Genomic DNA, 113,049 nt, shown 5'->3' on the forward strand with positions numbered 1-113,049 from the left:
CGTGCTGGCCTCCGGTGACGACCAGGCCGCGTATCGTCGCGGCGGCGCAGGTCGTGAGTTCGACGCCCCGGGTACCCGGGGCGGTGACCGTCACGTCCTGGAGGAGAAGGGTGCCCGAGGTGGAGGCCTTCACGCCGACCTCGGTCGGCGTGTCGATGAGGACGTCCTGGATCGTGGTGTCGCTCGCGCCCGTGATCTCGATTCCGTGTTTGGCGCCGTTGGTGGCGCCATCGATGGTGAATCCGTCGATCGTCGTGCCGCTGTGGGAGATGGTGATGCCGATGTCGTCGAAGGGGATTTCGAGGATGGCGCCCGCGGTGGTGAGGATCGTCGTGTCGTCGACGGTGGTCGCGATGGACTCCGCATACGTGCCGGCTGCGACGACGATGGTCTCGTCGTCTAGGAGACCGGACGCCAGGGCGTGGCTGATGGTCGCCCACGGCGTATTGGGATCCTGCGCAGCGATGCGGTCATTCGCGTCGCTGCCCGTTGCGCCGTTTACGTAGTACGTAGCCGGGCCGGTGGGGACCGCGGGCGGGCCGGCGCCGGCGCTGGCTCCTTCGTGGAAGCCCATGTCCGCGGTGCCTGAGTCGGGCGCCAGGTCCTGACGCGTCGAGCCGTCGATGTCGCGTTCGGCCACGAGGCCGGAGCCCGCATCGACAGCTGGGCTCGACGGGTCGAGGGCAAAGACGTCGTCGGCGTAGTTCGCGATCCCTCCGCGGGTGCCGTCGGATCCGTTCGGGTCGACGTACATTGGTGAGATCGCGAGCATGCCCCCACCGAGCGCGTAGGACGACGGCGAGAGCCGCGTCGTGTTGCCGAACAGCAGGATGTTCTGAACGTTCGCGCCGGCCGTGTCGAAGAAAAGGCCGATGCCGAGGTTGTGGGTGATGATGCTGTCGTAGACGTAGGCGGTCGCGTTGCGGAGCCGCACGCCCCCACCGCTTGCTAGTCCGTTGTACGCCACCGTGTTGAACGCGATCACGTTTCCGGTCGACGTGGGGGGCAGGGGAGTGTCGGTGTTCTCGATGTCGATGCCCCACTCGCCGTTCTCGTACGCGAGGTTGTTCCGAACGTAGGCGAGGCTGGACTTTTTGAGCAGGATGCCGCGGCCGCCGGCCGAGATGGCGCGGGAGTTCTCGATCGTGACTCCGGCGGTGGTCTCGATGTGGAACCCGTTCGACGTTGCGCCGACACTCGTGGAGCCGCGAATGACCAGGCCGTCGGCCGTCGCAGCACGGATGCCGTGCGTGCCACCCTCGATCGTGATGCCTTCGATGAGGATGTCGGCGTGCGAGATGTCGATACCGGGGCTGCCGCCGCCGGCGGTGATCGTCACGGGCCCGCCCAGTGCCCGGAGCTCGACGTTCGCAAATGCGGAAGCCGGGTTCTCGCTGTACGTGCCCGACTGAACGCGGATCGTGTGCCGGCCTCCCGTGGTGTCCACGGTGCTCAGGGCGTGGGAGATCGTTGCCCACGGAGTCGTTTGTGTTTGCGCCTCTAGAGCTGACCGCGCGTCGTCTCCCGTGCCGCCATCCACGTAGAACTCCAACGCGGATGCGCTACTCGCCACCGAGATCAGGGCGGCGGTGAAGGAGACGATGAGCGCGACCGTTGCCGGCCGCGCCCAAGGCTTTATGCCCTGAATCATAAGGATAGAAAGTTCGTTTTTTTGGGGGTGTAATGTCGGGGGGTGTAACGTGTCGCGACGCAGTGCGTACCTTGGCCTGCGGTGTCGCGTAGCCCTGCGGAGTCCGCGGAGGTGGCGGCGCCTGGGAATCATCGCCGTCCACCTCCTGGAATCCATTTCTCGCCTGGCTGTCTCGTCAGTCGTTCCGCCCACGGTGCGACTGACTCGAGTGCGATACCGTGCCGTACCCTGATCCACGGATATCGCTGCCATTGGCGAACCTCACATCTGAGTTCCCACTCCCCTTTTTATCCGTGTGCCGCTACCGGACGGCACCTCGCGAAAGCGTCAGTTGGCTCTCGAGCGAGACTTCGGATTGCACCCGGGTCGCGGGCTCTCCTATGTGGGTTCGGCTAGTCAGCCTGGACGGATGAGGGGGTCCGGGGGCGGATTGCGCAGACCCAGCAGCCCTTCGGGTTGCCGGAATCCCCGGGGAGCTCCGATGTGGAGCCGAGGTGAGGCAGAAATCGTCGTGTAGGGGGTGAACGTCTTGCCCGTGAGCGCGGAGTCCACGAACGGGGGAGACTCGCTGACGTTCCCGGTGTAGGGCACGTTCAGCTCCGCGAAGCCTGGGTTTTCCGCCGCCGTCCGAGCGCTGTGCTCAGGCATCGGCTGGACGAAAGCGAAGCACACCATCGCCATGATGGTGGCAACCGTCGCCCAGGCTCTTACGAAGGATCGACTCATCCCAGGCCGTGCAATGTGCAAGTGCAGAGCCACCGAGAGTAGACAAACAGGGGGTTTTTCGGCGGGGACGTCGTGCGCCCGCGCAAGATCGGGCGACTATGCCGGGAAACGATCGTTCGGTGGGGATTGGGCCAGTTGCCCGTTCCTACAGCTCCCAGTGGCCGACACCATGGGTCGCCGCGTCTGTTTCCAGGCCCAGGGCTGGCGAATATCCGAGTACCGATGGCCGGTGGGCCGCGCGTGTTCTATGAGGGACGACAATGAGACCGACACCCCGGATCCGAACGATTCTTCTCACGGCAGCGGTGAGCCTCCTGTTGGCCGCCCCGACTACGGCCCCAGCCGGCGTGTTCGAGGCCTTCGGTCCGAACTCGGATTTCCCAGACAGCAATCTCGTCATGCCGTTTGTGGCGAAGGACTCGCGCGTCGGCTTTTTTTCGATTTCCAACCTGGGTGCCGGCGATCCAGAGGGCGCCCCGGTCCCGGTCGACTGGCGGTTCTACGACGAGAGTGGCGAACTCTTGATCTCCGTCGAGCGCCACATCCTGGGTGAGGGCGGCACCGACATCGTCGACGTCACGCAGGTGCGCAGCAAGGCGGCGGACGGCAGTCAGGGGCCGTCGACGAACCTGTCGGGCCGAAACGGTTTCGTCGTCGTTTCCAACGAAAACGGTGAGCCCGACCTCGTCGGCAACTACACGATCGCCAACACCTCTGCGAACTCGGGTTTCGGTGGCAACGCTGCCGGGCTCGGCTTCGTCGGCCTGCTCGCTCCGAACACCTTCTTGTTCGGCACGAGCTTCGCGCCGAGCAGCCTCGGCGACAATCTCTTGATGATTCTTGGTATCGACGACTTCGATCCGGTGCCGACGTCGCTTACGGAAGGCGCGATCCCACCTGCGGGCCAGGTCATATTCACGGTCGAGGTATCGCTGTATTCCAATGACGCGCCGTCGGGACTCCTTGCGAGGGTCGAGGTCCCGGTTCAGGGGACGGCCGTGTTTATGAGCTTGCAGGAATTGTTCCCCGGCTTCGATCTGAACACGTCGGTTTCTATCGTCACCATTCCGCTCACCGAAGGCGTCTCGATCATCGGGTTCTACGGCCAGGCCGTCGGCCAGTTCGGCGCCGGGCAATCCCTGCGGACGGACCTGCCGTTCAAGTGAGCAGCGCCGCGTTTCCTCCGGTCGCGCTGACCGTTGCCGGGTCGGACTCCGGGGGAGGGGCGGGCCTCCAGGCCGATCTGAAGACGTGGGAGGCTCTCGGCGTCTTCGGTACGAGTGTCGTGACCTCCGTCACGGCGCAGAACACGCGCGAGGTTCGCGTCGTCGACGCGGTCGCCGAGGACCTGGTTCGAGCGCAGCTCGATGCGGTCTTCGACGATCTCCCGGTCGCTGTCGTGAAGACCGGGCTTCTCCCGACCGCCTCCATGGTGCGCGTGGTCACCGAGGGGCTCCGTGCCCATGGAGCCCCGTTGCTCGTCGTGGATCCCGTGCTCGTGGCCACCAGCGGTGACGAACTCGCCGGCGCCGATGTGGGGGGTGCGGTCCTCGAGTCCCTGGCTGCGATTGCGACCCTTCTCACCCCGAACCTACGCGAAGCCGAGGTGCTCTCGGGCCGGTCGGTCGCGGGCCTTTCGGAGATGAGGGACGCGGCGCGCGCGCTCTCCGACCGCTGCGGCGCCGCCGTGCTCATCAAGGGAGGCCACCTCTGGGGCGCGGCCGTCGACGTGCTCCTCGACGAGGCCGGATTCGAGGAATTCGCAGCGGAGCGGATCCCGGGTGGGCCGGTGCATGGTACCGGCTGTACGCTCTCTGCCGCGATCGCGGCGGGCCTTGCGGCGGGGAAGCCGCTCCGGGAGTCGGTCGGTGTTGCAAAGCGTTACGTGCACTCAGCGCTTCGCGGCGCGTTCACCCTGGGCGCCGGCGCGCGGGTCCTCGCACACCGTTCGCGGTGAGCCGCGGAGTGGCAAGGCATGAACCCTATGTCGACGGTGGTGCGCTAGAGGCCGGACTGCGCGCGTTGTCGCAGGAAGTGGTCGCAGAGAACCAGCGCGACCATCGACTCGACCATCGGGACCGCCCGGGGGAGCACACACGGGTCGTGTCGCCCCTCGGCTTCGAGCTGAACGCTCTCGCCTTTTGTATTGACGGTCTCCTGCGCCTTGTGAATCGTCGCGGTGGGCTTGAACGCGGCGCGAAGAAAGATGGTCTCGCCGTTGGAGATGCCGCCCTGCACGCCGCCGGAGTGGTTCGTCCGCGTACGTACCTTGCCGCCGTCGGTGTAGAACGGATCGTTGTGTTCGATGCCGCTCAGCTTGGTGCCTGCGAATCCGGATCCGATCTCGAAGCCCTTACACGCCGGGAGCGAGAGAAGCGCCGCAGCGAGATCGGCTTCGAGCTTGTCGAACACCGGCTCCCCGAGTCCGGCCGGCATTCCGCGGGCCACGCAGGTGACGACTCCCCCGAGTGAATCCCCGTCGCGGCGTGCCGCGTCGATGCGCTCGATCATCTCCTCGGAGGCCTTGGCGTCGGGGCATCGCGTGATGTGCGCGTCGACCTGCTCGCGTGTCACCGTTTCGCTGTCGACCGAGGCTTCGATCTCGTGCACGCGACTTACCCACGCGACAATCTCCCCGGCGCCCGCCTGCGCGAGGACCTGGCGCGCGATCGCGCCGCCGGCGACGCGGCCGATGGTTTCGCGGGCGCTCGCCCGACCTCCGCCCTGCCAGTTCCGGATGCCGTACTTGGCCTCGTAGGTGTAGTCGGCGTGCGAGGGGCGGTAGACGTCGCGCATGTGCTCGTAGGCTGACGGCCGTGGGTCCTTGTTGCGCACCAGCATCGCGATCGGCGTGCCGAGGGTTTGGCCCTCGAAGACACCCGAGAGGATCTCGGCCTGGTCGGCTTCCTTGCGTGGCGTCGTGAGCTTGCTCTGGCCCGGGCGACGTCGATCGAGTTCCGCCTGGATCGCGCCGGCGTCGAGCGCCAGGCGGGGCGGGCACCCGTCGACGACCACACCGACCCCGCCGCCATGGGATTCCCCAAACGTGGTGATGCGGAAAAGCTCTCCGAACGACGAACTCACCCCATCATTCTATCCGTCCAGGGCCGGGGTCGCACGTTCGGGAGGATGGGAGGCTTCCGGCGAGCCCTTGCGCCGTGGCCCCGTAACGGCTTCGTCCAGGCAGATGTCGGCCAGCGCTACCGTTCGTCGCTTTCGCTATCGCGGCCTTCGCGTCGTCTACGAGTCCTTCCCTGGGCCCATCACAGCCATCGTGTTGAGCATTCGCGGCGGGGCTCGCTTCGACGGTGCCCGTCCGGGGCTGGCCCACATGGCCGAGCATATGCTCTTCCAGGGGACGGAGAGCTTCGACCAGCGTGAGCTCAATCGCCTGGCGGCCGAGTGTGGCGGAAATCACAACGCCGAGACCGGCTACGAGAGCATGGAGCTCACGTTCGAGGTGTTCAACGAAGACCTGGACCAGGCCCTCGGCTTGCTCGCCGAGCAGTTCTACCGGACACGTATCGACCCCAAGCGCTTCGCGAAGGAGCGCCGCGTCGTCCTCGACGAGATTCGTAGCTACCACGACGACCCGCTCGACTTTCTGCACGAGCGCGGCTGGCGGGCCTTCTACGACGATCCCATCGGCCGTCCGATCTGCGGCACCGCGAGCTCTCTGCGGGCCATGCGCCCGGCGGACATCGCGAGCTTCCTACGACGCTTCTTCGTGAACACGAACGCGGTCCTCTGCGTCGTCGGCGGCTCCTCCGAAGACGACGTGCGTCGCTCGCTTCGGCGCCATGTCCTCGCGGACAGAACCGGGATCGCTCGCGAAGGCGGCGGGGCTCGGGGGCGGAGAGCCGGCGCCATGCGCGTCGGTGGCGGGCCGCGGGGGCAGGGCTTCGTCACACGGTTCCTCGAGCTCGATCCGTCGGTCGAGAACCTGCTCGCGGTCGGGGTCGCCCTCGACCTCGTCGGGGCGGATGCGGACGGTGCGCTGTTCCAGGCGGTCCGGGAGGAGCACGGCCTCGGGTATGAGGTCTCGGCGGATATCGAGTTCGGTATCGGATGGGGAGCCGCGGTTCTGTCGGCGAGCGTCCGGCCCGGGCAGACCGCCAGGCTCGCTCAGGTGATGGATAGGGTCCTCCAAGAATCGGTCGAGAAGGGCTTCGACCCGGCTGATCTGGCGCGGGCGCGCAAGAAGCGGCGCTACAACCACGTTTCGGCTGGTGAGCGCCGGCAGGATCGCGCCATGGCCCTCGCGGACGCCGTGGTCACGGGCTTTCCGCTGCCGGAGGAGGCCGAGCGGATCGTGGATCAGCTGGATGACGAGACCGTGATCCGCAGCTGGCGCCGGGCGGTGGCTGGCCGATCGCTCGTGGCCGTCCTTCCCGGCTGAATCGCCCGAAGGGGGGCAATCGCCCGGCGGCCCTTGTGTGGCGCTCTGACCCGGGTACAACACCTGTGCCGCGGGATTCGTTGGGTGCGTCGCATCCGGGAGCCCCTCTGAGAGCGGAGCACCCGGGATTCGCCGGGGGCACGATCTGGAGGGCCCGGTTCGACGGGATCGCCAAGGGCGGGCCCAACTCGCATGGTCGTCTGGCTCCACCGCCAGGCGGGTACTTTACTCCCGCGCGGGGAGAGTGGAATTTGGAACAGGAACGCTTGCAGCTAGCCGTATTCATCGACTTCGACAACATTGAGATCGGCGTCAAAACGACGCTTAACAACGAACTGGATCTCGCTCTCGTACTCGACGCCTTGCGCGAACGAGGAGAGGTCGTCGCAAAGAGTGCCTACGGGGACTGGGGACGCGCCGGCAACCACAGCCGCACGCTGACCGAACACGCGGTGCACATGGTGCAGCGCAACGTCACTCCGCGCGGCGACAAGAACGGCGGCGACATCAACTTGGTCGTCGACGCTCTCGAGATGGCCTTTACCCGGCCGCACATCAACGCTTTCGCCATCGTCGGCGGCGACTCGGACTTCATGTCGCTCGTCGAAAAGCTGAAGCAGTTCGGCAAGCGCGTGTTGGTCGTCGGTGGGCGGTCGTTCACCAGCGGGATCCTTCAGCGGAACTGCCACGAGTTCATCGCGTACGAGAACCTGCTTTCGGGTGGCCGCGGCGGCGGCGGCGGCGGTCGCTCGCGGCGAAGCGGCAGCTCGGCATCTTCGAGCGGCCGTCTCTCGCTCAAGGACGGGTTCGACAAGGTCCAGCGTGGACTCAAGGTCCTGGCCGACCGGGGCGTGCAGCCGCAGCTAGGCCCCCTGAAGAGCACTCTGCTGCAGCTCGATCCGACCTTCAGCGAGCGCGACTACGGCACGTCTTCCTTCCGTGACTTCATCTCGAAGCTCGAAGGCAAGCACCAGCTGTCGATGACGCGGATCGATCAGGGCTACCTGGTCGAGCTGACCGGTGAGCCCATTGAGCCCGGTGAGAACGGGGCCGGGGCCGAAGAGAACGGTGCAGAGGGCGACGGTGACGAGGCCGAGGTCACGGCCGACGCCGCCGCGGCGAGCAAGTCGGCCGAAGAGGCCATGGATCTTCTGCGACAGGCCGTCGAAAAGCTCGGCGATCTGCGGCCGGGCAAGCCCACGTACGTTCGTCACATGGCGCAGGCGATGCGCGGCGTGGATCCGGACTTCGACGAAGAGCAGTACGGCTTCCGGACCCTCACTGAGCTCATGCACATGGGTGAGCGCGAGGGCATCGTCAAGATGCAGCGTGATCGCCAGGGTGCCTGGCGGGTGACCGCGGGGGCGCCTTCCGACAGCTCCGGTGGGTCGACCGCAGGGGCCGCTACCGACGGACCCGAAGACGCGGCGAGCGACGCTGACGTCGAGGATGCGGCTGCCGAGGCGGCCGCATCGCTCGGGGGCGATGAAGGCGACGCCGAGGCCAAGCCTGCCAAGAAGAAGTCGGCAGCCAAGAAGAAGAAGGCTCCGGCCAAGAAGAAGACGGCCGCGAAGAAGAAGACCGCGGCGAAGAAGAGCACGGCCAAGAAGAGCGCCGCCAAGAAGACGACGGCGAAGAAGGCCGCTAAAAAGGAAGAACCGGCCGCAGACGACGAGTAGGGCAGACGAGTCGGGTGGCCCGCGGGTCGCCCGACTCAGAAGCTCAACAGATCGTCGATGTCGGACTCGGAGAGTCCCCGAGGCAAGCCCGGTTCCCCGTCGCCGATCACGGCGCGAGCCAAAGCCCGCTTGCGCTCCTTCAGGCGAAGGATGCCTTCCTCGATCGTTCCCGCTGCAACGATCCGGTAGACCGACACGGTCTTCTCCTGTCCGATGCGGTGCGCTCGGTCGGTGGCTTGCTCCTCGACCGCCGGGTTCCACCAGGGATCGAGGTGGATCACGACGTCGGCCGCGGACAGATTGATGCCCGTGCCGCCGGCCCGGAGGCTCAGCAGGAAGACCGGCATTGTCCCTTCGACGAATTCGTCGATCGCGGCTTCGCGGTCGCGGGTGCGTCCGTCGAGGTAGGCATACTGAATCTTCTGCGCGTCGAGATCTTCGCGCAGTAGTGTGAGGAGCTGGACGAACTGGCTGAAGACCAGCGCTCGCCGCCCGCTCGCGATGACCTCGGAGACGAGTTCTCGGAACGCGCCCAGCTTCGCCGAGTCCTCCGCCGCATGCTTCGGGTCGACCAAGCGGGGATCGCAGGCCATCTGCCGAAGCCGCAGGAGTGCCGTCAGGATCACCATCCGGCTCTTCTCGAAGCCCTCGGAGGCCATCCGCTTCCCAAGGTCCTCGCGCGTGGCTGCTGCCAGCGCCGCGTACGCGCGCCGCTGTGGGGGCGTGAGCTCGACGACGATGTCGCTCTCGATCTTCGGCGGGAGATCTCGCTGGACCTCGGATTTCGTTCGGCGCAGCAGGAACGGTCGGATGCGGGCGCGGAGGCTCGCTGCTTCCGCTCCGCCGCTCGCCGTCGGCAGCTCCGCGGGGACCGAGACGCCGGCTTCGGCCGCAGAGGCGCGTTCGCCGATCGCGTCTTCGACCGGACGCTCCCACCGGCGGCTGAACTCGCGCCAGGTACCCAGCATGCCGGGGTTCACGAAGTCGACGATCGACCAGAGCTCTAGGAGGCGGTTCTCCAGAGGCGTACCGGTCAGCGCGAGCCGTGATTCGGCGTCGAGTGCTCGCGCGGCCGCGGTCGTCGCCGCGGTGTGATTCTTGATATGTTGGGCTTCGTCCAGGATTACGTAGCGGAAGCGGACGTCGCGCAGCCGTTGGATGTCGCGGCGCAGAAGCGCGTACGTCGTGACGACGATGTCGCTGTCGGGGACTTCGTCGGCCCGGGCATGGCGGTCGGCCCCGTGCAGCAGCAGGGTCTTCAAGTCGGGGACGAAGCGCTTCGCTTCTCGGATCCAGTTGGGTGCGACGGAAGTCGGTGCGACGACGAGGGAGGGCGCGTGCCCGTCTCGATGGTTGCGCCAGGAGAGGACGGCGAGAGCCTGAATGGTCTTTCCGAGGCCCATGTCGTCGGCGAGAATGCCGCCGACTCCGAGATCGGCGAGGAACTGCAGCCAGGCGAGCCCGACTTCCTGGTAGCTGCGAAGTTCGGCGCGCAGTCCGGGGACCGGGTGCGGCGTGGCGGCGACATCGAGTGCGCGGAGGCGGTCGGTCCAGCCGGAGACCGTTTCGTCGATCGTGACCTCGTCGGCAAGCTCGCCCCAGAGTTTCGTTTCGCCCAGGGCGTGGCGCGGCAGCTCGGCCTTCCCGTCGTCGCCGAGTGTGCCGTCCGATGCCGCAGCGAGTTCCGCGACCCGGCCGGACAGCGAGGCGATGCTCCCGTCGGTGAGTTTCACCCAGCGTCGTTTCGCCGCCATTGCGGCGCGAATCTCGTCGACGTCGGCGCGGATACCCTCGGCTCCAAACGCGAGGGCAACATCCATCAGCCCGCTCTTCGCCGAGCGCGCCTCGAGGTGCGACCGCACCGGCTCGCGCACGGTGACGTTGCGGAGGTCGGCTGGCACGATGATCTCGTCAATCGAGCCGCCGCGGCCGGCGCGGGCCACGATCTCGGGCAGTTCGTGCGTCCAGAACGTGACGGCGCGTTCGCCGTCGCCGCGGTACACGGGGCCTTGGTTCGCATCGGCGGGCGCGCGTCCGCGCCGTCGGCCGCGCCGAGCACTGAGGCGCAGGGAGGTCGATGCGACGGCGTCGACGGCGGCGCGTTCTGCCTCGCCGTCGCGTTGGTCGTTCCAGACGTTCGCGCACGTATCCGGCTCGAGATCTACGCGCTCGCGCTCGTACCGCGCCTCGATACGCGCCTCGACTGCGAAGACGGATCCGCCGACCTGCAGGACGATGTGCGGCTTCGGCAGTGGAGGAAGTCCGAGCGCGTCGCGGCGGGGCAGGCCAATGCCCTCGCGCAGGAAGTGCTCGGAGAGCATTGCGGGCAGTCGGGGGACGTCGTCGCGCGTGAGAAGAATGGACGGGTTCTCGAGAAGCCGGGCCAGCGCGATGTGGCCGACGTCGGGGACGACGCGGGCAAACGTCCGGCTGCGGCGCAGGAACACCCACGTGCTGGCGCCGCGAAAGACGACGCTGTCCTCGAGCGCGGCGGGCAGGGGCAGGTAGCTCGGGGCGCCGTCCTGGTCCGCCGCTATCCAGTGGGCTTCCAGGACCTTCAGGTCGGAGGCCTGGGGCATCGGTTCGTGCGTGGCGATGCTCAGCAAGTCGAGGAAGCGCTTCTCTTCGATCGACCCGACGATCGCCGTGTAGGCGACCCAGGCCTCGTGCAGTTCCTTTTCCTGCTCCCGGCGGTCGGCGTCGTCGTCGGCAACGACGCGATGAGCGGTGAGCTCGCCGTGGCGCGCATCCCGCAGATCGAGCGACGGGCGCAGTTGCGCCGTCGTGATCGCGGCGACGCATTCCGCGCCTTCGCCGTTCAGCACTAGGCCGGCATCCGCGGCGCGTTCGAGGAACGTGCAGGCGGCGGCGCCGGCTGCGGTGAATTCCCGCGTGCCCGACAGGGAGTGCGCGAGCGGCTCGAGGATGCGCCACTCGGTTGCGGGTAGACGCCGCGATTCGAGCTCGTCGGGGCTGAACGGCTTGCGTGCACCTTCGGGAAGGACTCGGACACGGAGCTGCGGTGGTTCTTCTGGTCGGGAAGAGTCGTACTCGACGTCGATGGAGTACGTCGCGGGGCCGATCGGTCGAACCTCGCCCCGACGTCGCCAGCTCTCGAACGTGAGGTCGAGGAGCTGCGCTGGCGCGAAGGTCCGCTGGGCGCCTTCGACGTCGATGCCACGCCGCCGTACCAGCTCACGCACGTCCGATCGTTGCTTGGCCTCGCGCGCGGGATCGTCTTCGTTGGGTCCGAGTCCGCCCGACAGATCGTCGCGCAGAGGGCGATTGTTCGCGAGGGCGAGGAGAAGTCCGGCGACGTGACCGCAGGGCGGGTCGGTCGTGAACCCCTCGCAATCACACAGGCAGGCAAGGGCACCTTCTTCGCCCATGCCGACGTTGATCGAACAGGAGTCGCCATCCTCCTCGGTCATCACCGCGCGGACTAGCTTGCCACTGATGGCTCGGGGCTTTCCGTCGATGTGTTCGGCGTGCGCATGCGCGCGGGCCCAGGCTCGGGAGCCGGTGAGGTCGAGAATTCGCGCTGCAGCCAGCGTAGGGAGCCAGGCCGAGAGCGGTTGGAGAGGGACATGCGTTTCGTCAACCGACACTGAACCGTTCAGCGTAGCCGCGGCACGGGGCCCAAGCAAAGGCCCATCTTTGAAGCGTCTCACCTGGCGCACCGGTTGGCCGGGTGTCGGCGGCTTGCTGCCCGATCCCTCAACCAGCAAGCTGCAACCCGAAGAGCCACAATCGTCCCGGCGCCCGCCGGACGCAGACCGCACAGGAGCGAGCACGATGCAGGAAATCCGTTTCGACGATCTCGACACCCTGAACGCCAAGATCACCGGTGAGTACGGCGAGTATGGTCCGGCGATGACCGTGACCCAGGAGATGATCAACCAGTTCGCGGAGCTCACGGGGGATCGCCAATGGATTCACGTGGACGTGGAGCGCGCGAAGAAGGAAAGCCCTTTCGGCGGCCCGATCGCGCACGGTTTCCTGACGCTCAGCCTCCTGCCCAATCTGCGTTCGGCTGACGGGTATCGCATCACCGGGCACGGCAATGCCGTGAACTACGGGGCGAACAAGCTGCGTTTCCTCGCTCCCGTGCCGTCCGGAGCCCAGATCAAGTCCCGCTCACGGCTCAAGGGCGTCGAAGCCAAGCCCAAGGGCACGATGATCAGCAACGAGATCGAGGTGGGCATCGAGGGCTCGCAGACGCCGGCCCTCGTGTACGAAATGCTCGTACTCTACAACCCGCCCCGGGGCTGATCCCGCCGGCAGTCCAGGCCCGGCTTGCGAGATCTCGGCGATTTCCGCAAACAGGGTAGGGGGTACGCGAGGCACGCGGCTCCACGGCTAGGAAGGAAACGGTCATGAATGCTCGAATGAGTTCAAAGGGTGTCTGGGTGATGGGACTGGTTTCGCTCGCGCTGGTCCTGGTGGGCTCCACGGTTCACGCCGAACCCCTGGAGCGCGTCGAGGCCGTCCGCGTTTGCATGGTGAACAACACCGTCTTTCCGAAGGACCAGATCCCGGTCGAGGTTGACGGGAAGACGTATTTCGGCTGTTGCGAGATGTGCAAAGGGCGCCTGGCGAAGGATGAGGCCATCCGGATGGCCACCGACCCGGTCAGCGGCAAGCAGGTCGACAAGGCCACCGCCATAATCGGAGCTGGGGCAGACGGGAAGGTCCAGTACTTCGAGAGCGAGGAGACCTTCGCCCGCTTCGGCAAAGGTGCCTGAGCGCGTCGTTTCGCCGCAAAGCGCGACCCCGGGTCGCGCGACCATATCGCGTCCGCCCTATCCGTGATTCGCGGGGGCTTCTCGGCCCGCCCGGTCGGATCCTGGGTTGGGATGTGTTAGATATGGACCTAGAAAGGCTCCCATTCGGTTGGGAGGAGGTGTGAATGGCCCCAGATGGTCGCGTGGACGGGGATCCAAAAGAAGAAGTAGGGATGGACGACGACTCCGCCTGGGAACAGGCGATGTCCGACGTCGAGCCGCTGGACGAGGACGTTGGCGAGCCGGAGGCCGGTGAAACGCAGAAGGGGCCCGAGACCGGGCTGGCAGAGCACTTTCGCCAACGACAGGACGCCACGCCGACCGTGACGGGCGACACCACGTTCGCCTTCGACCGCCGCACGTACGAGCGCCTCAAAGAGGGGCATATCAAGATCGAGGCCCAGGTCGACCTGCACGGCTGCACGCAGGAAGAGGCGTTCGTCTCTGTGAACAAATTCCTCGACGAAGCCTGGTTCGAGGGCCGGCGCTGCCTGCTCGTCATCACTGGGACGGGGACGGCGCGTGACGGTGGCGGTGTTTTGCGCTCCGCCGTCCCGGGTTGGATCACCGACGGTGCCCACCGCGAGCGCCTCATCGGGATCGGCCCCGCCGACAACCGTCACGGCGGCGCCGGTGCGCTCTACGTTCTGCTGCGTCGCCCCAAAGACCCCGTAATCGGGTAGATCGGAGCACTCGTTTCGATCTCCGGGCTTTCGCACCTCCTCGTCGCTCGGTAGAGGGGGGACGGAACCCGATGGCCGATCGTCCCGACAACGCCGAGGAGGCCATCCAGGATCCCGGCCCGTCGTCGCGAGCCGTTCGACGCCAGATGCGCGACTTCCTCCGCACGCACGAGCAGCGTCGGAGGCAGCTCCCGCGCGCGTTGCTCGTCGGTGTTCTCGCGGGACTGGTCGCGGTCGGTTTCCAGTGGTCGCTCGAGGCTGCGAACCACGCTCGCGACTTCGTGTTCGAGCGCGCGAGAGAGATCGGCTGGTACGGGATCTTCGGGGCGATGGGTTTCTCGGCGATCGGTGTTTCGTTCGCGCTGTTCATGGTGCGACGCGTAGAGCCCGACGCGTCGGGCAGCGGCATCCCGCACGTCAAGGCCGTCCTCTATCACCTGCGAGAGTTCCACTGGGCGAAGGTCCTGCCGGTGAAGTTCGTCGGCGGCGTCTCGGGGATCGGCGCGGGCCTCGCGCTCGGTCGCGAGGGCCCGACGATTCAAATGGGCGCGGCGATTGGCCAGATGGTGAGCCGCTGGTTTCCGTGCACGCCGCGTGAGCGGCAGACCCTGATAGCCGCCGGATCGGGGGCGGGGCTTTCCGCCGCGTTCAATGCGCCGCTCGCGGGACTGGTGTTCGTCCTCGAGGAAGTCCAGAAGGACTTCGCACCGGCGGTGTTCACCGTGACGTTGATCGCGTCGGTCACCGCGGACGTCACCGCGCGATCGCTATACGGACACCTGCCGGTCTTCCACGTCGGCACCTACCCGATTCCGTCTCTCGCCTCGCTGCCGTTCTTCTTCTTGCTTGGAGCGCTGGCAGGGCTCGTCGGCATCGCGTTCAACCGCGCGCTCGTCGCGAGCATCGAGATCTTTGCCAAGATCAAGCCGTGGCCTTTCTGGGTGACGGGGAGTCTGGTCGGGATCGTCCTCGCACTCGTCGGCTGGTTCTTCCCGGGAACGCTCGCCGGTGGACACGGTCTGGTCGAAGCGACGCTCGGTGGAGCGCTGCCACTCGAAATGCTCGTCGGCTTCTTCCTCCTGCGTTTCGCGCTGACGATGGTCAGCTATGGGACGGGCGCGCCGGGCGGGATCTTCGCACCGATGCTCGTTCTCGGCGCCGCGCTCGGGATGATCACCGGGGATCTGGCGAGCGCCGGGTTTCCCGAGGCAGTCTCGCACTCCAAGACCTTCGCGGTCGTCGGGATGGCGGCCGTGTTCGCCGCGGTCGTTCGGGCCCCGCTTACCGCGATCGTGCTGATGGTGGAGATGACGGGCGACTACTCGCTGGTCCTGCCGCTGCTCGTCGCGGTTTTGACCGCGGGTGGCCTCGCCGACTATCTGAACGACAAGCCTATCTACGAAGTCTTGTTGCGACGCGATCTCGAGCGCTGGCAGGAGAAGCCGCAGCTCGCTGAAACGCTCTTGCTGGAGCTCAACATCTCATCGGGGGCGCCGTTCGAGGGTAAGAAGGTGCGGGAATTAGGGCTCCCGCCGGGCTGCATCCTGATCACGGTCACGCGGGGTGTCACGGCCGAGGTGCCGACGGCCGAGTTCACGCTCGAGGCCGGCGACCGGATCACGGTAGTCGTGGCGCCGCAGGCGGCCGAGGCGGTTCCGCTCCTTCACCTCGGCGTCGCGGGCGACGGAAGCTGAACGCGGCGTCGTTACTCGGGTGCGGGGTGTGTGAACAGCTCGTTCGCGATCGATTCCAGGTGACGCATTTCTCGCCCGTCGTGCGCCGGGTCGGGGAGCTTGCTCGTGATCGACTGTGAGAGGGGCAGCACGTGACGTCCGAACTGGGCCAGGTACTCTAGGGCCACGACCACGAAAAGGGAGTGTCCGAGGCTCGGAAGATCCTCTGGGTGGGCGATCTGCATGGCTTTACGGTTATCGGTGTAGGGCCGGGGGCCGGCTAGGGCAGCTGGCGGGCGCCCGGCCGTCCGGTTAGGTCTGCGGGGTGTCGGAATCGGTCGTGACCCTCCGGGGCGTGGCAAAGCGCTTCGGCGAGCGGCTCGCGGTCGACGGCGTCGATCTCGACGTCCCGCGGGGGTCGTGCTTCGGCCTTCTCGGCCCGAACGGGGCGGGGAAGACGACCACGCTTCGGATGGTGTACGGCGTCACGCGCCCGACGGCGGGTGAGATTCGGGTGTTCGACGTCGACGTCTCGCGCGACCCGCGGGCGGTACGCTCCCGCCTCGGCGTGACGCTCCAGGAGAACTCCTTGCTCGAGGCGCTGTCCCCCGAGGAAAACCTTCGCATCTTCGGCCGCTATCATCTCCTCGCCGAGCCGGAGTTGGGGCGACGGGTCGAGGAACTCATGGATTTCCTAGAGCTCCGTTCGCACGCGGGCGTGCCCGTGCGGGATCTCTCGGGCGGGTACCAGCGTCGATTGTCGATCGCGATGTCGCTGATGAATCGGCCGGATCTATTGATTCTAGATGAGCCCACCACCGGGCTCGACCCGGCCGTTCGTCAGGCGTTGTGGGCCCGCATCCGCGAGTTGCAGGCGCGCGGTACGACCGTCCTCCTCACAACGCACTACATGGATGAGGCCGAGCGTCTCTGTGACCGCGTCGCGGTGTTCGCCGACGGGCGCGTGAAGAGCGAAGGATCGCCGGCGGAACTGGTCGCGCGCCACCTCGCTGCCGAGGCGCTCGAGATCGATTGCGACGAGGAGACCGAGCGAGAGGTTCTGGGGGACGGCTCAGGCACGCGCCGCATACGGGCCGGCAACCGGCTGATCGTCTACTCGGACGACGTTGCGCCGCTGCTCGAGCGCGCCCACAGACTCGGCGGATCGAGGCCGGTCGTGCGGCCCACGAATCTAGAGGATGTGTTCCTTGCACTCACGGGGACGAGCATCGAGGAGGCGGACGAGTGATTCTCTCAGGACCGCACGCCCTGTCCGTCTGGCGACGGAACGCGTCGATGTACGCGCGCACCTGGAAGCTCAACCTGCTCCCGAACTTCTTCGAGCCGGTTTTCTACTTGATGGCGATCGGTATCGGGGTGGGTGCCTACATCGATCAGATGGGGGGCCTCTCGTACGTCGAGTTTCTCGCGCCGGGCCTGATCTGCGTGGCCGCGATGAACGGGGCGAGCTTTGAAGTGACGTACAACATCTACGTCCGGATGAGCTTCGAGAAAACGTACGACGCGATGTTGACGACGCCCCTGCAGCCGGAGGACATCCTTGCCGGCGAGGTCCTCTGGGCCGTGACCCGAGCATCGATCTATGGTGGGATTTTCTTCCTGGTCGTGGCGCTCTACGGCCTGGCGCCGATGCCGGGAGCTCTTCTCGCGTTGCCCGTCGTTCCGCTCACCGGGCTCTTGTTCGCGATGATAGGCATCACCTTCACGCTGCGCGTCCCGACGATCGACTTCTTCAGCTTCTACTTCACGCTCTTTCTGACGCCGTTGTTTCTCTTCTCGGACGTCTTCTTTCCGATTGAGGAACGCCTGAGCGGCGCGTGGCTGATCCTCGCCGAAGTCCTGCCGCTGCTTCATCCGGTCCGGCTCGCCCGTGGCTGCTTTTCGGGCGATCTGGGCCTGATCGCCCTGTGGGACCTGGCCTACATCGTCGGCCTGTCCGTTCTGCTGTTCGGGGGGGCCCGCCGGGGAATGGTGGGTCGGCTCACGAGCTGAGGTTTGAGCTGTGGCGCCGCCCTGAGCGAAGTTCGCGGCATGACGAAGATCTCCTACGAGGCCGACGGAGATCTAGCGACGCGCGCGCTCGCCATCGCCAGGGCGATCGGAGGGCTGCGTGAAGGTGAGATCGAAATGGACGCGGGCCGTCCCCGCCTGGCTGAACTCAACAAGGAGCACTGCAGAGACGACATTCACACGCTGGAGGCCGATATGCTCAAGAAGCTCGGTCCCGGAGTGCGCTGCGCGTGAGGGTGTCGCCGGCTGGCCAGAAGCGGGCTGGGCGAGTACACGTCGTATTGTGAGAGAGTCGACGAGTGCCCGCCGGGACGTGTTGCGCTTCGCCGCGACGTTTCTCGGGCTCGTGATCGCGTTCCGCTGGATCGTGTCCACCGGGCCGATCGAGCGCGTGTTGCACGACCCGCTCTGCACCCTCATCGCGCGCTTGTCCGGGGCAATCTTGTCCCCGTTCGGGACCGCGACCGTGCAGGGCAATCGCCTGGCCTTCGACGGCTTCTGGGTCATCGTCGTGGAGGCGTGCAACGGCGTCCTGCCGACGACGATTTATCTCGCGGCCGTGCTTGCGTTCCCGACCACCTGGGTCGCGCGGCTCTGGGGAGTCGCGATCGGCGTTCCGACAATCTTTCTTCTGAATCTGGTTCGCGTGGTGAGCCTCCTGATTCTCGGCGCGTACTGGCCCGCGGCGTTCGAGCAGGTCCACATCTATGTCTGGCAGACTCTCATCATCGCGCTCTCGATGGGGGTTTGGATTTTCTGGGCGGAGTACTTCGTCCGACCGACGGCTCGGGTTGGCGCGGGCGCTTAGCTTTCTGTTGCGGGCCGTCGTCGGCGTCACGGCGGTCTATCTTCTGTGGATTCCACTCGGGGAGCCGACGCTCGTCGTCGTGGCGCGCGCGACGGAGGTGTTGCTGTCGTGGGTCTGGACGCCGCCCCTGATCACCGGGCTCGAGGTCTCCGGCGATACGGTGAACATCCGAGGGCTCTTCTTTACGCCGGGGCAGTGGATGGGACGGTGGGCGGCCGGCAACCTCCCCCTCTTCGTGATCGGATCCCTGGGACTCTCGATTGCGGTTCCTGTTCGTGGTTGGGCGGACCGATGGGCGCTCATCGGCGGCACATTGCTCGTTTGTTTCCTGGTTATGGTCGCGATCTCGGCGGTCGAGGTGCTCACGGTCTCTGCGGTCTGGGCCAAGGGTCGCGAAGGCGTCCTGCTGCTGTCGGAGCCCGAGCGCCAATTCATCGAGCAGGCGCACGGGAGCATCGACTTCATCCAGATGCTGCTGCCCGCGACCCTCGCGTTGTTGGCGTACGGATTCGTGTGGGCAGAGGAGGGCTCCACCGACGGGCGCTCCTCCTGGGCGGTGCCTATGTGGCTTTGGGGCACGTTCGCCGCCGTCTTCGCGCTGTCGATGCTCCCCACGTCCCCACCCGGTCCGGCGGCTCGGCTCGCGCGCTTCCAACAGACCGCGGAGCTCAATCCGCGGTCCGCTGAGGTATGGTTCGCCTATGCTCGTGCGGCCAGTCGGACCCGAGGGGCGCGGGGGGCGGTCGATGCGTTCGAGCAGGCGATGGCCAACGGGGCCAATCCGCATGCCGCGCGGATCGGCATCGCTGAGAGCCTGCTCGCGTCCGGGCGGCCGGGGGACGCGCTCACGGTTGCGCAGCAGGCTCTTCGCGACGGCCCGCCAAGCCCGCGGTTGGTCGCCGCGGAAGCCACGGCACTGACGGCGCTCCGGCGTCCCTGCGACGCCGTTCGGCAGATCGAGATGCGCGCGCGCGGGGAACTCCCACCGGTGCTCGTAAGGACGCGTCGGGTTGCAGAGAAGGGGTGTGCCGCGGTCGAAGGCGGCTAGGCGCCGTCTTGGCGCACGCTCCTAGCCTCCGGGCTCCGGCGCCGCCCTGATCCGGTCGAGCGCGACCCCGCTGCGTCCCATCAGGTCGCGGACGGCCGGGGAGACCGCAAGCTCGCGTTCCTTCGCGTATGCTTCGTGGTTCGCGTCGATGTCGTCCTGGTCGTAGCGGTAGTTCACCATGAGACCGAGGGACTGCCGGATGCCCTTGTGGGACACGTCGCCGAGCCAGTTGATGCGGTCGAGCCGCGCACCATTTCGCAGATGGAAGCGGGCGACCGGATCGATCGGCTGGCCGTCGGCGCGACGTTCGGCAAAGTAGCGTGCGCATAGGGCGAGCAATGTTTCGGAGATCGCCGGCCGCGGCGCCTCGCGGGCCGTCCAGCTCCGCTCGTCGAGCATCTGTCGCACCCCGCCGGCCGCGAGTTGGGCGTCGGCCCCTTCGACATGGAGCGCCTCCGGCTGACGTGCGAGGCGCGTGTCGAGCCACACCCGAAAGCCGGGGATCGGGGAGAGCGTCGCGTATTGTGTGAGTCGGGGCAGGTCGTGACTCAGGACGTCCACCGCGCGCTTGATCAGGTACTCGCCGAAGCTGATTCCACGTAGTCCCGTCTGCGGGCTCGAGATTGAGTAGAAGACCGCGGTGTCCGCATGGCGGGGGTTTCCGGCCGGCGCGGTTTCGTCCAGCAGGGTCTGTACGCTGCGGGACACGCCGACGCAGAGAGCGACCTCGACGAAGGCGAGCGGCTCGGCGGGCATCGACGGGTGGAAGAGCCCGTAGCATCGACGGTCGGAGTCGAGACGGTTGCGCAGGTCCTCCCAGTCGCGAATGGCGTGGACCGCCTCGTAGGCGATCAGCTTCTCGAGAAGCAGGGCGGGCGACCTCCACGTGAGCCGTGTGAGTTCGAGAAACCCGAAGTCGAGCCAGGAGACGAGGAGCTTCTTCAGATCTTCGTCGAGGCCGCCGAGTTCCGGGCTCTGCGAGGCGATCGAGAGCAGGTCGGCGCGCATGTCGACTAGGAACTTCACGCCTCCCTCGACGCCGTTGAACTGGGTCAGAAGGCGCCGGCGGGGCGGGGTGAGTGCCGCACGAAGTTCCGCCTCGCTGGCGACCCGATCGGTTGCGTTGGTTGCGTTCTGGTAGCTCGCGATCGCCGCGGTCACGGCCTCGCGGCCCGGGGCGAAGTCCTCCGCCAGAACGGTGAGGAAGCGCCGGCGCGCGTCGCGGTCGAGCTCGGCGTAGGCTCTGGCGAGATCGGCAGCGCGGGCCCGTGCGGAGACCTCACCGCCGGGCCCCTCGAGGCATTCGAGAATCCGACGTCTCCAGATATCGCGTTCGTGGGTGCTCACGGTCTAGGCTCGTGACACGTGTATCGGACTCGGGGGTGAACTGGGTTAGATCAATCCCTTGGCCTTTGCGAGGTCGAGCAAGGGGGTTTCCGGACGCGCCCCGTAGTGCGAGATCACTTCGGCTGCCGCCAGGCCGCCGAGCGCGCCGCAACGGGCGACGTCGAATCCTCGCGTGTAGCCGAAAAGGAAGCCGGCCGCGTACTGATCGCCGGCGCCGGTGGTGTCGATCGCGCGCTCGACCTTCTCGGGGTCGATCACGTGAACCTCGTCCCCCGAGACGACCACGGATCCCTTCTCGCCCCGCGTGAGCGCCGCGAGCGTCGTCTTGCCGCGGAGCTTTTGGAGCGCGTCGTCGAAGTTGTCGACCTGGTAGAGCGAGCAGATCTCCGTCTCGTTCGCGAAAACGATGTCGACGCCGCTCTCGACGAGCTCCTGGAACTCGCTGCGATAGCGGTCGACGCAGAACGCGTCAGAGAGCGTGAGGGCGACTTTTCGTCCGGCCTCGTGCGCGATCTTCATCGCTTTCCGGAAGGCCTCCTTCGCGGCCGGCGGATCCCAGAGGTAACCTTCTAGGTACGTGACCGCGGAGTCCCGGACGTCGTCGGCGTTCACGTCGTCGGGGCCGAGCGTCACGCAAGCGCCGAGGTAGGTGTTCATCGTGCGTTGCGCGTCGGACGTGACGAGGATCAGGCAGCGTGCGGTCGAGGGGCCGCTCTCGGCTATCGGCGTTTCGTAGTGAACCCCGAGGGCGCGGACGTCGTGTGTAAAGATGTTGCCGAGCTGGTCCCGCTTCACCTTCCCGACGAAAGACGTGCTCCCGCCGAACGATGCAATGCCGGCGATCGTGTTGGCAGCGGATCCGCCCGAGGCTTCGACGCCCGGGCCCATCTCCCGGTAGAGCTGCTCTGCCGCCTCGGCGTCGAGCAGCTGCATCGCGCCCTTGGTGAGGCCGCGCTCGACGAGGAAGGCTTCATCTGTGCTCGCGAGCACGTCGACGATGGCATTTCCGATTCCCAGGACGTCGTATTTTGCATTCGGCATCGGGGTTCGTGGCTACCACACGGTCCCGCACCTGGCACGTAGCTTGAGCCGGAGGCGTCCCGTAGAGTTCCCGCGAACCGGTATAGTGGAGGCAGACTTGGTGGAACGAGAAGCGGAGCTTCGAGCAGGCGTGGAGGCGGTACGAGCCGCCGCGAGGATTTGTGTGGACGTCCAGAAGCGGTTGGTGACGGCCGATACTCTGGAGAAGAAGGACAAGAGTCCGGTCACGGTTGCGGACTTCGCCTCGCAGGCGATCGTCTGTTCGCTACTGCAGAAGGCCCTGCCGGGCGACCGGGTGGTCGGCGAGGAAGACGCGGCCGATCTGCGCACCGACGAGAACGCCGCGCTGTGTGCCGCCGTCGTCGAGCGCGTCTCCGCAGAGCTCGAGGGCGATCTCGATGCCCAACAGGTCCTCGAAGCGATCGACCTGGGCGGCGCGGACGCAAAGGGTGACCGCTACTGGACGCTCGACCCGATCGACGGCACGAAGGGCTTTCTGCGGGGCGAGCAGTACGCGGTCGCGCTCGGCCTGATCGAGGGTGGGCAGGTGACGCTCGGTATTCTCGGATGCCCGAACCTTCCGTTCGCGGGTGGGACGGGTGCGCTCTTCGTCGGGGGGCGGGGCGTGTCGCCGCAGGGGTACTCGCTGTCGGATCCCGGTGCCGCCGGGAGCGACATCCACGTTGCCCAGCCGGCGAGTGTCGCGGCCGCGCGTTTTTGTGAGTCCGTGGAATCCGGTCACTCCGACCAGGGGCAGTCGCAGGAAATCGCACGGCGCCTCGGCATCACCGCGGAGCCGTACCGGATCGATAGCCAGTGTAAGTACGCGGCCGTCGCGAAGGGTGATTCCTCTATCTACCTGCGTCTTCCGACGCGCGCCGACTACCGCGAGAAGATCTGGGATCATGCCGCCGGGAAGGCCGTGGTCGAGGCCGCGGGCGGTCGGGTCACCGACGCCGACGGCAAGGATCTGGATTTCACGCTCGGCCGTACTCTCGATCAGAATCGCGGTATCATCGCGACGAGCGGTGCGATCCACGATCAGGTCCTCGACGCCGTCCGTACCGTGCTCGGCAGCTAGGAGGCGAGCGCAAGGATGGATCGTCGAGCCGAGCGGGTATGGACGGCCGCGCGCCGTCTGCATCGAGAGCTCGCGCCGCTCTCCTTCGGGGAGCCGGTGACGCACGTGTACGACCCGCTGGAGTACGCGGCCGCCGGTCATCGCGCTTACGTCCATGCGTTTGCGGCCGGTCAAAAGAGGGTGCTCTTCCTCGGGATGAATCCCGGCCCGTTCGGGATGGCGCAGACCGGGGTGCCGTTCGGAGAGGTGAGCCGGGTTCGAGATTGGTTGGGGATCGAGGCCCGGATCGGTCGCCCGAAGATCGAGCACCCTAAACGGCCGATTCTCGGCTTTGCGTGCACGCGCAGCGAGGTCAGCGGAACACGCGTCTGGGACGCGATCGCGGACCATTGGGGAACGCCGGAGCGCTTCTTCGCCGACCACTACATCGCGAACTACTGCCCGCTTCTATTCATGGAAGAAACGGGGCGGAATCGCACCCCGGACAAGCTCGTTCCGGCCGAGCGCGAACCTTTGTTCGCGGCGTGCGATCGCCACCTGAAGCAGGTCGTGCGCATCCTCGAGCCCGAATGGGTCGTCGGCATCGGAGGCTTTGCGTGCAAGCGGGCGCAGCTCGTCCTCGGGGACGAGGGGCCGAAGATCGGCACGATCCTTCATCCGAGCCCGGCGAATCCCCGGGCCAACCGCGGCTGGGTGAAGGAGGTCGACGCGCAGATGCGAGCGCTCGGCCTGTGCGACGGCGCGAAGCATCGCCAGTAGGGCTCGGTTCCGTCCGGGCCCGGGAGGCGCACTTTGAAGTGGAACGTGCTGCCACGGCCGAGTTCGCTCTCGGCTTCGATCGCACCGTCCATGGGCCGCACGAGCTGCGAGGCGATCGCGAGTCCGAGTCCCGCACCGCTCGTGTCGCGGTCTCCAACAGACGTCTTCGAACGCGGGGCTCAGATAGAGAAGCCGGGGCTGACGGGGGTTGCGGACCCAGAACACCTGCCGGGTATTCTCGGCCAGGAAGAGAAACGGCCCATCGTCTTCGTGCAGCACGTCGTCGAGGACGTGCAGTTGCGTGAGGTCCGTCGAGTCGGCGAGGACCAGCGGTTCGGGCTCCCGTTGCCACAGGACGTGTCGGAAGAACCAGCTGCGTTCCCGACCGTCACGGGTGACCACGGACGTGATGCCGCGCCCGGATCCGGTCCGAAGCAGCTGTCGCATGGCGATGGGGAAGTACGGGCGAATGGGCTCGGCGAGGAACTCGTGTCCGATCATCTCGTCGGCCGCGTATCCAAGCGCTGTTAGCGGGGGCGGTGTTGATGTACAGAAGCCGCCCTTCGAGCGTATGGATTCCGATGAGCCCGGGGCTGCGTTCGAGAACCCCGAAGCGCTTGAGGCCCAATCCGGAAACAGACGTTGCGATACGTTCAGAGCTCCGTGTCGGCCGAGGGTCGGAGCGAGGTGTGGCCGCTTTAGGGAAGACCAGAATACCGCGGTGCGAACGCTCGAAGAAGGGTGCGACGGTTGATCTCCGCAGTCCCGCGCCGCATTTCTACCTTCGCCACATGGGGCGCCATGGTGCGCTACGCAAAGGATGTGTAGACGGCGCAGGTTGCGCAGAGCAGTCGCCGCGCGGCCCGTCTAGCTCTGTGCTCCCCACGTAGATTCGAGCGGCGACGGAGGGCGCCCGTCGAGTATCCGTGCAAGGACGGCGTTCGCGCTCTCGCGCCGGCCGGCGCGAATCAAGCTGGAGAGGAACGTCTGTCGAAACAGGTCGTCCTGCGCGTCGCTCCCACCGACGCAGCCGATGCCTTCCACGACCGGCTCGAGCAGAGTCGCGCTGCGGACGGAGTCGCCTTGCGCGAAGGCAGCGCAGGCGTCGACGAGCGCGAGCCCCGCGTCGTCCCACACGCGGCGACGCTCGCCGCTTGTGGCATCGCGCGCGCGCCGGCTGGCGGCGATCTGGCACTCCACGGCCTCGGTCCGGCCTGCCCGCGCTAGCGCGTACACGTTGTGCGCGGTGACGAACGGGATGAAGCACTCCTCGGCTCGCGGCTCCAGGTAGTCGGCGAGCGAGGCCCACTCGTCGTCGAGCTCACGGCCGGCCATCTCGATTCGCCAGAGCAGCGAGATCGCATCGACTTGTTCGCCGACGGATCCGGGGAGCGCGCCGGAGACACTCTTTCGATGGATTCGAAGGGTTTCTTCGAAGTCCAGCCGCGCGAGACTGAACAGGGCAAGGTGCCAGGCGTTGTGTCCGTGAATGGGTTGGCCGCTCTCGTCCCATGTCGGTTCTAGGTCGCGCATCACGGCTTCGCCGTGTTCGATCTCGCCGCGGCGGATGAAGACGTGGGCGAGACAGTGATGGGCCCAGGGGCTCGCGCGGACCATGTCGATCGCGCGCTCGGCCAGGGCTCGCGCTTCGTCGAACCGGCCCGAGAGCTCGAGCGCGAACGCGTGCATGGAAAGGAAGTGGCTCGAATCCTGGTTCACCGGAGCGATTCGTTCCATGTGCGCGAGGAATCGGCGGGCCTGCCAGTGCTGGCCGGTTGCGTAGTAGTGGAACTCGGCGACCTTCGCGGCGAGGAGGTCGCGGGGCCAGCGTCCGGTGATCTCTTCGAACCCGTCCATCGCCGCTTCGTAGTCGCCCCGCAGCCACGCGTCGACGCCGGCGTACCAGAGATCTTCGCGGGGGCCGGGTCGGCCCGTGGCGCGCGCCCTCGCGAGGAAGGTGGCGGCGGCGGCGTTGTCGGCCTCGGTCATCCCGTAGAGGTGGAAGACGGCGGCCTGGGCCTGGAGCAGGCCGCAGCCCGGGTTCTCGTCCGCGTCGCTCAAGACGCGCATGGGGGTCGGACCGAGCGAGAGCATCTGTTCGGAGAAGTGGTCGAGAGCCGCGATGGCGGCCTCGGAATCGCTCGAGACATCGACTCCTCGTGCATCTTGCATCCCGCAAGGGTATCCCGTCGCCATCCTGAACCAAGGGCCGGCCGCCGGGCCCCGGGGACCCAGAAGCTCGAAAATGGCGTCCGGTCCGATATACAGAGGTAGAGATGGCAAGAAACAGCATTGGTGAATTAGTCGAACAGCAGGCACTTCGCTGGCAGAAGGCTCACGAAGACTCGAAGCAGCAGGCTCCGAGGCCCTCCGTCGCGCTCTCCCGGCTCCCCTTTTCGGGGGCGACAGAACTGGCTCAGATGCTCGGCGTCCGCTTGGACTTCGGGATCTTCGGGCACGAGATCGTGGATCAGATCGCTGCCGAAGAGGGCGTCAACAAGAGCCTCGTCGAGGGTCTTGATGAGCACGTCGAGAGCGCGATCGAGCGTCACATTCTAGATGGTTTCCGGCGTCGCAATTTCACGGAGAGCGACTACCTGCGCGATGCCGTGCGCATTGTCAGCACGCTGGGCATGCGCGGCAACACGATCGTGCTCGGGCGCGGTGGGGCCTGCATCCTCCCGGCTGAAAATACGCTGCGTGTCTTGGTCGTCGCGCCGCAGGAATGGCGTCGGGACCGCCTCGCCGGGATCCACAAGGTCTCGTCGGACGAGGCGACGGAGCGACTCGAGCGTGAGGATGCCGGGCGCGCCGAGTTCTGGAAGCATCACTTTGGCGTCGAGCACACCGATCCGTTGCTGTACGACGTCGTCGTGAATACCGGTAGCCTGACCATCGAAGGTGGGGCAGAATTGGTGGAAGCGGCGTTCAAGCAGCGCTTCTCGAGCTAGAGCGGGCAACCGGGGCGGCCGCAATCTGCGGCCGTCGTCGCCCGGGGATCATCGACTCATGAGTGACGAGCCCGCTACACGAATTCAGGACGCAGCAACGGCTCTCTTCGCGGAGCGCGGCTTTGAAGGCACGAGCGTTCGCGACATCGCGCAACATGCCGGCGTGACCGCAGGCAGCATCAACTACTATTTCGGCTCGAAGGGCTCGCTTCACCAGGAGTGCGGTCGCCGTCTGGCACAGGAGTACCTCACCGAGGCTCGCGGTCTACTCGAGAGCGAGGGGCCGCTTGCGGTTCTCGAGCACTACGCGGATTACGCCATCCGGGATCCCAAGCTCGTTCAAATCTGGTTGGACCTGCAGGGGGCACGCGATCCCGAGAAGCGGGCCTTCTCCGATCGCGAGATCATGCACCCGATCCAGCTCTTCCTCATGGAGGCGCTCGGGCAGATGGGCGATGCGCCGATGGATCGTCGCATGAAGATGATCTGCTTCGTGGGCGCAGTGATCCTCCGCTCGATGTTCACCGAGGAGCAGTTCAAGCTCCTCGCCGGTACGAGCACAGAGGAAGGCAACGTGGCGTTCAAGGAAGTGCTGTTCTCGAAGCTGATCGACGACTGAGAACGGATCGCGGGATCAGTTTTCCGCGGCCCTGAGCCGGTCGTGAAAGAGCGCCAGGACCCGGTCCAGCGCCGCGCGGGTCGGGTGACCCTCTTCGTCGACTAGGTCTGTGGTGACGACAGAGTGCGCGGTGGCGGCGATGCCGTGGGCGTTTCCCGGCTTGGAGTCGACCTCGACGGCCTCGAAACCGTCGCCCAACTCGCGACGCAGCCGCTCGAACCGCTCGTCGGGCACCATCTTGTCTCCGGTGAAGCGCAGGCCCAGCACGCCGCACCCGGACGCGGCGCGCTTCTTCACGACGGCGAGATCGTCGTCGGAGAGGTGGAGAGCCGCGCGCTTCGCCGCGTTCAAGCCGAAGGGGAGCGATGGTTGGCTCAGGACGGGCGCCATCACCGACTCGTCGACCATCAGCGAGAGCGCGAAGTTCCCGGTCATGCACATGCCGATGGCGCCGACGCCCGGTCCGCCGCAACGTTGATGCGCTTCGCGGCAGAGCGCTCGGAGCCAGTCCGTGATCGGACTCGAGGCCCGCTCGGCGAGGACGTGGAACTCCTGGCTGATGCAGCAGTGTAGGATCTGGCCGAGCGCGTACCCGGGCGAGAGGGGCTGGCCCGGTTTGCCGAAGAGGTGCGGCACGAACACCGTGAACCCGTCGTCTGCGACGCGTCGCGCGAACCTGGCGACCTCCGGTGTGATGCCTGGAATCTCGTGCATGACGACGACACCGGGACCCTCGCCGCGCGTGTAGACGTCGCGCCGCACACCCTCGTGGGTGAAACCGAACGAATCGAATCCATCGAGCATCATTTGCCTCCAGGTAGGTGCGCTAGGGCCGCACCGTGAGCGCCAGCACGACTTGCCCGACGAAATACATGGGCGAACCCCACGCGCCGTTCCAGAAGGACCGGACGACGAAGCGTTCGCGCGCCACTGCGAGGTCCGAAAGGTAGAACAGAACGGCGCCGACGAGAATCCACGGGTTGCCCGCATGCGCGACCGTGGCGATCGCGAGGAGCACCATGAGGGTGATCACCACGACGTACGCGCGAACGGGTGTTTTCATCGAGTCGGATACGTGCGGGGTGAGCCAGCGGAGCGCGATGACGGCGGGTATGGAAAGGGCGGCGGCGGCTCCGAGCGCTGCGTCGGCGGAGATCCCGCGGGCCACGAAGCCGACCGAGTACGCGACGTGCCCGAGGAGGAAGCTCACGAGCCCGAGTTTGAAGAGTCCTGGGCTCTCCCGCGCGAGAAGCGCGACGTCTCCGACCCAGGAGAGGAGGAGCCCGAGGAAGATCCACTGGCCGTACGTCGAATCGAGGGCCCCGGCCGCCCAGGCGGTGAGAACGAAGCCGGTCGCGGCGATCGGCTTCAGGATGCCCCGGCCGAGGCGCGATCCAAACCGGTCACAGAGGACGAGGCCAGCCGTAGTCAAGACTGTGACAAGTGCGTACAAGGAGGGGTCGGTCGCAGTCGGCATGGCTCGAGGATCTTGGCGGGCCGCTGCGCTGCGTTCAAGCGCTACGCTTTTCGGAGGTGGAGATGAAGTTCCGAGCACGTGTCTTGGTGGGGGTACTGACGGGCCTCTTGGTCGTCCCGTCGTCGTTTGCGGCGGAACTCGATGGTGTCACTCTGCCGGATTCGGCGGAGGTGGGTGGCAAGACGATCCCGCTGAATGGCCTGGGCCTGCGCAAGGCGTTCGTCTTCGCGAAGGTCTACGTCGCCGGCCTCTATCTTCAAACGAAGACGACGGACGCGAAGAAGGCGACTGACACCGACGAGACGAAGCGGATCTCGATGCGCTTCGTTCGTGAGATCTCGCACGATGAGATGAACAAGGGCATGGCGGATGGATTCGCCATCACGGCCCCGAACAGCCTGCAGGGGGAACAAGCCGCGCTGAAGGGCTTCTTCAACAAGCCCCTGAAGGAAGGCGACGTCTGCAACATCGACTACGTGCCGGGGACCGGCACGACCGTGACGATCAACGGGAAGAAGGAGGGGACGATCGCCGGCGCGCCGTTCATGCGCGCGCTTTGGGGGATCTGGCTCGCTCCCAACCCGCCGGGAGGCGATGCCCTTCGCGACGGGATGCTCGGCAAGGGCTGAGGCGACCCCGGCCGGCGCTCAGCTCTTGCGCCAGTGTCCGTTGATGAACATGCCGCCCTCGGGCGTCTGCTGGTAGAAGCCCGGAATCCACGTGAGGCCCGAGCGAGGCGGGTTCACCCACGCGCTGGGGATCCACAGGTAGCGGCCGTTGCGGAACTGGTAGTGGCCGCTCCGATAGATCGCGGGCCCGCCGGGGCTCGAGGGTTTCGGCGGATCGATTCGCAGTGGCGGAGGCGGAGTCGAGACGATCGCCCTCGGGGCCATGGGTTGCTCCCGCGCGGAGAGGTTCTGCGCCCGCACGGGTGCGGAGCCGGGCCGGGTGCTCGACGTCGAGCAGGCCATCCAGAGCAAGGCGAGGGCGAGGAGCGAGACCTTCTTCATCACGGCGCGCACCTTACCCCTGTGTTTGCCCGGTTGGAAGCGCGGCCGGCGCGAACTCACGGGCGGCCAGCCCGACCATGTCGGGCGTGTTGTCAATCTCGGTCACAGCCGGCAGGCCCCCCACGGCGGCCCACCAGGGCGGCGTAGGCGCGTCGCCTCGCGCGAGCAGGAGCCGGCGGGCGCGACCGGCGAACGAGCTCGTGTAGTCCACCGGTCGGATGTCGTGCTCCGCCATCCGGACCATGGGGTCGGTCCCGGTCTGATCGTGCCGCGGCGCTTGGAGAGCGGCGAGGTCTTCGTCGGTTCGGGCTACGATCCCCTCGAAGTCGGGCAGGGTTCGCAGCCCGCCGAGGCCGACGCCGGGCAGGAGGAGGGCGGCGTCGATGTCGTCGGGGCGGCCGCCGGCGAGCAGGAGTGCGACGTACGCGCCGAGGCCCGTGCCGACCACGTGGCGGGCGCCGATCTCCGAAGCGGCCTGGTCGGCGTCCGCCGCGAAGAGCTCCGGGTAGTAGCCGCCACCCGCCAGCCACTGCGACTCGCCGTGGCCCGAAAAATCGAGTGCGAACACGGGGCCCGGCCACGCGGCGAGGTTGTCCGTCCAGTCTTTCCCCGAGCCGTACAGAGCGTGGAGGAGGAGTAGGGGCGGGCCCTCTGCCGCGCGGAGACGATGGAGTGCGAGTTCGAGTCGCCCGGCTTGGATACGGCGCGTGTTCACGGATCAGTCCCCCAGCCAGTCGAGCAGTACGCGGGCCGTCTCTTCGGGGCGTTCGATGTGCACGAAGTGTCCGGTGCCGTCGATCGAGACCCGCTCGACGTCGCCCACGAATCGGAGACGTTCCTGGATCAGCGTTTCCGGGATCGGGCCCCAGGTGTCCTCCTCGGTTCCGGTGACGGCGAGCATGGGTGTGCGAAGTGGCTTCCAGCCGTGGGCGATCCAGTCCGGTTGGAACGGACCGAAGCCGCGGACCGAGTGCGGATCGCTCTTCCAGGTGAACCCGCGATCGCTCTCGAAGGCGCCGTACGAGGTGAAGTACCGAAGCCACTCCAGGCTCAGCCGCGGGTTCTGCGGCTGTCGGCGTTGCGCCAACTCGTCGATCGAAGGGAACGCGCGCCAACCCGAGCGCTCGCTCGACGTGCGGCGCCATTCGAAGAAGTCGCCGAGGTACTCGGGCGGAGTGCGCTCCGGGCGCGCGGCGCCACCCGGCCCGAAGCCTCCCTCGGGTGGTCCGAAGCCGTCGATGTTCACGAGCTGCAGTACGTCGTCGGGCGCGCGCGCGGCGGCGTCGGTGGATTGTCCACCGCCTTTGCTATGGCCGATCAAGTGCGAGGGGCGGCCGTTTGAGCGGAGAAGTTGGATGATCGTCAGGACGTCGGTGACCCAGGGGTAACTCGTCGCCCATTCCGAGTCGCCGTGGCCGCGGGCGTCCATCGCGACGACGCGAAACCGCTCCGCGAGGAGCGGTGCGAACACGTCGAAGGTTCGCGCGTGGTCGAACATCCCGTGGATGAGCACGACGGGGGTTCGCTCGGGGTCTCCCCACTCGTGCACGCGCAAGCGAAGGCCAAACGACTCGAGCCAGCGACTGCGCTCGGGCGGGACCGCACCGGGATAGGAAACCTCGGACATCGTCCGATCAGCATAGCGGGCGCTTTGCGGCTGCGCCGCTCTCGCGCAGGCGTTGTGCTTCTACGATTGAGGATCGACAGGCCAGGTGCGCCCCTCGCCGTGGAGGGTGTCTTTGAACTGGGCCCGGAAACGGCCATTGCGAATCGTCGCGTACGTCCGCTCCTCGGGCGGCGTGTCGAGAATGTCCCGCCCCGTGGTGCGGTGTCCGACGGCGAAGCGGCCCGAGAACGTGCCGGAGATCGTCTCCGGAGTGGCGTCGTTGGGTTCGAGTTCCAAAACGGCGTCCACACCGACCAACGCCGTGCGGGCACCGTTTCGATGGTCGGCGACGGCGACGGAGAACCCGCGGTCCATGCCGCGATACGAGCGGTCGGCCTCAAATCGGCCCGGGCCCGTGAGCGCAACGACAAGGTCGATCCCGCTCCGCCAGTCGCCCTCCTGGCCGGAGATGTGGATTCGGGTCTGCTTTGTGCGCGGATCGTAGACCCAATGATTGGTCATGGTGGTCAGGTCGGGCGCGAACGTCCGTTCGTCGAATCCCGCGCCATCGACGGTGAAGGTCAGGAGGGGTCCGGTCGAGACCTCGCTTTGTGGCTCCTCCACCTCGGGGGGAGCCTTGCAGGAAACCAGGGTGGTGAGAGCCAGGGCGGCGATTGCCATCGGGAAGAGCGCGTTCACTCTCTCCTGCATATGTCGGGTCCTGGCCGGTCCCAAGCGATTACTGGCATCGAACGACACGGAGTGATTAGTGCTCAACCATGACGGTAGGAATGCAGGACGCGACTGCAATCGTCGGGATCGGCGAGACCCGGTTTGCGAAGGGGCTCGAAGACACCGAGCTGTCGCTCGCCTGCCAGGCGATCTCGGCGGCCATCGACGATTCGGGGCTGGCGCCCTCCGAGATCGATGGGCTCTCGATGTTCTCGATGGAAGAGGGCCGCGAGGTCGAGGTCGCGCGCAACGTGGGCCTCGGTGACATCACGTACTTCAGCCAGACCGGGTTCGGCGGCGGTGCGGGCTGCGGCGTCGTCGGTCATGCGGCGATGGCGGTGGCGACCGGGCAGTGCAAGGCCGCCGTTGCGTGGCGCGCACGCAAGCGGGCCTCGAAGTCGAGTCGGCCCTGGTCGCAGGTCTCGCAGCGGATCCAAGGGCATTGGCAGTGGAGTCGACCCTTTGGGCTCCTGCGGCCCGTCGATGAGATCGCGCTTCTCGCGCGGCGCTACATGCACGAGTTCGGCGCCACGCGAGATCATCTTGCCAACGTCGCCCTCGCATTCCGCAAGCACGCGAACCGGAATCCGAACGCGACGATGCGCGACAAGCCGCTCACGCGCGAGCAGTATATGAACGCGCGTTGGATCTCGGAGCCGCTGTGCCTGTTCGACAATTGCCTCGAGACCGACGGCGCGCTCGCCGTGGTGATCGTGCCCGCCGAGAGGGCTAAGGATCTGCGCCAGCCGCCCGCGTACATCCACTCGTTCGCGCAAAGCATTCCGACGCAGCACCAGGTCATGACGAACTACTTCTGCGACGATCCGCTGATGGGGCCGTCGTACGCGTGTGCTCGGTTGCTTTGGGAGCGCAGCGACTTCAGGCCGGCCGACGTCCCGGTGGCGCAGTTGTACGACGCGTTCAGTCCGTTGATCCCTCTCTCTCTCGAAGGGTACGGGTTCTGTGATCGCGGGGAGGGGGCGGCGTTCACGGAGAACGGTGCGCTCGAGTGGCCGAACGGGCGTCTGCCGACGAATACCTCCGGTGGCGGCATGTCCGAGGCGTACGTGCACGGGTTCAATCTGGTGCTGGAGGGCGTTCGACAGGTGCGGGGGACCTCGACGTCTCAGGTCGAAGATGCCGAATGTTGCTTGGTGACGAGCGGCGAAGGCGTCCCGACCAGCGCCGTCCTGTTGCGGAGGTAGAGCCATGGCCGAGACCGACTTCCTTCTTCCCGACTCCGATGACCCCGACAACGCGCCTTTCTGGGCCGCGACCGCTCGTGGCGAGCTTCGGGTCCAACGGTGTGGCGCGTGTGGTCGTCGCCGGATTCCGCCTCGTCCCATGTGTCCGGCCTGCCGTTCGCTCGAGAACGATTGGGAGGAGTTGTCGGGGCGGGGCACGATTTGGTCCTTCGTCGTCCCGCATCCTCCGCTGCTGCCCGCGTACAGTGAGGTCGCGCCCTACAACGTGATCCTCGTCTCGCTGGAGGAGGACCCCACCCTGCGGCTCGTTGGAAACCTCGTCGTGAGTGCCGACGGGTCCATCGGAGAGATCGATCCGGCTACCGTTCAGATTGGCGAACCGGTGAGAGCGGTCTTCGCACCGGTGGGGGATGTGTACCTGCCCCGGTGGGTACGGTCCTGATCAGCTCAGGGCGCGCCGGGCGCTTCAGCGGCCGGCGGCCGGATCCACTTTGTCGTGATGCTCTGCAAGTCGGCTAGTCGGACCGGCTTCGACAGGTAGTCGTCCATGCCCGCTTCGAGGCATTTCGCTCTGTCCCCGGCGATCGCGTTGGCCGTCAGGGCTACGATCGGTGTCGCGCTCGCGTCGCCGTCGAGGAGCCGGATCGCGCGGGTGGCGTCGTATCCGTCCATCTCGGGCATCTGGCAGTCCATGAGGATCAGTGCGTACTTCTCCTGCTTCACGGCGGCGACGGCTTCGAGGCCGTTCTCGGCGATGTTGCTCGCGTAGCCAAGCCGAGCCAGCAGGCGCTCGGCGATCCTCTGGTTCGACGGGTTGTCCTCGACGACGAGGACTCGTTTGCCCGCGGTCGCGTCGATGCTCGAGGCGACGACGCGGAGCTGGGGGCGCGAGCCCGCCTGCGCCTTGGCTTGTCGCGGCGGTTCGGCCTTCGTGTCCGGCGAGATCGTGAGTCCGGCGGGCTCGACGGGGAATCGCATCGAGAACGTCGTCCCCTCATTCAGCTTGGTCTCGAACCGAATGTCGCCGCCGAGGTGCTCAATGATCGCGCGGGCCACGGACAGGCCGAGCCCGGACCCCTGGTGCGAGCGCGTCGGCGATCCGTCTCCCTGGGCGAAAGCCTCGAAGATGAAGGCCTGGCGATCTTCCGGAATTCCGATTCCGGTATCGCGGACTTCGAAGAGTAGATCGAGTCGAAGGTCGGGGCGGTGCGTCGCCTCAACGGACACCTTGACACCTCCCGACGTCGTGAACTTGATTGCGTTGGCGACGACCGCGTCGAGTACGCGCGAGAGCTGTCGCGCGTCTCCCCGAACGAAGCGGGGTAGCCCGGGTGCCATCGCGAGCTCGAAGCGCAGCGCCTTCGAGCGGGCCGCTGCCTCGTGGGGAGTCGTCGTACGGGAGACCGCGGCGGCGAGGTCGAAGTCGGCGACCTGGATCTCGGCTTGGCCCCGCTGCATGTTCGAGATGTCGAGCATGTCGACGAGGATCTCGAGTAGTCCGTCCGCGGACCGGCGCGCGCTGTGGGCGAAGTCGCGTTGTTTTGCGTCGAGCTCCGTTTCAAGGAGCAAGTCGGTCATGCCGATGATTCCGTTCATCGGGGTGCGAATCTCGTGACTGACCGTCGCCAGGAACTCGTCCTTCAGGGCGGCGGCTTTCACCGCGTCGTCGCGGGCCTCCTCGAGGGTGATCGCCTGCGCGGCGATGGTCTGGGCGAAGTGCGCTGCCGTTTCCACCTGCTGCATCAGGGCATGCTTGGCGATCAGCGCGAAGGTGAGGGCGCATGCGACGAGGGCGGCACGGCCGACGAACATCTCCGCGCCTTCGACGAGGAACTCGGTCGGGATCGCGGCCGAACCGTGCGGCATCTGAACGGCGGCCATGCCGAGGATCGCGAGCACGCCCCAGGCAACCGCCTCGCGCACCGAGAGCAGGTAGGCGGCGCCCAGCGGGATCATGACGAGGAACCATACCGCGAGAGATTGCGATCCTCCCGAGAGCAGTGCGGCGACAATGAGGCCGACGCCGGACAACGTGAGAGTGAGGTGGGCGGCGACTCGGACGCGTCGCTCGTCTGAGGATTGCGCGAGAGATCGGAGGGCGAGTGTGCCGAATGCCACGGCGAGGTCGAGTTCGACCGTGCGCCACCTGCCGCTTACGGCGCAGTGCGCGGCGTAGACCAACCAGACCCCGACGGCGAGGTGCACGAATAGTTTGACGCGGTTCGCGTCCACGTGGGCTGGGTTGAGATCGGTGTGCGACTGGACGGACGGCATCGGGGGCCCTGGGGGGATGCCTTGGGGCCTATCAGAGGTGACGCCTCCACGGAACACGATCTTTTTCGGCCTCGACCGCGCAGGCGCCATCCGATACCTCCGTGTCGAGCCATGGCACGCCTCGAGTTCTTCTTCGATTGTTCGAGTCCCTGGACTTACCTGGCCTTCCACCGGGTTCAGGAGGTGATTCGCGATACGGGAGCCGGCGTCGAGTGGCGCCCCATTCTGGTGGGCGGGGTCTTCAATGCCGTCAATCGGGATCTCTACGAGCAGCGGAGCCGCATGGCCACGGCGCTTGGCGGCGACGACACGTCGGGGGCTCGCCGGAAGGCGGGGTACTACATGAAGGACCTGGCCGACTGGGCGCGGGTCGCGGGCCTCGCAATTGGGCAGCCTCCGGTGTTCCCGGTGAACAGTGTCCGGGCGATGCGCGGGTGCTTTGTCGCGCAGGAGCATGGCCTGCTATTGCCCTGGGCGCGGGCCGTGTTCGAGACGTACTGGGGTGATCTACAGGACATCTCACAGCCCGACGTCTTGCGGGCGATCGCCCGGCGGGTTGGCCTCGATGCCGAGGGCCTCTGCGACAAGGTCGAATCGCAAACCTACAAAGACAAGCTGCGTGTGAATACGGACGAAGTGATCGCGCGCGGGGGCTTCGGGTCGCCGACGATGTTCGTGAACGGCGACGACATGTATTTCGGGAACGATCGCCTCGAGCTCGTGCGGGCCGCACTGAGCGAAGGGGGAGGGAGCGCGACATGATTTCTTCTTGGGACGACTATCCGGTTCACCAGGTTGCTGAGCCGATTCGGCACGCCGGCACCAGCGACCGAAACTTCTACGATCGCTACTACTTCAATCTGCACGGCTCGAGCGACGAGCTCATGATGATCATGGGCATGGGGCAGTACCCGAATCTGGGCGTGCAGGATGCCTTCGCCGTCGTGCGTCGCGGCGACCACCACCGAGTGGTGCGTGCTTCGCGCGAACTCGGGGACCGGATCGATCTGTCCGTCGGGCCGTTCCGCATCGAGGTGATCGAGCCCCTTCACAAGCTCCGCTTCATTCTCGAGCCGAACGAGCACGGCATTGCGGCCGACGTGGTGTGGGAAGGCTCGATCCCGGCGTTCGAAGAACCCCGCCAGTACATCCGCAAGCACGGACGCGTGTTGTTCGACACGTGCCGCTTCGCGCAGACGGGGACGTGGTCGGGTTCCCTCCTGGTGGGCAATGAGTCGTTCGAGGTTACGCCGGACCGGTGGAAGGGAACCCGTGATCGCTCCTGGGGCGTTCGCCCGGTCGGCGAGCCCGAGGCCGCCGGGATCCGGGGCTCGGAAGGGCAGATGACCGGGATGTGGAATTACTCTCCCATGCAGTTCGACGATCACTCGATCCTCTACATCCTGAACGAGACGAACGTCGGGGAGCGGCCCCTCGAGGAGGCCGTGCGCATTTGGAAGGATCCGGCGAAAAAGCCGGAGTGGTTGGGCCGTCCGGAATGGCGGCATTCGATGGAGCCGGGCTCGCGGATGGTGCAGAGATCGACGCTGGTTTTTCCAGAAGCGCCCGGAGGCGCGTTCGAGGTCTCGGCCGAGCCGCTGACTCATTGCTTCGTCGCCGTAGGAACCGGGTACGGCATGGAGCAGGACTGGCGACACGGGATGTACCAGGGGCCACTCGTCGTACAGGGCCTAGACATGTCGAACGAGGAAATCACGCCTCTGGGGCAGTACGCGCTCGTCGATCACGTCGCGCGCTTCGAGTACGAAGGCAACGTGGGCTTCGGTCTGCACGAGCATGGCTTCTTCGGTGCTTTCGACAAGGCCGGAATGAAGGATGCGGGCAGCGGCGCGGAGAAATCCGAAGCAAGCAGTCAAGAGTGAACTCTGTTTCTTACGGGAATGTGTGATTGATGCCTGTGGATAACTTGCGGACAGTTTTCCACATCCTGTGAATTGACCTTCGCCCGGAAAACATGCGTTTTGCTTTGCATGCGACCGATGGCCCAGGGTGAGGAGAGCCGATCTGTCTCGCGGCTCGAACAGTTGGATGAAGAGGCGCGGATCGCCTACGGCGCGCTCGGCGATCGTGAGATCGACGAGTTGGTCGAACGCGAGCCCGGGTATTATTTGCGCCGGTTTCAGTCTCTCGGGCTCAAGTGGCCGCGCTGAGAGGAGGAGCCGGTTGAGGGCGGCAGCTCGGCGTGCTCGTCCGCGATCAGGAGCTGCGGGTCCCGGCGGGTGAGCTCTCGAACGTCTCGGGTCTGCATCTCTCGCTGAAGCTTCTGCCGGCGTTCGGGTTCGGATTCCTCTCGCGTGGTCTGAGCGCGTTGAAACGCAAGAACACACGGCCGGCTTCGAAGTTGGAGCGCCACCTCTCCGCGCGGCGGAATAGTTTTTTCCGGGACCGGCCCCAAGAGCGTTGGCAGGTGATGGCCGGCTCGTTTCGAGGTTTCGGGGAAGAAGCGAGGGCTCGCGACCTTCGTCTCCTCGTGGGGCCCCTGCCGGACGCCGACCAGGTGAACATACCCCGGAACTCATACCGCAGGAGGCTGTCTTGGTTCTCTGTGCGGAATATGAGCTCGAGTGCCTCGATCTTCGGCCGGTCCTGGACGCGGAGTCGTCGCCCCTCTTTCTCGAGGGTGTTCACCCGAACGCCGAGGGCTACCGCGTGATCGCGCGCGGCATCGCGGAGCGGCTTTCCGAGCCGTCTCGGTGATTTCTTGGGCACGAGCGCTTGACGCAGGCGGCGCAGATGGTCACGAAGGAGAGAGAAAGACGAGGAGGTTCCGATGAAGCGAATGTTTGGATGGATGTTGGTGGTGGCGCTCCTGGCGCCGGTGTCCGCGGAGGCCGTGGACACGGAAGACTTCCACATCAAGGAAGCGCAAGACCTAGTCGACGTCTGCACGACGCCCAAGACCGATCCTTTGTACGAGGCCGCAATGGGCTTCTGTCATGGCTACTGTGTCGGTGCGTGGGACTACTACCAGGCGGCCGGGCGAAAGTTCGTATGTATCCCGGCGAAGCCTCCGACCCGTCAGCAGGCGGTCGATGGGTTCATCGACTGGTCGGCGACGCATCCTGAGTACATGCAAGAAGGCGCGGTGCAGGCGCTCTTCAAGTATCTCGCGGGCGCGTACGCGTGCACGAAGGAGTAACGGCGATGAGAATTCTGATTGTGACGCTCACTCTCACGCTCGCACTGGCCGGTTGCTCCAACATGTCGGCCACGCAGCAGCGGACTCTCTCGGGTGGCGCCCTGGGTGCCGGTACCGGCGCCATCATCGGCGCGATCGCGGGGAACGCGGGCCTCGGTGCCGCGGCCGGAGCCGGTGCGGGGCTCCTCGGTGGCTATTTGTACGACCAGTACGACAAGGAGAAGCAGAACTCCTACCGTCAAGGATACCAGGCGGGGCAGACCGCCGAATGAGATAATCCCCGACGCGCTTGCCGTCGATCTGCCTGCAGGAGGCGACGAGCGCCGGACGAGCTGCTCCAAGACGACGTGTCGCTGTATCTCCACGTCTTGTGGTGCGACTACGCCGGCGTGGTTCGTGCGAAGGCCTTCCATACTCCCGTCGCTCCGGGACGAGTTTGGAGAGTCTGAGCGTCACCCAGACCATCCAGTGACTTCCGGTTACGGGCGCCGTGCCGATGGCGGAGGCGCGCCTGGAGCCGACGCCGCATGGGGGATCGACAACAAGGAGTCGGCTATTCGCGTCCTGCAGAACCCGTTCGGGGAGGGGCCGACCCACTTCGAGCGGCGTATGCTCCTCGAGGGTTGCTAGCATGGCGCCGTCGGCGGATGGGCTGGCGGCGGCGGTCCGGTTCCTGGTAAACCGCACGTGTGTCCGAGCCGTCCACGTATGATGCAATGGTCCTCGCCGGCGGTGGCTGCCGGTGTTTCTGGCAGGTCGGGTTCTACGAGACCGTCGCGCCCGAGTTGAACCTCCGACCGAAGCAGGTCGCGGCAGTGAGTGCGGGTTCGGCGATGGCGTGCATGTTGTTCTCGGGCACGGTGGAGCAGGGGCTCGAGTACTTCACGGACCGCGCGGGTCGGAACGAGCGCAACATCTACCCCGAGAACTTATGGGGTGATGCGCCGGTGTTCCCCCACGAGGAGATCTACCGCGAGACGATCCTGCACGCTTGCGATCAGGCCGCGTTGGACCGGCTTCGGCAGGGGCCCGATGTTCGCGTTCTACTCTCGCGCCCGCCGGAGTGGCTCGGTTCCCTTGGGGGCGTGGCGGTCGGCTTCCTCGCCTACGAAGCCGAGAAGCTGCTCTCGCCCAGCGTGCATCCCGAACTTGCGCGCCGCCTCGGATTTTCCTCTGAGGTCGTTTCGCTTGCGACGTGTGAGACGCCGGCGGCGCTGGCCGAGGTGATTCTGCAATCATCGTGCACACCTCCGTTCACGCCGGTCTACCTTCGCGACGAGGTCCCGGTGCTCGACGGCGGCCTGGTCGACAACGTCCCGGTGAGCGCGCTCACCGACGAGGCGGAGAATGTTCTCGTGCTACTGACCCGTCGATACCCGGACGATGTGATCCCCGCCGTCGCGGGCCGCACCTACGTGCAGCCTTCCGAATCGATTCCGGTCGAGAAGTGGGACTACGCCAGTCCGGATCTGGTGCTCGCGGCGCTCGACCTCGGGCGCCGCGACGGCGAGAGCTTCCTGTCGTCTCGGGCGGCGGGCTAGAACGCCCGGCGTGAGAAGTTTCGCCCGGCGTCAGTCGAACGCTTCCCAGACTCCGTCGATGCGGCGCTCGTGCGGCCGGTAGCGCGTCTTGTACGCCATCGGCGGTGAACCGGCCACGTAGAGGCCGAGGTACAGATACTGCAGGCCCCATTCTCGGCAGAGCGCGAGCTGCTTCAGGATCGAGTATGTCCCGAGACTTAGTGAAGAGTAGGTTGGGTCGAAGAATGCGTAGACGGCGGACAGCCCGTCGGTCGCGCGGTCGGTGAGGGCGACCGCGACGAGCTTGCCGTCGAGGCGGTACTCGATCTCGACCGTCTCCGTACAGCTCTCGACCAGGAACTCGCGGTAGCTGCCCAGATCGAGGAGGTCGTCTCCGACGGCGAGGCCGCGTTCGAGCTTGTGGAGGTTGTAGAGGTCGACCTTCTCGTCGGTGGCCGTCGGTGGTCCGAGCGAAACGTCGAGCACGGATTCGCCGGTCCGGAAGGCACGCCGCTGGGAACGACTCGGCCGGAATGACGTCACGTCGAGTCGAATAGCCTCGCACGCCGAGCAGGTGGGGCAGTGCGGTCGGTACAGGAGGAGCCCCTGGCGCCGATCGCCGTCATGCAGGCGGGCCGCCAGTTCGTCCCGTCGAAGGGGTCGCACCGGCAGCCGGAGCGGAAGGCGAGCGACCTCGCCGTCGAGGTAGACGCAAGGGCTCAACTCGTCGTGGACGATCCACTCAGTCGGCTCGCTGCCGATCCGGCGTGGGACACTCGGGCCACGGTTCATCGTAGACCATGGTACACGGCTGCGGGCCCGGAGATAAGTCACCCATCCGTTCCCGTCTGCTGGGCTCGGGTTTTCGCCCTGGCTATTGTCGGCCGAGATCTTCGGGAGGACGTATGCCCTACGAGGGGGAGCAGAATCGGCCGGACGAGCCAGCCATCGTGTCCCGCACCGCCTCGTGGACGTGGCGCGAGGCGGAAGAGGCCACCGAGCGGCTCGCGGCGGGCTACCTGGGGATGGGTCTTCGTCGCGGCGACGGAGATCGATCACGCTCTCCGCCTGTCGGCCGCATGCATGCTCGTCGTCCACGCTCGGGGCGATGACGGCAAGCTGACCGCAGAGCTTCACGATGACCCGAAAGGACGTACTGCTCCCCGGGTCGTCGCGGTCGCAAAAAGCAGACCATCGTGCACGAGGGATCGAACATCTACCCGCAGGAGGTCGAAGAGGCGGTGCTCGCGCACTCGGCGATCGAGTGCGTCGGCGTCGTGGGGGTCCACGACGTCTTCCCCGGTGAGAAGATCCGGGCGTACGTGTCGCTGCGTGATGGGCAGGAGCGTCCCGCCGATCAAGAACTCATTCATTTTGCCCGTGAGCGGATCGCTGCTTACAAGGCCCCCGAAGAGATTGTCGTCCTCGCGGAGATGCTGCTCAATGCGGCCGGGAAGGTCGATCGGGTTCGACTGAAGAAGCTGGCGGCCGGCGAAGACGTGTCGGCGCTCGGTGAAGGCGGAGCCTCGGAGGCTGGGTTGGCCGTGACGCGCTGAGCACGCGGGACGGGGCGATTGCGCACGGCCCCGATTCGCGCTCAGTTGAGAACCATGATTCCCGAGCCAAGCGGGCCGGCCTCGCGGCCGTGGTGGGTGAACGTGCTGCTCGCGTTCTGCGCCTTCATGACGTTCGCCTACACACCCTGGGACCTGTTCTGGAAACCCGTCGCGCAGGATCAGGAGGTCTGGTTCGGCTTCGTGCTCCGTGGCTGGGCGGCGAAGGCGACCGAGCCACTCCACTGGGCCATATACGGGGCGTTCACCTATGGCTTCTGGAAGATGAGGCCGTGGATGAGGTTCTGGGGGACGGTGTACTTCGCCCAGGTCGCCATCGCGATGGTGGTCTGGGGGCTGCTCGACGAGCGTGGGTCGCTGGTGGGCTCGGTGGTGAGCGGCATCGTGTTCGGTTGGCTGACGCTCAAGTACTGGCGTGCCGGCGAGATCTTCGAAGCTTCCCGCTGAGCGTCACCATTGCGGTCGGCGGCCGTGGGTCCGGCCCGTCGGTTCGCCCCCTGGGTGTTCAACCAGTAGGGGCTGAGGGGGAGGATTGTATGAAGACCGATTGGGTGATCGACGCGGATACGCACGTTACGGAGCCTCCGGATACCTGGAGCGCTCGGCTGCCGGCCAAGTTCCAGGACCGCGCACCGCGGGTGGTCTACAACGAGGAGTACGGCTTCGAGATGTGGCAGATCGGTGACGGCTCGGCGCCGGTTCCGATCGGTCATACCGCCGTCGCGGGGTGGCCCGAGCCGTTCCCCTCGGCGCCGAAGGGGTTCTCCGAAGTGCCGCCGGCCGCGTACGACGGGAAGGCCCGTCTGGCCTACATGGACACGGTGGGGATCTGGGCCATGGCCCTGTACCCGAACGTCGGTGGCTTCGGGAATGAGGCATTCCTGAAGCTCGGCGATCAGGAACTCATGGACGCCTGTGTGCGGGCCTACAACGATTTCCTGCTCGACTTCGCGGAGCCCGATCCGCGCCGTTTCATTCCGATCTGTGCGATCCCGTTCTGGGATCCCGCTGCGAGCGTGCGCGAGATCGAGCGTTGCGCCGCGGCCGGTCACAAGGGCATTTTGTTCACGGGGGAGCCGCACAAGTATGGGCAGCCGGTTCTCGCATCGCGCCATTGGGACCCGATCTGGCGCGCATCAGAAGAGACGGGCCTGCCCGTGAGCTTCCACATCGGCAGCGGTAACCTGATGGAGGAGTACAGCCCCGAGCGAATCGAGGCCTACGGGCTGCATGCGGTGAACGCGCGAACCGCGGTGAGCCTCTTCCTCGAGAACGGCAAGCAGCTCTCTGACCTGCTGCTGTCGGGGATCCTTCCGCGCTTCCCGAAGTTGCGCGTGGTCTCCGTCGAGAGCGGGATCGGCTTCCTGCCGTTCATCCTCGAGGCAACCGACTACGCGTTCGAGTCCTCGCAGGTGGTTGCGGAGAAGCCGGAGTTCGAGATGAAGCCGAGCGAGTACTTCGCCCGGCAAGTGTACGGTTGCTATTTCTTCGAGGAGTTCGCGCCGCAGCATCTTCTCCCCCAGATCGGTGTCGACAACGTCCTGTTCGAGACCGACTACCCGCATCCGATCTGCCTCTACGGCAACGTGCGTGAGAAGATCGAGGCCGGGCTCGCGAATCAGCCGGACGAGATCCGTCGGAAGCTGCTGTTCGACAATGCGGCGAAGCTCTACGGTGTCGGCGAGCCCGACCGAGCCTGGTCGCCCCCGTCGAACTCGCTTTAGGCGCCGGGGGGTTCTCGAACGGATGAGGGTGGTGGGGGCGAGCTTGTTGGTGGCTGTGGTGGTGATCGCGGCGACCGGCGACGTGCGTGCGGAAGAGAAGGCCGCCGAACGCGCGGCTAGCCGGGCCGAAGATCTCGCCGCCCAGAAAGCCGACGCCGAGGAGTTCCAGGGGGCGTACGGCCCACACGGTGCTGCTACTCGCGACGTGGAGATCACGCCGGCCGACGTGATCTCCAGTTCAGGACCTTTCGAAGGGGCGGCGCTGGGAATCGAAGCCGACTACATCCCCGGTGTGAACCTCCGGCTGTACTGGAAGCGGGGGATCAACTACCGGGTCGAGGACGAACTGACGCTGTTCACGCGCAAGGCTACTCTCGACGGCCGGGTCGGAGTTCGCTTCCAAGCAGACGCCGCCGCGTTCGCACCGAGCGGGATCACTGACGCCGGTGGCGGTCTCGGGGTGCGTCGCCTCTTCTTCTACACCACCGGCGAGCTCGATTTTCTCTACCCGGTTCTGTTTGCGCTCGACCTGGGCCTGGACGGCGGCAGCTTCTTCGTCGACGATGCGTACCTCTGGATCACGGACTTGCCGTACATCGGCACATTCAAGTTCGGGCAGTTCAGTGCTCCGATGTCGCTGGCACACCTCACCGCGAGTGGCACGCGCCCCTTCATGGAGATAGGAACGCCGGCCGAAGCGTTCTCCCCTGGCAGCAAGGCAGGCTTTCAGTTTGCCAACGACGCGTTCCACCGCCTTCTGACCTGGCAGGTGGGCTGGTTTGCAGACACGCAGTCGGTTCCAGTCGGCGACGCTTCAGAAAGCCTGACCCGTGTCGTCGGTCGCCTCACGGGGCTGCCGATGTTCGAGCGGTACCTGGACACGCAGCAATTGCTTCATCTCGGGATCAGTGGGAGTTGGGTGTTCTCGAACGACCAGCGCGTACGCTACCGGTCCAGGCCCGAGAGCTTTCTTGCGCCCGCCCTGGTCGATACCGGCGAGATCGAGGCCTCGAATGCGACCCTTCTTGGTCTGGAGGCGGCGTGGGTGCGGGGGCCGCTCTCGGTTCAAAGTGAGTTCTTAGGGTCGCAGGTGAATACCGGGGGCGCAGGCAGCCCGCTCTTGTATGGCGTGTACGCGATGAGCAGCTGGTTCCTGACCGGTGAGACCCGTCCCTACAATCGCGCGTCGGCCATCTTCGGGTCGGTGGTGCCGAAGCATCCGCTCGCGTGGGACGATTGGCAGACCGGCGCCTGGGAGCTCGCGGGCCGGTTGTCCTGGACCGATCTGTCGGATGAGGAAGTTCACGGCGGCCAGATCTTCACCTTGATGACCGGTTTGAATTGGTACCTTAACCGGTACGCCCGAATGATGTTCGACTACGGGTATTCCCAATCAAACGACGGTCCGCAGGAGGGTGGAATCCACATCTTCCAGGCCCGGTTCCAGATCAACATCTGAGCGGCTGTTCTGAGACGTTCATTGTTCGGCCGCGACCGTATGTGCCATGAGTCTCGGAGGTGAGGGGCTCTTTTTCGATAGGCTTCCCGGGGCTCGCCGCGAAGACGGTTTCGGGGAGCCCCGCGGTGAACGGGCAAGCGATGCCGAGCGGGCGCCCGGCCAGCAGCGCGGACATCGCTCCGCAGGGCGCGCGCTTCTTCCAGATGGTCTCGCACACACACAAGCGGGGGCGTCACTTCTGGGCGGAGCTTGTCGATGGCACGCTGCCGTACGAGAACTTTGTCTACAACGACCCGACTCGTGTACTGTTCGATCCGCCTCTCGCGTTCGATTCGAGCCCCGGCGCGGGTGACGGCTGGTGCGATGCGTGTGCGATCACCGGCGGCGAGAGCACGGAGAACGAGATGTTCCTTCTGACCGGGCAGTACTACATCGAGGAGGGCTTCCCTCAGGCGCCGTCGGACGGCCCGGTGTACGCGGGCGCGGCGTCGGTCCGTTGAGCCGCCTTCCGCACCACGGCAGGCTCGAACCACTGACCCCGACGGAGTGGGGTGAGAGGACGGGGCAGACCCTCTCCGGCACCGTGGAGCGCGTCTCGAAGCTGGAAGGCGAGGGGGTACCGCCGGCCGAGAAGCCGCTGAACATCCTCGCGACCATCGCGCGCCATCCGAGCCTGCTCGAACCGTTCCTGGCCTGGTCCGCCACACTGGCACTCCAGGGAGAGCTGTCGCGGCGGGATTCCGAGATGCTCGCGCTGCGTGCGGCGTGGAACTGCCGTTCGCCGTTCGAATGGGGGCATCACGTTCTGTACGCGCGCGCTGCGGGTCTGAACGACGAAGAGATCGAGCGGATTGCGCGGGGCCCCGCATCTCCTGGATGGGCCCCGGAGGATGCGGACCTTCTGCGCGCTGCAGACGAGTTGCACAGTGGGCAGGATCTCTCGCCGGAGACCTGGGCACGGCTTCGGCCGCGTTTCAGCGATGCGCAGCTGGTGGAGATCCCGTTCGTGGTCGGCCAGTACACGATGCTCTCGATGGTGGCGAACTCGACCGGGGTCCCGATCGAAGACGGACTGTCGACCCTGCCCGAACTAGACTGAATGCCGCGCTCAAAGTGGGCGCGCACCGCCGGTGTTCGCCCATCGTGAGCCGGCATCAGGCTGCCCGGCAGGAACGCCCACTTCACCCTCGCGTCGTCGTCGGCGTGATCAGCCACCTTGGTCGCGCAGGATCGGCTATCGGAGCATTTACCGGTGTTGAGGAAGTGCTGCTTGATCGCGGCACAGATGTTCTTGGTGAGCTTGAGGCCGCCCATCTGCCCTTGGTCTTGGGAGGCGATCGACGACGGCGCCATGCGCCAGGGTTGCGAACCGAAGGCTTTGGCGCGTGGTGCGTTGTACCGTGTCCGCGGGGGATTGCTGGCGTGGCAGTCGACGCATCGGGTCTGGACCGTCGGGACCACATTGCGGCGGTCCGGCTCGTGACGCACGCCGCGTTCTCCTTGTCGCGGGTTCGTTTGGTCCGTGTGGCAGTTGAGGCATCGCCGGGGGCGGGGTTGCGACCGTGCTCTCGGTGCCGACGAGTGGTCCAATGCCGACGCGGTCGACGTCCCCGAGCAGCTCGCGCAGCTCGGCGACGCCCTGAGGTCCTCCAGGAGAACTGCTTTGCTTGGATCGCCCTTGGACTTGGCGAGGGGCGCTGCGAGGATGCTCGCGGGAGACATTACGCAAAACCTCGCGAAGGTCGGTCGGAGTTTCACCGGCATCACGCGCGACGCCTCGGGCCGCAGCGCGGCCGGTCGAGCGTCGGCAGACGACGGGCGCTGTTGGGCTTAGGGCCTCTTCGCCCGTGTTGCATCGTGCTTGACGAGCAACGCACCTCCGGTTCGTATGCCGATCTCGCAATCGGCCGCGGCGGTTATTGCGATTGCGGTGCTGACAGTTGGTGTCGTCTGCATGGCGGGCTCCTTCGTCGTGTGAACTTCGACTGGAACCGTGGTGCCACGCTGGTGCCGCTCAGAGCATTCCCCAGAACAGTGCAGAGCGATTGGTATCGGGGAGGTGGCGGCGGGTGAGATGAGGGGTGCGTGCTACCTCACCACCCGAATTCGGAAGCTCGCGGCCATCGTCTGCCCCGGTTCCAAGACCCGCACCCCAGAATCCGCATCCCCGCTCGCAAGCAAGTTGAAGCCGTTGTTTGCGTTGCTGACGGGTTCGAGGGCGAAGTAGGGCTTGCCCGGTGGGGTGAAGAGGATCACGTGGCGGAGTGGCGGTTCGCAGTCGATCTCCGCCCGGATCTTCGAACCGGGCCAGGTGATCACGGCCTTGCCGTCCCAGCCGCCGAAGCAGCAGTCGACGACGTCGCCGGCGAGGGCGCGGGAAGTGCTGAAGTCGTGGCGGGGGTTGATCGGGCCCGCCGGGGCGGTGGGGACGAGGCCGGCGTACTCGCGGGAGAAGGAGGCCTGGACTTCGACCTGTTCGCTCGGGTCGAGCAGGGTACGACTGAAGTAGGGGTGGTGGCCCATCCCGGCCGGCATGCGCTCGGTCCCGGCGTTCTCGACTTCGAGCTCGGCGCGGAAGCCGTTCCCGTCGATTTCGTAGCCGAGGTTCGCGTTGAACGGGAACGGGAAGTTGATGTCCGGGAAGCTGCGTGACTCGAAGCGGAGTCGGACCCAGGTGGGGCCGGAGTCCGTAATCTGCCAGGGGCGCTTGCGAACGTCGCCGTGGATGGTGTGTCCGTCGTCGGTGTTCGGTTTTAAGTGGTATTGCTTGCCCTCGAAGGTGAACTGGGCGTTGCCGATTCGGTTGGAGTAGGGGGCAAGGACGAACGAGGCCATCTCCGAACTGTTGCCGCTCTCGAGCGCGTCGGGAGGCGTCGGGCGCATGACGGGCACCCAGCGGTCCTGCAGCCGAGTCGCCAATGTGACGATGCTGGCGCCGGCGTCGGGGTCGATCTCGCAGCGGAGATCTTCGTTCTGCAGTGTCGACAGGCTCAAGGTGCGTTCCTTTCTCTAGAGTGCCGGCGCGATAGCCTTCAGCGCGCTCTCGAGCATCTCGTACGGTGCACCCTGCGGGAGGTTTACGAGCCCGAGGCCCATGCCCTGCTTCCCCCATTCGGCGAGTTTGTCGCGGCAGTACTCGGGCGGTCCACAGATCGCGATCGCGTCGATCAACTCGTCGCTGACGGCGGCGGCCGCCTTCTTGCGATCTCCCCGGTGGAAGAGATCGCGGACGAGGTCTGCGTTCTCCTTGAAACCGAAGCGGCAGAACATGTCGTGGTAGTAGGTGCCCATGCCGCCGATGTAGAACGAGACCATCGGCTTCATCATCGAGCGAGCGAAGTCGCCGTCCTCGATCGGGATGACACCGAGGAACGGGGCGAGTTCGATGTCCTTCGGATCTCGGCCCGCTTCCCGCGCGCCGTCCTCAACCCATTTCAAGCCGTCCTTAAAGTTCTCGTAGGGCCAGAACGTCGGAACCCAGCCGTCGGCGATCCGGCCGATCTCGGTGATCGCCTTTTGTTGCAGCGAGGCGACGTAGATCGGGATGTCGGGTCGCGTCGGCGTCATCTCCAATTTGAAATGGCGAAGGTCCGCGAGTGTGCTCTGCTCCGAAGTGAGGCGCTCACCCTTCCACAGAGTGCGGAGGACGCCGATCGTTTCCCGCATCCTTGTGAGCGGCTTGGTGTAGGGAACGCCGTGGAAGTTTTCGACGACGTTCTTTCCGCTCGTGCCGAGTCCGAGGATGGCTCGTCCGTCGGAGATCTCGTCGAGAGTCGCGGCGCTCATTGCGAGGAGGCTGGCCGATCGGCTGAAAATATTGGCAATACCGGTCGCGAGAAGGATTCGTTTCGTGTGAACGGCGATCTCGGTCAGGAGCTGGAACTGCTCGTACGACCAGGCCTCCGGGATCCAGACGGAGTGGTAGCCGAGGTCTTCGGCCAGTTGGCTGGTGCGGAGCACTACCTTGCGGTCGTAGTCTTTCCAGAACGGCACGATTCCGAGTTTGGTCGTCATTTCCGAGAGTTCCTCCGGCTGCGCATGATGCACGAGCGCGGTCCCCACGACAATGACGCGCCCGAGATCGCTGGGCTTGACGGCGCGGCGCGGGAAACCGAGAAGGGAGCATGCCTGCCATCCATTCCATGGAGGAACACGCCGATCGGATCGCGCGCCAAGGCTATACGGTCCTGGAGGGAGTTCTCGAACCCGAGCTCGTGGACGCCCTCAGCACCGACCTGGCGCGTCTCGAGACAGAGCTGAAGGTTCGCCCAGCCAACAACGAATTCGAGGGCAAGAAGACTTTGCGCCTCTACAATCTCCTGACGCATGGGAAGCTGTGGGAACAGGTCCCGGTGCACGACGCGATGCTTCCCCTGGTGGAGAAGATTCTGGACCATGGGTGCCTCGTGTCGACGCTCTCATCGATCGGCATCGACCCGGGCGAAACGGAGCAGCCGATTCACGCGGATGACCAACTGATCCCGCTCGCCAAACCGCACGTCGCGACCGTTTGCAACACGATGTGGGCGCTGACCGACTTCACCGAGGCCAACGGCGCGACTCGAGTCATTCCGGGCTCACATCTGCGAGATTCCTCACCGGACTTCGGACAGCCCTACGACAGCGTGCCGGCGGAGATGCCGCGCGGCAGCGTCCTGGTGTGGCATGGAAGCCTTTGGCATGGCGGCGGGGCGAACCGGACGGACGAGCGCCGCGTGGGCATCGCGATGAACTATTGCGCGGGCTTCATTCGGCAGCAGGAAAACCAGCAACTCGGAATCCCGAGGGAGATCGCGCAGGGTTTCTCTCCGCGCCTGCGTGAACTGGTGGGATACGGGATCTATAACGGACTCATCGGGCACATCGACAAGAAGAGCCCGGCGGATCTTCTGGGCGAGGGCGCGGATCACACGATGGTCTGGGAGCTCTGACGCTCTAGGGCGCACCCGCCCAGCGGGGCACGCCGGTTTCTTGGATGGAAAGCTCATCGTGTTGGACGAGGAGGGTCACGTCTTCGTCCTGGTGCAGGCGGCGGAGGAAGCGGCGCACCTCCCCCAAGCGGTCCGTGTCTTCGGGTACGACAAGCGTGCTGTAGATCCAGGGCTTCGGAAGGTCGTGTCGAACGCCGTCCCTTATGTTCACGATATCTCCGGTGAAGGCGTACGACTTGGCACTCTCGCCGTCTCCGACCCGCGCGACGACGATCTGACTTCCTGGCGTGTGCCCGGCAGCGGCAATCACGCGAACCCCGGGGAAGCCGGGAACGGGTTCGAGCGGGTTGCCCTCTTCGAGTGGGACGAGTTCGACGCAACCCGCTTCGTTCAGGATGTCGAGTCCGCGAGTGGTGAGGTAGTTGGGGCGTGTGAGCTGGGCTTTGGTTCCGAACACGCGCAGCGGACGGCTTCGTCCTTCGCAGAGCGCGGTGATTCCGTCGACGTGGTCGTGATGGAGGTGGCTAAAGAGGACTCCCTCGACGTCGTCGGCGCGGGCTCCGAGCTGTGCGGCCGTCGGAGTGTGCGGTTCGATGGGGCGCGCGCCGATGAGCTCGGCCCCGGCTCCGAAGTTCCGCGCCTCGTCCTGACTCATCCCCAGGTCGACGAGGAGGACGCGTCCGTCGGCCCACTCGAGCACGAAGGAGGGGTGGCTCATCCGGTACGGAGCGCCCGGGGTAGGGTCGAGCTGCGGGTCCAGCACGCCGGAACGCGGCATGTCCTGACTCGCGGAGTTGATCCACGAGAGCCTGACGGGGCCGTCCGAGTCGGCCGCGAGGGCGGCGGGCACTCGGTCGGAGGCCGGCAGCGGGGTCCGCTCGCCGCGCAGCGAGACATGCGCCCAGAGAAGCCCCCCACCGAGCAGCACGATGCCGATGCCGAGGAACGCGAGTAGGCCCAAGAGGATCCGTTTCACGGCTCGGAAGATAGCCGAAACGGCCCTGGGCGGCATCGTCCCGGGCCTGGGCTGCTTTAGCTCCAAACCTCGCTAAGATGGTGGCCTCGGCCCCGTCATCCGCGCGGTGTAATTGGACGTGTCCTATCAACTCTATACGGGGGTCCTGCTGCTCACGGCGGTCTGGCTCTCCTTTCTCGCGGTTCGCGTGTGGGCGCGGCGGCCCGCACGAGCGGCGACGGCATTCGTCATCCAACTCGGCGCGACCGCGGTCTGGTGCGGATCGTACGGACTCCAGCTCGCATCGTCCGACCCCGAGATGAAAGTCTTCTGGAGTCGCTTGCACTACCTCGGCGTCGTCGTGGCGCCGGTCGCGTGGCTCGTCTTTGTCTCGGAGTTCACCGGCCGCGACGGATGGGTCAACCGTCGCAGCATTGCGCTCCTCAGCATCATCCCTGCGCTCACACTGCTTGCCGTATGGACGAACGACTTCCACCAGCTGCATTGGCGCGCCGTAATCTTCGAGGTCGTCGGCGGCGAGATGCGGATGCGCGTGCTCGCGGGCTCATGGTACTGGGTCGCGATCGGCTACGTGTACGTGTTGTACGCTGTCGCCATGCTCGAGGTCCTGCGTGCGCTCGTTTACGGACACCACGTTCAGCGGCGCCAGAACACCGTGCTCCTCGCAGCAGCCGCGATCCCGGCGCTCGTCAGCATTTTCTACATGAGCGGCTGGACCAACGTAGACGTGACCGCACTCGGTTTCGCGGGGACGGCGCTCGTCGTGTCCTGGGCGCTGTACAGCTTTCAGCTTCTCGATCTCGTACCCGTGGCGCGCGAGACGGTTGTCGAGGAGATGCGCGACGCTGTCCTCGTTCTCGACGATCGGGGCCGCGTAGTCGACTTGAATCCGGCGGCTCTCGACGTTCTCGACCTCGATCCTGCGGATGCCATCGGGCATCACCTCGACGAGGTGCTGCCGGCGGCGCGTGGGATGCTCGGTCGGTCCCGGCAGCGGGGCGTGGCCACGGCGATGGAGCTGGAGCTCGGTGGAGAGCACGACACGCGGTGGTACGAGCTGCGGCTGTCTCCGTTACGGGGCCGCCGGCGCCGACTGGGCGGCGACCTCGTGATTCTGCGAGACATCACCCAGCGTATCGAGTCCGAGCGCTCGCTCTCGGAGGCGCGGGATCAGGCACTCGCGGCGGACCGCGCGAAGGGTGAGTTCCTGGCGACGATGAGCCACGAGATCCGGACGCCGATGAACGGCATCATCGGCATGACCGACATCCTCCTGGACACCGAGCTCGCCGAAGAGCAGCGCGAGTATGCGGAGCGCGTTCGGGTGGCTGGCGAGAGCCTGCTTACGATTCTGAACGACATCCTGGATTTCTCGAAGATCGAGGCGGGAAAGCTACAACTGGAGGAACGGCCGTTCCCCCTGCGCCAGACGGTGGAGGAGGCGGTCGACCTGCTCGCGGAGCAGGCACATTCACGGGGTCTCGATCTGGCCTGCGTGATCGCCTCGGACGTGCCCGAAGACGTCATTGGCGACCCGGACAGGGTTCGGCAGATTCTGCTCAACTTGTTGTCGAACGCGGTGAAGTTCACCGAGGACGGCGAGGTCGTCGTCCGAGTTGCGCTGGTCGGGATCGATCATGGCCGCGTGATCGTGCGGTGCGAGGTGCGCGACACCGGCATCGGGATCGATTCCTCGGTGCGGGAGCGGTTGTTCGAGTCGTTCTCGCAGGGCGACCCTTCCAGTACGCGTCGCTACGGAGGAACAGGCCTCGGCCTTGCGATCGTGAGCCGCCTCACCGAGCTCCTCGACGGAGAGGTGGATGTCGAGAGTGCGGTCGGGCGCGGCAGTACGTTCTGGTTCACGATGACGCTCGGAATTTCCGGGGCCGGGCGCGCGCAGACACGAGGCCGTCGGTGGGCGCACGGTGTTCGCGCCCTCTGCGTCGAGCGCCACGAGCCGACGCGCCAGCATCTGCGCGGGGTGTTGGCCGAAGCAGGTGTGGAAGTGGAGTGCGCGGTGGACCTCGACGGTGCGATTCAGCACCTCCGTCGGTCTGCGGACGAGGGCCGCCCGGTTCGGCTTGCCATCGTGGACCAATCGCTCGCGGAGGGGGGCGGCCGCGAGATCGCTCGTCGGCTCCGCTCGGTTCCGGCCTTCGCGAAGTTGCCGGTTCTTCTCCTCGTCCCGTTTGTCTCCCCGATCGAGCCGTCGGCGGAAAACGCACGGGCGGGCATCGTCGCGCAGCTTCACAAGCCGGTGCGACGTGCTCAGCTTCTCGCGCGCGTCCGGGTCGTTCTCGGCTTGGGCGCCGGCGATGAGACGACCTCAGCCTAGGAGGCTGACCCAAGATGGCTCGGCATCAGGTCGGCGTATTCCGGCACCTCCGCGCCAGTGACCCACGCCTCGACCATCGCGTTCACGGCTTCGGGCGCCTCCTGCTGGACCCAGTGTGACACGTTCGCGAGGTAGCGCACGGTCAGGTCGCTCACGAGGGCGTCGGTTCCGTAGGTGAGTTCTTTGCCGAGGGCGGTGTCCTCCTCACCCCAGACAAGGAGGGTCGGAACGTCGAGGAGCGGTGGGTCGTCGACCATCTTCTTCCACGCCGGCGGCATGTATCGCAGCCCGCGGTACCAGTTGACCATGGCGGTGAGCGCGCCGGGTTGCGTGGCGTGGCGTCGGTACACTTCGGTGACCTCTTCGGGGAACCGGCTCTTGTCGATGGCCATTCCGCGGAAGGCCTCGGTGATCGCACGACCGTTCCCGGCACCGAGGATGGCTTCGGGCAGTCGGGGGACTTGAAAGAACACGCCGTACCAGGACCGCTTCATCTGAGCGAAGGTCTTGAGGCCGCGGCGGAACAGCGTTGGATGAGGCACGTTCATGATGACGAGTCGGTCGAGCGTTCGTGGACGCGCGAGGGCGAACATCCACGCAACGATTGCGCCCCAGTCGTGGCCGAAGAGGGTGACCGACTTGCAGCCGGATGCATCGATCAACCGGCTCACGTCGTCGACGAGCGCTTCGGTTCGGTAGGCGCGCGTGCCGAGGGGGCGGGTCGTGTTGCCGTAGCCGCGCTGGTTGGGGGCCCATACCCGGTAGCCGAGCCGGGCGAGCATCGGCATCTGGTGCCGCCACGAGTAGTTTAGCTCGGGGAAGCCGTGGAGCAGTAGGGCCAGGCGTTCGCTCTTGGGATCGCCGGCGACGTCGATCTCGAAGTCGATCTCGCCGGTGTTGACACGGATGGTCTCGATCGAGTCGCTCATTGTGGGGAGCGGCTCGCGACGGGTTCGGGGCGATCGATGGAGCGGACGGTCGTCTGCAGAGGCTGGTGCATCATGGCCATCGGGAGAGTCTCGTCGCCGGGCTTGTAGGGCTGTTCGAGAACGGCTGTGAACATGTGGAGGGTATAGTCCCCGGCCTCGGGAATGTCTTCCACGTCGATCAGGGTGAAGCCGGCGGCATGCTTGCCGGCGGTCTGCGGTCGCTCTGGCGTGCCGGGGTCCTCATCCACGAACACCGTGCCGCGGCGGACGCCCCACTCCTGCCATGCGTCCGGAGTGATGAACGCCTGCAGGAAACTGCCGCCGCTGCCCGTGGTCACCCACCAGTCGTGGTCGTCGCTCGTCAGGACCAGTTCGGGTTCTCCCTCGAACGCGAGCCCGTCGGGGTGATTCGCATCGAAGTACTTCGTTCCGTCGGCGACTTCCCGGAAGTCCGTGAGCGTGACGAAGCTGAAGTCGCTCGCGAGATTCAGCACGACCCAGGGGATCGAGACCTTTGCCGGCGTGACGAACGAGCTGCGGAAGTGATGCGTCTCGACGCGGCCGCTGGGCAGTTCCGGGAAAAGGGCTCCGAGATCTACAGAGAGATCCACCTGGCGCGTGGCGCGCACGGGTCCGTTCTTCACACCGGAGAGCTCCATCATCGAGTCCTCCTCGGTGAACTCCAGCGAGAACTTTCCGAAGAAGAACGAGAACGTCGGCGCGCCGCGCATCCGGGTGCGGTGAACGAGGTTCGCGCCGGAGCCGCCTGCCTCCGGGGCGATGCGCAGCGACGTGAAGAAGTTCCCCGTGTCGTGATAGTCGACGGTGTAGAGATCGGAGTGTGCCTGGTTCGTGGCTGCGTCGAACCGTACGTACTGCATCTTCGACGGGACGGGTACGGTTCCCGGGAAGTGGAGCACGTACGCCCAGGCGTGCGACTCGGCATCGGGTGCCGTGACTTCGATCTCCACGATGATGTCGGCGTCCTGCGGCAGGTCCGCCCGCTCGGCACGGTCGCCGGTGTCCATCGCCATGAAGACGAGTTCGTCGTTCGCGTCGATGCCGGGTTGGTCCTCCTCTTCCGAGGAGGAATCGTCGTCGTCCGTCGCAACCATAACCAAGCCGCCGGTCTCGTACCGCTCGTCGATCTGGAAGGGGATCGCGACGGCTTTGCCCTTGCGCAGAGCGTACATCCGAACCCGATCCAATGACCGCCCGGTCAGGTCGGGCAGGTCGGATCCTTCGAGGATTACGGGGTCGTGCGTGCGGGGGAGGGTTTTCTTCGCGGTGGAGGCGGCGCGCGTGTCCCCGGGGGCAAGCAGGGCCGCGGTGCACAGAGCGACCAAGACGAGGGTGGAAGCCGGGTTGCGTCGAGGCATCCTGACTAGATAGCCAGAGAACCCGCCGCGCGCGATAGGGAACGTGCACTGAGTGCCGGGGCTGGGAGACGTAGTCGGCGCATCCCCGCGTGCGCCTCGCCCAGCCGGTCGCGCGCACGATCGAAAACGGATTCGACTTCGCGTTTCAACGAATGGCGCAGTTCCCATTCGTCGTCGCGGTCGAAGCGTGCCCGGTAGGCCGGCAGGCCGATGCGGCTGACGACACGTCGATCACGATCGGGCGTCTCCCAATCCAGGCCGTCGCATTCGACGTACGCAACGTCGTGCCCTAGGGAGAAGAGCAGTCGCGCCATCTCGCCGTAGATGCCCATGCCGCGCGTTCGTGAGCCTGCGAGGAATCGTTTTGCGGAGTCCTTGTCGAGGATGAAAGAGGGAACCATGAAGTCGACGCGTCCCGTGACTCCGAGTCCGTCCGCGAGGTAGCGGTTCGTCTCGGTTTCCGTGACGACGAGCGCCTTCTGATGGCTCGTGTGCGCGCTTCGCGTTCGTCCGACGAGAAGAACCGGGTGCTGCGGTGCGCGCGCGAGGACCATCTCCAGCTCGTCCATCGGGCCGCGAGCCCAGTGGAGCGCTCGATCGAAGTCGAGATAGTGAACTCGGTTTCCAGGTTCGGCCAGCGCGCGCCGGATCGATAGCCGGTACAGGGGGCCCCGATCGTTCGCTTCGCGCGTGCCGATGAACACGCCGTGCTCTTCGAGGATCGCGTTGATCTTCGGGGAGGTTCCCGGACTGGTAGCCACGACGACGCTGCTGTAGCCGCGTTCGAGTCGCGGAAGCCATCGCCGGATCTCGCTGGCGAGGCTCCCCGCGGGATCGTGCAGCGTGGCGGCGAGCACGACGTCGCTCGAATTCCAGCGCGCGCGGGTTCGTGTGGAAGGGCGAGGCCTATGTGGGGCGGGAGGCTTAGGCATGGGCAGGGTCTCCTCAGTCTCTAGATCGGATCGGCCCTTGGGGTCTGCCGCTTTAGACGACAAGGACATCGCGGGTGTAAAGGTACGGCCATGGACTATCTCGAGGTGGAGGATGGGCGGAAAAGGGATGGACTTCGCTTGGTTCTCACAACCGGCGGCCCGGGGCCCTGGAGTGAGGCGGCAAAGGGCATTTTCCAGGTGAAGGGGCTCGCGTTCGCCCCCGTGCGGCAGGTCGCCGGCGAGCAGAACCAGGTCCTGCAGGAGTGGACGGGTCAGTCGAGCGCGCCGGTGGCCGTCTGGAACGACGACCCGCCCTGCGCGACCTCCCGGACGATCCTCTGGCTCGCCGAGCGTTTGGCCCCCGAGCCCGCTCTGGTTCCACGAGACCCGGAGGAGCGCGCGACCTGCCTCGGAGTATGTGACGAGATCCACGGCGAGAACGGATTCGGTTGGTGTCGTCGCCTCGGCATGTTCGCGCCGATCATGGAGGCGCTTGGTGAGAAAGCGGCCGATAGCGCGCTCGGCTTCATGGCGTGGAAGTACGGCTACTCGCCGCAGGCGGCTGCACGAGCCGAGAACCGGATCGTGGAAATCCTGGGATTTCTTGCCGCGCGACTCGCTCGGCAGCGCGACGCGGGGCGGCGGTACCTGGTTGGCGACCGACTCACTGCGGCAGACATCTACTGGGCAGCATTCGCGGCGATGGTTGCTCCTCTCTCGGCGGAGGTCTGTCCGATGCCCGACGGCCTGCGCGACATGTACACCGTGCGCGAGGGAAGGATCGCGGTTGCTCTGGATCCGGCGCTGATCGCGCACCGAGACTTCATTTACCAGGAGCACCTGGAACTGCCGCTGCGGTTCTGACGGGAGCCGGAAACGCATTGGTGCCCTGTCGCGCGCGGTGCACTAGATCTCGACTTGCGCGCCGATCTCGACGACACGGGCGGGCGGAATGCGGAACGATGAGGTGAGAGAGGGTGCGTTGCGCGCGAGGAACGAGAAGAGCTTCTTCCGCCACCTCGCCATCCCACCGTGTCCCGTTGGCAGGGCCGTGAAGCGAGAGAAGAAGAACAGCCCGGTGTCGATGTCGACGACGAGGCCCTTGATCGCGCACGCGTGCAGGATGGTTTCGATCCGTGGTGTCTCTTGGAATCCGAACAGCGCCACTGCGCGGTAGAGCCCCTGCCCGAGTTCGACCACGGTGGCGCGTTCCTGCGCAGACACCCATGGGCGCTCGGCGCCGAGGGCTGAGACGAGGATCACGCGCTCGTGCAGTACGCGGTTTGCGAGGAAGTTGTGCAGGAGGACCGGCGGAATCTGCTCGGTTTCAGAGGACAGGTAGACGGCCGTACCCGGGACGCGAACGACCGTATGTTCCTTGGCGTCAGCGAGGAATTCGTCGACGGGCTCGGCCCACTCGGACTGTCGCGTGAGGAGAAGCTGCCGGCCCCGCTTCCAGGTGGTCAAGATGACGAACACGCCAATCGCGATCGCGATCGGGACCCACCCGCCCGAGTCGATCTTCACGAGATTCGCTCCGAGGAACGAGAGATCGAAGAGAAGAAAGAGGGCGACAGGCACGGCGGCGGCGAGCCAGGACCATCCCCAACGCCTCCGTGCGGCAACGAAGAACAGGATGCTGGTGACCGACATGGTTCCGGTGACCGCGATCCCGTACGCGCCCGCGAGGGCTTCGGAGCTGCGGAATCCGAGAACGATACCGATGCAGAGAATGGTGAGAGCGGTGTTCACGGCTGGCATGTAGATCTGGCCGCGCGCAGTGTCGGAGGTGTGCACGACCCGAAGGCGCGGCAGAAAGTCGAGCTGCACCGCCTGCTGGGTGAGCGAGAACGCGCCCGAGATGAGTGCCTGGGAGGCGATCACGGTCGCGAGAGTTGCGATCGCGATGAGCGGGTAGAGGAAGAAGTCGGGTGCGAGGTCGTAGAACGGATGCTCGCCCATGCGGCCGCTCTCGAGGACCAGAGATGCCTGTCCTAGATAGTTCAATGCGAGACACGGAAGCACGATCACGTACCAGGCGGTGCGGATGGGTCGCGCCCCAAAGTGTCCCATGTCGGCGTAGAGTGCCTCGCTGCCCGTGACGACCAGCACGACGGAGCCGAGGGTGAGGAACGCGTCGGTGCCGTGTCGCCCGAAGAACCCGATTGCGTGCGTCGGGTCGATCGCGAGCCACACTGAAGTATGCGCTCCCGAATCGCGGATGAGCTGCAGGGCGCCGAGCCCGCCGATCGTCAGGAACCAGACGAGCATCGCCGGCCCGAAGATCGCGGAGACGCGCGCGGTCCCGTGACGCTGTACCTGGAAGAGCCCGAGTAGGATGAGGACCGTGATCGGCACGATAAGAGGATCGAATCGATCTGTGGCGATCCCGAGGCCTTCGACGGCGGAGAGGACCGAGATCGCGGGTGTGATCGCGCCGTCGCCGTACAGGAGGGCGGCGCCGAACAACCCGAGGCCGGCGAGGACCCCGGTGCGTGAGCGCGCAGCCTCCGATTTCGGAAGGATGAGAGCGAGCAGCGCGAGGATGCCGCCTTCGCCCTGGTTGTCGGCTCGCATCACGAAGTGCAGGTACTTGAACGAGACGACCAGGAGCAGGGCCCACAGAATCAAGGAGATCACGCCGAGGACGTCTTCGGGCGTGGGAGAGATCGCGCGCGGGCCGGTGAAGCACTGGCGAAACGCGTAGATCGGCGATGTCCCGATGTCGCCGTAGACGATGCCGAGGGCACCCAGCGCCAGGAGCGAGAGGTCCTTAGGTGCGGAGGTCCCCGGAGGCGCCGCTGCCGGCGTCCCCTTCGACTTGTCCGACGCGCCGGAGGTCGTGTCGCTCATCGTTCCGACGAGTTATCGACTTCGCGGCCCGATGGCTACAGGGACGTGGATTCGGTGAAGGCCGGAGCGAACCCGCCGTCTTCGGTGCGGGCATTCGTGGTCTGCCCCGGGTACAGACGCCCCGCGACGAGCTGAATCCGACCGTCGTAGGCGTAGCTGTGAAGGTCGAACTTGAGGGGCAACGTCGTTCCGTTGATCTCGATCGTGCGCTGGCCGGGGGGCCGGGTACGCCTCTACAACGCATCCAGATCGTAAAGAGCTGGGTGGATCGGTCGACGCGAATGCATGAGAAGGTGTTCTAAATCGCGGAGGACCCGGACAACGGCGCTTTGGTCGATGCCAACATGTGTACAGCGACCAACGTTGGTTTTGATTCGTTGTGCACGATCTGGACGGATCCGGAGTTCGATCGAGACCAGAAGGCGTCTTATTACGTGCGCGTTCTGGAGAACCCGGTGTGCCGATGGAGGTACGTATATGTGCAACGGGGCGGGCGTCGGTTGCGAGGTGGGCCCCGCCGTCGCACGGGTCAGCGTTCCGCCAGGGGCGTCCAGGCACGGTCGAAATCCCCAACGTACATGGCGCGGGGGCGAATCAGACGATCATCGTCGATTTGCTCGAGAACGTGGGCGGTCCATCCACCGACACGTGCGACCGCGAACGTCGGCGAGAAGAGGTCGGCTTGGAGGCCGATGCCGTGCAGGACGAGCGCGGTATAGAACTCGACGTTTGTCTCCAGGCGACGGTCCGGTTTCCGAAGGGCGAGGGTCGCGACAAGCTCCTTTTCGACGATACGGGCGTCGCGGTACAGGGACGCGTCCGACCGGTCGGCGAAGAGCTGTGCCGCCGCCTCGTTCAGAACCTCGGCTCGGGGATCGCGGACCTTGTAGACCCGGTGCCCGAAACCCATGATCCGATCGCCCGCGGCGATCGTCTCCTCGGCCCACTGTCGGGCTTCCACCTCGACGGTTCTCCCGGAGATCTTCGAACGCTTCTGGATCTCGAAGACCATGTCGAGTGCCGGTCCGGGTGCGCCGCCGTGGAGCGGGCCTTTGAGGGCGCCAATGGCGCCGACGACTGCTGAGGTCAGGTCGGACCGAGTGCTCACGATCACACGCGAGGAGAACGTCGAGGCGTTCATCCCGTGGTCGATCACGGTGTTGAGGTACGTCTCGAGAGCGCGGACAGCATTCTCGGCCGGGCGCTCGCCGGTCAGCATGTAGAGATAGTTGGCCGTGTGTCCGAGGCTGGAGTCCGGTTGGATCGGCTCGGCCCCGGCGCAGAGTCGCGCGTAGGCCGCGGCGAGGGTAGGGAAGGCGGCGAGCAGGGTCCGCGCACGCGAGACGTTCGCCGCACGGGTGTCTGCGAGCGGGTCTTCTTCCACCAGGCTCAGGGTGGACGCGCCGATTCGAAGGGCATCCATAGGGTGGAGGTTTCGATCCGCGGCTCGCCTCAGGAGGAGAAGTGCCTCCGCGGGGATCTGCCGACGGCTCGACAGGTCATCGCGCAGGGCACGGTACTCGGCCTGGGTCGGCAGTCGGTCTTCCCACAGAAGGAAGACCACCTCTTCGAACGCCGCTGCCGGTGCCAGCCGTTCGACCGGGAAGCCCCCGATCGTCAGTTTCCCCGCCTCGCCGTCGACGCGGCTCGTGCGCGTCTTGGCGACGAAAATCCCTTCCAGTCCCGATACGATCTCGCTCATCTCATTCCCTCCCATCGTTTCGATCTCGAGAAGAAATATCGATGACTTGATGTATGTCGTCAATCTTGATTATGTAATCAATATATGGACGATCCCCAGGCGGCCCCCGGCGAGCCGACCCAGCTGACGGCCCACCAGGCGGCCACCGAACTCGGGATCAGCTTGTCGACGCTGTACGCCTATGTGAGCCGTGGCCTCATCCGATCCGAATCGGGGCCGGACGGGCGCAGTCGCCGCTATCGCACGGAAGACGTCTGGTCGCTGAAGCGGCGAAAGGACCATCGCCGCGATCCGGACAAGGCCGCGGAAGAGGCGCTGCACTGGGGGCTCCCGGTTCTGCAATCGAGCCTCTCACTGATTTCGGACGGGCGGCTCTACTACCGGGGGCGCGACGTGGTGACGCTCGCGACCAGTTGTACGATTGAGCAGGTCGCGGCGTTGTTGTGGTCGGGGTCGGTCGACGAGCCGCTGTCGTCCGCCGAGCCGATCGACGTGGGGCAGGACGGGGCACTCCTCAAGAAGATCAAGGCGCCACTCACGCTGATGGAGATCTTCCAGGCTCAGCTCACCGTGGCCGCCGCGCATGACACGTCGGCGTTCGACGTCCGCCCACTCTCGGTGCAACGAACGGGTCTGAACATTCTGCGACTGATGGCGGCGACCGCCGCCGGTGGGAAGCCGAGCAAGCGCGGCATCGCCGAGGTGCTGCAGCGCAAATGGTGTCCGAAGCGGCCCGACGCCGTCGCGCTTCTCGATGCGGCGCTCGTGCTCTACGCTGATCACGAACTCAACCCGTCCACGTTCACCGCACGTTGTGTCGCGTCGGCGGGCGCGACGCCGTACGGAGTCGTTCTGGCGGGACTTGCTGCGCTGCAGGGGTCGAAGCACGGTGGCGCGTGCGAGCGGGCCGAGGCACTCTTGAACGAATCGTCGAACGACCGCGTCGCGCACCGAGCGGTCGCCGCTCGTCTGCGAAGGGGCGAAGCCATGCCCGGGTTCGGCCATCCCCTGTACCCGGACGGTGATCCCCGCGGCGCATTGCTCATGGGGCTCGTTCGGGAGCGATGTGCCGGCTCGCACGGCGTGAAGGTGGCGAGCGCACTCGCCGACGCCGTGTGGGACTTGATGGGCGAGCGACCGACGGTGGATTTCGCTCTGGTGACCCTGTGTCGCGCCTTGGAGCTTCCTTCACAGGCGCCGCTGGGGCTCCTGGCGATCGGCCGCACCGTCGGGTGGATCGCGCACGCGATCGAGCAGTACGGCGAAGGTCGCTTGATCCGGCCGCGGGCTCGCTACACGGGAGAGCCGCCCACCTCGTGATTCCGCGCACCCGGAAGATGGCGCCGGTGTCAGTGGGGGGCTGTCGTGAACGAGACGACCTCGGCGAGATGTCCGCCCGCGGAGCCGCCGGCGAGTACGATTCGAGCGGGGTCGAGGCCGAGGGCCTGGGCGTTTTCGTGCACGTACCGGTACGCGGCCCGAGCATCTTCGACGGCCGCAAACGCGGTCGTGCCGTGGGGGAGGTGAACGCGGTAGTCCACGGTGATGCCGAGCCATCCGAACGAAGCGAAGTGCTTGGCCCAAGGATGGAACTGCATCGGAGAGCCGCTCGTCCACCCGCCGCCGAAGAAAAACAAAATCGTCGGGCGAGGTGCGTCCACTACCGGCTCCGGCTCGAAGAGCTGAAGCCTGAGAGTGACGTCGTCCATGTCTCGGTAGACGAGCTCTCGCGTCGGCGCGTACGTGAATCGGAATGAGGCTTACGCGGCGAGAGACAAGAGGCCGAGCCCCAGCGCCGTCACGAGCGCGTACCTCCCCAGTTTCCTCATCGCGCGGTCACACTGCGGTACCCCGCCCCGCGGTCTCGACGCTCAGACGGACCGGGCCGGCAGGCGGATCAGCGGGATGCGACGTTCGGTCTTCGCCTGGTACTCGACGTAGTAGGGGCGATCTTTGACGAGGGCGTTCCAGGTGCGCTGGTGGTCGACGCCTTCGAGGATGATCGCGGTGACGAGCCCTTCCTCGGCGCGGTCCTTTATCCAGATCTGCGGGTTGGCAGTCTTGTCGCAGAGGTTGTGGAACCAGGCGGGGTTCTTGGGACCGCCGGCGTAGGATGCGGCGACGATCCGGGTCTGGTCGGCGTCGCACCAGTACGGCAGGGCAACGGTGTGCACCTTGCCCGATTTGCGGCCTACGGTGCGCAGGAGGAGATGGCGCATCCCCGCGCGCACCCACGCGGATTCATCGTCGGTCGTCTCGAGATGTCCGACGTGGCGCCGCGTGATCGAGGGGATCTCCGCTAGGTCCGGTGTTTCGAACTCGTCGTTGCGCTGGTCTTCACTCATGATTCCTCGTTCCTAGCCGCCTCGGCGGCTTGGTTCCAGTTCTGTGCGGAGTGCTTCGTCGGCCGTGGGAGAATGCCCTTGACCGGGTGTGGACGTGTGGGAGAGAACGCCCGAAGGGAGGACCCACCGAATGGACCTAAGGAATGTCGTCCGAACGCTCTCGATCGCGCTGCTTGGCGCTGCGATTCTCTTGCCCGAGCCCGCCAGTGCCGCACGGTGCCGCAGCGGCCTGACCACCGATGGGCGAATCGCGGTTCGCCAGCGTTGCGTCTCCCCAGTGTCGGACCGTCCCAGCGCGTCCGTTCCGACGCCGATGGTCGAGGGGCCCGTCACCGGCGGTGGGGGTGCACCCGTCGTGCAGGCGACCAGCTTCGACCTCGCCGACGTCGGCTACATGGTCGAGGAGTTCTTCCTCGCCGGAACGGCGGAGGCCTATGTGAACGTCGAGCCGCTCCGGTCGAACGGTCGCTGGTCGATCTCGCCGGGAAGCACGGCAGACTATAAGACGCGGATCGTCGTCTATCGGCCTCTCGATGACGCTGCGTTCAGCGGCACGGTCATCGTCGAGTGGCTCAATGTGAGTGGTGGTCTCGACGCCGCGCCGGACTGGACGATGCTTCACACCGAGATCACGCGCGAAGGCCATGTGTGGGTCGGAGTCTCCGCGCAGGTCGTGGGCATCGAGGGCGCGCCGGGCGGGGGGCCGATCCCCGGCTTGAACCTTTCTCTGAAGGGCGCCGATCCGGAGCGGTACAGATCGCTCGTGCATCCCGGGGATTCCTTCTCGTACGACATGTACTCTCAGGCCGGTCAGGCGCTTCGCTCGGTGACCGAGGTCGACCCTCTCGGGGGTCTTCGTCCCGAGCGCATCCTTTCGGTGGGCGAGTCGCAGTCCGCGTTTCGATTGATGACCTATGTGAACGCGGTCGAGCCGCATCACCGCATGTACGACGGCTATCTGATTCACAGCCGCGGTGGAGGTGGAGCGTTCCTCTCGCAGGAGCCGGAGCCTGTCATCTCGGCCCCGAGGGTTCTGCACGTTCGCGACGATCTCGAGGTCCCGGTGTTGATGCTCCAGACCGAGACCGATCTCTTCACGCTCGGCTCTCTCGCGGATCGCCAGTCGGACTCGCGGGGCTTCCGGCTCTGGGAAGTGGCCGGCACCGCGCACGCCGACACGTACACGTTGATGGTCGGCTTCACCGACGTGGGCGACGATCCGAGTGCGACCGACGTGGTAGTCACGGCCTCGCCGATTCCCGGCATCATCGATTGCGAGAGCCCGATCAACTCCGGCCCGCAGCACATCGTCTTGAAGGCGGCGTTTGCGGGGCTCGATCGGTGGGTTCGAACTGGGGCGGCGCCGCGCCGTGCTCCGCGTCTCCAGGTCGCGGGCAATCCTGCGGCGTACGTGCTCGACGACTACGGAAACGCGCGCGGCGGGATCCGGACTTCGTGGGTCGATGCGCCGGTCGCGATCCTGTCCGGGCTCGGTCAGAGCGGCGGGAGCTTCTGCGGGATCTTCGGAACGACGATCCCGTTCGATGCGGCGATGCTCGACGAGCTCTACCCGGATCACCGGACGTACGTGAACAAGGTGCGCGGTTCGACGAACCGAGCGGCCTTCCAAGGCTACATTCGCCCAGCGGACGCCGCGCTGATCAATCAGGCTGCGGAGGAATCCGACATCGGGCGCTGAGGGCGGACCTCAACGGAAACAGCGGCCTCGATAGAAGGACAACTCGGCAATGGACTGCCTTGTGTCGGCGAGGGCCGTGTGGTCGCTGTCGGGTTTGGGGAAGATCGCGTCCGGTCCGTACCAGCGCCGTACGAGTTCCTTCATGGTCGAGACGTCGACCATGCGGTAGTGGAGCGTCGCCTCGAGCTTCGGGAAGTAGCGGACGATGAAGCGGCGATCCTGGTGGATCGAGTTCCCGGAGAGGAGACCTTCTCCCTCGGGGCAGTGTTTTCCTACGAGGGCCGCAACCGCTGCATCGGCTACTTCGAGTGTCGTCGAGGACGCGGCCACCTTCGTAAGGAGTCCGTTCTCGGTGTGCATGTTGAGGACGAAGTCGTTCATCGAGGCGAGGGCGGCTTCCTCCTGGTGGATCACCGCGTGATAGGTCTCGAGCTCTTCGAGATCCGGCGTCGTGATGATGATCGCGACTTCGATGGGGACGCAGGTCTCGGGATCGAGGCCCGTCATCTCCATGTCGAGCCACACGAGGAGATCGCTCTTGGGATCGCCCATCAGGGCACCTCGGTTCCGGCGAACCAGCGGCCGGGATTCTCGTCGGTCATGGTGGTGATCGCCTCATCGGAGACTCCGGCGTCACGGAGCTTCGGGATGACGCGCTCGAAGAGATGGGTCGGCGTCCAGTCGGGCATCGCTTGCGCGATCATGGAGGCGGGGTCGTCGACCACGACGCCGGGGCCGAGTATGGGCCGTCCGAGCCAGTTGCACACGGAGTCGTGCGAGAGGCAGACGTGTCGCCCGTGGCCTTCATTCACAAGGCTCACGATGTTCTTCATGCGGATGTCGTCGGGCAGGATGGTCTCGATGCCGAGACGATCGAAGCCGATGTAGGATCCGCCGCCGACGATCTCGCGGTGGTAAGTGGGGTCGTCGATGCCGTCGGAGTGTCCCACGAGGAGGCGGTGCGCCGGGACGCCTTCGCCGGTCACGATCTCGATCTGGTCGGGGCCGCACGTGCCTTCCTGGGTGTGGGAGATCAGGGGTACGTCGCAACGCTTGGCCGCCCGCGCCGCGGCTGTGAGCAGCTTTCGCTCGTAGTCGCTCACCTTGCCGTGGCCGGTTGCGATCTTGATGAGACCGGCATGGATGCCGGTCTCGTCGATGCCCTCAGTGATCTCCTTTTCGTAGATCGCCGCGATGTCGTCGACCGGGAGATTGGCGAAGGTGTAGGTGATGCCCTGTTCCTCGAAGTAGCCGCCGGTCGTACAAATGATCTGCATTCCCGATGCCTGCGCGCACTCCGCCATGAACTCGACATCGCGACCCAGGTCCATCGGGCAGGGGTCGAGAAAGCTCTTTACGCCGTGGGCCTGGAGGCTCTGCAGCATCTCGACCGTGCGCGCCTTCGCGTCGTTGCGCTTGAAGCGTGCCGCGAGCGCGTCCATTTGCCAGCCCGGGTAGCCGACCATGATGTGTTCGTGGACGAGGGTTCGACCGAGGTCGGCCGGCGTGCACGTTCCGGTAACGGTGTTGATCGTGTCCATGCCGGGGCATGAATCACCCACGCGCGAACTTGTCCAGGAGAGTTTAGCGTCCGAGCCGCTGCTCGAAGAACTTGCGCAGGCTTCGGCCCGACACCTCTTGGGCGATTTCCCGGAAGCGGCGGGTGGTCACCGGAGCGCGCTCCGTCTGGAGAATCCGCGCGACGTCGTCCAGGCTCTTCTTGTCGCGCGTGGACTTCCGAATGCGTGCGTCGAGCTCCGCGAGGATCACGGCACCTCTGGCGGCGACACCGGCACCGGCACTCGCGACCAGTAGGTCGTCGATGCCCTCGCCTTTCTCGGCGAGCTTTCCGAGGGCACGTTCGTAGCGCCGCTTGGAGATGGTGCGGGAGCGCCGCAGGAGCGCGAGTGAGTAGTACTCGGCGATCCCTTCGACGATCCAATCCCCATCCTTGCCAGCCTTGGCGTGCATGAAGGAGTGCACGAGCTCGTGCAGGATTGGGCTCGTGCCGTCGCTTTGGATGAGAGGTCGCTCCGCGTGGAGATAGAGCGAGTCGGGCCCGGAAAGCCCGCCGCGCCACATGGGATCGGCCGCGCCCACGATTGCGAAACGCTCGGGGTGCTCGGGGAAGACGTCGACCAGGTCGTCGAGCGTCCAACGGAGGAGCGCGAGAATGTCGAGGCGATGCAGGCCATGGCCCCAGGGGTTCGCGATCGCGAAGTGGATCCCAGCGACCTTTTCTCGCGTGACACCGAGCCGGCCGGCCAGGACCCACCCGGTAGGTCGGTCGACGTATCGGTGTTCCTGCTCAATCTCGAACGTGTTGTCGCCCAGGCGCTTCCAAGGAGTGACGACCGACCACTCCTCGGGCAGATGCATGGTGAGTGTGGCGTTGGATTCGAGGTGCGCTTCGGTCGTCACCGCCAGGGTCGGGAACAGGTCCTCGCCGCGGAAGAGCGCCCAGCTGTCGGTGATGGCCGCGTCTTTGCCCGGTCCGTTGCGGTCGTGATCGATCCGCACGTTGTAGCGGAGCTTCCCTCCGCTCTTCGGAACCCGCCAGACCAATCGTCCCTTTTCCATCTCGATCTCGCCGGTTCCGGTGAAATCGACGTGCCGACGGGGGTCGATTCGAAAGCGCAGGATGCTGGGCAGACCCTGGCCGTCGAGAGCGATCGTGATGCGGGCGAGCCCGTCTCCGGGGAGCAGAAGGACGTCGTAGCCGACGTCGAATGCGGGGGTGGGGGCAGCGGCGCCAGGGGGGGGGAGAAGAAACAGGCACAGGAGCGCGGCCGCAAGAGTGCAGGGGGTTCGGATCACAGCAGCCGCTCTGTCTACTCCGTATGTTCGAGATCCGCCACTTCCGGTCGGGGGTCCCCCGGACCGGCCGGTTCGGGCTGAGGGGCTCGTTCGTCACCGATGTGAAACGCCGCAAAGCCCGGGATGACGACCTGGGCCATCGCCATGCCGATTACCCGCCCCGCGATCGGGGCGCGGACGACGGCGCGCTCGCCGCCGAGGGGGTCGAAAACCGTTGCGAGCGCCGCATCGACCTCGACGCGATCACCGAGCTCGACCGAGGGAACGAAAATCCCACCATGATTGACGCGGACCCAGTTCGAGTCGAAGAAGAATTCCTGCTCGCGCTCCTCGACCTCGTAGGGCACATTCAACATCCCGATGTAGCGCAGGAGTCGCAGGACGCCATTCTCGCCGCGCTGAATTTCCGGGCCTTGGAGCCGCAGCGACTCGCCGCCTTCGTAGAGCACCGTAGGGATCTCCTGGACGGTCGCCTCGCGGCGCAACGTCCCCACTATGCCGGGATGGTGGACCGCCACGGCGACCCCGAGCCCGCGCGCCAACTCGAGGATATCTGTCGACGTGAAGTCGCCGCGCACCTGCGGAAGATTGCTTCGATGGAAGGAGCCGCTGTGGAAGTCGATCAGCGCATCGCAGTGTCGGATAACGCCTTCGAAGATCACGTTCGCGATTCGCGAGGCCGAGCTTCCGTGGGGACTGCCGGGGAAATGGCGGTTCAGGTCGCGCCGATCCGGCAGGTACCGGCTGCGGCTGCGGAATCCGTGCACGTTTACGATGGGCAGGCCGATGAGCGTGCCGTCGAGATCCTCGGGTCCGATCCGCGCGAGGACGCGTCGGACGGTCTCGGTGCCGTTGAGCTCGTCTCCGTGGATGCCTGCGGTGAGGCAGAGCGTGGGGCCCGCGGCGTGACCACGAATGATCACGACCGGTGTTTCGACACTCGCGCCGACGAAGGACTCGCTCGCGTGCAGGACGATGCGCTGTTTGGTGCCGGGTTCGATCTCCTGGCCACCGATCTCGATGCGGGGGAGGGCCGCCTCCGGTGCGAGATCCGGGAGCGCCGCGTTCTTGGGGCCGATGGGCTCGACTTCGTGAGGGATGTCGTCTGCGATGGGGATCGGATCGAGTTCCGGAAAGGGATCGCCCGCGGCCGCAGGCGCGTCGACGTCGTCTGCGACGTCATTCGAATTTGCGACTGGTGCGATGTTGACCAGGGCGTCGCCCGAACTCGTGAGTGGGGCGATGTCGGTCAGCACGTCGCCCGCAGCGATGCCGGCGTCGACCTCGGGGTCGATGGGGCGGGCCACTCCGGCTTCCAGGAACGCCGCCTCAGCCCGCGATTCGGCGCCGGCCAGGGCGAACAGGAACGCGAGGGTGAGGACGGCGGTGATCGCCAAGGGGCGAGTCGGAACGCCCTTCATCCGACGACGTTAGCAGGCCCGCAGGGCTGAGGTGAACGCCAGGGTTTGCCAAACCTGCGGGCTGTCATAGGCTCCGGCACATGGCCGCGCCGGGTGAGGTCTTGCGGAATCTCGCCATCTTTGGCGCGCTCTCCGACGAAACCCTGGAGTTTTTGTACGATCGCCTCGAAACGGTGACGGTGGCCGCGGGCGAGTCCTTCTTCGTCGAAGGCGAGACCGGCGATTCTGTGTACGTGCTCGAGGACGGTTGCGCCGACGTCGTGAAGTCCCGGGAGGGCCGGACCATCGCCCTTGCCACCCTGGAGCCGGGCGCGTGTTTCGGAGAGATCGCACTCGTCGCGATTTGCCCCCGGAGCGCGACGGTGAACGCGGTGACGGCATGCCGCGCCGTGCGTCTCGAGAATCGTGTCCTCTTCGAGCTCCACGGGCGCGACCTCGAACAATTCACTCTGGTACAGATGAACCTGGCGCGCGAGATCGCACGTCGGTTGAACGAGACGAGCGAGCTTCTGTTCGAGCACTTGCTCGTCGAGGCAAAACAGGACACGCGGGTCGCCGGTCTTCTGGGGAACGCGCTCAAATAGACTCGACCGGGAACGGAGGTGAGCCGTCGAGGGCAACGGCAACCGGGACCGTTTCGCCGGACTCGAGCCGGAAGCGCACCCGGCGGATCACCGGCGAGACTCGTCTCGAACCAGGCCCGCTGCTCGGCTCCAAGAAGGGTCCCGCCGGGGCTCTCGGGTTGGGGGTCGGCAGAGGCCACACCCTGAGCGAACCGGACGTCGGTGGAGGAGGCCGTGGCCCTGCGGACGAGTGGGCAGAAGGGGGCCGAGGCGATTGCCGTGAAGCAACCGGCTCCGAAGAGGAGGAGTCGCAGAAAGTCGTGGCGTGCCGTCGTCACGCACGGGTTGTGTCCGCCGCGGATCGCGATCGTCGACCGCGCGCCTTCCACGCTTGCGACACGCCCGGGGGGGGGCGTAGACCTGAGATATGAGCCGACCACTCGAAGGAATCCGCGTCATCGACTGGACCATCTGGCAGCAGGGGCCCGTCGCCTCGATGATGCTCGCCGATCTCGGTGCCGATGTCATTAAAATCGAAGAACGGGTCGGGGGCGATCCGGGCCGCGGGGTCTTGCGCGCGTCCGGGATCGATCTTGGAAGTCTCCCGAACTTCTACTTCGAGGCGCACAATCGCGGGAAGCGCAGCCTCGCGCTCGACCTGAAGAAGCCGGAGGCGCGCGAAATCGTGTACGCGCTCGCCGATCGCGCCGACGTTTTCATCCAGAACTTTCGGCCTGGGGCGGCCGAGCGGCTTGGGTTGGACGCCTCGGTCCTTCGGGCGCGAAACTCGCGACTGATCTACGCGAGTGGCAGTGGGTTTGGGCGCAAGGGTCCGGATGCCGAGCGGCCGTGCATGGATTACCTCGGCCTCGCGCGCTCCGGGATCATGAACGCGGTCGGCGGGCCGGAAGATCCTCCGCAGTCCGTACAAGGCGCGATCGCCGATCAGGCGGGCGCGACGATGCTCGGGTTCGCGGTCATGACCGCACTCTTCGAGCGCGAGAGGAGCGGGGAGGGGCAGGAGGTCGACGCCTCCTTGCTCGGTGCGATGAGCTGGATGCAAGGCCTCTCGGTCGCGTCGCGCCTGATGATGGGCTTCGAGATGCTGCGCTTCTCGCGTCGTTCGACGTTCAATCCGCTGTGGAACCACTATCGTTGCGCCGACGACAAGTGGATCGCGTTCGCGATGGCCCAGGCGGATCGCTGGTGGGCAGATCTCGTTCGCGCGATCGGCGCACCGGAACTCGCGACGGACGAGCGTTTCGCCACCATGGCGACGCGGGGCCCGCACGGTGAAGAGCTGATCGCTCGCTTCGACGAGATCTTCGCGACGCGGCCTCGTCACGAGTGGGCGAAGGTTCTCGACGAGGGTGGGGATTTCATCTGGAGCGTGGTGAACTCTGTGTCCGACCTCCCCGACGACCCGCAGATGCGCGCGAACGACTACATCGCGTCGGTCGAGCATCCGACCCATGGTCCGCTGGAGATGTTGAACGTGCCGATCGGCTTCTCGCGCACGCCACCCTCGATCGAGAGTACCGCGCCGGAGTTCGGGCAGCACACGGAGCAGGTTCTCGTGGACGACCTCGGTTACACGTGGGATCAGATCGGTCTTCTGAAAGAGGCCGAGGTCATCTAGGAGCCTGGTGCATGATGGATCGGCAGGAGGTCGTCGTGAACCATCTTGGGTCAGGCTCCTAGCGCGGCCTCGCTTCCTCGGGGGCTGTCCCGTACAACGAGCCGCATGAGCACCGTCGAGAAGCTGCTCGAATATCTCGATCTCGAACGACTCGATCGGGATCTCTTTCGAGGGGAGAATCCTCCCTCTTCACGGGCGCGCGTCTTCGGAGGGCACGTGCTCGGTCAGGGACTCATCGCGGCGCAGCGGACGGTCGACGGGCGCCCGGCGCACTCACTTCACGCGTACTTCTTGCGGCCCGGAGATCCGAAGGTCCCCACGATCTTCGAGGTCGATCGCATCCGCGACGGACGCAGCTTCACGACCCGTCGCGTCGTGGCGCTTCAGGGCGGTGAAGCGATTCTGAACATGTCGGTCTCGTTCCAGGTCGAGACCGAGGGACTCGAGTATCAGATGGCTCCACCGCCGGGGCCGATGGAGCCCGAGGGCGTGCCCTACCAGGAGGAGATGCGCAGTGGCGTCGAGCGGCTCGGTTTCGCGCCGCCCGAAGGCGACATGCTGTTCGACCCCCCGGTCGAGGTCCGAACGGTTGGCGGAATGTGCTTCTTCGAGGAGGGGCACGGCTCTCCCACGTTTCGCAGTTGGGTGAGCGCCCGCGGCGAGATGCCGGACGATCCGGCGATCCATCAGGCGGTTTTGGCGTACGCGTCGGACATGTCGCTTGGTGGCACCGTCATCAAGGCACACAAGATCTCCGTCACGCAGGGCTTCCTGTCGGCATCGGTCGATCACGCGATGTGGTTTCACCGGCCCGTCGACGTGAGTGATCCCTTGCTCTTCACGCAGGAGTGCGTCGTGACGCACGGGACCCGCGGTTTCGCCCGCGGTACGTTTTTCTCTCGCGACGGAAATGTCGTCGCCTCGTGTACGCAGGAAGGTCTGCTCCGAGTCGGAAAGTAAGAAGGAATCGAAGATGGGACGACTCGAAGGCAAGGTTGCGATCATTACCGGCGCGGGTCGCGGAACCGGTGAAGCCACTGCGCGCATGTTCGCGGGCGAGGGGGCGAAGGTCGTGGTTGCCGACATCCGCGAGGATGCGGTCGCGGGCGTCGCTGCCGATCTCGCAGGTGACGCGATGGCGCTCGGCCTCGACGTCGGCTCGGAGGACAGCTGGAAAGAGGGCGTCGCGAAAGTCGTCGAACGATTCGGCACGGTCGACATCCTTGTCAACAATGCGGCGTTGCTCCATCTCGCGTCCATCGCCGACACACAGGTCGCGGACTTCGAGCGGCTCATGCGCGTGAACCAGATGGGGGCGTTCCTCGGAATCCGAACGGTCGCGGAGACCATGAAGGAGAAGAAGAGCGGGTCGATCGTGAACGTTTCTTCGATCGACGGCATGCGCGCGCAGACCGGGATCGTCGCATACTCGTCGACGAAGTGGGCGCTGCGCGGAATCACGCGGGTGGCCGCTCTCGAACTCGGGCGTCACGGCATTCGCGTGAACGCGGTCTGTCCGGAGGCCGGTAGCCCGGACATGGTCCAACCCTATATGCCCGAGGGCGTGGATGCGGCCTCGGTGTTGCCGCACATGCAGCCCAATCTACGGAGCCAGAAGCACCGGACCCAGGCGGACCTCGTCGGCGACGTCGCGAAGATGGTTCTGTTCCTCGCGTGCGACGACAGCGCCTCCTGCACGGGCGCGGACTTCCTGGTGGACGGCGGAAACCTGGCAGGCCGAATTGTGAAGGGAACGCCCGGGGCCGACTAGGAGTTTTTGGCTTCGGGCGCGAGGCGCCCGAGGAGTTCCGGTCGGAGGTGCCCTTCGCGACCCATCCACAGCAGCGTGTCGCGCAGGGTGTCCTCCTTCGGGCGGAATCGCATCCCCAGCTCGCGTTCCGTGCCCGACGCATCGACTCCCGGCCACATCGTCGCGAAGCACATCGCTTCGTACGTGAGCGGGAAGTCGAAGTCGTAGACCCGCTTGACCACATCACCGATGCGACCGAGGGCCCGCATCACGCCGCCGGAGATTCGTAGGGGCTTCACGGGGACCCCGGTGAGGGACGTCAGCAGAGGGCCGAAATCTTTCCAGGCGACGAACTCGCCGGCCGCGATGAAGCGCGCGGGGCCGTTTGGGAGCTCCAGCAGACGCAGGTGCAGTTCCGCTAAGTCGCGAACGTCGAGGAATTGGAGGCCCGACGAAGTGTCGAGGGGTTGCTGGCCGAGCCAGGCGGTGATGGCGTGATTCCCCTCGCTGATCGCCGGATCGTCGGGGCCCAGGATGCTGACGGGGTAGGAGACCCGGACCGGGGCGCCCTCGCTCTGGAGGCGTCGGACGTAGCGCTCGGCGTCCGCCTTGGACTGACCGTATGCGCTCGAGGTGGGAGCCAGTTCGCCGTCCAGTGACAGCGGACGGCCTCCGTTGGTCTTTGGGTCAAAGAAGGCGGCGACGCTCGAGACGTAGAGAATCGATTCGAAGCCGCGCTGAACCGCGCCTCCGATCACGTGCTCCACGCCGAGGCGGTTCGTATCGAGCACGGTTTGCGCCATCGACTGGCGAAGATCGACCACCGCGGCCGTGTGCGCGACGGCGTCGCAGCCTTCGAGCGCTCGCTCCACATCGTCCTTCCGGGTGACGTCACCGGTGACGGCGTCGGCGCACAAGGCGGAGTCCGCACCGAAGATGCGTGCGAGCTTCGTCGGATTCCGGACGAGAGGTTGGACCTCGTGCCCGGCGGCCAGCAATGCTCGCGCGGTGTGGGAGCCGGTGAAACCGGTCGCTCCGGTGAGCATTACTCGCATCTGGCGCTCGGGTTCAGGCGACGGGTCTGCTGGTGGGCGTGCACGCAGCGAAGCTTAGGTGTTGGGTGTTGAACTGCAAAATGATCTTCCGAACGACGAGCGGAAATCGGCACCACCGCCGTTCGACCCAAGAGATGGTGACGCTCGCGCGGAACGGCGCCGCCCAAACCCCCGCCCCCTTGGCCCGTGACCTGTCTGCGGGGTGCTCCCCTCCCGATCGTGATTCTTACACGGGAGCTGTCATGAATTCTGAGCCGACCGTGCTTGTCGTTGACGACAACCGAGTCAATCGGCGACTCCTCGCCGCCATTCTCGAGAAGGACGGGTACGTCGTGCTCGAGGCCGACGATGGTGGGCCAGGAGTCGAGATCGCCCAGGAGAAGCGGCCGGATCTGATTCTCCTGGACATCATGATGCCGGTGGTCGACGGTTTCGCGGCCTGAGTGCAGCTGAAGGCGGATCCACGCCCGGCGAGCATCCCGGTGATCTTCTTGGCAGCGCTCTCCGAGGCATCGAACAAGTTAAAGGGGCTCACCCTCGGAGCGGTAGACTACATCTCGAAGCCCTTCGAGCGGGCCCTTGTGCTGGCTGGCGTGCGCAGCCACCTCGAATTGCATCGGCTCACCGACCTGATCATGCCGGGGATGAGCGGGCTGAATGCTTGCCTGCAATTGAAGGCACGGCCGGAGACGCTCGAGATTCCGCTCGTTTTGCTGTCCCTCCGGACCGGTTTTCCCGAGGAAGAGAAGGGGTGCCAGTTCGGCGCCGTCGAGTACCTGTACAAGCCGTTCGGACGGGCCGAATTTACGGCGTGCGTACCCTGAGTCTGCGTGCTTGGAGGCGGTCGGGCCGCGCGCCGCCCGGAGGCGGCACGCGACCCGCAGCATCGCCTAGTAGCGGTAGTGGTCGGGCTTGTACGGCCCTTCCACCGGAACGTCGATGTAGTCGGCCTGTTCCTTGGTGAGCTTCGTGAGCTTCACGCCGAGCTTGTCGAGGTGGAGTCGGGCGACTTCCTCGTCGAGCTTCTTGGGAAGCATGTAGACGTCATTTCCGTAGTTGCCCGGGTTCTGCCACAGCTCGAGCTGCGCGAGCACCTGGTTGGTGAACGACGCGCTCATCACGAACGACGGGTGGCCGGTCGCACAACCGAGGTTTAGGAGGCGGCCTTCGGCGAGGATCAGAACGGAGTGGCCATCGGGAAAGACCCACTCGTCGTACTGGGGTTTGATGTTGATCTTCTCGATGCCGGCAATCTTCTGTAGGCCGGCCATGTCGATCTCGTTGTCGAAGTGGCCGATGTTCCCGACGATCGCCTTGTCCTTCATGTTGGACATGTGCTCGGCGGTGATGATGTTGAAGTTGCCCGTCGTGGTGACGAACACGTCGGCGAGGCCGATCACGTCCTCGAGCGGCTTCACTTCGTAGCCCTGCATCGCAGCCTGCAGCGCGCAGATCGGATCGATCTCGGTTACGATGACGCGGCAGCCCTGGCCGCGGAGCGACTCGGCCGAACCCTTGCCGACCTCACCGAAGCCGCAGATCACGGCGACCTTGCCTCCCAGCATGACGTCGGTGGCGCGATTCAGTCCGTCCACGAGCGAGTGGCGGCAGCCGTATACGTTGTCGAACTTCGACTTCGTGACGGAGTCATTGACGTTGATGGCCGGGAAGAGGAGCTCGCCTTCCTTCGCCATCTGGTAGAGGCGGTGCACGCCGGTCGTCGTCTCTTCGCTGACGCCGCGCATGCTGGCCGTGACGCGACCCCACTGGTCGGGGGCTTCCTTCGCGATGCGATTGATGAGTCCCAGGATGACGCCCCACTCTTCGGCGTCGTTCTCGGCGTCGAAGGCGGGAATCTTGCCGGCCTTCTCGTACTCGAGGCCCTTGTGCAACAGAAGCGTCGCGTCGCCACCGTCGTCGACGATGAGATCGGGGCCCGATCCGTCCGGCCAAACGAGCGCCTCGTTGGTGCACCACCAGTACTCTTCGAGGGTCTCGCCCTTCCACGCGAAGACCGGGATGCCCTTGGGGTTCTCGGGTGAGCCCTCACGACCGACCGCGATCGCGGCGGCGGCGGAGTCCTGCGTGCTGAAGATGTTGCACGACACCCAGCGCACGTCGGCGCCGAGATCGACCAGGGTCTCGATGAGAACGGCGGTCTGCACGGTCATGTGCAGCGATCCCATCACCTTCGCGCCGGCGAGCGGCTTCGAGGCGCCGTGCTGCTCGCGGAGCGCGATGAGGCCCGGCATCTCCTCTTCGGCGAGTCGGATCTCTTTACGGCCGAGCTCGGAAAGCGCCAGGTCGGCGACCTTGAACGTGGGACGCGACACGGTGTCTATTTTCTCTGCGGTGCTCATCTTCATCTCCCTTTGCCCGGTCGCTTCGTGCGCCGGGGTTGTTCGTGGCCTCGTGGGTGGCTGGAAGCGACGCGTTCGCGTCGCGCAACGGCCGCGAAGAGTGCAGGGCCTTTAGCCTGCGGGTCAGGCGGGAGGGGGACGACGCGGGCGCCGCCGAAACCGGCGTCGCCGAGCCATTCCTCCAATTGTGCGGGCTCGAAGCCGAGCCACACATGGCCCATCTGTCGTTGGTACTCGGTTCGTTCGTGGCGGAACATGTCGATGACGAGGAGGCGGCCCCCCGGCGCGAGTGCGCGCGCCGCGTCGCGCAGGACCGCGGCCGGATCGGGAACGTGATGTAGGACCAGGCAGATCGTCGCGGCATCGAGGCCGCCGTCGTCGACGGGTAGGGCTTCGAGGTCGCCACGCCGGACCTCGACGTTGTCGCAGTCGCTCAGTCGCTGGCGCGCGGCTTTCAACATCGCCGTCGAGCTGTCGATTGCGATGACCTTCGAGACGAAGGGTGCGAGGACTTCGGACCATTGTCCGGTGCCGCATCCCAGGTCGCCGACCGTCCATTCGTCATTGAGGAGCCCTGCGAGCGCCATGCGCTCGAACCGCTCGCCGTACATGTCGGCCCGAAGTCGATCCCACTGTCCGGCCGACGAGCTGAAGAACTCCTGGGAGCGACTTCGGCGCTCGGCGAGGACGCTCTGCAAGCGCTGGTCATCTTGATCAGCGAGAGCGCTCCCTGATGTCTGTTCGCGCAGAAGGGCCCAAAGGCGGCGTGCGGCGGGGTCGAGATCCTCGGTGGCCATCCCGTACAGGCGGCTCGTGCCCTCGGGGCGCGCCACGACCCAGCCCTCGTCGGCGAGCACCTTCAGATGGCGGCTCACGGTGGATTGCGGAGCCTGCAGGACCGAGCAGAGCTCGGCGACGCTGAGCTCGTGTCTCTCGACGAGCCGCAGGGCACGCGCACGGGTGGCGTCTGCCAGGGAGTTCATCCAGCCGAGCATGTCGCCTAGGGCTGGGGGGGTGGTGCTGATCTGATTCATCCGTTGATCCGGATGAAAGGTTACTTATGAACCCTGCCCGGGTCAAGGCTCTTTAGGGGGGAACGGGGCCTCGCTGCGCCCGATGCGCTAGGAAGATGCCATGTCGATCCGAGTAGAGTTCGATTTCGATTTCGGGAGCCCCAACGCCTACCTGAGTCACCTCGTGATCCCCGGCATCGAGGACCGAACCGGTGTGAAGGTCGAGTACGTCCCGGTGTTGCTCGGTGGAGTGTTCAAGGCGACGGGGAACGTGTCGCCGGCGATCTCGCTTCAGGGCGTCAAGAACAAACCCGAATACGAGGCGCTCGAGATGCGGCGGTTTCTCGAGAAACACGGCATTCGCGCGTTCAAATTCAACCCGCATTTCCCGGTGAACACGCTCCAGATCATGCGGGGAGCAGTCGTCGCGAAGGGTGAGGGGTTCCTCGGTCGCTACGTCCACGAGGTGTTCCGCCACATGTGGGCGGACCCGAAGAAGATGGATGACCCCGGTGTGATTCGCGCTGCGCTCGAGGAGTCCGGGATCGATGCGGATTTGGTGTTCCGCAGGGTTCAGGATCCCGACGTCAAAGTGGAGCTGATCGCGAACACGGAGGCCGCGGTCGCTCGCGGGGTGTTCGGTTCGCCGAGCTTCTTCGTCGGTGAGGAACTCTACTTCGGGAAGGATCGCTTGCCCGACGTCGAGGAGAAGATCCTCGCGGACAGCCGCAAAGGCTAGTGCAGCTCCCCCGATTGGATCTGCTTCATCCTGGCGAGCATGCGGCCGGCTTCGGCGCGCTCGCCGTCCCGGCCGCGTAGCCGGTAGAGATCCAGAACCGAGTAGATCCACCGCTTTCGAAGGGCGTCGGCGCGGGCGTCCGTTCCGGTTCTGGCATGTGTCGCAAGCGCGCGAACGCGAGCGTCGCGCGGGGCGGCAAGATCGAGCGCCGTCAGGGCGACCGCAGCGACGTCGGGGTCCGGCGCTTCGGCCAGGGCGAGCAGTCGCTGGAGTGCCTCGTCTTCCAAGCGAAGATTGGTTCGGACGTAGCCCCGCACGTAGGCCGAGAGTCCGGCGAACTGGGCCGCCGTGTGCGCCTCGCCCGGTGCGAGCAGGAGGCGGGCCGCCTCCACGGCGTCCGTTTTCTCGGTCACGGTCAGGATCCGCGCGATCATTGGGTGATGCGGCTTCAGGGGGCCCCACCATGCGTCGACGTCTTCCTGCAGCCGCGACGTCGAAAGATCGGGGTGGCACTTGGCGCAGGCGTTCTCGATGCCGAGAGCCTCGTCGAACACTGGGCGCGGAATCGGGATGGTGTGGTCCGAGCGTGCGAAGACGATCTCGTCGCCGATCGCCTGATGTTGCAGGTACGGCATGTGGCAGGCGATGCACCGGCTGCCGGGTGAGTCGGTGGGATGGTGTGTGTGTGCGCTCACGTCGCGCGCCTTGCTGGCGTGACAGCCCGTGCACTGTGCGTCGTCGAAGCGGCCCTCGAGGGCCGTCCGATTCACGTCGCGGTACGTTTGTGAGTGCGGGTCGTGGCAGCTCGTGCAGACCATCGATCCCTCGACGAAGCAGTCGCTGAATAGATGGTTCTGCTGGTAGCCGAAGCCGTCGATTCGTCCGTCGGGCAGGTAGGCCCCCTGCGCGAGCATGGGGAGCTTGAACGCCATGTGTGCCTCTTGCGTCGCTCCGACGAGGTATTCGGTGGTGAGGGCCTGCTTGTTCGCGTGGCATCGGAAGCACACCTGCAGGGACTCGTTCTTGTCGAGCACGGCGAGGGGATCGATGCCGATGTCGGCCTGCTGATCGCGATTGGCAGACCGTGCCCAGACGAGGTGCTCCCGTCCGGGCCCGTGGCAGGATTCGCAGTCGATCCGGAGAGTCTTCCAGCGCGTCTCGTAGGCAGACGTCTCGGGGTCGTACGTGACGAGGATCTGGCTTCCGTGGCAGTTCTCGCAATTCGAGAGCCTTGCTGCGTTCCCGAGTGCGCGGTGCGGTGGCCAGTGTTCGAGCTCGTCGAGCCCGATTTCGGGACCGACCGGGATCCAGTGGCTGTCGGCGCGGCGTTGGACGAACCACGTCTGCTGCCCGCGGTGGAAGTCGAACGGCAACATCTTCATCGAGCCGTCCGCCATCTCGGTGAAGAAGGTCTGCGTCCCGCCGCCGGCCATGTGACCGCCGCCTACGACGGCGGCGACCTCGACGTCGAGTTCGGGCTCGCCGTCCGGTCGGACTCGGAACAGCAAGCCGTCTTCGGTCCGGATCGGGAGAACGACGCCGTTACGGAAGGTCCGCGGCTTTCCGTCAAAGGCGGCGATGACTTCGGCTTCGGCGGGGCGGCCGCCGGCTCGACCGTGCGTCGAGGACTTCCACACTTCGTATTGCGCGGCGTGACACTCCGCGCAGGCCTCGGCGCCGACGAAGTCCTCGAACGCCGGCGGCGCGTGTGCGGACACCAACATCGATGCGGCCGCCGTTCGCTCCGGCCTCCTGTCCGTTTCCGTGTGCGCTCCTCCGCCGTCGATTGTCCAGAAGGGGCCTTCGCAGTCGCAGAGCGTCCGCATGTGTCGGACGAGCGCGGAGATCCGGTCGGGGGAAAGCGTGTCTCCCCACGCAGGCATGAGGTGACTGCGGTCGAGAATTGCGCCGCCGGCGTAGATCCCGTCGTAGAGCGTGTCGTCGGCGCGGAGGCTCGAGACCGCTGCGTCCGCGTGCGCCGTGGGTGCCGTAGGCAATGACGCCGCATTGAAGCCCCCGCCGTGTCCGCCAACGCCGTGGCAAGGCGCGCAGTACACGGCGTAGTCGCGCCCGGCGCCCGGTTCGTCGGGCAGCGGGATGGTCGGATTCGCGATGAGCGAGAGATACGCGGTCGCGACGGGGGTCCGAGGCGCCGAGACGTAGGCCGCGATGAGTGCCCGAGTTTCGGACGTGAGCGGGAGGCGCGGCATCGTGGCGTGCGGCACGGCGTCGTTTGGATTCGCGATCATCTCGCGCACGAAGGCGGGTTGTAGTCGGGAAGCGGCGTTCGTGAGGTCGGGGGCGATCTCGCCGCCGGCACCGTCGAGGCGGTGGCAGCCGAGACAGGCAAGCTCCTTGTGGAGAAGGAGGCGCGCCTTCTCCCGCTGGTAGGCAGAGAGAGTCGCCGGCGCCTCGGCTTGTGTCGGCTCGTCAGGCTCCAGCTCCGCGACGAGGCGGTCGACCTCGGCCTCGGACAGGTCGAAGTCGGGCATCCGCGCGCCGTTCCCGGGACGCGTGCCGAAGGGACGGATGGGCCAGGGGTGGGAGAGGTAAGCGGGGAGCCATTCCGAACGAACCCGGGTCTTCTCGATACGCAGGTCGGGTGCCGGTTCGACGGCCGCGTGGTCGTCGAACCGGTGGCAGGCGCGGCAGGCGAGGGCGTCGAAAACGCGGCGGCCCTCTTCGGCGGTGACATCGGGGTATCTCGTGGTTGCGGCTTCGAGCGCAGCGTCGCGATCGTTGCGGGCGCGCGCGCCCGCGCGCTGCATGTAGTCGACGATCCGACGGAGCTGGGTGGTCGAGTCCTTTTCGACGGGCTTCGCGTGGCCGGATCCGTCGTCGCGCAGGAACAGCGCGGGCATCACCCCATCCGCGACGCCCCATGCAGACGGCGCGAGCAGGAAGCGACGCATCCATGCCGGCTTCAGTCGGGCCCCGGCGTCCACGAGATCCGGCCCGAGCACGCCGCCGCGGTCGCCGCGGGCGTGGCAGGTGAGGCAACTCTGCTGCTCGCCGATGATCTCGACAAACCGCGTATCCGATTCGATCTGCTGCGCGGGGGGAACGGGTTCATCGAGTCCAGCGGGGAGGGCGGGTAGGTTGCCCGGCTGCGCTTTCTGCTCTCCGAGGTAGCGCGTCAGCGCGAGGGCTTCGTCTTGCGCGAGATGGAAGTCCGGCATTCGAGCGGAGCCGAGGTGCCGCCGAACGGCACGAGGCGCTCGGAGGTAGTCGAACAGGTACCCCGGCTCATACCGGCTCCCGGCATCACCGAGAGGGGGTGCCTTCGACCGGATGTCGGTGGGAATCGGGAGGTCGGTGTGGCACGCTGGGCAGCCGAGATCGGCGAGGAGGGCATCGGGTCCGGCGCACGCCGGTGCCGGAGGCGTGACCAGCGCGAAGACGAGCCCGAAGCCAAGCAGCCGAAGAACCAGAGAGTGGATCAATCGCGTCCCCGCGGCGGCGCCGCGTCCAGAATGGCGTCGGACATCCGACTGTTGCGCATGAAGTTCGCGACGGATTCCTGCACGCCGTTTGTGAAGTAGGCCACGGCGAGATCGCGCGTAGGGTCGCCCCAGCCGATGGTGCAGCCCTGACCCGTGTGGCCGAACGTAACCGGGCTCCTCTTCGTTCCGAAGGGAGACGGGTCCCCGCCGACGTGGAAGCCGAGCCCCCAACGGATCGGCACCTGCAGGGTGCGGTCCTTCTGGGTTTCTACAGTGACGCCGGTTGCTCGCGCGACGCTCTCGGGTTTCAGGATGCGGACGCCGTCGAGCTCCCCGCCGTTCACGAGCATCGTGTAGAAGCGCGACAGGTCGCGGGTCGTGGTGACGCCGGTTGCCGCGCCGCACTCGGTTGCGTGCACTTCGGGCCGGTTGAAGTCCGGAATGTAGTCGTGGTTGCCCGAGAGGTCGATCAGGCGCGCAACCCGTTCGTGCTGCCCCGCGGGAAGCCCGAGCCACGTGTCGTTCAGGCCGAGAGGTTCGAAGACTTCTCCCTTGAGGAATCGCCCGAGAGAGCGGCCGTCGACTCGATGCAAGATTTCGCCGAGCACCCAACCGTAGTTCAGCGGGTGGTAGCCGACGTCCGTGCCCGGTTCCCAGCGAAGTCTGCGCTCCTCCATCGCACGGACGATCGCCGAGCGATCCCGCCAGTGCTCCCACGTGAGCCAGCCGGGGCCGACCGGGAAGCCTCCCTGGTGACTCAGGACGTGGCGAAGCGTGACTCCTTCTTTCCCATTCGCCGCGAACCCGGGCCAGTACCGCGCCACGGGCGCATCGAGATCGACTTGCTCGCGCTCGACCAGAATCTGGATCGCCGTCGAGGTGAGGGGTTTGGTGGCGGAGAAGATGAGAAACAGGGCGTCCGCGGTGACCGCCGGTTCGGCCGCGCCGGGTTGCATCGATCCGCCCCAGGCTTCGAGCACGATCCGGCCCTCACGGCGGACCGAGAGGGACGCGCCGGGGTGAAGCCCTTGCTCGAGCTGCGCTCGAAACAGGGCGACTACCTTCTCGAGGCCCGCAGGGTCGGTCCCGGTTGCCGCTGCGGCCGTTTGGTCGATCGTCGAGTCCACCTCGGCAGTGTACCGGGCGGCGCCTGCCATCGGAAAGGCAGCGCTTTGCGGACCAAGGGATCGCTCCGAGTCAAGTCTTGAACTGCGCGGCTGCCTTGTTCATATCTCCCAAAGTGGCAGAGCGAGCAGAGATCCTGCAGGGGCCCTGGGCTGCGCCCAAGCGTCCCGAACCGGCGGAGCAGGCCCCGTCGGGCGCCGCGTCTGCGCCGCGCAAGGTCGTGCTCGGGATGGTCGTTCGGGAGTGCGCCGTCGATCTGGGGCACGACCCGAGCGCGCGAGAGCTCGCGACCTGGGCAAACAATCAGCGCGACAGCCGTGGCGATTACTGCCTGTTTGGCAAGGAGATCAGCGACGCCGAGGCGACGGTGATCCTGAAGAACCCCGCGCGTGAGGTGACCGTTCGGCCCGCGCGGGCCGCCCCGAAACCGGGTCTGGGTCTGGTCGCGATGCCGTCGGGCCGCCGGGACTGAGCCCTGCGGCATCGCGATTTGCGGGCGCCCGTTCGGGTGTCCGAGCCCACCTCCGTTGACTCGCCGGGGGGCCGCTCTATAAACACCCCGAGAACTCAAGCCGCACGAGAGGAGAATCAATGGACGGGATGTTTGCTGCACAGTCGATCTTCCGGTGGATGCACATTTTGGCGGGCATCACCTGGATCGGACTTCTTTACTTCTTCAACTGGGTTAACGGCCCCTTCCAGGCCTCGATCGATGGTGACGCCAAGAAGGCGGTCAACCCTGAGCTGCTTCCGCGTGCGCTGTTCTGGTTCCGCTGGGGCGCCGCGTACACCTGGATCACTGGCGTCCTGCTGCTCATGATGGTGTTCTACCATGGCGGGTTGATGTTCGAAGGCGGCGCGGGTTGGACGACGGGTGCGATCATCATGGTCGCCGCAACGTTCCTGGTCGTGTTCGTCTACGACGCGTGCATGAACATCGAGGCGCTCAAGGATATGAAGGTCCTGTTCGTCGTCGGTCTGATCGACGTAGCGATCATGTGCCTGCTGTACATCAACGTAGGCGGCTTCAGCTATCGCGCCTACGTGATCCATATCGGTGCGATGTTCGGTACGATGATGGCCTTCAATGTGTGGTTCCGGATCTGGCCCGCGCAGCAGAAGATCATCACCGCGGTGAAGGAGGGCACCAAGCCCGACGCCGCTCTCGTTGCGCTCGCCGGGAGCCGGTCGAAGCACAACACGTACATGTCGTTCCCGCTGGTGTGGACGATGATTGATACGCACACCGTCATTCCGTACGCGAGCTACGGCTTCTGGGGCCTCGTAGTTGCGGTTGGCATCGGCTGGTGGTTCTGCTCGATGATGTACCGTCAGTCGGCGAAGGTGAAGGGCTTCTAAGCCTCGCACCCAAGAGTCGTTGAAAAGCGAAGAGGGGAGTTCCGCAAGGGGCTCCCCTCTTTTCGTTTACGGCCCCCACACCGACTCCCGCGTCCTCGACTCCCGTAGTCTCGACGGCGACGCGCTAGTGACCGCGGGTTTCGTTCTCGGCGAAGTTGGCGAGTCCGGAGATGGCGTCGTTGGCGCCGTTGGCCGCTGCCTGGGTGACCTGTTGGGCCTCCGCGCCTAGGGCCGCGCCGATGGTCTCGCCGACCGCGCGACCGCCCACCTGTGTGACCTTGCCGATCACTTCAAGAGACGTGCTTCCGAGAGATCCGCTCACGGACGCGAACTCGTGGGCCATCGTGCCCGGGAGGTCGGTCGCGTGGCGGGCGATAGATTCGAGAACGGCCGCGGCTACGAGATTCGTGAGGTGGCCGACGAGCTCGGTCAGATCTCCGTGCGAGGTGACGTCGCGAAGCACGATCTCGGGGATCCGGACCTTGATGTTCTCGAGGCCGGTCACGGCCTGCGCGCCCGGGATCGCGCCGAGTTCCGGCAGCATGCGGACGTCGGCTCGGATGTCGCGCACGCGGATCTTCCGGATGACAAACGTGCTGTTCGTGTGGGGTTCTGGGTCTTGCACGGAGCCGTCGTTGCGATGAAGGCTCCGGAGAACTCGTCCGTAGTTCGTGGATTCGCCGCGGCGTTCAAGATCCACCTGGAGGCCCTGCAGATCGAGGCTCGGGACATCGACGTGCTCGCCGAGTAGGCCGGGAAGCCACACGTCGAGCCGAATCTCGTCCACGTAAAGAAGGTTCTCCTCTTCGAACCCGGACGGGTTCCGGATGGAGATGTCGAACAGCTCAACACCGCCGCCGAGAAGCCCGAGGCGGACGAAGCCCACCGCTACGTCGACGCCTAGAACGCCCTTGGCTCCGCTCTGGATGACACGTCGGGTGACGACCTCGGCATACAGGAACGCTCCGATCGCGGGGATCGCGATGGTGAGTGCGGCCACGGCCAGCCAACGTCGTTTTCTGGGCATCTCGAACTCCTCGCTCCGTACCGACGGCGATTCCTCGCCGAGGCTCCGCATAGGGTATCGGCGTGCTCGTCCCTACGGATGAGGCCCGATCCGGGCGGAGTTGTCCACCTTGAGAATGACCGGGCCGAGCAGGTACCCAGGAAGGATGCGCGACTTGTTACCGGTCGACCCCGACCTCGAGCTCATCCACACCCGAAAGTACGAAACGCAGGTTTATCTCGTGTCGGACGCAGAACTTCTCGCGCGCGGCGCGGTGCGCGACACGAAGCCGCCCGGTCTGTACATCGAGGGGGATCCCGAGGAGCTCGACATCCACGAGATGCACGTGGAACTGCGCGTCTCGCTGCCCGACCTCGTCATCACCAATGCGCGCGTCGCCTTCGAGACGCACCCGGCCGCGAAGTGCCCGCATATCGTGGAGGACTACGAGCGCCTCGTCGGTCTGTCGATCGCGCGGGGATTTACGCACAAAGTGCGGGAGCTCTTCGGAGGGCCGCGTGGCTGCACGCACACCACCGCTCTCATCCAGGCGATGGCGCCGGCGGTCGTGCAGAGCGTCTGGTCGGTGAATATCCGGCGACGTCGTCTCTCGGGTGCCTCGGAGGCGGCGGAGAACGACGCTCAGCAGCAGCGCCAGTTCGCCGGCAATCTCAACACGTGCCACGTCTGGGCGGAGGACGGGAACCACGTGGCCTTGATCCGCAAGGGCGAGCGCCCGCCGGTGCCTCTCCAACTCACGGAGCGCTTGGTTCAGCTCGGCCGTGACCCTACCAAGTGGGGTGGCCGGAAGTAGCGGCGATTACGGGCTCGGTGCCGGCGATGCGGACATGGTGCATCGTTCGGGCGGATTGCTCGTCGAACCCCTGCGCACGGTGCAGCATGCTGCGGTTGTCCCAGAGGACGAGATCACCGGCCGACCAGGTGTGGCGGTAGACCTCGGTCTCGCGCGTACACCCGGCGAGGAGCCGTTTCAGAAGAGCCCGGCCCCGACTCTCGGTCTCGCCTTCGATCGTGGGCGCGTGGTCGCTCAGAAAGAGGCCGGGGCGACCGCTTTCCGGGTGAGCCCGCACGATCGGGTGCGCGATCAAAGGCAAGCCCATGTCCGTATAGTCGTGCACGGCGCGCAAGCCGTAGAGCGCAGTACGAGCCTCGGGCGTGAGGGCGTCCCAGGCGCGCCGCAGGCTCGCGAAGAACGTGTCGCCGCCGGTGTCCGGCACCCTGACTGCGCGGAGAAGTGAGAAGGCAGCCGGGATCTCGCGGAACGAACTGTCGGTGTGCCAGCGCTTGTTGAGCGCGAGCGTTCGCATCCGGGCGTCGGAGGCGCCGAGGACGGAACCGTCGTCGGCCACGTTCGAGACGATGAGGACGCCGGGGGACCGGCGTCCCCCGTCCAGAGAGAGCGTCTCGATCTGGCCGAACCTGGTCCCGAGGCGGCATTGCTCTTCGGGGGTCATCGACGGCTCGCGGGCGAGCACGAGCCCTTCCTCGACGATGAGGCGCCGCAGTTCCCCCAGACGGCTTGCGGGGAGGTCCCGGCGCAGGTCGACACCGAGGAGCTCGACACCAAAGGGTGCCATGGGGCGTACCCGGAGCGTCATGATGCACAGTCCCGACCGAACATGTGCTCGAAACCATAGCCCGCGACGGCTGCCCGAGACACAAACTCGTGCCACGGGCTGGTCCAATTGCTCTGACCGAGCTCGCGGTTCAGAGATTCTGGCTGAGCCACCCGACGAGATCTCGCAGGCTCTCCGCGGAGATCTCGTGCCCCATCTCGTACTCCTTGTAGGTCAGGGGTACGCCGCGTGCCTCGAGCTTCTGCTTCGTGTCGCGTGCGCGGCTGACCGCGATCACCTCATCCTTCGTCCCGTGTTGCACCCACGTGGGGAGCTTCGATCCGTCGGCCTTCAGGGAGTCGTTCAGGTCGTCCGGCAGCCATGTTGAGAGCGCGGCGAGTGCCTTGAAGCGGTCGGGATCCTTCAGCGCGAGTGCGAACGCGATCAGCCCGCCCTGGCTGAATCCGAGGAGCGCGATGCGCTTCTCGTCGACGGGATACTTCGCGAGTGCCGCGTCGACGAACGTCTGAGCGGCGTCGATGCCGGTTGCGACATCCTGCTCGGTCGGGGGTTGCACGAGCGTAAGGGGAAACCAGGCGTAGCCCATGAGTCGGCCCTGGGGATCGAGGGGCACCTCGAGCGGGGCTTGTGGTGCGATCACGAGCGCTTCCCCGCCGAGGAGGTGGGGGGCGAGCCCGAGGAGATCGTGCGCATTCGCGCCGTAGCCGTGCATGACGAGGATCGTCGGGTGCGGCCCGTCCCCGGCCGGTTGGTGAAGAGTGTGCAAGAGATTCATGGTCACCATCCGGAGAGCGCGGCGATGCGCTCTCGGTGAAAGGCCGGACTTCCGAAGAGAGCTTCGTTCGCCTTGGCGCGTTTGAACCAGAAGTGCATGTCGTGCTCCCAGGTAAAGCCGATGCCTCCGTGCATCTGCACAGCCTTGTTCGTCGCGCGGGCGTACACCTCCGCCAATCGGGCTTTCGCCATCGATGCGGCGCGCGACGCCTCCTTGTTGTTGTTCTGTTGCGCGTGCGCGGCATACCAAAGCAGCGATCGCGATGGCTCGATCTCGGCGAAGCAGTCCGCGGCCATGTGTTTCACGGCCTGGAAGCTGCCGATCGGCCGCCCGAATTGCTCGCGAATCTTCGCGAAGTCGACCGCCATCTCGAGGGCTCGTTCCGCGCCTCCTTGGCATTCCGCGGCGATCGCCACGGAACCGACGTCGAGCATCCGTTGGAGGGGCTTCCAGGTGGCGCCCTCTCGGCCTATCCTTTGGTCCCGCTCGACGACGACGTCATCGAACTTGATCTCGAACAAGCGACGGGTCGTGTCGAAGCCCGCAAGTGGTGTGACGGAGAGGCCGACGGCGTCGCTCGGGATGGCGAAGAGGCTGACGCCCTCGGGGCCGAGCCCCGCGGAGGTTCGCGCTGCGACGAGGTAAACGTCGGCAACATGCGCATCGAGAACGAAGAGCTTCGATCCGGAGAGGCGAAATCGATCGCGGGCGCGTCGAGCGCGCAGTGCGGTGCCGGCGGGGTCGAGTCGATCGCTCTCCTCGAGCCACGCGACCGTCGCTAGAACCTCGCCACACGCGAGTCGGGGAAGCCAGTAGCGTTTCTGCGAGGCCGAGCCGGCGAACGATAGCAGGCTCGTTGCGAGGACCGCGGACGACAGGAACGGGCAGGGCGCGAGGAAGCGTCCGAGTTCCGTCAGTAGGACGGCGGCGTCCAGCATTCCAAGTCCCAGGCCTCCGTTCGCTTTGGGGACCAGGATTCCCGTCCAGCCCTGCTTCGTCATTTTCGCGTTCAGATCGGTGGACTGGCCGACCGGGTCGTCGCCGAGCCTCCGCACGAGTGCCGGCGGCGACTCCTTTGCCAGAAACGCACGAGCACTCTGGGCGAGCAGAGCCTGATCGCCATTCAAGCCGAAATCCATGAGGGGGTTAGTTCCCGCGGGGAAGCCCGAGCACGCGCTCGGCGATGATGTTTTTCTGAATCTGGGAAGTGCCGCCGCCGATGATCATGCCGAGTGTGAACATCCAGTCGCGCGGCCACAGGCCGCGGTCCTCGGCGTGGGGCGAACGGCCGACGAGTGGCCCGTAGTCGCCCAGAAGTTCGAGAGCGACGCTGCAAATCTCGTGGTTCAACTCCGTTGTCACGAGCTTGTTGATGGAGGCTCCGGCACCGGGGGGTCGGCCGTGGACTTCGTCGGAGAGTTGCTTCCAGGAGTGGTACTTCATCATGTCGACCCGGATCTGGAGATCAGCGAGCTTCTGGCGGAGCAGCGCATCGCGCGAGACCTTCCCGCCGTTGTCGTTGCGCCGCGCGGCGAGGCGCAACAGGTCGGCCATGAGTTGTTGGGTGCGCGCCGGATTCGCGAGCATGTTTCGCTCGTGAGAGAGCGTGGTGTTCGCAACCGCCCACCCGCCGTGCAGTTCACCGACGAGGTTTTCCTTCGGGATCCGCACGTCGGTGAAGAAGACCTCGTTGAACCCCGATTGTCCGGTCATCTGCACCAAGGGGCGGACTTCGATCCCCGGGGTGCTCATGTCGATTAGGAGGTATGAAATGCCCTTGTGTTTCGGTGCGTCGGGGTTCGTTCGGACGAGACAGAACATCCAGTCCGCGAAGTGTGCGGTCGTCGTCCAGATCTTCTGGCCGTTCACCACGAAGAAGTCGCCGTCGATCTCCGCTTTGGTGCGGAGCGATGCGAGGTCAGAGCCGGACCCGGGCTCGGAATAGCCCTGGCACCAGATCTCTTCGGCCGTGAGGATCTTGGGAAGGAAGCGCTTTCGTTGCGAGTCCGTGCCGCACCGGATCAGCGTGGGGCCGAGCATGTGGAGCCCGAGTTGTCCGATCAAGCCCGGTGCTCGGTGGGCTACCATCTCTTGGGCAAGGATCGTGTGACGAACGGCGCTCGCGTTTTTGCCGCCGAAGTCCTCGGGCCAGTCGATGGCCACGTAGCCGGCCTCCTGAACCGTTCGTTGCCACTTCTTCGCCGCCGCGATTTGTTGTGGGCCCTCGAAGTTCAGGTCTTCGCCGCCATCGATCTCTTCGTGGCGTCTGGGGAGGTGTTTGCGTAGCCACGTGCGCACGCCGCGCCGAAACTTCTCATCCTCCTTGCTGAATGTGAGATCCACACCTGCGGGTATCGCCGGGAACGTGTCGTCGGGTCAAGCCGCGGGCGGGTTCGGCGGCGTCCGATACCTCAAGTGACGCCCGGAGGTCGCCGAACCATCCTTCGAAGGGATGGGCCCGCGAGGGGCGCGTCCCGTTCGCGCAGTTCGGGGTGGAGGGGACTATGCAGTTTGCGACGGCGTCCGGGTTATTGGTCGGAATACTCAGCACGGTTCTCGCCGTGGCATCGGCGGATGCGAAGAACTGCGGTGGGGACGTTGCATGCGAATGCGGCGACACGCTGCGCGGTGTCGCGGTCCTGACCGGCGATCTCCGCAGCTGCGCCGACGACGGCCTGCGGCTGAAGAACGACGCTCTTCTCGACTGCGCGGGGCATGAGCTCTCGGGGAGTCGCAACGGAGAAGGCGTCCTTCTCGATGGGGCTGTCGGAGCGACCGTCCTCAACTGTCGAATCGCCGGCTTCAAGACGGGCGTCCGGATCCGCGGAGGAAGAGACAACCTCGTCTCAGGGAACGAAATTACGGGCAATCGTCGTTACGGCGTCGAACTCGCCAAGGCGACGACCGGGAACCAGCTGCAATCGAATCGCATCGTCGGCAGCGGGGACGAAGGCGTTCACATCGGTTCCAACGCGCACGGTACGGTCGTCGTCGGAAACGAGATTGAGGACAGCAAGCGCGAGAACCTCTATGTTCTCTCCGCCGACGGGGGCGTTTTCACGGCGAACTTCCTTAGTGGAAGCGGTGATGCGGCGATCTACGTGAAGCACTCCTCCGGCAACGTGTTTGCTGCGAACGAGGTGCGCGGGCACATCGTGCACGTACGCGGCCACTCGATCGCGAATCGATTCGAGGACACGCACATGCAGGGGGGCCGCTTCGTGTTCGAGGCGTACAAGGACAAACATCCCGCCGGCGTGAAGGGTTGGACGCGCCCGGCCGACAACGAAGTCGTCGGTGGCGCCGTACTCGATACGAAGACGTGCTTTCAGTTCAAAGGCGCCTCGGACAACCAGGCGTCGGGTGTCGCCGAGAACGGCTGCAGGGCCAAGAAGCAGAGCAAGAAAGGCGGGCAGAAGGCCAAGCGAAACGCGGTCTCGCTCGTCGAGTCGCCTACTTGATGCTCCTGATGCGGCGTCGCCGCCGGGCGATCTCCACAGCGCGGTCGTAGCGCGGATCGGTTGTGGTTTCCTCGCCCTCGTGGGCCGCCTGGGGATGGAGCACCCGGGCCCCCTCGCTCCCGCGGGCCGCCCGAGCGCAGCCGGGGCAGAGATGGAACGCGAAGACGCGCCCTTCGGCCCCGGGGACCCGCACCTGAGCGGCGGGAGGCTCCACGCCGCACCACTCGCAGCGACCGGACCGGTGGGCCGCGCGGCGCGCGAGGGACAGAAGGTCTTCCGGGGAGAGCAGATGGTCCTCGTACCGGCCCGAGCAGGTCGCACAAAGCCAGACCCGACGGTCGGATCGTTCTCCGAGGTGGGTGACGCGGGCGATCTGTTCCTTCGCGCAGAGGTCACAATCCCGCATCACCGGCTCGTATAGCATGCCACGCCGCGGCAGCTCGACCCGGGGTCGGATCCCTTGACGTCGGTCGGACGGACCGAAACGGTGGAGGTATGGACGACCCCGCGTTGGATGACGCGCTTGCCAGAATCCGGAACCTGGTCGGAGCGCGCGGCTGGATCGAAGATACGGCCGAGATGGAGCCGCACCTCGTCGAGTGGCGCAACAGGTGGCGAGGTCGGGCCCGTGCCGTCGTGCGACCGGGCTCGACGGAGGAGGTCGCCGAGGTGGTTCGGATCGCCGCGGAGGTCGGGATCCCGATCGTCCCGCAGGCCGGCAACACGTCGCTTTGTGGTGGATCGGTCCCGGACGAGGACGGTCGCGCGATCGTTCTCTCGGTCTCGCGACTCGCCCGCGTGCGGGAGATCGATGCGCTCGACTACACGATGACCGTCGAGGCGGGATGCGTTCTCGCCGACGTGCAACGAGCCGCCGCCGCCGCGGATCGGTTGTTCCCCCTGAGCCTCGCCGCGGAAGGGACGTGTGAGATCGGTGGGAATCTGTCGACGAATGCAGGCGGTGTGCACGTTCTTCGGTATGGCAATGCACGCCAACTCGTCCTCGGACTCGAGGTGGTCTTGCCCGATGGGCGGGTATGGGATGGACTGCGTCGGCTGCGGAAGGACAATACCGGCTACGCGCTGCGAGAGCTGTTCCTCGGAGCGGAGGGCACGCTGGGAATCATCACCGCGGCCGTGCTGAAGTTGTTTCCGCGCCCGCGCGCGCGGTGGGTCGCGTTGGCAGCGGTCCGCGATGTCTCAGCCGCTCTCGAGCTCCTTTCGCGGACCCGAGCGGCGACTGGCGACACCGTCTCCAGCTTTGAGCTGATTCCCCGCATCGCGCTCGACTACGTCTTGCGCCACATCCCCGGAACGACCGATCCCCTTCGCGAACGGCATGAGCGGTACGTCCTCGTGGAACTCGACTCGCCGGTCGAGGGCGACGGAGATCTCGCGGCTCGCGGCGAGAGTCTGTTCGAGAAGGCTGTGGCCGACGGCCTCGTACTCGATGCCGCCGTGGCCGAGAGCGACGCGCAGATCGACGCGTTGTGGAAACTGCGTGAGAGCATCTCCGAGGCGCAGAAGGGGGAGGGCGCGAGCGTAAAGCACGATGTCGCCGTGCCTGTCAGTCGCGTTCCGGAGTTCCTCGATGAGGCGACCCGAAAGGTGGAGGCCGAGTGGCCGGGGGTGCGCGTGGTCGCGTTCGGCCATCTCGGCGATGGCAATATCCACTTCAACCTGAGCGTTCCCGAGGGCGGCGCCGACGAGCCGTTTCTGGATCATTGGAGCGCGTTTAGTCGGATCGTGCACGACGTGGTCACGTCGATGAACGGTAGCATCGCCGCGGAGCACGGCATCGGCCGGCTCAAGCGAGACGACCTCGCGCACTACAAGAGCGCCACCGAGATGGATCTCATGCGTGCGCTGAAGCGCACCTTGGATCCCAAGGGCATCATGAATCCCGGTCGTGTGGTCTAGGCCCCCCCCCCCGGCCTTGCCGATCGTCCCGTCCGACGATAGCGAATTGGGCATGAGCGAAGTCTCTCCAGCCGTCCGCTACGAGGTCAGCGAGGCGGGCGTCGCGACCCTGACCCTCGATCGTCCGGATAAGCGCAATGCGATGATGCCCCCGGATTGGGGCGCGCTGGAGGACGGACTGGACGAGGCCGCCGCGGATGATGCGGTCAAGGTGATCGTCGTCACGGGGGCCGGAGGGACGTTTTGCTCCGGCGGTGACCTGAAGACGATGGGGGAGCGTCTCGAGCAGTCGCCGGTGAAGCGGTCGACGGAACTCCATCGGCTCGTGCGCTCGACCCAGCGGTTTCGTGAGACGCTGAAGCCCGTGATCGGTGCCGTGAACGGGCCTGCGATCGGTGCGGGGTGCGTGCTGGCGCTCGCTTGCGATGTCAGGCTCGCTGCGGCCAGCGCCAGCTTCTCCGTCCCTTTCCTTCGGATCGGCATGCAGCCGGACTTTGGCGGTGCGTATTTTCTGCCCCGCATCCTGGGGACGGCGAAGACCTTCGAGCTTCTCTGGATGCAGGATTCGCTATCGGCCGCGCAGGCCGAGGAACTCGGGGTAGTGAATCGCGTCTTCCCAGACGACGAGTTCGTAGGTGGTGTTCGCGCCTTCGCCGAGCGCGTGGCGCGCAACCCGCCCGGGGCTCTCGCGATGTCGAAGCTCACCGTCTATCACGGTGCCGAACAGTCGCTGCGCGAGTTGCTCGACCTGGAGGCACTCGCGCAGACGGTTCTCTCGAAATCCGATGACGCCCGGGAGGGCGTCCAAGCTTTCGTCGAAAAGCGCCGACCGCGCTTCCGCGGCGCGTGAGCGGGACGTCCCCGCGGGAGGTGTGAGGTGGCAGGAAAGATCATCGCGGCCGGTGCGGCGTTCGCCGGCATTGGCGTCGCGCTCGGAGCGTTCGGAGCGCACGGGCTGAAGGACCGGCTCACGCCGGATCTGCTCGAGATCTATCAAACCGCGGTGCAGTACCAGTTCTACCATTCCTTCGGACTGATCCTGCTGGGTCTGTTCGTCGCGCAGCGCGGCGAGGTTTCCGGAGCCGGTGCGGCCGCGTGGGCGTTCTCGATAGGCATCCTGCTGTTCTCGGGAAGTCTGTACGTTCTCGCGCTCACGGGAGCGAAGTGGCTCGGCGCGATCACTCCACTCGGTGGCCTCGCCTTCCTCGTCGGGTGGGGGCTCTTCGTCTGGGCCGCGATCAAGAGCTAGCCGAGAAGTGCCCTCGTCGAACCGCGGTTCGATTTTGGACGTCGGCGAGCACTGCTGGCGTAATGTAGCGGATGTGTCTGTCACATACGCTGTCTACTCCTGCATGGGATATGCAGCTGAGGCGGTGCGGTTAAAGAAGGTCGATTGTGAAGGCCCACCCACGACTACAATTTCGTTGGAAACCGCTTCAAGCTCGGGGTCGGGCTCACCACCGACCACGTCGACGTGGTCGCGCAGTTTCAGCACAGCCTTCTGGGTAGCCTGCCGCAGGGCGCGCCGGGCCCCGGCGGCACGTACTACAAGAAGACGCCGCAGACTTTCCAGTACTCGCCCCTCCTTCGAAATGCCTGAGCGCGTGTCCGCGGCTCGGGCTCCTTCGAGGGCTACTCGATCATGGGTGGTCGAATGCCATACAGCGACGGGAACCAGGCGAAGATTACCGATCCGGCGCTCCGGTTTCTGGTGAACAAGCGCATCAAGGAGCGGCTGCTCGGCACATTCGACTACACGATGGTTGGTCGGAGTTTCGACGGCGGCAAAATCCAGGTGACCGCTCCAGCGCTCACGCTCACGGGGCCAAACTCGGAGTGGCTTCCTCGGTCGACCGGGCGGCTCTTCTGGTTTCTGTAAAGCGACCAGCGGGACATCGTCGTTCTTGACAACCGCCCGACAGCAGAGCGCGAGGCGGGTCTCGGGCTCGCGATCAACGTGCATACCCTCGGGACGAACATCGTCCACACTGAGGAGCTCGGACCCGGACGGGCATCACGCGGGGCTCAGGTGATTCGAACCCGACTGATGGCAAGCACACTACGTTCTTTCAGATGCTCCCAACCGCGCGCATCTACGCGCAGACTCCATTCTACAACATGATGAACAACCAGGACGTGTTCGTTCAGACTTTCCTCAAGCCCGCCGACAGCGTCTCGATGCAGATCGCCGGGCATTGGCTCCGGGTGAACGATAGCGCCGACTTCGCCTACTTCGGCGGCGGTGCGACCAGCGACACGTTCTTCGGTTTCGGAGGCGTCGCGGCGAAGGGTGCAACAGAGCTGGCGTACCTCGCTGACGTTTCGGTGACATGGCAGTCAACCCGAAACGTGAAATTCTATGGGTACTACGGCCACGGGTTCGGGCAGGGCATCGTGAACGCGAACTTCATAACGAGCGACCTGAACTACGCTACGGGGAGATGACCCTGGCCTTCTGAAACGGGGGCGGTGATCCGCCCAGCCCGGATTTGGTCGGAGTGCCACGGATCCTGCCACGGCACCCGAATCCCGTAGGCAGGACCCGCTCCGTGGTGGTAGAACTCGGCAGATGTCGGATGCCGAGAGCCAGGGGATATGTGCGCGGCGCTTTGCGCGCGTTCGGGAGGTGTTCGACGAGGGCTTCCGTGAACGGGGCGAGCTCGGAGCCGCCGTGACCGTCACTGTGGGTGGCGAGACCGTGGTCGATCTCTGGGGCGGCCATGCGGACGTCGGGAAGACAAAGCCGTGGGAGCGCGACACCCTGGTCAACGTCTACTCGACTACCAAGGGCATGACCGCGATCTGTGCCCATCAGCTCATCGACGAAGGCCTGCTCGATCTCGATGCGCCCGTTGCAGAGTACTGGCCCGAGTTCGCTCAGGGCGGCAAGGAGCGGATGCCCGTCCGCATGCTGTTCTGCCATCAGGGTGGGCTCGCCGCCGTCGAGGAGGTTCTCCCCGCGGAGGCGCTCTACAGCTGGACGGCGATGTGTGACGCTCTCGCGGCACAGACGCCGTGGTGGACGCCTGGTGAGAGCCATGGTTACCACGCGGTCACGTTCGGCTGGCTGGTGGGCGAGCTCGTCTGTCGGTTGCGCGGCAAGAGTCTCGGGACGGTGTTCCGCGAGCGGATCGCCGAGCCGCTCGCCGCCGACTTCTGGATCGGATTGCCGCCGAGTGAGCATCCGCGCGTGACGGACATTCAGGCGGCGCCGCCCGGTGCGGTCGGTGACACGATCGCGCTGGCCGAGGCGTTCCTCACCAACCCGACGGGACTCGTCGCGAAAGCGTTTCTGAACCCGCCATCGATGGCGCTCGGTGCGAACAACGCGCCATGGCGAGAAGCGGAGATCCCGGGTGCGAACGGCCATGCCACGGCGCGCGGGATCGCCCGCGTATACGCGGCGCTCGCGAACGGGGGAGAGGTCGACGGTGTCCACGTGCTCTCGCCCGAGGGAGTCGAACGGTGCCGCACCGAGCAGTCGCACGGGCAAGACCTGGTGCTGCAGCGCTCGACGCGTTTCGGCCTCGGGTTCATGCTGCCCCAGGACGAGCCCGGCGCGCGCATCGGCGGTGACGGTGCGTTCGGCCATCCGGGGGCCGGTGGCTCTCTGGGCTTCGCCGATCCCGAAGCGCGCGTTTCATTCGGATACACGATGAACCAGATGGGACCTCACATCTTGCTCGACCCGCGGGCGACCGCGCTCGTCGATGCCACGTACCGCTGTCTCGAACAAGGAGCTTGATCATGCGAACCCGATTCACTCGCCGAGAAATTCTCCGTTTGGCCGCGGTTCTCGGCATCGCGCCCGTCCTGCCGACGATCGCGGGCTGCGGGGACAGCGCGAGTTCGGGGGATGGCTCGGGCGGCGGCCTGCCGGATTACGAGTACGACGGTCCGCTCGGCCCCGAGGATCTCTTCCAGCACGGCGTCGCCAGTGGTGACCCGCTCGCCGACGCGGTGATCCTCTGGACGAGGCTCTCGCCCGAGAGCGGCGACGGCCTCGAGGTCTACTGGGAGGTCGCGCGTGATCCGTCGATGCAGGACCGGGTCGGCGCGGGGTGGTTCGACACGAATGCGGATCGCGATTTCACCGTGAAGCTCGATGCGATCGGCCTCGACGCAGGAACGACGTATTACTATCGCTTCCGCGCGCTGGGGCGCGCCTCGTCGATCGGACGCACGCGAACCGCGCCGAGCGGGGGTGTGGATCGCCTCCGGATGGCCGTCGTGTCGTGCTCCCGCTACACCGGCGGCTACTTTCACGCCTATCGGGGCATCGCGGAGCGCCCGGATCTCGATGTCGTCGTGCACCTCGGCGACTACATCTACGAGGACGGTGCGAGTGGCCCGGTGCGTTCGCACCAGCCGCCGCACGAGATCGTGACGGTCGATGATTACCGGGGTAGGTACGCGCAGTACCGGCTCGATCCCGATCTCCAGGAGGCGCACCGCCAACACCCGTTCGTCACCGTGTGGGACGATCACGAGTCGGCGAACAACGCGTGGCATAGCGGTGCGAGCGGTCACAATCCCGAGACCGATGGCGACTGGGCCGAGAGACGCGCGCGTGCAGAGCGTGTCTATTCCGAGTGGCTGCCCATCCGTGATCAGGACGGTGGACAGATCTTCCGCCGACTACAGTTCGGTGACCTGATCGATCTCCTCATGCTCGACACGCGTCTGTGGGGACGCGATCTTCAGATCGAGGCGACCAACGATCGCGACGGGATCCGGGATCCGTCGCGCACGATGCTCGGCTTCGATCAGGAGGAGTGGTTCGCGGATCGCGTCGGCGAATCCTCGGCGCATTGGATCATCGCCGGGCAGCAGGTCGTCCTCTCGCCGTGGAAGGTCGCTGGTGCACCGGAGTCGGAGGGCGGCGGTGTAATCTCGAACACCGACGCGTGGGACGGCTACTTCCCGGCACGGACACGCCTGCTCGAGGCGCTGCGCGCCGGCGGTGAACCGAACTTCATCGTCTTGACCGGCGACATCCACAGTTCCTGGGCATTCGACATCACCGAGGATCCCAATGATCCGGCGCACTACGATCCCCAGACCGGTGCGGGCTCGCTCGGGGTGGAATTCGTCACCCCGGGCGTGACCTCGGGTTTCCCGGTGCCGGGCGAGGCCTTCCTGTCCATCTTGCTCCAGGCCAATCCGCACCTGTTATGGGGCGACAACGACAACCGCGGCTACACGATCCTGGACGTGACCCCGGAGCGAGCAGAGGCCGCCTGGTACCATGTAGATTCCGTGTTCGAGCCGGAGCGGGGGGAGCATCTGGCGGCGGTCTTCGCCGTGTCTCAGGGCACAAATCACCTGGTGAAGCAGGCGGCGCCGACCGCGCCACCGAGCGATCCTCCGGCGCCCGCGCCGTAAGGGAGCAGCCAGGGCCGCGACGCCGGCCCGGTACGTGTGTTCGATCGACATGACTGGAAGGTCAGGCCCCGTTGTGCGAGTGTTCACGGGGTGTTTCGGTGGCGTCGCCGGGGATTCTCGGGCGCCCCGGAGGTCGGTCTCATCGGCGCGAATCGTCTCAAAACCCTGGCGCGGGGCGGTCTCCTAGTAGGAATCGTCCTCTTCGTCGCCCTCATCGCCCGCGAAGGTGTGGGCGAGGTGGCGACTGCGCTCTCGGTTGCGGGTTGGGGCCTTCTGGCGGTGGCGGCGTTTCACCTCGTGCCGATCTTCGCAGACGCGATGGGTTGGCGACGTTTGCTGGCTACGCGCTCGCCGATCTCGATTCGGACGGCGCTCTACGCCCGCTGGATCGGCGAATCGGTGAACGGCCTCCTGCCGGTCGCTCAGGTCGGCGGCAGTGTCGTGAAGGCCAACCTGGTGAGCCGCCGCGGCGTTCCGGGTGCGTTCGCGGGCGCGAGCGTCGTTGTCGACATCACTACGCTGGTCGGATCCCAGATCGTGTTTACGCTTCTCGGTCTTGCCCTTCTGATCGCGGAGTTCGGCGGGCACGAGCTCGCGCCGACCGCGCTGGCGGGCACGGTGCTGATGGCGCTTCTGCTCTTCGGCTTCTACCTTGCCCAGCGTCGCGGAATGTTCGGCGCCATGGCCCGCGGCCTTCGCCGGCTGGCGCCGGGCGGTGGGCCGAGTGCCTTTACCGACGAGGCCGAAAGCATCGATGCCGACGTGGCTCAGTTGTACGGCGAGAGCCGGGCGGTCCTGGCGGCCCTCGCGTGGCATCTGGTGGCGTGGGTTGTGGGCGCCGGCGAGGTTTGGTTGGCGCTGTGGCTGCTCGGACACCCGGTGGACCTCTCGACCGCACTCCTCCTCGAGAGCCTGGGGCAGGCGGTGCGCGCGGCTGCCTTCGCGATCCCCGGGGCTCTGGGTGTTCAGGAGGGCGGCTACGTCCTGCTCGGCCAGGTTCTCGGCATCGGGCCCGAGACCGCCCTGGCGCTGTCGCTCTCCAAACGGGTTCGGGAGCTGACACTTGGACTGCCTGGGCTGGTGGCCTGGCAGATCGAGGAGGCGAACGCTTTACTCTTGCCGCGTTCCGACGAAGCGCGGATGGAGAGTCTATGATCACGGGAACCCCAAAACCTTCCGCGCTCGCGCGCGCCCTGAACATGGGCGGGTGGGCGATGAAGGAAGCGGGCGTCTCGCGGCCGTCGCTCGATCCCGATGGGCTCCTTGAGGTCGCGCGTCGGCGGACCGGCCTGTCGGACTTCGGCGATCCCACGTTCGAAGCCCCGTTCCGGCTACTCCTGAAGTCGCTCGAAGAAGATGCTGGACTGAGCCTTCTGGGGCGCATCGCCTCGAGACAGGATCTGAAGCGGGTCCTCTCGAACCGACTGCTGATGGAGGACGACTGTCGTCGCCACCCCGAGATCCGCGAGGGCGCCGTTCGCAGGCCACTCTTCATCACCGGGATGCCGCGCACGGGCACGACGCTGCTCCACGGCCTGCTGGCACAGGATCCCGTGAGTCGTTCGCCGCTGGGTTGGGAGACGATGTTCCCGTCGCCTCCGCCGCAGCGTTCGCGCTACAAAAAGGACAAGCGCATCGAGATCGCTCAGCGACAGATGCGGTGGCTCTACCGGATCATTCCCGAGTTTAAGAAGATCCATCCTGTCGCAGCCCGTCTTCCGCAGGAGTGCCTCGTCGTTACGGCTCCGTCGTTCTATTCGTTCCAATTCCAGACGACGCACTACGTGCCGACGTACGAGGGGTGGCTCGAGGCGCAGGACCTCACGCCGAGCTACGTCGGGCACAAGCAATTCCTCCAGCACCTGCAGTGGCGCTGTGCCGGCGATTGGTGGGTGCTGAAGGCACCGGCGCACATCTTTGGAATGGAGGCGCTGTTCGGAACGTATCCGGACGCGCATGTGGTGATGACGCATCGCGATCCGTTGCCGGTGGTTGCATCACTTGCGAGTCTGACCACTGTTCTGCGCAGCGCGTTCAGCGATCAGGTCGACCCGCTCGCGGTCGGACCGGAGATGTCCGAGCGATGGGGGAGGGGCTTGATGAAGGCTCTCTCCGATCGCGACGAGGGCCGGGTCCCCGCGGGCCAGGTCCTCGATGTAACTTACACAGATCTCGTCGACGATCCGATCGGCATGGCGCGTTCCATTTACACATGGGCCGACCTGCCGTTCTCAGCCGCGGCGGAGAAGCGCATGCGCGCGTTCCTCGCGGATCACCGTAAAGACAAACACGGACGTCACGCGTACACCTTCGAGCAATTCGGACTCGATCCCGAAGAGGAGATCGATCGGTACCGGGAGTACTCGGAGCGGTTTGGACTCGATGGTCGCCGTCTTCCTCAATGACCTGAGGCTCCTGCTTCGGGATCGCTGGACGGTCTTCTACACGATCGCCGCGCCCATCCTCGTCATCACGATCGTCGTCGCGGCGCGTTACGGCACCGAAGAGGTGCCGCGCATGCCCATTCCGATCGTGAACCTCGATGGTGGTCCGGTCGCCGAGTTGTACATCGAGCTTCTGAGCAAGCATGGCGAGCCGCTGGAGATGACGCGCGCCGAGGCCGAGGATGTGGTTCGCGTCCAGAACCGTGCCCCGCTCGCGATGATCATCCCGGAAGGGTTCAGCGAGAGCTACGCGCGTGACGAGCCCACGACCTGGGAGTTCCTGACGGATACGGCGCGCCCGGACGACATCCGGGCCGTCGAAGTCTTGTTGATGGTGGCCCAGAAGGACGCCGAGGCTCTGGATGACCCTTTCGCCGAGGGCCGTATCCAGCTGACAGAGAAGAACCTCACCGGGGACGGGCTGAGCGTAGAAGCTTACGAGCAGAACGTGCCGGGCTTCGCAGTCATGTTCGTTCTCCTCGCCGCCGTCGCGGGGATCTCGCTGTCGATGCATGCCGAGCGAGACAACGGCACCGTCGAGCGCCTGCTGGTCGCGCCGGGGGGCTTTGTGTGGATCCTCGTGGGCAAGCTTGGCGCACGATTCGTCGTGGGCGTCATGCAGATGCTCGTGCTGCTCTTTTGGGGCAACCTCGTCTTCGGCGTGTCGCTCGGATCGTCCATCTGGGCCTTCCCGGTTCTCACCCTCGCGATCGTCTTCGCGACGGTGGGGCTCGGCTTCCTCGTCGCGAGCATCGCGACGAGCCGGGAGCAGACGCTCATCTTGAGTTTGGCGGCCGTCCTCGTCTTCTCCGCTCTCGGCGGTCTTTGGTGGCCCGAGCAGATCGAACCCGACTGGATGCGTCGCTTCTCTCCGATTGTCTTTACGACCTGGGCGATGCGGGGGCTGACCGACATCGTGCTGCGCAATCGGAACCTCGTCGAGATCGCCTGGCCGGTCACGATGCTGCTCCTCGAGGGTGCGGTCATGATGCTCGTCGCGATGCGGCTGTTTCGATCCCGGTACGCCTCGCGCTAAGCTCGGGCCGGGATGCCGCAGAAACCTTGGGATGCGCAGGTCGCGCGTGCGCTGATCACGCCGTTTGCGGAGACGTGGCTTCACCCGAATCACGTCACGACGCTCGGCGTCGGGACGGGGCTTGCGGCCGCCTACTGCTACGCACTCGGGGGCGCGGACGCGAATCTCGGTGGAATTCTCTTCGTGCTCACCGGGGTGATCGATCACGCCGACGGCGAGCTCGCACGAATGACGGGGAAGACGTCGGAGTTCGGTCACACGTACGATCGCATCGCCGACCTCGTCGTGAAGACGAGCCTCTTTGTCGGTATGGGCATCGGGTTGCGGGACGGCTCGCTCGGCGCAGCGGCGGTTCCGATGGGTTTCGTCTCCGGGTTGGCCCTGGGCGCGATTTTCACGATCCGCGGCGCGCGAGCGAAGCGGAAGGGCCACATCGCCTTCGCGCAGCCCAGTTACGCGGGCTTCGAACTGGAAGATCTCCTCTACCTCATCGCTCCCGTGACCTGGTTGGGGGGGCTCGCGACGTTCCTCTCGTTGGCTTTCGTCGGGATCCCGGCGTTCGCGGCCTGGAGCGCCTTTCTGTGGTGGCGTGACTCCTGACGGAGGGTCGCGGGCGGTGGCACCGTGGGCCGAGGCGCTCCTCGTCGTCGCGGTCTACGTCGTCGCAACGGTCGTGATCTTTCAGCCGCTTCTCTCTGATCCGGTTGGCTCGATGCCCGATCCGCGAGCACTGTTCGAGGGGCGACCCGCAGACGCAGCGTTCAAGGACGGCTTCCTCCTCGCCTGGCTCTACGCGTGGGGGTGGCATGCCCTGGGTACCGCGCCGGCTTCGCTTTACGACGCAAACGCATTTCATCCGTACGCGAACAGTCTGGGTCTCTCGGAGCACTCGATCGGCAAGGTGCTCACGGCGGGGCCGGTGTACGGGCTCACCGGCAACCCGGTTCTCGCTTACGAGGTGGACCTCGTTCTCTCGTTCGCACTGTCCGGCGCGGCTCTTTACGCGTACCTCCGCCACGCGGGAGTCGGATCGTTCGCCGCGCTGATCACGGGAGCGGTCTACGCGTTCTGTCCGGCGCGTCTCGGGATCTACTTCCACACCCATCTGCTGGGGTGGATGTATCTCCCGCTGGCGCTGCTCCTGCTGGACCGCACGCTGACGAAGGGGACGGTGGGATCCGCGTTGGGTGTCTTCGGGTTCGTTCTCGTCCAGTGCCTCTGCTCGTACTATCTCGCGTTCATGACCCTCATCGGGGTCGGGCTGTATGGCGCGGTCTTTGCCCTCGTGGCGCGCCGCGAAGTTCGCGCGAGAGGCTTCTGGCTCGCGGTCGGCGCGGGTGTCGCGGCGTGCGCGGCGCTCTCTCTGATCAGCCAGCCGTACCTCGAGAATCGCGCTCTGGGCGTCCTGCCCGATTTCGCGCGGCCGGACCGGGCCTCGTTTCCGCTTGCGCACTCGAGTGATCCCTGGCGGGCGTACCTTCTTCCTGTCGGGAAGGCCTATCTCGGTTGGTTGCCTCTGGCCGCCGCGATCCTCGCGTTGGTCGGCACGCGCGTCGCGAACGTCGAACGGAGGGCCGCGACCTGGGCCGCCGCCGCGATCGTCGGCGTGGCGTGGGTCCTCTCTCTCGGACCGACTCTGCCCGTGGGGGGCCACGACGTGACTCTGCCGTTCCGCTGGCTCGCCGCGGTCGTGCCAGGCTTCTCGAGCATGCGGGCGCCCGACCGGTTCGGGCTCCTCGTGATGTTCGGGTTCTCGATTCTCGTGGGCTTTGGGCTCGACCGCGCCGCAGTCTTGCTGGGTGGTGTCGAGCGAGGGCGACGCTGGTGGCCGGCGGTGGCCGGGGTCGCGTTCCTTGCGGTGGTTGCCGTCGAGTTTCGGATCCCCGACCGTTCGTTCCCCGGCTACCCGTTTCCGACCAACGCCGCCGCGCTCCCGCTCCACGTCGCGCTCGCGGAGCTTCCCGAGGGTGCGGTGGCAGAGTTCCCCTTCCATGGATCGATGGGGTTGGATGCCGCGCAGGCGATGGTTCGGAGCACTGCGAACTGGAGGCCGCTGGTGAACGGAAAGAGTGGCTATGAGCCTCGCGGCCGTGACTTGTTATTGGGCCTTGTCGGCCGCATTCCCGTCGATCCGTCGGCGTTTCGCACGTTCGTGCGGCTCACGGGGGTCCGGTACGTGATCGTTGACCTGGACCGGGTGGGGCCGATGCAGGCGAGCGCGTGGCGAAGCAATGCGGATGTGCGCTGGGTGCGCGAGGCGGAAGGGCTTCGGCTCGGTGTCGTCGATCCTTCGCTCACGGGGGATCTGGTCGACGTTCTTCGGTCCTGCTCGGAGCCGGCCGCGTCGTCGGTCGAGCCTGCCGTGCCGGCGTCGTGTGAGGAACTCGCACGCCTCACTGCGGGCTGAGGCGAGCCGCAGTCAGTCCTGCAGGTAGCCCAACGCCTCGAGTTGCTCGACCACTTTTGGCGTGAGTTCGACCGGCGTCTGCGCGGCCTTGTTCGGCCGAAGGGCTTGCCGTGAGAGCTTGATGGCGTCGAGCTGCCTCGAGAGGGCCTCGACCATCCCCGGCCGCATCGCGGCGACGTCGTGCTTCTCTCCGGGGTCGCGCTTCAGATCATAGAGTTCGGCGTCGCCGTTTGCGGCTCGCAGCAGCGACCACTCCAAGGTTCGGAGCTTCTCGGGCTTTCCGTAGATGTGCAGGGAGCTGCGGCCGGCGGAGCGATTCTCGATGAGGGGAAGCAGGCTAGTTCCGATGACTCCCGGTGGCGTCGCCGTAGCCGTGACTTCGAGAACCGTCGGGGCGACATCCATTATTCCAACGAGCCCGCGAGCGCGCGAGCCACCGTGTTCTCCGCCGGGGAGCTTGATCAGAACGGGTACGCGGACCAGTTCGTCGTAGATTTGCTCGTGGAGCATCAGCCCGTGATCGAGGAATTCTTCGCCGTGGTCCGAGATGACGACGATGAGGGCATTGTCGTAGAGTCCCCGCTTCGTCAGTTCCGCGATGAGTTGGCCGAAGCGCGCGTCGGTATAGGCGACGCCCCCATCGTAGAGGTCGGTCACGTACTGGACTTCTTCCGGCGTGAAGTAGGTGGCGAGGTCGACAGATCCCTTGCGAGCCTTCTGGTTGAGCCCGGCGAGGAGCTTGGACGCGCAGATGCCGTCCCGGCATCCGTCGAACGTACCGGGGTTCTTTTCACCGACGAACTGGTCGCGGTAGGGGAGAGGTGCGTCGTAGGGCAGTTCGTCCCAGTCGGAATGGATGTCGAGAGTGTGGAGGAACAGGAACGGAGGGCGCGGATCGGCTTGGTCGAGCCAGGCGAGCGCCTTCGGCAGGATCTGCTCGAAGCCGCGGCCCGCGTCGTCGAACGAATCGAATCCTTGGTTGAAGCCCCAACGCGCTCGGACGTAGCCCGCGCCCGTGAAGCCGGCCGTGCGGTAGCCGGCGCTGCGCAACAACTCGGCGAGTGTCTTGTGCCCGGTGGCGAGTCGGCGGTCGCTCTGCGCCGTGACGCCGTGAACGCTCGGCGGAAGGCCGGTGAGGAGCGTCATGTGGGCGGGGAGTGTCCCCCCGCCGGACGTAAAGGCGCGATCGAAGGAGACGGCGTCCTTCGCGAACGCATCGAGAAACGGTGTCGTGTTGCGCTCGTAGCCGTAGGAGCCGACGTGATCGGCGCGTAGCGTGTCGAGCGAGATCAGGACCACGGGTGGCGGCTGGGCACGAAGCACCGCCGTCGGACCCGGCTCGGGAGCGGCATGGCTCGGGCTGCTCCATAGAAAGGCCGACAGCGCGAGGAGTCTGAGGAGAGGCTTCGTCATTCGACTCGCTCCACCGCGATGCGGCCGTCCGCGACCCGGTCGCGCAACTCGCGTTTCAGGACCTTTTGCGACGGGCCGAGAGGGAGGCTCTCGAGGATCGCCCACTCGCGCGGCAGCTTGTTCCGAGCCACGTGTTGCGTGGCCCACGCCCGTAAGGCGGCCAGGTCCGGATGTGCGTTTGGGTTGGGGACGATCAACGCGACGATCTCTTCCCCGTAGTGTGGGTCCGGCCGGCCCACGACGGCGACCTCACGCACGTCGGGATGCTCGGCGAGGACGGCCTCGAGTTCGGAGGGATAAACGTTGTAGCCCCCGCGGATGATCATGTCTTTCACGCGGTCGACGACGTAGAGGCGGCCCGTTTCGTCCAGGCGGCCGATGTCGCCGGTTCGCATCCACCCGTCGCCGAGCGCCAGGGCGGTTGCCGGCTTGTCGTCGAGGTAGCCCGACATCAGGTTGCGGCCGCGAACGCGCACTTCGCCCGTCTCTCCGGCCGCGACGTCGCGTCCGTTCTCGGCGGTCACACGGACTTCCACGCCGTGGGCTGGTCGACCGACGCTGTCGATGACGCGTTCGTCGGGCGGGGAGTTGATCGTGGAGAAGGTGGCCTCGGTCATTCCGTAGCCCTGGCGGATCTTGGCGCCGAGACGGCGCTCGGCGCGGTGCAGGATCTCCTCGGCGAGGGGGGAGCCGGCCGAGAGGCACCACCGAAGCGATTCGACCGTGGGTCCCTCGGGCAGCGCGGCCCACGCCGAGAACATCGTCGGCACGGCCGCGATCCAGGTTATCTTCTCGCGTCGGGCCAGTTCGAGGGTCTTTGCGGCGTCGAACCGGGGGACGAGCACGGCACAGCAGCCGGCTCGGAACGTCGCGAGCAGAACCATGCGGAGGCCGTAGGAGTGCGCGAGCGGCAGTACGCCGAGCACTCGGTCGTTCTCGCCGAGGCCGAGCGCGTGGTCGCCGATGCCTTGCGCGTGCGCGAGCAGGGTCTGATGGGAGATGACGGCGCCCTTGGGCCGGCCCGTCGTGCCCGACGTGTACAGGATCATGGCGCCGCTTGTGGGATCGATCGATTCCGGAAGGTTGCCGGGCGCGGGGCCGTCGTCGGTGAGGTCGGCGATGGGGATTCGCCGGCGGGTGCCGGCGCTCGCTTCGGCGAGATCGGCGCGGCCCTCATCGTGTACGATCGCGGCGCAGTTGCTGTGTTCCAGACGGAACGCGATCTCGGCGGCGGCGGACAGGATGAGAATCGGGACTACGGTGGCCCCCGCGTACGCGATTCCGAACCACGCGGTGACGACGTCGAGGCCGTTGGTGGCGATGAGCGCGACCCGATCTCCCGGTTGGACTCCGGCGGCGCGCAGGCGGCCGGCGGCACGACGGGCGCTCGCGTCCAGTTCGGCGTAGGTCGCCCGGCGTGGTTCTTCCTCTGCCGAGAGCAGGGCGACGCGGTCGGGCCAGCGCGCGGCGGCGCTCGCCAGCAGCGCCCCGACGCCACGTGGATCGGTGGATACGGGCGGGGTTGTGAGGACTTCGCGAGACATCTCGATCCGGGCTACGACCCTTTCTCCGTAACGAATGACGTGCGCCGCGCGTAGTGGGGGTGACATGAGCGAGAGGATGCGAGGAAACAGGTCGAAGAGGCGCTGTGGCGCCGCGTGGATGGCTTTTCTGCTGGGCGCTTTCCTGGCGCCGGGCCCGTCGGTTGCGGCCGACGATGCCTATGCGCGGTTGCTGGCCCATCACGTTACGCCCGGGACCGTTTCGGGGATCCAGCTGAATCTCGTGGACTACCAGGGGGTGGCCGCGGACCCGGATTACCCCAAGGCGCTGGCCGATCTGGCGGCTGCGAAGCCTGGTGCCCTGGACGAGTCGGACCGCTTCCCGTTTTGGGTCAACGCCTACAACCTCCTGGCCATCAAGACCGTGCTCGATCGCTATCCGGTCAGCAGCATCAAAGATGGCGGGAACTTCCTGTTCCCGATCTGGAAGAAGAAGGTCGGGACGGCGGCGGGCAAGGAGTACTCCCTCGACGAGATCGAGCACGGGATCCTCCGCAAGGAGTTCTCCGAGCCCCGTGTCCACTTCGCCGTCGTCTGCGCTTCGCTGTCGTGCCCGGACCTGAGGCCCGAGCCCTACGAGGGGGCGCGGCTGGACGAACAGCTCGACGACCAGGCCGAGCGCTTCCTCGCGAACCGGACGAAGGGGCTCGTTCCTGGGGCCGACCGAAAGAGTGCGGAGGTCTCCTCGGTATTCAAGTGGTTCGGTGACGACTTCGAGGCTACCGGGGGCGTCGCTGGGTTCATCCGAGACCACGCCGCCCCGAAGACCCGGGCTGCGGTCGCGGACCTGAAGGACGACGGGCTCTCCTATCTCGACTACGACTGGACCCTGAACGACCAGGCGCGCGCCCGCTGAGCTTTGTCGCGGGCGAGCTTCCGGATAACGTCCGGACATGGATCGCACCGAACGAGAGCTCGCCCGGCTGGATCGGGCCCACCTGGTCCACGGGTTCGGCTCGCCGGCCCAGACCGACCGCGACGGCACCGTCCGGTTGGTGAAGGGACGGGGCATCCACGTGTGGGATTCCGAAGGGCGTCGCTACGTGGATGGGGTCTCATCGCTCTGGAACGTCAACGTGGGCCACGGTCGTCCGGAGATCGCGAGGGCGATCTCGCAGCAGACGCGGGCAATCGAGTACGCGCCGACTCTGATCGGGTTCTCTTCCGAGCCCGCGATCCGGCTCGCCGCCCGCATCGCGAAGATGGCCCCGAAGGGTCTCAACCGCGTGATGTTCACCGGCGGCGGCTCGGAGTCGAATGAGACGGTGATCCGGCTCGTGCGGCTTCTGGCGAGTCTGTCGGGCAAGCCGGGCAAGGTCGGGATCGTCGCGCTGACACGTGCCTACCACGGCTCGTCGACCGGAGCGGCAAGCCTCACGGGGCTCGAGAGCTTCCATCGCCACTACGAACCTCTGATGGAGGGGGTATTCCGGATGGCGCGGCCGGATTGCTACCGCTGCGAGCTCGGCAAGACCTATCCGCAGTGTGCACTCGCCTGTGCGGATGAGCTCGAGCGGTTGGTCGAACGCGAGGGCGCCGATCGGATCGGCGCCTTCATCTGCGAGCCCGTGCAGGGCGTCGGCGGGGTGATCCCTCCGCCGGCCGGCTGGCTCGCGCGCATTCGCGAGATTTGCGATAGGCACGACATCCTTCTCGTCGCCGACGAAGTCATCACCGGGTTTGGGCGCCTCGGGCGGAACTTCGGCGTGCAAGCGGCGAAGGTCGTCCCCGACATGATCGCTTTCGCGAAGGGGGTCACGAGTGGCTATGTCCCGCTCGGTGGGGTGATCCTGCACGAACGGCTCTACCAGATCATCCTGGATGCCGGTGAGGACTTCGTATTGCACCACGGCTACACGTACTCGGGTCACCCGGTCGCGTGTGCGGCCGGCCTCGCGAATCTCGACGTCCTCGAAGCCGAAGATCTGATCCCCGGCGTCCGTCGCAAGAGCAAACCCTTTGCGCGCGCGCTTGCCGGGTTGTCCCGTCATCCGATCGTCGGTGGGACGCGGACCGCCGGCCTGATGGGGGCGGTCGAGCTCGTACGCGATCGAGATTCACGCGAGCCCTTCGCCGACGCGGAGAAGGTCCCGTGGCGTGTGCGGCAGGCGGCGCTGCGCCGCGGCGTCCTCCTGCGCGCGGGCCTGAGCTTCGTGGTGGTCTGTCCGCCGTTCGTGATCACCGACGATCAAATCGATGATCTGATCGGGCGACTCGACGAGGCGATCGCCGAGGTCCAGGCCGAGCTCGGCTACGGATCGCGGCCCGGCTGATTCTCGATGCTCCTCCTTCTTCCGATCGTGCTCCTCGCCTACTTCGCCTGGCAGGGTGGACACGCGCTGGGCATCGTTTTCATCGTCGTCGGGCTGGGGATCGAGCTGACGTTGGTGCTTCGGATGGTGCGCGCCACGGTGGGTGGTGTCGGCGGTCACGCGGAATGGGTGCGTGACGTGTCGCGACGGCCGCGCCTCGCGCGCGACCCGATGTGGTCGTGGGCGACGGCGCTCGTCATCGTCGGCGGACTCTTGGCGGCATTCCTCTAGCGGTGGTTGAAGAAGTCGAAGGCCAGGTCGGCCGCGACAATCATCAAGAAGATCGCGAAGCTTCGAGACAACAACTCCTTGCTCATCCGGTTCGCGGTGCGAACGCCCATCGGTGACGTCAGCAGAACGGCGGGGGCCATGACGGCGACTGCCAGGACGTCGATGTAGCCGAGCGAGAAATGCGGCAGGTGGCTTGCGTGGATGCCGTTCACGACGGATCCGACCGCGCCGACCGAGGAGACGCTGAGCGCCGTCACCGTCGAGACGGCGAGCGCCCGGCGCAGCGGATAGCTGAGCGCGACGAGGGTCGGCGTCGTGAACGCGCCGCCGGAGATCCCGAGGGCGACGGAAAGTGCGCCGATGAAGGCGGCAATCAGCCACCGAACCGGGCCCGTGGGTACCTGCGAGCCGAAATGAAGCTTGTCGCGGCCGATCAGCATCTGCAGCGATTGGAGAAAGAGAACGATGGCGAACACGAGGATCAGAAGGTGGCCGGACACGAATCGCTGCACGGTGAGGCCGCCGAGGACGCCGACGAGGAGCGCCGGCACCCAGGTCTTTGCGAAATCGAGATCGAGATTGCCGGCCTGATGCTGCGCGCGGGCGGCGGAGATCGTTCCGGGGACGGCCACCGCGAGCGAGGTGCCGGCCGCCATGTGCATGACGAGCTCCGGAGCCACGCCGAACATCGGGAACAGGTAGAGGAAGAGGGGGACGCGCAGCAGCCCGCCGCCGATCCCGAATAGGCCGCCGGAAAAACCCGACGCGAGCCCGGATGCGAAGAGCGCACCTGCGTATACGAGATCCCCTTCCACCTTCGGCGTACTATGGCCGAATGCCCCGTTCGGGTCGAACCGGGAAGGGGTGTCCGAAACCGCGAAGTCGTGCCTCGAACTGCTGTTCGCCCGAGCCTAAGGAATCCAGTACAGTGCCAATCGCGAGAGACCGATTCGTATGTCCGAAGCATCAGCCAGGCTGTTCCTCACGACCCCCGAAGGGGATACACGTATCGTGCCTCTGGGAGACCTCACACGAATCGGTCGTGCGGCGAACAGCGATCTCGTCATCGAAGATTCGAGCGTCTCGCGCCGCCACGCACTGATCCAGCTTCAGGACGACGGGGGCCACATCCTCACCGATCTCGGAAGCGCCAATGGCACCACGGTCAACGACGAGCTGATCAGCCTCCCAGTGGTCCTTCGTGACGGCGACAGTGTCGGCATCGCGGGCTACCAGATCGTCTTCTCCGGGGAACGACCCGGGGATGCGGACGGGCAGTCCGGCGACACTCTGTTCAACACCGAAGACTCGACGGTCAACGAAGAGCGCGGTCACCGGCGACACCATCGGGTTCAGATCGTCGGCGGCGGTCCCGGGATGCTCGAGGTCCTCGGGCAGGTTCGGCAGGCGGCGTCGTCCAGCATCCCGGTGCTCATCACCGGCGAGACCGGGACGGGCAAGGAACTGGTTGCGCGCTCCATCCACCAGGGCGGCTCGCGGGCCTCGCAGGTGTTCGTTCCGATCAACTGTTCGGCCTTGCCCGAGGCCCTGCTCGAGAGTGAGCTGTTCGGTCACCGGCGGGGGGCCTTTACCGGCGCTCAGCAGGACCGCGCGGGCCTCTTTGAAGCCGCAAAAGGCGGAACGGTCTTCCTCGACGAGGTCGGGGAACTACCCATCCAAATGCAGCCGAAGCTTCTGCGATTCCTGCAGGACGGCGAGGTTCGTCGTGTGGGCGACGTCGAGCCACGGCACGTCGATGTGCGCGTGATTTCCGCGACGAACCGTGACCTCAAGAGTGAGATCGAGCGCGAGGCCTTCCGCGAGGATCTCTACTTCCGCCTGAGCACGTTCACGATCGAGTTGCCGCCGTTGCGCGCTCGCCCCGAAGACATCGCTCTCCTGGCCGAGCGGCTCCTGCGCACGCAGGCGGAATTGCAGAAGAAGAGGGTGCGGGGCATCGAGCCCGCCGCCCTGGAGGCCCTCGGTCGGTATGATTGGCCCGGGAACGTGCGCGAACTCGAGAACGAGCTCGCCCGCGCTGTGGCGATTCTTCACGAGGGTGATCGGATCACGCTGTCGACGCTCTCTCCGCGGGTCTCGGGGCCACAGCCCGACGCGGCGAGCACGGGCGACGCGACGCCACCTCCTGCCACCGATCACCCAACCGAGCTACGCGGTGCGATGACGGATTTTGAGCGCACGCACATTGCCGAGGTGCTGGAGCAGAACGGGGGCAACGTTTCGAAGGCCGCCCAAGCTCTGGGCCTCTCCCGTGGAGGACTCCACAAGAAGCTGAAGGAGCTGGGGCTGCGGTAGTCCGGTCCGCGCCGGAATCTGAACTTCGGGCTCAGGACACTAGCGAGGATCCCGAACCTTCCTGCTAGAGTACGGCCGGTGAACGAGAGCACCCTCCGTAAGCTGCTGGGGACCGACCTGGCCGAGGCCTCGGGTTCCGATCTCCGCGGAACCCTCGGTGCCGGGGTGACATTGTCGGATACTGAAGCCGACGTCGACCCTGACGCGCTGACGCTGGTCCTCGATGGCCAGGGAGTCTCGACGGGCGAGGATGGGATCGAACCGCTCGGCGAGTCGCACCTCATCGATACCGGCTACGAGCTCGTCGAGGAGGTCGGGCGGGGCGGCATGAACGTCGTCTTCCGGGCTCGCCAGATGGGCTTGGAGCGTGAGGTGGCGGTGAAGCGCCTGCGCTCGAAGAGGCGCGCCAGCCGTTCCGCGCGTTGGGCGTTCCTCTCCGAGGCGGCCGTGACCGCGCAACTCGATCATCCGAACGTCATCTCGATCTACGGCATGTCGGTCGATGCCGCCGGGGACGTCGCGCTCGCGATGAAGCTCATGCGCGGGAAGTCCTGGTCGCACCGTCTCCGCCAGGATTTCGCTGGGCACGAACCCGGGAGCCCGCCTCCGAAGCTCGACGAGAACCTTCAGGTGCTGCTGGGTGTGGCGAACGCGATTGCGTTCGCGCACAGCCGCGGCGTGCTACATCGCGACCTGAAACCCGAGAACGTCATGATCGGCGACTTCGGAGAAGTGCTCGTCGTCGACTGGGGTCTCGCCGTCCGCTTTTCGGACACCGATATGGGCGTCCGGGCGCC

Annotated in this window: 112 protein-coding genes and 2 pseudogenes (1 of these 114 only partly in view); 69 read left to right on the forward strand and 45 right to left on the reverse strand. The window is 66.1% G+C overall.

All coding sequences use genetic code 11. The features are described from left to right. Window positions 1-1,651: right-handed parallel beta-helix repeat-containing protein (locus P8R42_08910; protein ID MDG2304760.1), on the reverse strand; the 1,651-nt coding region annotated here is incomplete at its 3' end. Between the two features lie 396 nt (window positions 1,652-2,047). After that, window positions 2,048-2,299, reverse strand: a complete 252-nt coding sequence (locus tag P8R42_08915; GenBank protein MDG2304761.1) for a hypothetical protein — start codon at window positions 2,297-2,299, stop codon at window positions 2,048-2,050. Between the two features lie 338 nt (window positions 2,300-2,637). Between P8R42_08915 and P8R42_08920 the strand changes: the two genes are divergently transcribed. Then, window positions 2,638-3,543, forward strand: coding sequence for a hypothetical protein (locus tag P8R42_08920; GenBank protein MDG2304762.1), 906 nt, complete (start codon window positions 2,638-2,640; stop codon window positions 3,541-3,543). Beyond that, window positions 3,540-4,334: a bifunctional hydroxymethylpyrimidine kinase/phosphomethylpyrimidine kinase gene (thiD, locus tag P8R42_08925; GenBank protein ID MDG2304763.1), complete on the forward strand. Its 795-nt coding sequence runs from the start codon at window positions 3,540-3,542 to the stop codon at window positions 4,332-4,334. Before P8R42_08920 ends, thiD begins: the two co-directional genes overlap by 4 nt. Before the next feature lie 44 nt (window positions 4,335-4,378). Here the strand turns inward: thiD and aroC are convergent, their stop codons facing one another. Next, the gene (gene aroC / locus P8R42_08930) at window positions 4,379-5,461 is read right to left on the reverse strand and encodes a chorismate synthase (protein ID MDG2304764.1); all 1,083 of its coding nucleotides are present in this window, start codon (window positions 5,459-5,461) and stop codon (window positions 4,379-4,381) included. A 103-nt stretch (window positions 5,462-5,564) separates the two neighbouring features. On the opposite strand from aroC, the gene P8R42_08935 reads away from it, so the two are divergent. Continuing rightward, window positions 5,565-6,776, forward strand: a complete 1,212-nt coding sequence (locus P8R42_08935) for a pitrilysin family protein (protein MDG2304765.1) — start codon at window positions 5,565-5,567, stop codon at window positions 6,774-6,776. Between the two features lie 266 nt (window positions 6,777-7,042). Continuing rightward, window positions 7,043-8,455, forward strand: a complete 1,413-nt coding sequence (locus tag P8R42_08940) for an NYN domain-containing protein (GenBank protein ID MDG2304766.1) — start codon at window positions 7,043-7,045, stop codon at window positions 8,453-8,455. Between the two features lie 35 nt (window positions 8,456-8,490). On the opposite strand, the gene P8R42_08945 is transcribed toward P8R42_08940, so the two are convergent. Beyond that, window positions 8,491-12,063, reverse strand: coding sequence for a DEAD/DEAH box helicase (locus P8R42_08945; protein MDG2304767.1), 3,573 nt, complete (start codon window positions 12,061-12,063; stop codon window positions 8,491-8,493). Between the two features lie 187 nt (window positions 12,064-12,250). On the opposite strand from P8R42_08945, the gene P8R42_08950 reads away from it, so the two are divergent. From P8R42_08950 to clcA, 4 genes are all read left to right on the forward strand, one after another. After that, a complete protein-coding gene (locus P8R42_08950; protein MDG2304768.1) occupies window positions 12,251-12,727 on the forward strand; it encodes a MaoC family dehydratase in 477 nt (158 codons plus the stop codon). A gap of 104 nt (window positions 12,728-12,831) precedes the next feature. Next, window positions 12,832-13,200: a hypothetical protein gene (locus P8R42_08955; protein MDG2304769.1), complete on the forward strand. Its 369-nt coding sequence runs from the start codon at window positions 12,832-12,834 to the stop codon at window positions 13,198-13,200. A gap of 164 nt (window positions 13,201-13,364) precedes the next feature. Then, window positions 13,365-13,922, forward strand: coding sequence for a Smr/MutS family protein (locus tag P8R42_08960; protein MDG2304770.1), 558 nt, complete (start codon window positions 13,365-13,367; stop codon window positions 13,920-13,922). A gap of 71 nt (window positions 13,923-13,993) precedes the next feature. Further along, window positions 13,994-15,616, forward strand: a complete 1,623-nt coding sequence (gene clcA, locus P8R42_08965) for a H(+)/Cl(-) exchange transporter ClcA (protein MDG2304771.1) — start codon at window positions 13,994-13,996, stop codon at window positions 15,614-15,616. An 11-nt stretch (window positions 15,617-15,627) separates the two neighbouring features. Here the strand turns inward: clcA and P8R42_08970 are convergent, their stop codons facing one another. Continuing rightward, window positions 15,628-15,840 carry a hypothetical protein gene (locus P8R42_08970; GenBank protein ID MDG2304772.1) on the reverse strand — a complete coding sequence of 71 codons (213 nt, stop codon included), beginning with the start codon at window positions 15,838-15,840 and terminating at the stop codon, window positions 15,628-15,630. 80 nt (window positions 15,841-15,920) lie between these two features. On the opposite strand from P8R42_08970, the gene P8R42_08975 reads away from it, so the two are divergent. The 5 genes from P8R42_08975 to P8R42_08995 are packed head-to-tail and all read left to right on the forward strand — an operon-like array spanning window position 15,921 to window position 19,482. Then, window positions 15,921-16,844, forward strand: coding sequence for an ABC transporter ATP-binding protein (locus P8R42_08975; protein MDG2304773.1), 924 nt, complete (start codon window positions 15,921-15,923; stop codon window positions 16,842-16,844). Beyond that, window positions 16,841-17,608 (forward strand): ABC transporter permease, encoded by a 768-nt coding sequence (locus P8R42_08980; protein MDG2304774.1) that lies wholly within the window; start codon window positions 16,841-16,843, stop codon window positions 17,606-17,608. The genes P8R42_08975 and P8R42_08980 overlap by 4 nt, the downstream gene beginning before the upstream one ends. A 39-nt stretch (window positions 17,609-17,647) precedes the next feature. Next, a complete protein-coding gene (locus P8R42_08985) occupies window positions 17,648-17,860 on the forward strand; it encodes a hypothetical protein (GenBank protein MDG2304775.1) in 213 nt (70 codons plus the stop codon). 49 nt (window positions 17,861-17,909) lie between these two features. After that, window positions 17,910-18,434 (forward strand): exosortase H, encoded by a 525-nt coding sequence (gene xrtH, locus P8R42_08990; GenBank protein ID MDG2304776.1) that lies wholly within the window; start codon window positions 17,910-17,912, stop codon window positions 18,432-18,434. After that, window positions 18,418-19,482 (forward strand): hypothetical protein, encoded by a 1,065-nt coding sequence (locus P8R42_08995; GenBank protein MDG2304777.1) that lies wholly within the window; start codon window positions 18,418-18,420, stop codon window positions 19,480-19,482. The genes xrtH and P8R42_08995 overlap by 17 nt, the downstream gene beginning before the upstream one ends. A gap of 21 nt (window positions 19,483-19,503) precedes the next feature. Here P8R42_08995 and P8R42_09000 read toward each other — a convergent pair whose 3' ends face one another. Both P8R42_09000 and P8R42_09005 read right to left on the reverse strand, forming a co-directional pair. After that, window positions 19,504-20,829: a malonyl-CoA decarboxylase gene (locus P8R42_09000; GenBank protein MDG2304778.1), complete on the reverse strand. Its 1,326-nt coding sequence runs from the start codon at window positions 20,827-20,829 to the stop codon at window positions 19,504-19,506. A 45-nt stretch (window positions 20,830-20,874) separates the two neighbouring features. Next, a complete protein-coding gene (locus P8R42_09005; GenBank protein MDG2304779.1) occupies window positions 20,875-21,870 on the reverse strand; it encodes an adenosine kinase in 996 nt (331 codons plus the stop codon). A gap of 100 nt (window positions 21,871-21,970) precedes the next feature. On the opposite strand from P8R42_09005, the gene P8R42_09010 reads away from it, so the two are divergent. Both P8R42_09010 and P8R42_09015 read left to right on the forward strand, forming a co-directional pair. Beyond that, window positions 21,971-22,951, forward strand: coding sequence for a 3'(2'),5'-bisphosphate nucleotidase (locus P8R42_09010; GenBank protein ID MDG2304780.1), 981 nt, complete (start codon window positions 21,971-21,973; stop codon window positions 22,949-22,951). 15 nt (window positions 22,952-22,966) lie between these two features. Continuing rightward, window positions 22,967-23,710 carry a single-stranded DNA-binding protein gene (locus P8R42_09015; protein MDG2304781.1) on the forward strand — a complete coding sequence of 248 codons (744 nt, stop codon included), beginning with the start codon at window positions 22,967-22,969 and terminating at the stop codon, window positions 23,708-23,710. Between the two features lie 867 nt (window positions 23,711-24,577). Here the strand turns inward: P8R42_09015 and P8R42_09020 are convergent. After that, entirely contained in the window at window positions 24,578-25,882 is a 1,305-nt protein-coding gene (locus P8R42_09020) for a hypothetical protein (protein ID MDG2304782.1), read from the reverse strand. Between the two features lie 104 nt (window positions 25,883-25,986). On the opposite strand from P8R42_09020, the gene P8R42_09025 reads away from it, so the two are divergent. Further along, on the forward strand, window positions 25,987-26,661 hold the full coding sequence (locus P8R42_09025) for a cytidylate kinase-like family protein (protein MDG2304783.1): 675 nt from the start codon (window positions 25,987-25,989) through the stop codon (window positions 26,659-26,661). A 58-nt stretch (window positions 26,662-26,719) separates the two neighbouring features. Next, window positions 26,720-27,280, forward strand: a complete 561-nt coding sequence (locus P8R42_09030; GenBank protein MDG2304784.1) for a TetR/AcrR family transcriptional regulator — start codon at window positions 26,720-26,722, stop codon at window positions 27,278-27,280. Between the two features lie 15 nt (window positions 27,281-27,295). On the opposite strand, the gene P8R42_09035 is transcribed toward P8R42_09030, so the two are convergent. Continuing rightward, window positions 27,296-28,084, reverse strand: a complete 789-nt coding sequence (locus tag P8R42_09035; GenBank protein ID MDG2304785.1) for a dienelactone hydrolase family protein — start codon at window positions 28,082-28,084, stop codon at window positions 27,296-27,298. A gap of 22 nt (window positions 28,085-28,106) precedes the next feature. Further along, window positions 28,107-28,757 carry a lysoplasmalogenase gene (locus P8R42_09040; GenBank protein MDG2304786.1) on the reverse strand — a complete coding sequence of 217 codons (651 nt, stop codon included), beginning with the start codon at window positions 28,755-28,757 and terminating at the stop codon, window positions 28,107-28,109. A gap of 62 nt (window positions 28,758-28,819) precedes the next feature. On the opposite strand from P8R42_09040, the gene P8R42_09045 reads away from it, so the two are divergent. After that, window positions 28,820-29,386, forward strand: a complete 567-nt coding sequence (locus tag P8R42_09045) for a chalcone isomerase family protein (GenBank protein ID MDG2304787.1) — start codon at window positions 28,820-28,822, stop codon at window positions 29,384-29,386. 18 nt (window positions 29,387-29,404) lie between these two features. Here the strand turns inward: P8R42_09045 and P8R42_09050 are convergent, their stop codons facing one another. The 4 genes from P8R42_09050 to P8R42_09065 are packed head-to-tail and all read right to left on the reverse strand — an operon-like array spanning window position 29,405 to window position 32,084. Continuing rightward, complete coding sequence (locus P8R42_09050) at window positions 29,405-29,767, reverse strand: hypothetical protein (GenBank protein MDG2304788.1); 363 nt, start codon at window positions 29,765-29,767, stop codon at window positions 29,405-29,407. Window positions 29,768-29,780: 13 nt separating this feature from the next. Continuing rightward, complete coding sequence (locus tag P8R42_09055) at window positions 29,781-30,482, reverse strand: alpha/beta fold hydrolase (GenBank protein MDG2304789.1); 702 nt, start codon at window positions 30,480-30,482, stop codon at window positions 29,781-29,783. 3 nt (window positions 30,483-30,485) lie between these two features. After that, window positions 30,486-31,394, reverse strand: coding sequence for an alpha/beta hydrolase (locus P8R42_09060; GenBank protein ID MDG2304790.1), 909 nt, complete (start codon window positions 31,392-31,394; stop codon window positions 30,486-30,488). A 60-nt stretch (window positions 31,395-31,454) separates the two neighbouring features. Continuing rightward, entirely contained in the window at window positions 31,455-32,084 is a 630-nt protein-coding gene (locus P8R42_09065; protein MDG2304791.1) for a hypothetical protein, read from the reverse strand. A 68-nt stretch (window positions 32,085-32,152) separates the two neighbouring features. On the opposite strand from P8R42_09065, the gene P8R42_09070 reads away from it, so the two are divergent. Together P8R42_09070 and P8R42_09075 are read left to right on the forward strand one after the other, a co-directional pair. Then, window positions 32,153-33,310, forward strand: coding sequence for a lipid-transfer protein (locus P8R42_09070; protein MDG2304792.1), 1,158 nt, complete (start codon window positions 32,153-32,155; stop codon window positions 33,308-33,310). A gap of 4 nt (window positions 33,311-33,314) precedes the next feature. Further along, the gene (locus tag P8R42_09075; protein MDG2304793.1) at window positions 33,315-33,752 is read left to right on the forward strand and encodes an OB-fold domain-containing protein; all 438 of its coding nucleotides are present in this window, start codon (window positions 33,315-33,317) and stop codon (window positions 33,750-33,752) included. A 5-nt stretch (window positions 33,753-33,757) separates the two neighbouring features. On the opposite strand, the gene P8R42_09080 is transcribed toward P8R42_09075, so the two are convergent. Beyond that, a complete protein-coding gene (locus P8R42_09080; protein MDG2304794.1) occupies window positions 33,758-35,542 on the reverse strand; it encodes a response regulator in 1,785 nt (594 codons plus the stop codon). 153 nt (window positions 35,543-35,695) lie between these two features. Here P8R42_09080 and P8R42_09085 point away from each other — a divergent pair, with 153 nt between their 5' ends. The 8 genes from P8R42_09085 (at window position 35,696) to P8R42_09120 (ending at window position 40,285) form a co-directional block, all read left to right on the forward strand. Beyond that, window positions 35,696-36,346, forward strand: a complete 651-nt coding sequence (locus tag P8R42_09085; GenBank protein ID MDG2304795.1) for a 2-hydroxychromene-2-carboxylate isomerase — start codon at window positions 35,696-35,698, stop codon at window positions 36,344-36,346. Beyond that, window positions 36,343-37,467, forward strand: a complete 1,125-nt coding sequence (locus tag P8R42_09090) for a hypothetical protein (GenBank protein MDG2304796.1) — start codon at window positions 36,343-36,345, stop codon at window positions 37,465-37,467. The genes P8R42_09085 and P8R42_09090 overlap by 4 nt, the downstream gene beginning before the upstream one ends. A 117-nt stretch (window positions 37,468-37,584) precedes the next feature. Then, complete coding sequence (locus tag P8R42_09095; GenBank protein MDG2304797.1) at window positions 37,585-37,755, forward strand: hypothetical protein; 171 nt, start codon at window positions 37,585-37,587, stop codon at window positions 37,753-37,755. Between the two features lie 385 nt (window positions 37,756-38,140). Continuing rightward, window positions 38,141-38,302 carry a hypothetical protein gene (locus P8R42_09100; protein MDG2304798.1) on the forward strand — a complete coding sequence of 54 codons (162 nt, stop codon included), beginning with the start codon at window positions 38,141-38,143 and terminating at the stop codon, window positions 38,300-38,302. A gap of 73 nt (window positions 38,303-38,375) precedes the next feature. After that, the gene (locus tag P8R42_09105; protein ID MDG2304799.1) at window positions 38,376-38,744 is read left to right on the forward strand and encodes a Rap1a/Tai family immunity protein; all 369 of its coding nucleotides are present in this window, start codon (window positions 38,376-38,378) and stop codon (window positions 38,742-38,744) included. A gap of 5 nt (window positions 38,745-38,749) precedes the next feature. After that, window positions 38,750-39,016: a glycine zipper domain-containing protein gene (locus P8R42_09110; protein ID MDG2304800.1), complete on the forward strand. Its 267-nt coding sequence runs from the start codon at window positions 38,750-38,752 to the stop codon at window positions 39,014-39,016. Window positions 39,017-39,212: 196 nt separating this feature from the next. Next, a complete protein-coding gene (locus P8R42_09115) occupies window positions 39,213-39,374 on the forward strand; it encodes a hypothetical protein (GenBank protein ID MDG2304801.1) in 162 nt (53 codons plus the stop codon). A gap of 59 nt (window positions 39,375-39,433) precedes the next feature. Beyond that, window positions 39,434-40,285, forward strand: coding sequence for a patatin-like phospholipase family protein (locus tag P8R42_09120; GenBank protein ID MDG2304802.1), 852 nt, complete (start codon window positions 39,434-39,436; stop codon window positions 40,283-40,285). 30 nt (window positions 40,286-40,315) lie between these two features. On the opposite strand, the gene P8R42_09125 is transcribed toward P8R42_09120, so the two are convergent. Next, window positions 40,316-41,056 carry an arginyltransferase gene (locus tag P8R42_09125; GenBank protein MDG2304803.1) on the reverse strand — a complete coding sequence of 247 codons (741 nt, stop codon included), beginning with the start codon at window positions 41,054-41,056 and terminating at the stop codon, window positions 40,316-40,318. Between the two features lie 404 nt (window positions 41,057-41,460). Between P8R42_09125 and P8R42_09130 the strand changes: the two genes are divergently transcribed. The 6 genes from P8R42_09130 to P8R42_09155 all read left to right on the forward strand — a co-directional run bounded on the left by P8R42_09130 (window position 41,461) and on the right by P8R42_09155 (window position 46,120). Then, window positions 41,461-41,820: a hypothetical protein gene (locus tag P8R42_09130; protein MDG2304804.1), complete on the forward strand. Its 360-nt coding sequence runs from the start codon at window positions 41,461-41,463 to the stop codon at window positions 41,818-41,820. Window positions 41,821-41,874: 54 nt separating this feature from the next. Next, on the forward strand, window positions 41,875-42,285 hold the full coding sequence (locus P8R42_09135; protein ID MDG2304805.1) for a hypothetical protein: 411 nt from the start codon (window positions 41,875-41,877) through the stop codon (window positions 42,283-42,285). 89 nt (window positions 42,286-42,374) lie between these two features. Further along, the gene (locus P8R42_09140) at window positions 42,375-43,562 is read left to right on the forward strand and encodes an amidohydrolase family protein (protein MDG2304806.1); all 1,188 of its coding nucleotides are present in this window, start codon (window positions 42,375-42,377) and stop codon (window positions 43,560-43,562) included. A gap of 22 nt (window positions 43,563-43,584) precedes the next feature. Next, window positions 43,585-45,021: a porin gene (locus P8R42_09145; GenBank protein MDG2304807.1), complete on the forward strand. Its 1,437-nt coding sequence runs from the start codon at window positions 43,585-43,587 to the stop codon at window positions 45,019-45,021. Between the two features lie 140 nt (window positions 45,022-45,161). Next, window positions 45,162-45,521: a hypothetical protein gene (locus tag P8R42_09150; GenBank protein MDG2304808.1), complete on the forward strand. Its 360-nt coding sequence runs from the start codon at window positions 45,162-45,164 to the stop codon at window positions 45,519-45,521. Further along, window positions 45,518-46,120, forward strand: coding sequence for a carboxymuconolactone decarboxylase family protein (locus P8R42_09155; GenBank protein MDG2304809.1), 603 nt, complete (start codon window positions 45,518-45,520; stop codon window positions 46,118-46,120). Before P8R42_09150 ends, P8R42_09155 begins: the two co-directional genes overlap by 4 nt. Window positions 46,121-47,109: 989 nt before the next feature. Here the strand turns inward: P8R42_09155 and P8R42_09160 are convergent. After that, window positions 47,110-48,015: an aldose 1-epimerase gene (locus P8R42_09160; GenBank protein ID MDG2304810.1), complete on the reverse strand. Its 906-nt coding sequence runs from the start codon at window positions 48,013-48,015 to the stop codon at window positions 47,110-47,112. Between the two features lie 15 nt (window positions 48,016-48,030). After that, window positions 48,031-49,035 (reverse strand): LLM class flavin-dependent oxidoreductase, encoded by a 1,005-nt coding sequence (locus P8R42_09165; GenBank protein MDG2304811.1) that lies wholly within the window; start codon window positions 49,033-49,035, stop codon window positions 48,031-48,033. Window positions 49,036-49,145: 110 nt separating this feature from the next. On the opposite strand from P8R42_09165, the gene P8R42_09170 reads away from it, so the two are divergent. Then, window positions 49,146-49,952, forward strand: a complete 807-nt coding sequence (locus P8R42_09170) for a phytanoyl-CoA dioxygenase family protein (protein ID MDG2304812.1) — start codon at window positions 49,146-49,148, stop codon at window positions 49,950-49,952. A 4-nt stretch (window positions 49,953-49,956) separates the two neighbouring features. Here P8R42_09170 and P8R42_09175 read toward each other — a convergent pair whose 3' ends face one another. Then, window positions 49,957-50,928, reverse strand: coding sequence for an MBL fold metallo-hydrolase (locus P8R42_09175; GenBank protein ID MDG2304813.1), 972 nt, complete (start codon window positions 50,926-50,928; stop codon window positions 49,957-49,959). Between the two features lie 118 nt (window positions 50,929-51,046). On the opposite strand from P8R42_09175, the gene P8R42_09180 reads away from it, so the two are divergent. Further along, on the forward strand, window positions 51,047-53,263 hold the full coding sequence (locus P8R42_09180) for a histidine kinase N-terminal 7TM domain-containing protein (GenBank protein MDG2304814.1): 2,217 nt from the start codon (window positions 51,047-51,049) through the stop codon (window positions 53,261-53,263). Here the strand turns inward: P8R42_09180 and P8R42_09185 are convergent. Genes P8R42_09185 through P8R42_09195 form a run of 3 tightly spaced genes read right to left on the reverse strand, consistent with a single transcriptional unit; the run spans window position 53,260 to window position 56,428 of the window. After that, a complete protein-coding gene (locus P8R42_09185) occupies window positions 53,260-54,192 on the reverse strand; it encodes an alpha/beta hydrolase (GenBank protein ID MDG2304815.1) in 933 nt (310 codons plus the stop codon). The two genes, P8R42_09180 and P8R42_09185, sit on opposite strands and share 4 nt — an antisense overlap. Continuing rightward, entirely contained in the window at window positions 54,189-55,571 is a 1,383-nt protein-coding gene (locus P8R42_09190; protein ID MDG2304816.1) for a hypothetical protein, read from the reverse strand. The genes P8R42_09185 and P8R42_09190 overlap by 4 nt, the downstream gene beginning before the upstream one ends. Window positions 55,572-55,576: 5 nt before the next feature. Then, the gene (locus P8R42_09195) at window positions 55,577-56,428 is read right to left on the reverse strand and encodes a hypothetical protein (GenBank protein ID MDG2304817.1); all 852 of its coding nucleotides are present in this window, start codon (window positions 56,426-56,428) and stop codon (window positions 55,577-55,579) included. A 165-nt stretch (window positions 56,429-56,593) separates the two neighbouring features. On the opposite strand from P8R42_09195, the gene P8R42_09200 reads away from it, so the two are divergent. Then, window positions 56,594-57,367 carry a glutathione S-transferase C-terminal domain-containing protein gene (locus P8R42_09200; GenBank protein ID MDG2304818.1) on the forward strand — a complete coding sequence of 258 codons (774 nt, stop codon included), beginning with the start codon at window positions 56,594-56,596 and terminating at the stop codon, window positions 57,365-57,367. Between the two features lie 42 nt (window positions 57,368-57,409). Here P8R42_09200 and P8R42_09205 read toward each other — a convergent pair whose 3' ends face one another. Together P8R42_09205 and P8R42_09210 are read right to left on the reverse strand one after the other, a co-directional pair. Further along, window positions 57,410-59,356 carry a potassium transporter Kup gene (locus tag P8R42_09205; GenBank protein MDG2304819.1) on the reverse strand — a complete coding sequence of 649 codons (1,947 nt, stop codon included), beginning with the start codon at window positions 59,354-59,356 and terminating at the stop codon, window positions 57,410-57,412. Between the two features lie 35 nt (window positions 59,357-59,391). Continuing rightward, window positions 59,392-59,574: pseudogene (locus tag P8R42_09210) on the reverse strand (hypothetical protein). Between the two features lie 84 nt (window positions 59,575-59,658). On the opposite strand from P8R42_09210, the pseudogene P8R42_09215 reads away from it, so the two are divergent. After that, a pseudogene (locus P8R42_09215) lies at window positions 59,659-59,847 on the forward strand (DUF3604 domain-containing protein). Between the two features lie 38 nt (window positions 59,848-59,885). Here the strand turns inward: P8R42_09215 and P8R42_09220 are convergent. After that, entirely contained in the window at window positions 59,886-61,058 is a 1,173-nt protein-coding gene (locus P8R42_09220) for a citrate/2-methylcitrate synthase (GenBank protein ID MDG2304820.1), read from the reverse strand. Window positions 61,059-61,142: 84 nt separating this feature from the next. Between P8R42_09220 and P8R42_09225 the strand changes: the two genes are divergently transcribed. Then, window positions 61,143-62,378, forward strand: coding sequence for a citrate/2-methylcitrate synthase (locus P8R42_09225; GenBank protein MDG2304821.1), 1,236 nt, complete (start codon window positions 61,143-61,145; stop codon window positions 62,376-62,378). Window positions 62,379-62,407: 29 nt separating this feature from the next. Here the strand turns inward: P8R42_09225 and P8R42_09230 are convergent, their stop codons facing one another. Together P8R42_09230 and P8R42_09235 are read right to left on the reverse strand one after the other, a co-directional pair. Beyond that, window positions 62,408-62,767: an alpha/beta hydrolase gene (locus P8R42_09230; GenBank protein ID MDG2304822.1), complete on the reverse strand. Its 360-nt coding sequence runs from the start codon at window positions 62,765-62,767 to the stop codon at window positions 62,408-62,410. Window positions 62,768-62,929: 162 nt separating this feature from the next. Beyond that, entirely contained in the window at window positions 62,930-63,403 is a 474-nt protein-coding gene (locus P8R42_09235) for a nitroreductase/quinone reductase family protein (GenBank protein MDG2304823.1), read from the reverse strand. 130 nt (window positions 63,404-63,533) lie between these two features. On the opposite strand from P8R42_09235, the gene P8R42_09240 reads away from it, so the two are divergent. Then, window positions 63,534-65,102 carry an alpha/beta hydrolase domain-containing protein gene (locus P8R42_09240; protein ID MDG2304824.1) on the forward strand — a complete coding sequence of 523 codons (1,569 nt, stop codon included), beginning with the start codon at window positions 63,534-63,536 and terminating at the stop codon, window positions 65,100-65,102. A 9-nt stretch (window positions 65,103-65,111) separates the two neighbouring features. On the opposite strand, the gene orn is transcribed toward P8R42_09240, so the two are convergent. Genes orn through P8R42_09260 form a run of 4 tightly spaced genes read right to left on the reverse strand, consistent with a single transcriptional unit; the run spans window position 65,112 to window position 69,340 of the window. Then, window positions 65,112-65,654: an oligoribonuclease gene (gene orn / locus P8R42_09245; GenBank protein MDG2304825.1), complete on the reverse strand. Its 543-nt coding sequence runs from the start codon at window positions 65,652-65,654 to the stop codon at window positions 65,112-65,114. After that, window positions 65,654-66,664 carry a phosphotriesterase-related protein gene (locus P8R42_09250; protein MDG2304826.1) on the reverse strand — a complete coding sequence of 337 codons (1,011 nt, stop codon included), beginning with the start codon at window positions 66,662-66,664 and terminating at the stop codon, window positions 65,654-65,656. Before P8R42_09250 ends, orn begins: the two co-directional genes overlap by 1 nt. Window positions 66,665-66,686: 22 nt before the next feature. Further along, window positions 66,687-67,919 (reverse strand): hypothetical protein, encoded by a 1,233-nt coding sequence (locus tag P8R42_09255; GenBank protein MDG2304827.1) that lies wholly within the window; start codon window positions 67,917-67,919, stop codon window positions 66,687-66,689. A 14-nt stretch (window positions 67,920-67,933) separates the two neighbouring features. Further along, window positions 67,934-69,340, reverse strand: a complete 1,407-nt coding sequence (locus P8R42_09260; protein MDG2304828.1) for a succinylglutamate desuccinylase/aspartoacylase family protein — start codon at window positions 69,338-69,340, stop codon at window positions 67,934-67,936. Window positions 69,341-69,420: 80 nt separating this feature from the next. Between P8R42_09260 and P8R42_09265 the strand changes: the two genes are divergently transcribed. The 4 genes from P8R42_09265 (at window position 69,421) to P8R42_09280 (ending at window position 73,313) form a co-directional block, all read left to right on the forward strand. Then, window positions 69,421-69,924, forward strand: a complete 504-nt coding sequence (locus P8R42_09265; protein ID MDG2304829.1) for a cyclic nucleotide-binding domain-containing protein — start codon at window positions 69,421-69,423, stop codon at window positions 69,922-69,924. Window positions 69,925-70,330: 406 nt separating this feature from the next. After that, window positions 70,331-71,542, forward strand: coding sequence for a CoA transferase (locus P8R42_09270; protein ID MDG2304830.1), 1,212 nt, complete (start codon window positions 70,331-70,333; stop codon window positions 71,540-71,542). A gap of 105 nt (window positions 71,543-71,647) precedes the next feature. Further along, on the forward strand, window positions 71,648-72,502 hold the full coding sequence (locus P8R42_09275) for an acyl-CoA thioesterase II (protein MDG2304831.1): 855 nt from the start codon (window positions 71,648-71,650) through the stop codon (window positions 72,500-72,502). A gap of 13 nt (window positions 72,503-72,515) precedes the next feature. Then, the gene (locus tag P8R42_09280) at window positions 72,516-73,313 is read left to right on the forward strand and encodes an SDR family oxidoreductase (protein ID MDG2304832.1); all 798 of its coding nucleotides are present in this window, start codon (window positions 72,516-72,518) and stop codon (window positions 73,311-73,313) included. On the opposite strand, the gene P8R42_09285 is transcribed toward P8R42_09280, so the two are convergent. Beyond that, the gene (locus P8R42_09285; protein ID MDG2304833.1) at window positions 73,310-74,338 is read right to left on the reverse strand and encodes an NAD-dependent epimerase/dehydratase family protein; all 1,029 of its coding nucleotides are present in this window, start codon (window positions 74,336-74,338) and stop codon (window positions 73,310-73,312) included. The two genes, P8R42_09280 and P8R42_09285, sit on opposite strands and share 4 nt — an antisense overlap. Before the next feature lie 251 nt (window positions 74,339-74,589). On the opposite strand from P8R42_09285, the gene P8R42_09290 reads away from it, so the two are divergent. After that, window positions 74,590-74,790, forward strand: a complete 201-nt coding sequence (locus P8R42_09290) for a response regulator (protein MDG2304834.1) — start codon at window positions 74,590-74,592, stop codon at window positions 74,788-74,790. 39 nt (window positions 74,791-74,829) lie between these two features. Beyond that, a complete protein-coding gene (locus tag P8R42_09295) occupies window positions 74,830-75,171 on the forward strand; it encodes a response regulator (protein ID MDG2304835.1) in 342 nt (113 codons plus the stop codon). A gap of 66 nt (window positions 75,172-75,237) precedes the next feature. Here P8R42_09295 and ahcY read toward each other — a convergent pair whose 3' ends face one another. Together ahcY and P8R42_09305 are read right to left on the reverse strand one after the other, a co-directional pair. Next, the gene (ahcY, locus tag P8R42_09300) at window positions 75,238-76,707 is read right to left on the reverse strand and encodes an adenosylhomocysteinase (protein MDG2304836.1); all 1,470 of its coding nucleotides are present in this window, start codon (window positions 76,705-76,707) and stop codon (window positions 75,238-75,240) included. 2 nt (window positions 76,708-76,709) lie between these two features. Further along, window positions 76,710-77,741, reverse strand: coding sequence for a metalloregulator ArsR/SmtB family transcription factor (locus P8R42_09305; protein MDG2304837.1), 1,032 nt, complete (start codon window positions 77,739-77,741; stop codon window positions 76,710-76,712). Between the two features lie 100 nt (window positions 77,742-77,841). Between P8R42_09305 and P8R42_09310 the strand changes: the two genes are divergently transcribed. Further along, entirely contained in the window at window positions 77,842-78,459 is a 618-nt protein-coding gene (locus P8R42_09310) for a 2-hydroxychromene-2-carboxylate isomerase (GenBank protein ID MDG2304838.1), read from the forward strand. On the opposite strand, the gene P8R42_09315 is transcribed toward P8R42_09310, so the two are convergent. Then, entirely contained in the window at window positions 78,456-81,902 is a 3,447-nt protein-coding gene (locus P8R42_09315) for a c-type cytochrome (GenBank protein ID MDG2304839.1), read from the reverse strand. The two genes, P8R42_09310 and P8R42_09315, sit on opposite strands and share 4 nt — an antisense overlap. Next, window positions 81,899-83,029, reverse strand: a complete 1,131-nt coding sequence (locus P8R42_09320) for a serine hydrolase (GenBank protein ID MDG2304840.1) — start codon at window positions 83,027-83,029, stop codon at window positions 81,899-81,901. Before P8R42_09320 ends, P8R42_09315 begins: the two co-directional genes overlap by 4 nt. 113 nt (window positions 83,030-83,142) lie before the next feature. Between P8R42_09320 and P8R42_09325 the strand changes: the two genes are divergently transcribed. After that, a complete protein-coding gene (locus P8R42_09325; protein ID MDG2304841.1) occupies window positions 83,143-83,499 on the forward strand; it encodes a hypothetical protein in 357 nt (118 codons plus the stop codon). A gap of 119 nt (window positions 83,500-83,618) precedes the next feature. After that, window positions 83,619-84,386, forward strand: coding sequence for a urate hydroxylase PuuD (locus tag P8R42_09330; GenBank protein MDG2304842.1), 768 nt, complete (start codon window positions 83,619-83,621; stop codon window positions 84,384-84,386). Window positions 84,387-84,510: 124 nt separating this feature from the next. Here P8R42_09330 and P8R42_09335 read toward each other — a convergent pair whose 3' ends face one another. Continuing rightward, a complete protein-coding gene (locus tag P8R42_09335; GenBank protein ID MDG2304843.1) occupies window positions 84,511-85,413 on the reverse strand; it encodes a hypothetical protein in 903 nt (300 codons plus the stop codon). Window positions 85,414-85,558: 145 nt separating this feature from the next. On the opposite strand from P8R42_09335, the gene P8R42_09340 reads away from it, so the two are divergent. Next, window positions 85,559-86,206 carry a DUF2889 domain-containing protein gene (locus P8R42_09340; GenBank protein MDG2304844.1) on the forward strand — a complete coding sequence of 216 codons (648 nt, stop codon included), beginning with the start codon at window positions 85,559-85,561 and terminating at the stop codon, window positions 86,204-86,206. Here the strand turns inward: P8R42_09340 and P8R42_09345 are convergent. The 4 genes from P8R42_09345 to P8R42_09360 all read right to left on the reverse strand — a co-directional run bounded on the left by P8R42_09345 (window position 86,181) and on the right by P8R42_09360 (window position 90,108). Beyond that, window positions 86,181-87,011: a TauD/TfdA family dioxygenase gene (locus P8R42_09345; GenBank protein ID MDG2304845.1), complete on the reverse strand. Its 831-nt coding sequence runs from the start codon at window positions 87,009-87,011 to the stop codon at window positions 86,181-86,183. The two genes, P8R42_09340 and P8R42_09345, sit on opposite strands and share 26 nt — an antisense overlap. Before the next feature lie 109 nt (window positions 87,012-87,120). After that, window positions 87,121-87,765 carry an alpha/beta fold hydrolase gene (locus P8R42_09350; protein ID MDG2304846.1) on the reverse strand — a complete coding sequence of 215 codons (645 nt, stop codon included), beginning with the start codon at window positions 87,763-87,765 and terminating at the stop codon, window positions 87,121-87,123. A 2-nt stretch (window positions 87,766-87,767) separates the two neighbouring features. After that, the gene (locus P8R42_09355; protein MDG2304847.1) at window positions 87,768-88,904 is read right to left on the reverse strand and encodes an acyl-CoA/acyl-ACP dehydrogenase; all 1,137 of its coding nucleotides are present in this window, start codon (window positions 88,902-88,904) and stop codon (window positions 87,768-87,770) included. Window positions 88,905-88,911: 7 nt separating this feature from the next. Then, window positions 88,912-90,108 carry an acyl-CoA dehydrogenase family protein gene (locus P8R42_09360; protein ID MDG2304848.1) on the reverse strand — a complete coding sequence of 399 codons (1,197 nt, stop codon included), beginning with the start codon at window positions 90,106-90,108 and terminating at the stop codon, window positions 88,912-88,914. A 161-nt stretch (window positions 90,109-90,269) separates the two neighbouring features. Between P8R42_09360 and P8R42_09365 the strand changes: the two genes are divergently transcribed. After that, the gene (locus tag P8R42_09365; protein MDG2304849.1) at window positions 90,270-91,226 is read left to right on the forward strand and encodes a right-handed parallel beta-helix repeat-containing protein; all 957 of its coding nucleotides are present in this window, start codon (window positions 90,270-90,272) and stop codon (window positions 91,224-91,226) included. Here P8R42_09365 and P8R42_09370 read toward each other — a convergent pair. Then, window positions 91,219-91,632, reverse strand: coding sequence for a hypothetical protein (locus P8R42_09370; protein MDG2304850.1), 414 nt, complete (start codon window positions 91,630-91,632; stop codon window positions 91,219-91,221). The genes P8R42_09365 and P8R42_09370 overlap by 8 nt on opposite strands. Before the next feature lie 89 nt (window positions 91,633-91,721). Here P8R42_09370 and P8R42_09375 point away from each other — a divergent pair, with 89 nt between their 5' ends. The 13 genes from P8R42_09375 (at window position 91,722) to P8R42_09435 (ending at window position 104,418) form a co-directional block, all read left to right on the forward strand. Then, window positions 91,722-93,146: an FAD-binding oxidoreductase gene (locus P8R42_09375; GenBank protein MDG2304851.1), complete on the forward strand. Its 1,425-nt coding sequence runs from the start codon at window positions 91,722-91,724 to the stop codon at window positions 93,144-93,146. Between the two features lie 52 nt (window positions 93,147-93,198). Beyond that, window positions 93,199-93,996 (forward strand): enoyl-CoA hydratase-related protein, encoded by a 798-nt coding sequence (locus tag P8R42_09380; protein MDG2304852.1) that lies wholly within the window; start codon window positions 93,199-93,201, stop codon window positions 93,994-93,996. Window positions 93,997-94,023: 27 nt separating this feature from the next. After that, complete coding sequence (locus P8R42_09385) at window positions 94,024-94,395, forward strand: DUF423 domain-containing protein (GenBank protein MDG2304853.1); 372 nt, start codon at window positions 94,024-94,026, stop codon at window positions 94,393-94,395. A 225-nt stretch (window positions 94,396-94,620) separates the two neighbouring features. Then, the gene (locus tag P8R42_09390; protein MDG2304854.1) at window positions 94,621-94,746 is read left to right on the forward strand and encodes a hypothetical protein; all 126 of its coding nucleotides are present in this window, start codon (window positions 94,621-94,623) and stop codon (window positions 94,744-94,746) included. 42 nt (window positions 94,747-94,788) lie between these two features. Next, window positions 94,789-95,025 (forward strand): hypothetical protein, encoded by a 237-nt coding sequence (locus P8R42_09395; GenBank protein MDG2304855.1) that lies wholly within the window; start codon window positions 94,789-94,791, stop codon window positions 95,023-95,025. A gap of 134 nt (window positions 95,026-95,159) precedes the next feature. Beyond that, window positions 95,160-95,591 carry an alginate export family protein gene (locus P8R42_09400; GenBank protein MDG2304856.1) on the forward strand — a complete coding sequence of 144 codons (432 nt, stop codon included), beginning with the start codon at window positions 95,160-95,162 and terminating at the stop codon, window positions 95,589-95,591. Between the two features lie 124 nt (window positions 95,592-95,715). Further along, on the forward strand, window positions 95,716-96,891 hold the full coding sequence (locus tag P8R42_09405) for a serine hydrolase (protein ID MDG2304857.1): 1,176 nt from the start codon (window positions 95,716-95,718) through the stop codon (window positions 96,889-96,891). Between the two features lie 2 nt (window positions 96,892-96,893). Further along, window positions 96,894-98,531 carry an alkaline phosphatase D family protein gene (locus tag P8R42_09410; protein ID MDG2304858.1) on the forward strand — a complete coding sequence of 546 codons (1,638 nt, stop codon included), beginning with the start codon at window positions 96,894-96,896 and terminating at the stop codon, window positions 98,529-98,531. Window positions 98,532-98,621: 90 nt separating this feature from the next. Beyond that, on the forward strand, window positions 98,622-99,686 hold the full coding sequence (locus tag P8R42_09415; protein ID MDG2304859.1) for a lysylphosphatidylglycerol synthase domain-containing protein: 1,065 nt from the start codon (window positions 98,622-98,624) through the stop codon (window positions 99,684-99,686). Then, complete coding sequence (locus P8R42_09420; GenBank protein MDG2304860.1) at window positions 99,683-100,936, forward strand: sulfotransferase; 1,254 nt, start codon at window positions 99,683-99,685, stop codon at window positions 100,934-100,936. The genes P8R42_09415 and P8R42_09420 overlap by 4 nt, the downstream gene beginning before the upstream one ends. Beyond that, window positions 100,914-102,011, forward strand: coding sequence for an ABC transporter permease (locus P8R42_09425; GenBank protein MDG2304861.1), 1,098 nt, complete (start codon window positions 100,914-100,916; stop codon window positions 102,009-102,011). Before P8R42_09420 ends, P8R42_09425 begins: the two co-directional genes overlap by 23 nt. Window positions 102,012-102,023: 12 nt before the next feature. After that, window positions 102,024-102,611: a CDP-alcohol phosphatidyltransferase family protein gene (locus P8R42_09430; GenBank protein ID MDG2304862.1), complete on the forward strand. Its 588-nt coding sequence runs from the start codon at window positions 102,024-102,026 to the stop codon at window positions 102,609-102,611. Window positions 102,612-102,627: 16 nt separating this feature from the next. After that, window positions 102,628-104,418, forward strand: a complete 1,791-nt coding sequence (locus tag P8R42_09435; protein MDG2304863.1) for a hypothetical protein — start codon at window positions 102,628-102,630, stop codon at window positions 104,416-104,418. 12 nt (window positions 104,419-104,430) lie between these two features. On the opposite strand, the gene P8R42_09440 is transcribed toward P8R42_09435, so the two are convergent. Beyond that, window positions 104,431-105,831, reverse strand: coding sequence for a sulfatase (locus tag P8R42_09440; GenBank protein MDG2304864.1), 1,401 nt, complete (start codon window positions 105,829-105,831; stop codon window positions 104,431-104,433). After that, window positions 105,828-107,441: an AMP-binding protein gene (locus tag P8R42_09445; protein MDG2304865.1), complete on the reverse strand. Its 1,614-nt coding sequence runs from the start codon at window positions 107,439-107,441 to the stop codon at window positions 105,828-105,830. The genes P8R42_09440 and P8R42_09445 overlap by 4 nt, the downstream gene beginning before the upstream one ends. Before the next feature lie 52 nt (window positions 107,442-107,493). Here P8R42_09445 and P8R42_09450 point away from each other — a divergent pair, with 52 nt between their 5' ends. The 3 genes from P8R42_09450 to P8R42_09460 are packed head-to-tail and all read left to right on the forward strand — an operon-like array spanning window position 107,494 to window position 109,936. Then, window positions 107,494-108,249, forward strand: a complete 756-nt coding sequence (locus tag P8R42_09450; GenBank protein MDG2304866.1) for a DUF547 domain-containing protein — start codon at window positions 107,494-107,496, stop codon at window positions 108,247-108,249. 37 nt (window positions 108,250-108,286) lie between these two features. Then, on the forward strand, window positions 108,287-109,666 hold the full coding sequence (locus P8R42_09455; GenBank protein MDG2304867.1) for an aspartate aminotransferase family protein: 1,380 nt from the start codon (window positions 108,287-108,289) through the stop codon (window positions 109,664-109,666). Between the two features lie 6 nt (window positions 109,667-109,672). Next, a complete protein-coding gene (locus P8R42_09460; protein ID MDG2304868.1) occupies window positions 109,673-109,936 on the forward strand; it encodes a hypothetical protein in 264 nt (87 codons plus the stop codon). Here P8R42_09460 and P8R42_09465 read toward each other — a convergent pair. Next, entirely contained in the window at window positions 109,933-110,751 is an 819-nt protein-coding gene (locus tag P8R42_09465) for a sulfite exporter TauE/SafE family protein (protein ID MDG2304869.1), read from the reverse strand. The two genes, P8R42_09460 and P8R42_09465, sit on opposite strands and share 4 nt — an antisense overlap. Window positions 110,752-110,890: 139 nt before the next feature. On the opposite strand from P8R42_09465, the gene P8R42_09470 reads away from it, so the two are divergent. Both P8R42_09470 and P8R42_09475 read left to right on the forward strand, forming a co-directional pair. Further along, window positions 110,891-112,252: a sigma 54-interacting transcriptional regulator gene (locus P8R42_09470; GenBank protein MDG2304870.1), complete on the forward strand. Its 1,362-nt coding sequence runs from the start codon at window positions 110,891-110,893 to the stop codon at window positions 112,250-112,252. A 78-nt stretch (window positions 112,253-112,330) separates the two neighbouring features. Next, on the forward strand, window positions 112,331-113,049 hold the 5' end (the start) of the coding sequence (locus P8R42_09475) for a protein kinase (protein ID MDG2304871.1). 1,270 nt of this gene lie beyond the right edge of the window; only the first 719 of its 1,989 coding nucleotides appear in the window; its start codon is at window positions 112,331-112,333; its stop codon lies beyond the right edge, outside the window.

The organism is Candidatus Binatia bacterium (assembly GCA_029243485.1).
Lineage (GTDB): Bacteria > Desulfobacterota > Binatia > UBA12015 > UBA12015 > VGTG01.

Bases quoted from the DNA above. Each gene is read 5' to 3' on its own strand.
- P8R42_09135 (MDG2304805.1), top strand. From the start codon at position 41,875: ATGATTCCCGAGCCAAGCGGGCCGGCCTCGCGGCCGTGGTGGGTGAAC.
- P8R42_08935 (MDG2304765.1), top strand. From the start codon at position 5,565: ATGTCGGCCAGCGCTACCGTTCGTCGCTTTCGCTATCGCGGCCTTCGC.
- P8R42_09230 (MDG2304822.1), bottom strand. From the start codon at position 62,767: ATGGACGACGTCACTCTCAGGCTTCAGCTCTTCGAGCCGGAGCCGGTA.
- P8R42_09270 (MDG2304830.1), top strand. From the start codon at position 70,331: ATGAGCCGACCACTCGAAGGAATCCGCGTCATCGACTGGACCATCTGG.
- P8R42_08955 (MDG2304769.1), top strand. From the start codon at position 12,832: ATGAATGCTCGAATGAGTTCAAAGGGTGTCTGGGTGATGGGACTGGTT.
- P8R42_09110 (MDG2304800.1), top strand. From the start codon at position 38,750: ATGAGAATTCTGATTGTGACGCTCACTCTCACGCTCGCACTGGCCGGT.
- P8R42_09440 (MDG2304864.1), bottom strand. From the start codon at position 105,831: ATGACGAAGCCTCTCCTCAGACTCCTCGCGCTGTCGGCCTTTCTATGG.
- P8R42_09030 (MDG2304784.1), top strand. From the start codon at position 26,720: ATGAGTGACGAGCCCGCTACACGAATTCAGGACGCAGCAACGGCTCTC.
- P8R42_09240 (MDG2304824.1), top strand. From the start codon at position 63,534: ATGGACCTAAGGAATGTCGTCCGAACGCTCTCGATCGCGCTGCTTGGC.
- P8R42_09040 (MDG2304786.1), bottom strand. From the start codon at position 28,757: ATGCCGACTGCGACCGACCCCTCCTTGTACGCACTTGTCACAGTCTTG.
- P8R42_09425 (MDG2304861.1), top strand. From the start codon at position 100,914: ATGGTCGCCGTCTTCCTCAATGACCTGAGGCTCCTGCTTCGGGATCGC.
- P8R42_09410 (MDG2304858.1), top strand. From the start codon at position 96,894: ATGCGAACCCGATTCACTCGCCGAGAAATTCTCCGTTTGGCCGCGGTT.
- P8R42_09235 (MDG2304823.1), bottom strand. From the start codon at position 63,403: ATGAGTGAAGACCAGCGCAACGACGAGTTCGAAACACCGGACCTAGCG.
- P8R42_08970 (MDG2304772.1), bottom strand. From the start codon at position 15,840: ATGCAGATCGCCCACCCAGAGGATCTTCCGAGCCTCGGACACTCCCTT.
- orn (MDG2304825.1), bottom strand. From the start codon at position 65,654: ATGGGCGATCCCAAGAGCGATCTCCTCGTGTGGCTCGACATGGAGATG.
- P8R42_09365 (MDG2304849.1), top strand. From the start codon at position 90,270: ATGCAGTTTGCGACGGCGTCCGGGTTATTGGTCGGAATACTCAGCACG.
- P8R42_08920 (MDG2304762.1), top strand. From the start codon at position 2,638: ATGAGACCGACACCCCGGATCCGAACGATTCTTCTCACGGCAGCGGTG.
- P8R42_09070 (MDG2304792.1), top strand. From the start codon at position 32,153: ATGACGGTAGGAATGCAGGACGCGACTGCAATCGTCGGGATCGGCGAG.
- P8R42_09050 (MDG2304788.1), bottom strand. From the start codon at position 29,767: ATGAAGAAGGTCTCGCTCCTCGCCCTCGCCTTGCTCTGGATGGCCTGC.
- P8R42_09345 (MDG2304845.1), bottom strand. From the start codon at position 87,011: ATGACGCTCCGGGTACGCCCCATGGCACCCTTTGGTGTCGAGCTCCTC.
- P8R42_09025 (MDG2304783.1), top strand. From the start codon at position 25,987: ATGGCAAGAAACAGCATTGGTGAATTAGTCGAACAGCAGGCACTTCGC.
- P8R42_09275 (MDG2304831.1), top strand. From the start codon at position 71,648: ATGAGCACCGTCGAGAAGCTGCTCGAATATCTCGATCTCGAACGACTC.
- P8R42_09150 (MDG2304808.1), top strand. From the start codon at position 45,162: ATGCCGAGCGGGCGCCCGGCCAGCAGCGCGGACATCGCTCCGCAGGGC.
- P8R42_09145 (MDG2304807.1), top strand. From the start codon at position 43,585: ATGAGGGTGGTGGGGGCGAGCTTGTTGGTGGCTGTGGTGGTGATCGCG.
- P8R42_09225 (MDG2304821.1), top strand. From the start codon at position 61,143: ATGGACGATCCCCAGGCGGCCCCCGGCGAGCCGACCCAGCTGACGGCC.
- P8R42_09380 (MDG2304852.1), top strand. From the start codon at position 93,199: ATGAGCGAAGTCTCTCCAGCCGTCCGCTACGAGGTCAGCGAGGCGGGC.
- P8R42_09405 (MDG2304857.1), top strand. From the start codon at position 95,716: ATGTCGGATGCCGAGAGCCAGGGGATATGTGCGCGGCGCTTTGCGCGC.
- P8R42_09200 (MDG2304818.1), top strand. From the start codon at position 56,594: ATGGACTATCTCGAGGTGGAGGATGGGCGGAAAAGGGATGGACTTCGC.
- P8R42_09395 (MDG2304855.1), top strand. From the start codon at position 94,789: ATGGGTGGTCGAATGCCATACAGCGACGGGAACCAGGCGAAGATTACC.
- P8R42_09455 (MDG2304867.1), top strand. From the start codon at position 108,287: ATGGATCGCACCGAACGAGAGCTCGCCCGGCTGGATCGGGCCCACCTG.
- P8R42_09090 (MDG2304796.1), top strand. From the start codon at position 36,343: ATGATTTCTTCTTGGGACGACTATCCGGTTCACCAGGTTGCTGAGCCG.
- P8R42_09340 (MDG2304844.1), top strand. From the start codon at position 85,559: ATGCGCGACTTGTTACCGGTCGACCCCGACCTCGAGCTCATCCACACC.
- P8R42_09125 (MDG2304803.1), bottom strand. From the start codon at position 41,056: ATGAACCGTGGCCCGAGTGTCCCACGCCGGATCGGCAGCGAGCCGACT.
- P8R42_09020 (MDG2304782.1), bottom strand. From the start codon at position 25,882: ATGCAAGATGCACGAGGAGTCGATGTCTCGAGCGATTCCGAGGCCGCC.
- P8R42_09105 (MDG2304799.1), top strand. From the start codon at position 38,376: ATGAAGCGAATGTTTGGATGGATGTTGGTGGTGGCGCTCCTGGCGCCG.
- P8R42_09305 (MDG2304837.1), bottom strand. From the start codon at position 77,741: ATGAATCAGATCAGCACCACCCCCCCAGCCCTAGGCGACATGCTCGGC.
- P8R42_09075 (MDG2304793.1), top strand. From the start codon at position 33,315: ATGGCCGAGACCGACTTCCTTCTTCCCGACTCCGATGACCCCGACAAC.
- P8R42_09335 (MDG2304843.1), bottom strand. From the start codon at position 85,413: ATGCCCAGAAAACGACGTTGGCTGGCCGTGGCCGCACTCACCATCGCG.
- P8R42_09205 (MDG2304819.1), bottom strand. From the start codon at position 59,356: ATGAGCGACACGACCTCCGGCGCGTCGGACAAGTCGAAGGGGACGCCG.
- P8R42_09220 (MDG2304820.1), bottom strand. From the start codon at position 61,058: ATGAGCGAGATCGTATCGGGACTGGAAGGGATTTTCGTCGCCAAGACG.
- P8R42_09260 (MDG2304828.1), bottom strand. From the start codon at position 69,340: ATGAAGGGCGTTCCGACTCGCCCCTTGGCGATCACCGCCGTCCTCACC.
- P8R42_09190 (MDG2304816.1), bottom strand. From the start codon at position 55,571: ATGCCTCGACGCAACCCGGCTTCCACCCTCGTCTTGGTCGCTCTGTGC.
- P8R42_09095 (MDG2304797.1), top strand. From the start codon at position 37,585: ATGGCCCAGGGTGAGGAGAGCCGATCTGTCTCGCGGCTCGAACAGTTG.
- P8R42_09170 (MDG2304812.1), top strand. From the start codon at position 49,146: ATGCCTGCCATCCATTCCATGGAGGAACACGCCGATCGGATCGCGCGC.
- P8R42_09165 (MDG2304811.1), bottom strand. From the start codon at position 49,035: ATGACGACCAAACTCGGAATCGTGCCGTTCTGGAAAGACTACGACCGC.
- P8R42_09005 (MDG2304779.1), bottom strand. From the start codon at position 21,870: ATGCCGAATGCAAAATACGACGTCCTGGGAATCGGAAATGCCATCGTC.
- P8R42_09060 (MDG2304790.1), bottom strand. From the start codon at position 31,394: ATGTCCGAGGTTTCCTATCCCGGTGCGGTCCCGCCCGAGCGCAGTCGC.
- P8R42_09140 (MDG2304806.1), top strand. From the start codon at position 42,375: ATGAAGACCGATTGGGTGATCGACGCGGATACGCACGTTACGGAGCCT.
- P8R42_09355 (MDG2304847.1), bottom strand. From the start codon at position 88,904: ATGGATTTCGGCTTGAATGGCGATCAGGCTCTGCTCGCCCAGAGTGCT.
- P8R42_08950 (MDG2304768.1), top strand. From the start codon at position 12,251: ATGCAGGAAATCCGTTTCGACGATCTCGACACCCTGAACGCCAAGATC.
- P8R42_09285 (MDG2304833.1), bottom strand. From the start codon at position 74,338: ATGCTCACCGGAGCGACCGGTTTCACCGGCTCCCACACCGCGCGAGCA.
- P8R42_09015 (MDG2304781.1), top strand. From the start codon at position 22,967: ATGGATCGTCGAGCCGAGCGGGTATGGACGGCCGCGCGCCGTCTGCAT.
- P8R42_09445 (MDG2304865.1), bottom strand. From the start codon at position 107,441: ATGTCACCCCCACTACGCGCGGCGCACGTCATTCGTTACGGAGAAAGG.
- ahcY (MDG2304836.1), bottom strand. From the start codon at position 76,707: ATGAGCACCGCAGAGAAAATAGACACCGTGTCGCGTCCCACGTTCAAG.
- P8R42_08915 (MDG2304761.1), bottom strand. From the start codon at position 2,299: ATGCCTGAGCACAGCGCTCGGACGGCGGCGGAAAACCCAGGCTTCGCG.
- P8R42_09045 (MDG2304787.1), top strand. From the start codon at position 28,820: ATGAAGTTCCGAGCACGTGTCTTGGTGGGGGTACTGACGGGCCTCTTG.
- P8R42_08960 (MDG2304770.1), top strand. From the start codon at position 13,365: ATGGCCCCAGATGGTCGCGTGGACGGGGATCCAAAAGAAGAAGTAGGG.
- P8R42_09085 (MDG2304795.1), top strand. From the start codon at position 35,696: ATGGCACGCCTCGAGTTCTTCTTCGATTGTTCGAGTCCCTGGACTTAC.
- P8R42_09350 (MDG2304846.1), bottom strand. From the start codon at position 87,765: ATGAATCTCTTGCACACTCTTCACCAACCGGCCGGGGACGGGCCGCAC.
- P8R42_09310 (MDG2304838.1), top strand. From the start codon at position 77,842: ATGTCGATCCGAGTAGAGTTCGATTTCGATTTCGGGAGCCCCAACGCC.
- P8R42_08985 (MDG2304775.1), top strand. From the start codon at position 17,648: ATGACGAAGATCTCCTACGAGGCCGACGGAGATCTAGCGACGCGCGCG.
- P8R42_09430 (MDG2304862.1), top strand. From the start codon at position 102,024: ATGCCGCAGAAACCTTGGGATGCGCAGGTCGCGCGTGCGCTGATCACG.
- clcA (MDG2304771.1), top strand. From the start codon at position 13,994: ATGGCCGATCGTCCCGACAACGCCGAGGAGGCCATCCAGGATCCCGGC.
- P8R42_09375 (MDG2304851.1), top strand. From the start codon at position 91,722: ATGGACGACCCCGCGTTGGATGACGCGCTTGCCAGAATCCGGAACCTG.
- P8R42_09450 (MDG2304866.1), top strand. From the start codon at position 107,494: ATGGCTTTTCTGCTGGGCGCTTTCCTGGCGCCGGGCCCGTCGGTTGCG.
- P8R42_09460 (MDG2304868.1), top strand. From the start codon at position 109,673: ATGCTCCTCCTTCTTCCGATCGTGCTCCTCGCCTACTTCGCCTGGCAG.
- P8R42_09280 (MDG2304832.1), top strand. From the start codon at position 72,516: ATGGGACGACTCGAAGGCAAGGTTGCGATCATTACCGGCGCGGGTCGC.
- P8R42_09470 (MDG2304870.1), top strand. From the start codon at position 110,891: ATGTCCGAAGCATCAGCCAGGCTGTTCCTCACGACCCCCGAAGGGGAT.
- P8R42_09370 (MDG2304850.1), bottom strand. From the start codon at position 91,632: ATGCGGGATTGTGACCTCTGCGCGAAGGAACAGATCGCCCGCGTCACC.
- P8R42_09035 (MDG2304785.1), bottom strand. From the start codon at position 28,084: ATGCTCGATGGATTCGATTCGTTCGGTTTCACCCACGAGGGTGTGCGG.
- P8R42_09330 (MDG2304842.1), top strand. From the start codon at position 83,619: ATGGACGGGATGTTTGCTGCACAGTCGATCTTCCGGTGGATGCACATT.
- P8R42_09290 (MDG2304834.1), top strand. From the start codon at position 74,590: ATGAATTCTGAGCCGACCGTGCTTGTCGTTGACGACAACCGAGTCAAT.
- P8R42_09420 (MDG2304860.1), top strand. From the start codon at position 99,683: ATGATCACGGGAACCCCAAAACCTTCCGCGCTCGCGCGCGCCCTGAAC.
- P8R42_09185 (MDG2304815.1), bottom strand. From the start codon at position 54,192: ATGAGCGACTCGATCGAGACCATCCGTGTCAACACCGGCGAGATCGAC.
- P8R42_09265 (MDG2304829.1), top strand. From the start codon at position 69,421: ATGGCCGCGCCGGGTGAGGTCTTGCGGAATCTCGCCATCTTTGGCGCG.
- P8R42_09065 (MDG2304791.1), bottom strand. From the start codon at position 32,084: ATGCAGGAGAGAGTGAACGCGCTCTTCCCGATGGCAATCGCCGCCCTG.